Origin of the sequence: Methylobacterium sp. NMS14P, from assembly GCF_028583545.1 — a bacterium.
In the GTDB taxonomy this organism is placed as follows: domain Bacteria; phylum Pseudomonadota; class Alphaproteobacteria; order Rhizobiales; family Beijerinckiaceae; genus Methylobacterium.
This window is the reverse complement of sequence record NZ_CP087106.1, coordinates 1,123,246-1,234,294: the sequence shown is the minus strand read 5'-3', so window position 1 is coordinate 1,234,294 and position 111,049 is coordinate 1,123,246. Positions and strand designations below refer to the sequence as shown.

The window sequence follows — 111,049 nt, the reverse complement described above, 5'->3', positions numbered from 1 at the left end:
GATAGCCCGCGCTCTCACCCGGCCGGCGCGAAATGGCCCCGGTAGCGCGCGCCGATCACCTCGACCGGTAGCGTGACGAACACGTCCGTCGTGCCGAACTGGCGGTCGATCACCGCGCCGTCCCCGAACGTGGCGCCGAGGCGCAGGTAGCCCTTGATCAGGGGCGGCAGCGCCTGCAGGGCCGCCTTGGCGTCCACCGCCTCGCGGGGCATCCGGTCCATCGCCACCGCCCGCTCCGGCAGCGCCCGGGCCCGCCAGCCCTCCGGCGCGCGGGCGTGGTGATGCAGGAACGCGAGCGGCAGGGCCAGCCGGTCCGGGTCGGTGCCCTCCAGGCTTGCGCAGCCGATCAGCGCGTCGATCCGGTGGTGCAGGACGTAGGCGTAGATGCCCTGCCACAGCAGCTCGACGGTCCGCTTGCTCCGGTAGGGCTTGAGCACGCAGGAGCGGCCGAGCTCTAGGAGCCGCCGGTGCCCCTGCGCGCCGAGCAGCGGCGCGAGGTCGTACTCGCCCTCGGAATAGAAGCCGGTGTGCCGCTCGGCCACCTCGCCGCGCAGCAGCCGGTAGGTGCCGACGACCTTCGGGCGCGGCTCGACGAACGGCTTCTTCCGCCGCGGCGCCGCGTGGTCGAGGACGAGCAGGTGGTCGCAGACCGCGTCGTAGCCGTCGACGTCGCGGCGGGACAGGGCGGCGAGCCCGGAGGGCACCGCCGACATCTCCTCGTAGAAGACCTTGTAGCGCAGCCGCTGGGCCCGCCGGATCTCGGATTTCCGCGTCGCCAGCCGGACCTCGAGGCTGCCGATGCGGCCGAGGCTGCGCCCTTCGAGCGGCTCGGGCAGGCGGATCGCCCGCTCGGCCGAGAGCACGTCGTCGATCCCGCCCGCGCCCGCGATGCCCGGCAGCGCGACCGGCCGGCGGCGCAGCTTGGCGATCGGCGCGCCGACGCCCCACTGCACGCCCCTGTGCCAGCCGGCTCCGAGCGCGCTGTAGGCTCCGCGGGCGAGATTGGCGACCATGGTCGGGTTCACTCCGGGTGCGCGTCCGTGCACCGTCGAATCCGACAGAGAGCACGACGGCCACACGCCATTATGACAGCCGACGCGAGAAAGCGCCCCGGCCGGGGGCCGGGGCGCTCCGAGAGCCTGATCGGGACCTGACGGTTCCGCGCGGGGCGGGATCAGGCGGCCTGCTGGACCGCGTCCTTGCGGACGTCGCCCTCGATCACCGGGGCGCTGGGGCGCGCCGCCGAGGCGATCTCGATGCGACGGGGCTTCTTCGCCTCCGGGACCTCGCGGACGAGGTCGATGTGGAGGAGGCCGTTCTCGAGCGCCGCGCCGGTCACCTGGACGTGGTCGGCGAGCTGGAACCGGCGCTCGAAGGCGCGGGCCGCGATGCCCTGGTGCAGGAACTCCGCCTTGCCCTCGGCCTTGCGCTCACCCTTCAGCGTGAGCGCGTTCTCCCGCACCTCGATCGACAGGTCGGACTCGGTGAAGCCGGCGACCGCGACGGTGATGCGGTAGGCGTTCTCGCCGGTCCGCTCGATGTTGTAGGGCGGGTAGGTCGGGGCCGCCTCGGCGCTCGCGAACTGGTCGAGGGCGGAGAACAGGCGATCGAAGCCGACGGTGGAACGGTACAGAGGAGCGAGATCGAACTGACGCATGACATATCCTCGTCTGAGCAACATGCAATTCCGGTCCGCCCGATGGGCCGGACCCGTCTCTCGTGCCGCCTGACGGCCGGCACAGACGAGATATCGGAGGGGGAAAATCGCGCTTCAAGACCCCCGGCGAGGGTCGGAAACGAGATTTTTTCGCTACGGTCGCAGAGTGCATCCGGGCGTGCATCGGACGATGCGCGGAGGCGCTGAGGTGAGGCCAGTGAGACGCTTCGACGGTGACACCGGGCGCGAGCCGCCGCTCCTGACCCTGCGCAGCACGCCCGACAACCCGGTGCCGCCGGGCGGCACGCTGATCGCCGTCGGCACGCGCGACGACTGCACCCTGCGGGCGGCCTACTGGCAGACCACGGCGCGCACCTGCCGGGGCACGGTCTGCCTGCTCCAGGGCCGGGCCGAGTTCATCGAGAAGTACTACGAGACGATCCACGAGCTGCGCGCCCGGGGCTTCGCGGTCGTGGCGTTCGACTGGCGCGGCCAGGGCGAATCGGACCGGCGGGTGGACGATCCGCACAAGGGCCACGTCGCCCGGTTCGACGATTACCGCCTCGACCTGCGGGCGGTGACCGAGACGATCCTGGTGCCGCTGATGCCCGAGCCCCATGTAGGCCTCGCGCATTCCATGGGCGGATGCGTCGCCCTCCTCGCGGCCCTCGACGGCGCGCTGCCGTTCCGGCGGCTGGTGACCCTGGCGCCGATGCTGTCGATCCGGATGGTCCGCTGGCCGGCCGGCGCCGCGATCCTGTCGCGGGGCCTGCAGCGGATCGGCCTCGGGAGCCGCTACATCCCGTTCGGCAAGCCGGTCTCGATCGCCACCAACCCGTACGCCGGCAACCGGCTGTCGCGCGACCCGGTCCGCTACGCCCGCAACGCCGCGGCGGCCCGGCAGGTCGGCGCCGGCGCGGTCGGCGACCCGACGATCGCGTGGCTCGCCGAGGCGTTCCGCGCGATGGCGCGGCTGCGCGACCCCCGGGCGGCACCGCGGATCGGGCTGCCGACCCTGATCGTCGCGGCGGGCGCCGACCCGGTCTGCGGCACGGCGGAGACCGAGCGCTTCGCCGCCCGGCTCAAGGCCGGCCACATCCTGGTCCTGCCGGATTCCCGGCACGAGATCCTGACCGAGCGCGACGCGATCCGGCAGGATTTCTGGGCGGCCTTCGAGGCGTTCGTGCCAGGCTCGCCCCTGCCGACCCACGCGGAGGTCGAGGCGCACGCCGTCGCGGTGCCGGTCGCCTGAGGCGTCAGCCCCCGAGGTCCGGGTCGATGTCCCGGGGGCGCACGTACCGGTCGAGGCGCCCGCGGCCCGGCGCGATCTCCGCCCAGCGGTCGTCCTCGAAGTCGATCACCACGAAGGCCGCCGTCGGGAACTCCAGGGCCAGCCGGTCCCGGGCCGCCCGCGGCCCCGACCCCGCGAGCGCCGCCGCGAGGTCGCCGAGGCCCGGATTGTGGCCGACCACGATCAGCGTGGCGGCCGCGTCGGGCGCCTGCCGGATCACACCGAGGATCCGATCCGCCGGCGCCTCGTAGATCTCGGAGTGCCAGCGCGTCTCGGGGCTGCCGAGGGCGGCCTCCATCGCGGCCCAGGTCTGGCGGGTCCGCGCGGCGTTGGAGACCAGGGCGAGATCCGGGCACAGGTCCTCCCGCGCGAGGTGGGCGCCCACCGCCGGGGCGGCCCGTTTCCCGCGCGCGTTGAGCGGGCGCTCGTGGTCCGCCACGCCCGGCGGACGGTCGGACTTGGCGTGCCGCAGCAGGATCAGCCTGCGCATGAGCGAACCTCTGACGCGTCTCGTGGGCCGGTCTCGGAGCTGCCGGTTCGGGCGCGCGGCCGGACCGGGCGGCGCCCGCTCCGGCCCGGTTAGCCGAAAGCGCCGCGTGCGGGAACCGCGGCTTTGCCCGCACCGTTCCGACCGGGAGCCGTCCGCAGCACGGCCCGCGGCCCGATCCGCGGCGCGACGGTCTCTGGCCAGGAGGCTGCCCGATGGACCGATCCGCCCGCGTCACCGAGATCCTGTCGTGGTACGGGGCCGACAGCCCCGGGACCCTCACCAACCTCGCCCGGATGCTGGAGCACGGGACGCTCGGCGGCACCGGCAAGATGCTGATCCTGCCCGTCGACCAGGGCTTCGAGCACGGGCCCGCCCGCAGCTTCGGCCCGAACCCGCCGGCCTACGACCCGCACTACCATTTCGAGCTGGCCCTGGCGGCGGGGTGCAACGCCTACGCGGCGCCGCTCGGCTTCCTGGAGGCGGGCGCGCGCGACTACGCCGGGCGCATCCCGCTGATCCTGAAGCTCAATGACCACGACCTCCTGGCCGACGAGGAGGATCCCGAGCAGGCGATCACCGGCTCGGTGGCCGACGCCCTGCGGCTCGGCGCCTGCGCTATCGGCTTCACGATCTACCCGGGCTCCGCCCACCGCAACGCCATGTACGGGCAGATCCGCGCGATCGCCGAGGAGGCCAAGAGCGTCGGCCTCGCCGTGGTGATCTGGTCCTACGCCCGCGGCTCGGCCCTGTCGAAGGAGGGCGAGACCGCCATCGACGTGATCGGCTACGCGGCCCAGATCGCCGCGCAGCTCGGCGCCCACATCATCAAGGTGAAGCTGCCCTCGGCCCATATCGAGCAGCCGGCGGCGAAGAAGGTCTACGAATCGACCGGCATCCCGATCGGCACGGCGGCCGAGCGCGTCCGCCACGTGGTGCAGTGCGCGTTCAACGGCCGGCGGATCGTGATCTTCTCCGGCGGGGCCCAGGCCGAGGAGGCCAGCTTCCTCGACGAGATCCGGGCCATCCAGGCGGGCGGCGGGTTCGGCTCGATCGTGGGCCGCAACGCGTTCCAGCGCTCGAAGGCGGACGCCCTGTCGCTGCTCGGCAAGATCACCGACATCTACGCGGGCCGCTGAGGCAGCCCCGCGTTCAGCCGCCGTCGCGGGCCAGCCGGGCGAGCCCGTCGCGGGTCGGCCCGGCCGGCCGCCAGCCGAGGGAGGCGAGCCCGTCGGCGCGGGCGACGAGCCCCTCGGCGACGCGGGCGAACTGCGCGTCCCGGCCGGTCACCCGGCAGGCCAGCCGGAGGAGCCCGGCCGGGACCGGGACGATGCCCGGGCCGCGGCCGAGGCCCCGGCGCAGCGCCGCGATCATCTCGGGCAGGCTGAGCGGGTCCGGGTCGGCCGCCACGAGGGCGCGGTTCAGGGGGCCGGGCGCCGCCAGCACCGCGTCCACGGCGCCCGACAGGCTCTCCAGCGCGATCAGCGAGCGCCGCGCCGCGAGGCCGCCCAGCGGCAGCGGGTACGGGCTGCGCGCCAGCCGCAGGAGCGCGGCCATGTTGCCCTTCACGCCGGCCCCGTAGACGAGGACCGGGCGCAGCGCGACCCAGTCCAGGCCGGTCTCGGCGAGCGCCGCCTCGGCCTCGAGCTTGGAGCGGCCGTAGGGGTCGGTGGGCCGGGGCGGATCGCCCTCCCCGACCACGCCCGGCGCGCTCGCCCCGACCTGCGCGCGGATCGACGACAGGAACACGAAGCGGCGCACCTTCGCGCGCGCCGCGGCCTCCGCCAGCCGGCGCGTCGCCTCGGTGTTGAGCGTGCGGTAGTCGTCCTCCGGTGCCCCCGACATGGCGTGGGCGAGGCCGGCCGAGTGCACCACCGCGTCGACGCCGCTGAGGGCCGCCGCCATGTTGATCGGGCGGGTCAGGTCGCCCACGACCGCGCTCGCCGCGCCCTCCGGCACGGTCGTGGGCCGGCGCAGCAGCACGCGGACTCGGTAGCCGCGCGCGGTGAGGTCGGCGAGCAGGTGGCGGCCGATGAACCCGGTCGCCCCGGTGAGCGCGATGAGTCCGGTCACGGCTGGGCGGCCTCTGTCACGGCTGGGCGGCATCTTCGGCTGGGGCCGGCGCCGGGGCGCGGGCGAAGCGGCGGAGCAGGGCGGCGACCAGGACGAGCCCGGCGGCCGATGCGGCGAGCGTGACCGGCCAGGACGGCCAAAGCAAGGTCGCGGCGGCGAGCGCCGCCAGGGCGAGGTTGGCCGCGAACACCCGTCCGACCACGCCGGGCACGGTCAGCCCGTTGACGGTGGCCCGCTGATAATAGTGCCCGCGATGGGCCTCCCAGACCCGCTCGCCCCGCGCCGCCCGCGCGGCGAGGGTCAGGCTGGCATCGGCGAGGTAGACGAGCGGCAGCAGCAGGGCGGCGGCGAGCCCGCCCGCCAGGGCGAGCTGGCACAGCAGCCACGCGGTGACGAGCCCGACCGGCAGCGACCCGACATCCCCGAGGAAGAGCCGCGCGACCGGCCGGTTGAACGGCGCGAAGCCCAGCACCGCGCCCAGCAGGCTCGCCGCCACCAGCGTCGGCAGCGGCGGCAGGTGCCCGGCGAGGCCGAGCAGCAGGAGCGCGCCCGCCACCGGGACGATCTCCGCGACCGTCATCCAGTCGAGCCCGTCCATGAAGTTCGTCAGGTTGACGAACCAGAGGCCCGCCAGCAGCGCGAGGCCGCGCTCCAGCCACAGCGGCAGGCCGGGCAGCAGGCGCCCGTCCAGGTGCCAGACCAGCAGGCCGACCACCACGGCCTGCACGGCGAGCCGCAGGGCGACCGGCAGCGGCCGGACGTCGTCCACGGCGCCGAGGACCGCCAGCGCGAGGGCGCCGCCGGCGAGCCAGGTCCAGTCCGGCCGGCCGCCGATCTCCGGCGCCGCGATCAGCAGGCCCGAGATCGTGACCAGAGCCGTCACCACGGCGATCCCGCCGCCCTGCGGGGTCGGCACGGTGTGGCTGGAGCGGGCGTTCGGCCGGGCCAGGGCGTAGCGCTGCAGCAGCGGGCGCAGGCGCAGGATCAGGCCCGCCGAGAGGGCGGCGGCGAGGGGCACCGCCAGGAGCAGGATCGCGGTCAGGGCGGGCGGCATGTCGGGCGGCATGGCGCGGTCCTACGCGATCCGCCGCCCGACCGTGAGGGGGCTACGCCGCCCGCACCGTGGCGAGGAAGCGCGCGACCTCGGCCCCGAGATGCTCGGACTGGCGCGACATCTCGCTCGCGGCCCCGAGCACCTGGGCGGCGGCGGCGCCGGTCTCCTCGGCGGACTGGGCCAGGCTCGCGATGGTGCCGGTCACCGCGCCGGTGCCGGCGGCCGCCTCGGCGACGTTGCGGACGATCTCCTGGGTGGCCGCGCCCTGCTGCTCCACGGCGGCCGCGATGCTGGCGGCCACGCCGTCGATCTCGCGGATGCGCCGGCCGATCCCGTCGATCGCCGAGGCGGCCTGCCCGGTGGAGGACTGGATCCGGCCGATCTGGCCGGTGATCTCCTCGGTGGCCCGGGCGGTCTGCTCGGCGAGCGCCTTGACCTCCGAGGCCACCACCGCGAAGCCGCGGCCCGCGGCGCCGGCGCGCGCCGCCTCGATCGTGGCGTTGAGCGCCAGCAGGTTGGTCTGGGCGGCGATCCCGGAGATCAGTGCCACCACGTCGCCGACCTTCGCGGCCGCGCCGCTCAGGTCCTGGACCAGCGCCACCGTGCTGGTCGCCTCAGCGACGGCGACCCGCGCGAGCTCCGCCGAGCCGCTGACCTGCCGGCCGATCTCCTGCACGGAGGAGCCGAGCTCCTCGGCGGCGGCCGCGACCGTGTTGACGTTGGCGGCGGCGTCGCTCGCCGCGCCCGCGACGGTGCCGGATTGCCCGGCCGCCTCGGCCGCGCTGCCGGTCAGCGACCGGGCGGTGGCCTCTAGCTCGGTGGCCGCCGCCGACACGCCGCCGACGATGCCGCCCACCGCCTGCTCGAAGGCGTCGGCCATGGCCCGGGTCGCGGCCCGGCGCTGCGTCTCGGCATCGGCGCGGGCCAGCGCCGTCTCGGCCTCCAGGGCGCGCGCGCGGACGAGGTTGTCGCGGAACACCACCACGGAGCCCGCCAGCGCCCCGATCTCGTCGCGGCGCGCCTGCCCGGGGATCGTCACCTCGGCGTCGCCCGCCGCGAGGCGCTGCGTCACGGCGGCGATCTTTCTGAGCGGCCCGCTGACGCCGCGGGTCACCAGCACGAAGGCCCCGAGCGCCACCGCGAGGGCGAGGCCGGCGAGCGCCAGCACGTTCCGCTTGGCGGCGTCGTAGGTCTGCGCGATCAGGGTGCCGCTCGCCTGCGACCCGTCGCCGTTCAGGGCGACGAGCTTCTCCCAGTCGGCCATGATGGCGCGGATGCTGTCCGACATGGTCGTGTTGTAGATCCGCTGCCCGCCGGCGACGTCGCCCGCCTCGGCCTTGGCCACCGCCTCCCGCTGCTGCTCGGCGTAGGTGGCGACGTGCTGGCGGAAGGCCGCGTAGGCCTCGCGCTCGGGCTGGGTCAGCGGCAGGGCCTCGTACCGGGCGTACTGGGCGGCGAGCAGCGCGTCGCGCTTGGCGATCTGGTCGGCGACCTCGGCGCGCAGCGCGGGCGTGTCGGCGGTGATCAGGCGGACGGCGTTGACCCGCTGCCGCATGAAGTTGATGCCGATCCGGCCGAGGGCGTCGGTGGCCGGGACGCGCGTGTCGCGCAGCTGCGCGGCGGCGGACTCGATGCGGCCCAGCTCGGCCAGCGAGAGGCCGCTCGTCGCGGCGATCAGCAGCACCAGGGCCGCGAGACACAGGCCGAGCTTGGCCGCGATGGAGATACCGGCGCGCATAGGAGTTGGTCCCCGATCCCGTGTCTGGGATCGGGGCCAATACTTGTCCGATAAATGTTAAGGTTGTTTGGGGCCTGCCCGGACCGGGCAGGCTCGGTCCGCTAGTAGACCTGGGCCTCGGCGCGCGGCTGATCCGCCGGGCCGTCCCGTCGATCGAGACCCTTCTCCACGACCTTGGCGAGCCCGACCATGATCTGGTCGATGGCGTAGTCCTTCGGCGTGTAGACGGCGCGCACGCCCATGTTCTTGAGGACCAGCTCGTCCTCGGGCGAGATGATGCCGCCGACCACCACCGGGATGTGGTCGAGCCCCGCCTCGCGCATCTTGGCGCGGACCTCCCGCACCAGCGGCACGTGGGAGCCGGACAGGATCGACAGGCCGACCACGTGGGCGCCGGTCTCCTTGGCCTTCGCGACGATCTCGGCCGGCGTCTGGCGGATGCCGTCGTACGTGACGTCGAAGCCGACGTCGCGGGCGCGGAGCGCGATCTGCTCGGCGCCGTTGGAATGCCCGTCGAGGCCGGGCTTGCCGACCACGAGCTTCGGCGTCTCGCCCAGCCGCTCGCCGAGATCGGCGATCAGCAGCTTGGCCTCCTCGGCGGCCCCGGCCGAGACCGTCTCCAGGGTCACGCCGGTGGGCGCGCGATACTCGCCGAAGACCGCGCGCAGGCGCTCGCCCCACTCGCCGGTGGTGACGCCGGCCTTCGCGGCCTCGATCGAGGGCGGCATGATGTTGGCGCCCGAGCGCGCCGCCTGTTCCAGGGCGTCGAGGGCCTGGCCGACCGCGCTCGCGTCGCGGCGGCCGCGCCACTCGCGGATCCGGCCCTGCGCCTCCATCTCGACGGTCTCGGAGACGGAGAAGATCGCCCCCTCCCCGGCGGTGAGCGGCGAGGGCTCGCCCTGCTGCCACTTGTTCACGCCGACGACGATCTGGTCGCCGGCCTCGATGGCCGAGATCCGCCGGGCGTTCGACTCCACCAGCGCGCGCTTGAGCGCCCCGGTCTCCACGGCCGCGACCGCGCCGCCGATGCCGCCGATCCGCTCCAGCTCGGCCCGGGTCTCGACCTTCAGCGCCTCGACCTTGGCCTCGATCACGTGGCTGCCGTCGAAGATGTCGTCGTACTCGAGGAGGTCGGTCTCGAAGGCCAGGATCTGCTGCATGCGCATGGACCATTGCTGGTCCCAGGGCCGCGGCAGGCCGAGCGCCTCGTTCCAGGCCGGGAGCTGCACCGCGCGGGCGCGGGCGCGCTTGGACAGCGTCACCGCCAGCATCTCGATCAGGATGCGGTGGACGTTGTTCTCCGGCTGCTGCTCCGTCAGCCCGAGGCTGTTGACCTGCACGCCGTACCGGAAGATGCGCTTCTTCGGGTCGTCGATGCCGTAGCGCTCCCGGGCGATCTCGTCCCAGAGCTCCGAGAACGCCCGCATCTTGCAGATCTCGGTGACGAACCGCAGGCCCGCGTTCACGAAGAACGAGATCCGGCCGAACACCTCGGGGAAGCTCGCGGCGTCGAATTCGGGGTCCTCGCGCACGGTGTCGAGCACCGCGATGGCGATGGCGAGCGCGTAGGAGAGCTCCTGGACCGGCGTCGCCCCCGCCTCCTGCAGGTGGTAGGAGCAGACGTTCATCGGGTTCCACTTCGGCACGTTCCTGGTCGTGAACAGGATCACGTCCTTGGTGAGCCGGAGGGACGGCGCGGGCGGGAACACGTAGGTGCCGCGCGACAGGTACTCCTTGATGATGTCGTTCTGGGTCGTGCCCTGGAGCGCGGCGATCGGCGCGCCCTGCTCCTCGGCCACCGCGAGGTAGAGCGCCAGCAGCCACGGGGCCGTGGCGTTGATGGTCATCGAGGTGTTCATCTGGGCGAGCGGGATGTCCTGGAACAGGGTCCGCATGTCGCCGAGATGCGCGATCGAGACGCCGACCTTGCCGACCTCGCCGCGGGAGAGCTCGTGGTCCGGGTCGTAGCCGGTCTGGGTCGGCAGGTCGAAGGCGACCGACAGGCCGGTCTGACCCTTGGCGAGGTTGCCCCGATAGAGCTTGTTCGACTCCGCCGCGGTCGAGTGCCCCGCGTAGGTGCGGATGATCCAGGGCTTGTCGCGGCTCGACTTGTCGCTCCTGGTCTCGGCGACGCTCGCGCCCATTCCTCGCCTCCGTGTGATCTTTGTATCCGCGCGGGGCGCGGCCTTGCGGTCACCGTAGCGAAGGCTTGAGCACGCGTCATCCGGGACGGAAGTGCAAGACGCCCGCGCGGGCTTCCCCGGCTCATGAAAAAACTTGCCCGCCGGAACAGCGGGATTTGAGGGCGCCGCGGCGCGCCGCCGCCCGTCCGCCGCCCGCGACCGCGGTCCGGACGGTGCCGGGCGACGGTCGCGACCGGCTTTGTCAGTGCTGGTATAAAGCCCACCTGATCTGTTCTTCGCGGGACCTGTCGCTGTTCAGGCGCGAGAGAGCTTGTCGGACCAAGGACTTAGAGCTGCATGTGCTCGCCGGGCGCCCGGGAGCAGCTGAGGCCCGCGGCTGCGGAGTCGGGGAAGGTCTCGGCACCGGGATGGCCAAGGCCAGCGCCGAATAATACTTGGTCTGCCGGAAAGCCGATTTTGAATACGTGGCCACCCGCCCTGTGCTGGCGCTTTTTTCATGTCGGAAACCGTCGGCTTTCGACTTTCGGCCCACTTGGACGCCTCCGGCAACGCCGCTATAGCGCGATGGAGAACCGCGGCCGTGAGGAACACGCGGGACGAGAGGAGAGCGAGATGGCGGCGAGCGCTGCGATCAGTCCGACGGGCGGGGAGGTCAAGGACCTCTACGAGATGGGTGAGATCCCGCCGCTGGGTCATGTGCCGGCCAAGATGTATGCCTGGGCAATCCGGCGCGAGCGGCACGGACCCCCGGAGCAGTCCCACCAGCTCGAGGTGCTGCCGGTCTGGGAGATCGGCGACGACGAGGTGCTGGTCTACGTCATGGCGGCGGGCGTCAACTACAACGGCGTCTGGGCCGGCCTCGGCGAGCCGATCTCGCCCTTCGACGTCCACAAGGGCGAGTACCACATCGCGGGTTCCGACGCCTCCGGCATCGTCTGGAAGGTCGGCTCCAAGGTGAAGCGCTGGAAGGTCGGCGACGAGGTCATCGTCCACTGCAACCGCGACGACGGCGACGACGAGGAGTGCAACGGCGGCGACCCGATGCTGTCGCCCTCGCAGCGCATCTGGGGCTACGAGACCGGCGACGGCTCCTTCGCGCAGTTCTGCCGGGTGCAGTCCCGCCAGCTCATGACGCGGCCCAAGCACCTCACCTGGGAGGAGGCCGCCTGCTACACGCTGACGCTCGCCACCGCCTACCGCATGCTGTTCGGCCACGCCCCGCACACGGTGAAGCCGGGCCAGAACGTGCTGATCTGGGGCGCCTCCGGCGGCCTCGGCGTGTTCGGCGTGCAGCTCTGCGCGGCGAGCGGAGCCAACGCGATCGCGGTGATCTCGGACGAGTCGAAGCGCGACTACGTCATGAGCCTCGGCGCCAAGGGTGTCATCAACCGCAAGGACTTCGACTGCTGGGGGCAGCTCCCGAAGGTCAACAGCCCCGAATTCCACGCCTGGACCAAGGAGGCGCGGAAGTTCGGCAAGGCGATCTGGGACATCACCGGCAAGCAGGATGTCGACATCGTGTTCGAGCATCCCGGCGAGGCAACCTTCCCGGTCTCGGCGCTGGTGGTGAAGCGCGGCGGCATGGTGGTGTTCTGCGCCGGCACGACCGGCTTCAACATCACCTTCGACGCCCGCTACGTCTGGATGCGGCAGAAGCGCATCCAGGGCTCGCACTTCGCCCACCTCAAGCAGGCCTCGGCGGCGAACCAGTTCGTGCTCGACCAGCGGATCGACCCGTGCATGAGCGAGGTCTTCCCCTGGGACAAGATTCCCCAGGCCCACACCAAGATGTGGAAGAACCAGCACCCGCCGGGCAACATGGCCTGCCTCGTCAACTCCCCGCGCGCCGGCCTGCGCACGGTCGAGGACGTGATCGAGGCCGGCCCGCTGAAGCGGTGAGGCTCTCGATCGGGCCGGCCCCGCCGCTCTCGCGCGGGGCCGGCCCGATCGGCTAAGCTCGCGGCGTCCCGCGCCGACTCGCTGACCGGTTCAGTGTGCCGGGACGCGCGCGGATGACGGGCCCGCGAGATCCTGACGGGACCCGGCCCCGATCCGAACAGGGGGCACGGATTTGAGCGGCGACGACGAGGCTTACGTCTACGACGAGGCGACGGGCGAGTGGCTCCCGCCCGGCTCCGCGGCCACGCCCCCCGAGGCGACGGCCGTCCGCGACGCGGCCGGCAACGTCCTGGCCGACGGCGATTCGGTCACGCTGATCAAGGACCTCAAGGTCAAGGGCGCCAACCAGACCCTGAAGCAGGGCACGGTCATCCGCTCGATCCAGCTCACGGACGATCCGGCGGAGATCGACTGCCGCCACGACACCATCAAGGGCTTGGTGCTGCGCACCGAATTCGTGCGCAAGCGCTGAACGGACGGTCCGGTCGGGGCCTCGCGCCGCCGGCGCGACCCCGATCCGCGCGCGTCACCGCCGCCGCGTCTCCTCCTGCGGCAGGTGGCGTCCGTAGGCCTCCTGCTTCTCCGCGCGCTCCTGGATCAGGTCGGCATAGGCCTGCCGCATCTCCGGCGACACGCTGATGCTCTTGCCCTTGGCGGCCTTGCGCTTGGGCGCCTTCTTGAAGGTGTTGTTCGTGTCGCTCATGCCGGGCTCCGCGTCGAACCGTGGCGGCATCGCGTGGCCGGACGACCGATCCGGGATCCGGCCGCCGCCCGGGGCCGGGTATCCGCCCTGTAGCGCATCGCGGTTCCGGACGCACGGTCGCCTGGACCGGATTGATCTGGCCTGTCGCGCCGGCCTCTGCCAGGATCGCGGCGACGAGGGTTGGAGGGCGGGAATGGATACGGGTGACGCGTCGCGGTGTCGGTTCCCGGGCGCCCGGCGCGCGACGGCCGTCGCGATCCTGATCGCCCTCGGCACCGGGCCGGTCGCGGCCCAGGACCGACCGGCGCCCGCCCGGGCCGCCCCCAGACCCGCGCCGGCGGCCGGAGCGCCGGCCGACCCTGCCTTCGAGGCGATGAAGGCCGGCTTCGAGGCCCTGCCGGAGGCCGACCGCAAGGCGCTCCAGGACGCCCTGGTCTGGACCGGCGACTTCAACGCCGTGGTGTCGGGCGCCTTCGGGCGCCGGACCTTCGAGGCGCTCAATGCCTACGGTGCCCGGGCCGGCGGGGCCGACCCCCTCGATCCGCGCGGACGGGCGGCGCTGCTGGCCGCCGGCGCGGCGGCGCGGAACGCGGCGCGCTTCCGCGCCGCGGTCGATCCCGGGACCGGCGCCGTGATGGGGGTGCCCGAGCGCCTCCTGGCGAAGCGGACCGCCCTGCCCTCCGGAACCCGCTGGCAGAGCCAGGACGGGCGCGTGACCCTGGAATCCCGCGCCTTCCCGCCGGGGGCCGAGAGCCTGGACGCGCTGTTCGAGAAGGCGACCGCGCCGCTCCCCGGCCGCAAGGTGACCTACAAGCTGCGGCGGCCGGACACCGTGGTGGTCACCGCCGAGACCGGGCCGGGCCTGTCCTACATCCGCTACGCGTCCGGACCCGAGGGCGTGCGCGGCTTCCTGCTCGGCTACGACCGCGCCCTGGCGCCCGAGGTCGACCGGCTCGTCATCGCCGTGGCGAACGCCTTCGTGCCGTTTCCCGATCCCGCCGCGGTGCCGGCCGCCCAGCTCCCCTCGGGCCCGGGGCCGGCGACCCGCGCCGCCAACCCGGCGCCCCAGCCGCAGGCCGCCGCGCCCCTGAGGCCGGCGAGCCTCTCGCCCGCTCCGGCAACGGGCGCGGGGCTCGCGGTCGCGCCGGGACGCGTGCTGACCGCCGCCGCCGTGCTGGAGGGCTGCGCGCAACCCCGCGTCGGCGCGACCCCGGCGCGGGTGCTCGCCACGGATCCGGCCGGCCTCGCCCTCCTCGACGTGCCCGGCGCCCCCGCCCCGCTCCGGCCCGCGATCCGGACCGAGCCCGTCGGTGCCGAGGAGAGCGTGATCGCCCTGGCACCGGGCCCGGACGGCGTCCAGGCCGCCCCCGGCGAGGCGCGGGGCGGCGACGTGATCGCGGCGCTCCAGCCGGGTTCCGGCGGCGCGCCGGTGCTCGACCGGTCGGGGGTCCTCGTCGGGCTCGTCGCCCGCTATCCCGCGGCGCCGCGCCGGGTCGCGGGGGTGGTGCCCCCGGCGCGCCTGCCGATCGTGCCGGCGCGGGCGATCACCGCCTTCCTCGCCGCCCAGGGCGTCGCCCCCGCGCCGCCCCCGCCGGGTGGCGGGCCCGGCGCGGTCGCGCCCGCCGTGGTAGGGATCACCTGCCGGTAGGGATCGCACCGCAGGTGGCATTCCCTGCCGCTCGGCGGCCGGAACCTGCGGCCGGAACCTGCGGCCGTCCGGGGCCTGAGCGGACGACGTGTCCGCCCAGGCGACGGGCTACGGCTCAGAGCCGCCCGGTGACCAGCAGCACGATCAGCACGATCAGCAGGATGCCGCCCAGGCCGAAGCCGGGGCCGCGATACGCGCCGCCGCCGAGGAAGCCGCCGCCGCCGAAGGCCAGGATGATCAGGATGATGAGCAGGATGGTGACGAGGGACATCGGTCGCGTTCTCCGGACGGTCGCGCTGGTGCGAGCGTGACCGTTCAAACGCTGCGACAATCCGTTCCGTTCAACGCCAAGCCACGCTTTTGTGAGGAAAATTCCGGATGAGGCCCGGGCCTCAGGCGTGCCAGTCCGGCAGAGCCTCCGCGGGCGCGTCGAGCCAGCCCGGCACCGGCAGGTCGCGCTCGGTGAGGAAGGCCGGGTTGAACAGCTTCGAGGCGTAGCGCGCCGCCCCATCGCAGAGGATCGTCACGATGGTATGACCGGGCCCGAGGTCCCGGGCCAGCCGGATCGCCCCGGCGACGTTGATGCCCGACGAGCCGCCCAGCGACAGCCCCTCCTCCCGCATCAGGCCGAAGACGATGTCGAGGGCCTCGCGGTCCGGGATCCGGAAGGCGCGGTCGGGGGTGAAGCCCACGAGGTTGCGGGTGATCCGCCCCTGGCCGATCCCCTCGGTGATCGAGGAGCCCTCGGCCTTCAGGGTGCCGGTCGTGTAGTGGGCGTAGAGGGCCGATCCCTCGGGGTCCGACAGCGCGATCCGCACCTGCGGGTTGCGGGCGCGCAGGGCCTCGGCGGTGCCGGCCAGCGTGCCGCCGGTCCCGGCCGCGCAGACGAAGCCGTCGACCCGGCCGCCGGTCTGCGCCCAGATCTCCGGGCCGGTGCCGTCGACGTGGGCCTGCCGGTTGGCGACGTTGTCGAACTGGTCGGCGAAGAAGGCGCCCGCCGGCTCCGTGGCGGCGAGCTTGTCGGCGAGCCGCCGGGCCACATGGACGTAGTTGTTCGGGTTGGCGAAGGGCACCGCCGGGACTTCCACCAGCCGGGCACCCGCGAGCCGCAGGGTCTGCTTCTTCTCCTCGGACTGGGTGACCGGGATGACGATCAGCGTCCGGTAGCCGCGCACCGAGGCCACCAGGGCGAGGCCGATGCCGGTGTTGCCGGCGGTGCCCTCGACGATCGTGCCGCCCGGGCGGATCAGGCCCCGCGCCTCCGCGTCCCGCACGATGGAGAGCGCCGCGCGGTCCTTCACCGAGAGGCCGGGATTGAGGAACTCCGCCTTGCCGTAGATGGTGCAGCCGGTCTCCTCGGAGGCGCGGCGCAGGCGGATCAGCGGCGTCTGGCCGATGGCGGCCAGGACGTCGGGGGCGGGTTCGCGACTCGGTACGGTCATGGTCGGGAGCCTAGGGTGCCGCGCGGCCGCTGGCGAGCCTCACCCGAACACGTGCCCGCCGTTGATCCGCAGGCCGACCGGGTGCCCGGCCGGGTAGCGCACGCCGTCGAAATCCTCCACCGCCAGCACCCGCCCCTCGGGGTCGGCCACCTCGATCCGCTGGCGGCCCTGCGTCCGGTACGAGCTGCGCACGGTGCCGGACAGGTGCGCGGCCTCGGGCTCGGCGAGCTGCAGCTGCCACGGCCGCACGTAGAGCTTCACCGGACCGAACAGGCTTCCGGGCGCCGCGACCGGCGTCTCCCGGCCCCGGACCAGCACCCGGCCGCCCTCGGCGATCGCCTCGACCTCGACGGAATCGCCGAGGAACTTCATCACGGTCGCCGAGGCCGGGTTCTCCTGCACCTCGTCCGGCGTGCCGACCTGCTCGAGGCGGCCGCGGTCGAGCACGGCCACGCGGTCGGACAGCTCCAGCGCCTCGTCCTGGTCGTGGGTCACGAAGATCGTGGTCTGGCCGGTGCGATCGTGGATCTCGCGCAGCCAGCGGCGCAGATCCTTGCGGACCTGGGCGTCGAGCGCCCCGAACGGCTCGTCCAGCAGTAGGACCCGCGGCTCGACCGCGAGGGCGCGGGCGAGCGCCACCCGCTGCCGCTGGCCGCCGGAGAGCTGCGACGGGTAGCGGTCGCCGAACCCTGAGAGCCGGATCAGGTCGAGCAGGTCGCCGACCCGGCGCTTGATATCGGCCTTGGCCGGCCGGTCGGCGCGGCGCCGCGCGTTCAGCCCGTAGGCGATGTTGTCGGCCACGCTCATGTGCTTGAACAGGGCGTAGTGCTGGAACACGAAGCCCACCGCGCGCTCCTGCACGGGCAGGCCCGTGGCGTCGTCGCCGCCGAACAGGATCCGGCCCCGGTCCGGCGCGTCGAGCCCGGCGATGATCCGCAGCAGCGTCGTCTTGCCCGAGCCCGAGGGGCCGAGCAGCCCGATCAGCTCGCCCGCCCGCACGTCCAGCGACAGATCGTGCAGCACCGCCGCCGTGTCGAACGTCTTCGAGACGTTCTCGACCCGGATCGCCGTGGAGGGGCGATCAGTGCGCCCGGCCGTGCGCGAGCTCGCCTGCGAAGCGCCACTCGAGGACGGATTTGAGGACGAGGGTGATGAGGGCAAGGACAGCGAGGAGCGAAGCGACGGCGAATGCGGCGACGAAGTTGTACTCATTGTAGAGGATCTCCACGTGGAGTGGGATAGTGTTGGTCAAGCCGCGGATGTGACCCGACACCACCGACACCGCTCCGAACTCGCCCATCGCCCGGGCATTGCACAGGAGCACGCTGTAGAGCAGGCCCCAGCGGATATTGGGCAGCGTCACCGTGCGGAACGCGTGCAGGCCCGAGGCGCCCAGCGTCAGCGCCGCCTCCTCCTCGGCCGTGCCCTGCTCCTGCATCAGCGGGATCAGCTCGCGGGCAACGAACGGGAAGGTCACGAACACCGTCGCCAGCACGATCCCCGGCAGCGCGAACAGGATCTGGATGCCGTGGTCGACGAGCCAGGATCCGAACAGGCCCTGGGACCCGAACAGCAGCACGTAGATCATCCCCGAGACCACCGGCGAGACCGAGAACGGCAGGTCGATCAGGGTGATCAGCAGCGACTTGCCGGGAAACTCGAACTTGGCGATCGCCCAGGAGGCGGCCAGGCCGAACACGACGTTGAACGGCACCGCGATCGCCGCCACGGTCAGCGTCAGACGGATCGCGCTCCAGGCGTCGGGCTCCCGGAACGCGTCCAGGAAGGCGCCGATCCCCTTCGAGAAGGCCTGGAGGAAGACCGCGAACAGCGGCAGCACCAGGAACAGCGCCAGGAACGCCACCGCGATCCCGATCAGGACCACGCGGACGCCGGCCCCTTCCGAGGCGACCGGGGCCGGCTTGGCGGCCGGCACGAAGGCGGGGGAGAAGATTTCAGACATAGCCGAACCGCCGCCGTGACCACGCCTGGATGAGATTGATGGCGAGCAGCGTCAGGAACGAGATCCCGAGCATGATCGTCGCGATGGCCGCCGCGCCGCCGTAGTCGAATTCGGAGAGCTTGATGACGATCAGGAGCGGTGCGATCTCCGACACGTAGGGCAGGTTGCCGGCGATGAAGATGATCGAGCCGTACTCGCCGACGCCCCGGGCGAAGGCGAGCGCGAAGCCGGTGAGCACCGCCGGGATCAGCGGCGGCAGCACCACTCTGGCGAGGGTGACGAGGCGCGTCGCCCCGAGGGTCGCCGAGGCCTCCTCGATCTCCTTGTCGATCTCGGCGATCAGCGGCTGCACGGTCCGCACCGCGAAGGGCAGGCCGATGAACACCATGGCGATGAAGATGCCGACCGGCGTGTAGGCCGCCTGGATGCCGAGGCGCGCGAGCGGGGCGCCGAGCAGCCCGTCCGGCGCGTACAGCGAGGCGAGCGCGATGCCGGCGACCGCGGTCGGCAGGGCGAAGGGCAGGTCGACGGCGGCGTCGACCAGCTTGCGGCCCGGGAAGCGGTAGCGGGTCAGCACCCAGGCCACCAGGAAGCCGAAGGCCGAGGCGACGAGTGCCGCGATGGCCGAGACGCCGAAGCTGATCCGCAGGGCGCTCGCCACCCGCGGATCGGTGGCGACATCCCAGATGCCCGACAGGCCGAGCCCCGAGGCCTTCACCACCAGCCCGGCCAGCGGCAGCAGGACGATCAGGCCGAGGCAGGTCAGCGTGTAGCCGAAGCTGATCCCGAAGCCCGGGATCACGCTCGGCCGTCGGAATGTCCGACGGGGACGGGGCGTCTGGACCATGGTCTGAAGCCTCAGCGGCCGGCCCGGCTCAGACGATCGAACAGACCGCCGGCGTCGAAGTTCCGCTTCTGGATCTCGTCCCAGGATCCCTGGAGATCCTCGATCTTGAACAGCTTGATGTCGGGCAGCTGGGCGAGGTCCGCCTGGGCGGCCGCCTCCCGGCGGATCGGCCGGTAATGGTGCTTGGCGAAGATCGCCTGGGCGCGGTCGCTGTAGAGGAAGTCGAGATAGGCCTGGGCCGCCTTGGTGGTGCCCTTCCGCTCGGCATTGACCGCCACCAGGGCCACCGGCGGCTCGGCGTAGATCGAGGTCGGCGGCGAGACGATGTCGAACTTGTCAGCGCCGAACTCCTGGAGCACGAGGTAGGCCTCGTTCTCCCAGGTCGGCAGGACGTCGCCGAGACCGCGCTGCGCGAAGGTCACCGTCGAGCCGCGGGCGCCGGTGTCGAGCACCGGCACGTTCTTGTAGACCTGCCCGACGAAGGCGTCGGCCTTCGCGGCGTCCTTGTCCTTCCCGTAGGCGTAGCCCCAGGCGGCGAGGAAGTTCCAGCGCCCGCCCGCCGAGGTCTTCGGATTCGGGGTGATCACCTTCACGTCCGGCTTGACCAGGTCGTCCCAGTCCTTGACGCCCTTCGGGTTGCCCTTGCGGACGAGGAACACCACCGTCGAGGTGTAGGGCGTCCCCTGGTTCGGCAGCTTGCTGCGCCAATCCTCGGGGATCTTGCGGGTGAGCTTGGCGATCGCGTCGATGTCGGACGGGATGCCGAGGGTGACCACGTCGGCGTCCACCCCGTCGATCACCGTGCGCGCCTGCGCGCCCGAGCCGCCGTGCGAGGCCCGCACCGTGATGGCCTCGCCGGTCTTGGCCTTCCACTCCTCCGCGAAGGCGGCGTTGATCTCGCGGTAGAGCTCGCGGGTCGGATCGTACGAGACGTTGAGGAGCGCGGTCTCGGCCGCGGCCGGCAACGCGCAGGCCAGCAGGCCTGCTCCGGCCAGAAGGGAGAGCCCGATCGCCCGAGCCATCCGACCCCGACCTGAAGCGTTCTTCATCACGTCCGATCCCCCAGCCATCCGCGGTTGCGACGCAGGGGACAGACGTCCCCGAGACGCCGGGAATCGTTCGTTTTATCGAACGAAGTCAAGTCTCGGATGCGGACCTGCGCGATGGCGTAGCGCGATCAAGATCGATGATCGGGCTGGAAAGGCAAGAGAACTCAGGGCGGTAGGTCGGAAGAACGCATGGATCTTCTCCACGGCGGCGCCGCCGTAGAAGAATCGCTGCGCCGATCTGGGTTTCTCAGAACGAACAATCTTATGTGTTCTGGCGCACATCGTGTGGCGTTCGGCGCGCTGGCGGTGCACGTTGACGGGCACGTTGGCGGCGCGCATGCGCCGTGCTCCGCGCGGCGGCGATCCCGGACTTTTCGGCGGACTTCCCGGCGTACTTCACGGTGGGCTGCCCGGCGGACTGCCCGGCCAGCGGCGATCCGCGTCAGCGCTTGGGCTTGCCGAGCCGGTCGATCAGCGCTTCCAGCCGCTGGTCGACCGGGGCCGAGAGCGTGTCGGTGAGGAGCGTGCGCAGATTCTGGCCGAGGTGGCGCCGGATGCCGGGGCTGAGCGGCGGCGCGTCGACGGTCCGCTCGGTCTCGGAGGGGCGCTCGGGATGCGGCTTCGACATGACCGGGAGATCCTCGCACCTGTGGACACGTACGGTTGCAAGGTTTGGTTAAGGAGCCGTCACCACCGATGCCGGGATCCCGGCGTGATGCGGGCCGATGATCCGGACGCCCGATGCCGGGACGGTGTCGCAGCTCGGAACTGCGGCGGTGAAGGCTACGTTGCCCGGGCATTCCTCGCTGCCAGGAGCCGCCCCGTGTCCCGCTCGATTCCCTTGATGATGTCGGTGCTCCTCGGCGTGGCGACGGCCGCCTCGCCCTGCCTCGCGCAGACGAAGCCGGGCGAGATCAAGGGCATCGACGCGATGGGCGACAAGTCCCGCAGCGCGCAGGACGGCTGGAGCCAGGCGCCGGTTCCGCGGGAGCAGTCGGCCGCCAAGGACGCGCCCGATCCGGGCGGCCACTCGATCAAGGAGAACGCCGACCGTCCGGTCCCGCCGGCCCAGCCCGGCGGCTCCTCCGCCACCGAGCCGCAGGCGCCCCTGGAGCACCGCACCGCCGGCCCGTCGGGCTCCAACCCGGCAAATCCCAGCAAGTAAAAAAAGTGTTTTCATGCAGGATGATGCCGGTGCGACAAACGTGTTGCTTCGGCTGAGACACGGCGACTTGCTGTGTCACGCAACCGCACTTGCCTCGAACACGCTTTTTTGGGACACCCTGGAATTATACCAGATCGCTTTTACGGAGCGGAGATGACGGTCCAGGTCTCAAGGCGTGGCCTGCTCAAGGGGGCCGGTGCCGGCCTCGCGGGCGGCTCGCTGGGCGCGCTCGGATTCGGCGGACTCGAGCCCGCCATGGCCGCCGCGGTGCGGCCGTACAAGCTCGCGCAGATGCGCGAGACCCGCAACACCTGCCCGTACTGCTCGGTCGCGTGCGGCGTAATCCTGTACAGCCTGGGCGACCGTTCGAAGAACGCGCGCTCCTCGGTCATGCATATCGAGGGCGACCCGGATCATCCGGTCAACCGCGGCACGCTCTGCCCGAAAGGCTCGGCGCTGCTCGACTTCGTGCACGCGGAGACCCGCACCAAGTACCCGCTCCACCGCGCTCCGGGCTCCTCGGAGTTCAAGCGCGTGTCCTGGGACTTCGCCCTCGACCGGATCGCGGCCCTCCTTAAAGAGGACCGGGACAAGAACTTCGTGGCCAAGAACGGCGACCTCACGGTCAACCGCTGGACCACGATGGGCTTCCTGGGCGCCTCGGCCACCACCAACGAGACGGCCTGGCTGACCTACAAGACAGTCCGAAGCATGGGGGCCCTGGTCTTCGATAACCAGGCCAGAGTTTGACACGGTCCGTCGGTCGCCAGTTTGGCGCCCTCCTTCGGACGCGGTGCGATGACCAACCTCTGGATGGACATCAAGCACGCGGACGTGATCACCGTGATGGGCGGCAATGCCGCCGAGGCGCACCCCTGCGGCTTCAAGTGGGTCGTGGAGGCGAAAGCCCATAACAACGCCAAGCTGATCGTCGTCGATCCGCGCTTCACCCGCACGGCGTCGGTGGCCGATCTCTACTGCCCGATCCGGCAGGGCTCGGACATCGCGTTCCTGTCGGGCGTGGCCAAGTACCTGCTCGACAACGACAAGCTGCAGCACCGCTACGTCTCCGCCTACACCAACGCCGGGTACGTGGTCCGCGAGGGCTACGACTTCAGCGAGGGGCTGTTCACGGGCTACGACGCGGACAAGCGCGACTACGACAAGACCACCTGGGACTACGAGATCGGCCCCGACGGCTACGCCGTGGTCGACGAGACCATGCAGCACCCGCGCTGCGTGATGCAGCTGCTGAAGAAGCACGTCTCGATCTACACGCCCGAGATGGTCGAGAAGATCTGCGGCTCGCCCAAGGAGACCTTCCTGAAGGTCTGCGAGATGATGGCGACGACGGCTTCTCCCGAGAAGTCGATGGCCTCGCTCTACGCGCTCGGCTGGACCCATCACTCCAAGGGCTCGCAGAACATCCGCTCGATGTGCATCGTGCAGACCCTGCTCGGGAATATCGGCGTGCTCGGCGGCGGCATGCAGGCGCTGCGCGGTCACTCCAACATCCAGGGGCTGACCGATATCGGGCTGATGTCGAACCTCATCCCCGGGTACTTGAACATTCCGGTGGAGAAGGAGCCCGACTACGCGAGCTACATCGCCAAGCGGCAATTCAAGCCGCTGCGTCCCGGCCAGACGAGCTACTGGCAGAACTACAACAAGTTCTTCGTCTCGTTCCAGAAGGCGATGTGGGGCGACAAGGCCACCAAGGAGAACGACTGGGCGTACGATTACCTGCCCAAGCTCGACGTGCCGACCTACGACGTGATCCGTGGGTTCGAGCTCGCCAAGCAGGGCAAGATGACCGGCTACGTCATCCAGGGCTTCAACCCCCTGCTGTCGTTCCCGAATCGCGCCAAGATGACGGAAGCCTTCTCCAAGATGAAGTTCATCGTGGTGATGGACCCGCTCAAGACGGAGACGGCCCGGTTCTGGGAGAACCACGGCGAGTACAACGACGTCGATCCGACCAAGATCCAGACCGAGGTGTTCGAGCTTCCGACCACCCTGTTCGTGGAGGAGGAAGGCTCGCTGTCGAACTCCAGCCGGTGGCTGCAGTGGCACTGGCAGGCGCAGGAAGCGCCGGGCGAGTGCCGCTCGGACATCGAGATCATGTCGGAGATCTTCCTCCGCGTGAAGGCGGCCTACAAGAAGGACGGCGGGGCCTTCCCGGACCCGATCGTCAATCTGAAGTGGGACTACGCGATCGCCGAGGCGCCGACCCCGACCGAGCTCGCCCGCGAGCTCAACGGCTACACGCTGGCGCCGACGCCGGACCTCAACGGGACCGTCATCCCGGCGGGCAAGCAGGTCGACGGCTTCGCCCAGCTCAAGGACGACGGGACGACCGCCTGCGGCTGCTGGATCTACTCGGGCTGCTACACCGAGAAGGGCAACATGATGGCCCGCCGGGACAACACCGATCCCGGCGACCGCGGCATCGCGCCGAACTGGGCCTTCGCGTGGCCGGCCAACCGGCGCGTGCTCTACAACCGCGCCTCGTGCGACCCCGAGGGCCGCCCGTGGTCGGAGAAGAAGAAGCTCATCGAGTGGAACGGCAAGCAGTGGATCGGCTTCGACGTGCCGGATTACGGCGTCACCGTCGCCCCCGATAAGGGCGTCGGCCCGTTCATCCTGAACCAGGAGGGCGTCGCCCGCCTGTGGACCCGCGGTCTCATGCGCGACGGGCCGTTCCCGGCGCACTACGAGCCCTTCGAGTCCCCGGTGGCCAACCTCGCCTTCCCGAAGATCAAGGGCGCGCCCGCGTCCCGCATCTTCAAGGACGACCTGGCCGATCTCGGCGACGCGAAGGAGTTCCCCTACGCGGCGACGAGCTACCGCCTGACCGAGCACTTCCACGGGTGGACCAAGCACGCCCGGATCAACGCGATCCTCCAGCCGGAGGCCTTCGTGGAGATCTCGGAGGAGCTCGCCAAGGAGAAGGGCATCGCCAAGGGCGGCTGGGTCCGCGTCTGGTCGAAACGCGGCTCCCTGAAGGCCAAGGCCGTGGTGACGAAGCGGATCAAGCCGCTGATCTGCGACGGCAAGCCCGTCCACGTCGTCGGCATCCCGCAGCACTGGGGCTTCATGGGCCACACCAAGAAAGGATGGCACCCGAACTCGCTGACGCCCGTCGTCGGCGACGCGAACACCGAGACGCCGGAGTTCAAGGCCTGGCTCGTGAATATCGAGCCGACCACGCCTCCGTCGGACGCGGTCGCGTAAGGGGGAGCGGCAGACATGGCTGACTACAGCTCCCTCGACATCCGCCAGCGCTCCGCCTCCACGGAGACGCCGCCGGAGATCCGCCGCCAAGTGGAGGTCGCTAAACTCATCGACGTGTCGAAGTGCATCGGCTGCAAGGCCTGCCAGTCGGCCTGCGAGGAGTGGAACGACCTGCGCGACGACATCGGTGTCAACACGGGCACCTACCAGAACCCCCACGACCTCACGCCGAAGTCGTGGACCCTGATGCGGTTCACCGAGTACGAGAACCCGGAGACCAACAACCTCGAGTGGCTGATCCGCAAGGACGGCTGCATGCACTGCACCGAGCCGGGCTGCCTGAAGGCCTGCCCGTCGCCCGGTGCGATCGTGCAGTACTCCAACGGCATCGTCGACTTCATCGAGGAGAACTGCATCGGCTGCGGCTACTGCGTGAAGGGCTGCCCGTTCAACATCCCGCGCATCAGCCAGACCGACCACAAGGCGTACAAGTGCACCCTGTGCTCGGACCGGGTGGCGGTGGGTCAGGCACCGGCCTGCGCCAAGGCCTGCCCGACCGGCTCGATCATGTTCGGCACCAAGCAGGCCATGATCGATCAGGCCCACGACCGCGTCGAGGACCTGAAGTCGCGCGGGTTCGACAAGGCGGGTCTCTATGACCCGGCCGGGGTCGGCGGCACGCACGTCATGTACGTGCTGCACCACGCCGACCAGCCGAGCCTCTACGCGGGCCTGCCGAACGACCCGAAGATCTCGCCGCTGGTCGCCTTCTGGAAGGGCGGCGCCAAGGTGTTCGGGCTCGCCGCGATGGGCTTCGCCGCGGTCGCGGGCTTCTTCCACTACGTGACGGCCGGCCCGAACGAGGTCGTGCCCGAGGAGGAGGAAGAGGCGGTTGAGTACGACGAGGCCAAGCGCCGCGAGAATGGCGGCGGCGAGGCCCGGCCGCACTGAGACGAACCCCGGGCTGGCCCGCCGGCCCGGGTGACGCGACCCGCCCCCTCTCCCGTGCGGGAGAGGGTCGGGGTGAGGGGCGAGACGGTCCAGACCTGAGCACGCCCTCGAAGCGGGTTCCGGTTTCGCCTTCTCCGGATCGTTCCCATCCCTCACCCTGCCCCTCCCCGCTCGGGAGAGGGAACCCGCGATCCAGCCGGAAACGGGCGACCGAAGACGGCGGGGCGCAGAGGCCCTATCTTGAACTTCAGAGCCACCTCCGCCGCGAGGCGGGGCCGGCACCGCATCAGGCGCGAGAAGGCCGATGACGATCCAGAACGATGTCCGGGACGGCGATTCCCGCCCCCTCCACCACGCCAAGTCCGCGGCGCCCGAGGTGATGTACGTCCCGCGCTACACCGGCGTGCAGCGCGTGAACCACTGGATCACCGCGATCCTGTTCACGCTGCTGACCCTGTCGGGCTTGGCGATGTTCACGCCCTACCTGTTCTCGTTGACCGGCCTGTTCGGTGGCGGCCAGGCGACCCGGGCGGTTCACCCGTGGTTCGGCGTGGCGCTGGCGGTCAGCTTCTTCTTCCTGTTCGTGCGCTTCTGGAAGCTCAACATCCCCAACAAGGACGATGTCGAGTGGACGAAGCACATCGGCGACGTGGTCACCAACCGCGACGACCGGCTCCCGGAACTCGGCAAGTACAATGCCGGTCAGAAGGGCGTGTTCTGGGGTCAGACCGCGCTGATCGGCGTGATGTTCGTGACCGGGCTGGTGATCTGGAACACCTATTTCGGCGGGCTGACCTCGATCGAGACCCAGCGCTGGGCGCTGCTCGCCCACTCGCTCGCCGCCGTGATCGCCATCGCGATCATCGTGGTGCACATCTACGCCGGCATCTGGGTGCGCGGCACCGGCCGGGCGATGGTCCGCGGCACGGTCACGGGCGGCTGGGCCTACCGGCACCACCGCAAGTGGTTCCGCCAGATCGCAGGCGGCAAGGCGCGCCACGGCTCGGTGGACAAGCGCGGATCCTGAGTCTTGGCCAATTTCTTCAAGCGCAAACCCGCGGCACCGGCCGCGGGCAAGAGCCCGACACCCGCCGAGGCGCCGAAGCCCCGCCGCCGGGATTTCAGCGAGCTGAAGCCCGACCCCGACAAGATCGGGATCTCGGGCTCGGTGCCGTTCGTCCGCCTGCCCGATCCCGCCACGCTGTTCGCCGACCGGGCCGCGCGCTTGGCGGGGGCCGCGCCCGGGCACCCGCTGGAGGCCTATCTCCGGTTCGTGAGCGAGGTCGCGCGGGCCCAGTCGGTGATCCAGGCGCAGTTTCCCGCCCCCGCGGCTCCGGAGGCCGCCGATCAGGCGCTGCGGAGCGAGCACGGCATGCCGCCGCTGTCGCGGCACAGCCTCGAGGCCGACCCGGGTTTCGACGCGTCCCTTCTGTCGCTGCTCGCCGAGCTGGATCTCTCGACCGCGCCCGAGGCTTCGGCCGCGGCGCGGGACGCCCTGCGGGCCGCCTCACGGGAGGATCGCCTCGATCTCGCCGTTCAGGTCTTCGAGGGCGCGCTGCCGGTGGACCGGATCGCCGAATGCGTGTTCGTCTCGGCCGCGCTGCAGGTGCGCCTCGCCGGGCAGGCCGCGCGCCTCGACACGAAGACGCTGAAGCCGGTGGCGGACGGCGTCTGCCCGTGCTGCGGCGGCGCGCCGGTGGCGAGCGTCATCGTCTCCTGGACCCCGGCCGACAAGGCCCGGTATCTCAGCTGCTCGCTCTGCGGCACGTACTGGAACCACGTCCGGATCCGCTGCACCGCCTGCGGCGACGGCGAGGGCGTCAGCTATTACGGGCTCGACGAGGTCTCGAAGGACGTTCAGGTCGAGACCTGCACGACCTGCCACAGCTACATCAAGCACCTCCACCAGCACCGCGCGCCGGCCCTCGACCCGGTGGCGGACGACATCGCGTCCTACGGGCTCGATCTGAAGATCGCCGAGGACGGGTTCCGGCGCGCCGGACTGAACCTGCTGTTCGTGATCTGAACGGCCGCAACCGCGCCGGTCACGCGCCGTCGCGATGGAGGGCGAAGCCGCGCGCGCCCGGCGCCTCCAGCCCCGGCCGGAGCTGCATGCTGGGGATCCGGTAATCGCCGCCGTTCTGCCGCCGGAACGGGATCGGGGGCGTCGTCGCGAGCGCGGCCAACCGGTCCCGCAGCCGCTCGGCGACGGCCGCGAACGCCGCCGCGTCGAGCCCGTCGGCCCGGTAGACGACGAAGGGCGGCAGCACCGCGTAGCCGGGATAGTGCAGGATCCCGTGCTGGATCGGGAACAGCAGATCGTCGATCGGCCCGTTGATCCCGCGCGCGGCGTAGTGCTCCTCCCAGCCGCCGGCGGTCACGATCAGCATGGCGCGCCGGCCGGCGAGGCGGCCCTCGCCGTAGCGGTCGCCCCAGCGGCGGTCGCTGTGCTCGCCGACGCCGTACGCGAAGCCGTGCGCGTAGACCCGGTCGACCCAGCCCTTGAGGATCGCCGGCAGGCCGAACCACCAGAGCGGGAACAGCAGGATCAGCTGGTCGGCCCAGAGGAGCTTGGCCTGCTCGGCGACCACGTCCTGGGTGAGGCGCCCGGCCGCGGCAGCCTCCCCCGAGGCGGCCGGCACGCGCAGGCGGGCCTCGGGGGCGAGGCCCGGGAAGTCCGCCCGGTCGACCGCCGCGATCCAGTCCATGGCGTGGAGATCGGACACCGCGACCGTGTGACCCTGCGCCTCCAGCGCGGCCACGGTCTCGTCCCGGAGCGCGCCGCAGAGGGAGCGCGGCTCCGGATGGGCGAAGACGATCAGGATGTTCATGGTGCGCGATCCGTCGTGACGCGGGAGCCCCCCAGCTAGCCCAAGGCCGATCGGTCCGGTACGTGACGCGTCCGGATAGGATTATGCCGCGAAATGGATAGATCCGACGTCACCCTCGAGCGCATGCGCAGCTTCGTCCGGGTGGCCGAGCGCGGCAGCCTGTCGGCGGTGGCGCGCGAGTTCGGGGCCGGGCAATCGACGATCACCCGGCATCTGCGCGAACTCGAGGACGCCCTCGGCGTCGCCCTGATCAGCCGGACGACGCGGCGCCTCGCCCTGACGGCCGAGGGCTTGGCCTACTACGAGAGCAGCCTGCGCATCCTGCACCTCGTCGAGCAGGCGGGCGCCGAGGCGCGGGACCGGCGTCACGCCCCGTCGGGCACCGTCCGCCTGTCGTGCACGGCGGCTCTGGGCGTCCTCCACGTCGGCGCCATCGTCTTCGCGTTCCAGGACCGCTACCCCGACATCTCGGTGGATCTGAGCCTCACCGACGAGCGCGTGGACCTCGTTCGCGAGGGCATGGACCTGGCGATCCGCCTGGGCCCCCTGGCCGACAGCGCGCTGAGGCTGCGGGCCGTCGGGCGTTCGGAGCGTCGCCTCGTCGCCGCCCCCGCCTACCTAGCGGCGCGCGGTCGGCCCCTGACGCCGGAGGATCTCGCCGGCCACGAGGGGATCCGCATGACGAACGTGGCCGGGAGCGGCACCCTGGTCCTCGAAGGACCGGATGGCGGGCGCCACGCGGTACCCTTCGGCGGACGCCTCCGGGTCGATCACGGGCTGGCCGCACGGGCGGCGGTCCTCGCGGAGCGGGGGATCGCGCCCGCGCATCGCTGGCTGGTCGCGGACTGCCTCGCCGACGGCCGGCTCGAGGCGGTCCTGCCGGACTACGCGGTGCCGTCGGTGCCGCTCAGCCTGCTGATCGTGCCCGAGCGGGCCGCGATCGCGCGGGTCCGGCTGCTGGCGGATCACCTCGCCGCGGGGCTCCGCGCGGTCCCGGGGATCGCGCCGGAGCCCGCCACGCGGGCGGCGCTCGCTCAGCGATAGCCGTAGCGGCTCTTGGCGGCGGCGAGCAGGTGCAGGGCCTCGCCCGGCTTGCCGGCCGAGCATTCCGCCGCGGCGTGGGCGAGGTCGGCGTTGAAGCGGTCGCCCACCGGCTTGTTGAGGTTGCCGGTGGCCACGTCGCTGTCGACGATCGCCTTGGTGCGCGCGATCTCGGGGCCGCAGCCGCTGCCCGTGGGCAGGGCCAGGGGGGCCGGGACGACCGGCGCGGGCTCCATGACCGCGGGCGTGGCGCGCTGCTGGCAGGCGCCCAGCGCCGCGACGGCGAGGGCGACGAGGCTGAGGCGCATCGGGAGGCGGGACGCGGGCACGGCGATCATCCTGTTGGTGCGCGAGGGGCCGCGCCGCCGAGGTTCTGGGCCGAGCTTGGCAGTGGGTCAATCGCGCCGGCCACATGCCGAACGGGCGCGGAACGCGGGGCGCAGAGCGTCGGTGACGCGTGATTTTGCTGTCGTCGGAAGGTCTTGGTGCGCACCGCCGGCATCCGGCGTCGGCGGCGCGCTCCGAATCGTGACGGGCTTACTTCGCCTTGTCGGCGAGCGCCTTCAGGCCGGAATCGTAGATGCCCTGGATCGCGTCGGTGGCGACCGTGTCCGGCGCGCCCTTGGCGTTGAAGGTCCCGGTCCAGGTCACCTTCGAGCCGGAGCCGGCGGGGGCGACCGAGAGGGTCGACTTGTAGTCCGAGACCGGCAGAGGGCTCTCCAGGATCGTGTAGGTGTAGCTCATCACCTTGTCGTCGCGGGAGACCTGCTCCTCCTTGATGGTGCCGCCGCCCTTGAGGCTGAGGGTGCGGACCTTCATGCCGTCCTTGTCCGACAGGACGCACTTCTCGATGGCGGGGTGCCAGTCGCCGATGCCGCAGAACTCGCCGATGGTCTGCCACACCTTGGCCGGCGGCGCGGCGATGTCGGCCGAGCGCGTCACCTCCAGGGCGTAGCCCGGCACGGTGGCCGCAGCGAGCGCCAGGGCGGCGAAGGGAAGGGACCGGCAGAAAGCGAAGGGCATCTCGGGGTGTCTCCGTCCGTCTCAGGTCGCGGCAGGGGCCGCGCAGGCTCTGATGGCCGCGCAGGAGCTAGGCCGGGAGGGTGCGCTCGGCAATGGGCGGGAGTGGCGGCGCATGACTTTCGCGATCAGACGACGCGGTCAATGATCGTCTGCGCGTCGGGCACGGAGTCCCGGAACGACGGACGCGCTTCCAAGGCGCTCGCCGAGCCGAGCGAGGTTCGGATGTGCGCGCGCCAAGCAGTTCGGGGAACCGGACGGAGAGGTAGCCGGCGGCGGTGCCCGCCGCGACGTCGCCCAGCGTGAAGCGGTCGCCCATCGACCAGTCGCGGTCGCCGAGGAGCCGCGCGGTCTCGGCCAGCGCGATTCAGCTGAAACGGGATCCCGGCCACGATCCGGCCTACCAGCCGTCCGTCTCGTCGGTGTCGGCAGGGTAGCCGTAGACGGTCGCGGGCGCGTAGGCGGGCCGCGCCGCGGGACGATAATAGGCCGGCACCGACCGGCGCCCCATCTGATCGCCGTTCGCCAGCAGGTCGTCCGGCTCGTAGGATCCGCGGTTCCGGGCGAGCCGGGTACCGCGCCGGCCGCGATCCGCCATCGGGACATCCGCCCCCTCGATCACCACCCGGGTCCGGCCCACGCCCTGGCTCTTCACGAGGTTGAACAGGGTCGCGGCGTTGCGCACCGACAGGCGCACGCAGCCGTGCGAGGCCGCGCGCCCCAGGCTCCGGACGTGGTTGGTGCCGTGGATGGCGTGGCCCTGGGTCGTGAAGAACATCGCGAAAGGCATGGGCGCATCGTCCCACTCCTTCGAGAAGTGCGTGCGCTCCATCCGGAACGGGCGGTAGGCGCCGGACGGGGTGTCGTAGCTCGCGACGCCGGTCGAGACCGGCCAGGAGTAGCGGGGCTGCCCGTCGACCGAGACCTCCATGCGCTGGGTGGTCTTGTCGACGTTGACGAGCACGTCCGCGCTGGCCGTCGCGGGGCTTCCCGCGCACAGGAGGAGCCCGGATAGGACGGAGATCAGACCGATACGCATGAGCGACTCCGACCCGGCACGCGCCGCGAGAAACCGCGGCGGTTTGCCGTCTCGCTAAAACCGTCGGCAACACCGAGGTTCCGGGCCGCCGTGCCGCTGCGTAGTCACGCTTTGCTGAGCGCCCTCACGGCGCCCTCACGGCGCCGCCGCGGCCATGCCGGAGATCCGGCGGATCGCGGCCTCGGCCTCCTCGGCGATGCGCAGGACCAGGTCGCCGGCGCCCGGCAGGTCGGCGATCAGCCCGACCGCCTCGCCGACCGTGACGTTGGCGACGTCGTAGTCGCCCGCCGCGTCGGCATCCTCCACGTCCCGGCGGCGCTCGGCCGAGGCCGCGCGCAGTGCGTCCTCGCGGCCGTGCCACGTCTCGATGAAGGCGTTGCGCAGGAGCCGCCCGGTATAGGGCGCCGGCCAGGCCCGCTGGCGGGCGATGTCGTAGACCTGGGTGCGGACCGTGTCGTCGCCGGTGGCGGCGAGAACCCGCTGCTTCGCGGCCGGGTGGATCAGCGCCTCCCGGGTGGCCCAGAACCGCGTCCCCATCAGGACACCGTCGGCCCCCAGCGCAAGGGCGGCGGCGAGACCGCGCCCGTCCGCGATGCCGCCCGCCGCGAGGAGCAGCGTCTCGGGGCGCTCGCGGGCGATCAGGTCGGCGACCGCGGGCACGAACGCCACGGTGCCGCGGGCGGTGAGGCCGTGGCCGCCGGCCTCCGTCCCCTGCGCCACCACCACGGCCGCGCCGACCTCCAGGGCACGCCTCGCATGCGCCAGGGTGTGCACCTGGCAGATCAGCGGCACGCCGGCGGCGCGGATCCGGTCCGCGAAGGGCGCGGGATCCGCGAAGGAGAGCATCAGGGCAGCCGGCGACCGGGCGAGCGCCGCGTCGAGGAGCGACGGGTCCCGGGCCATCGACCACGTGATGAAGCCGCAGCCGACCCGCTGATTGCCCGCACGGGCGAATTCCCGGTCGAGCGTCGCGTGGTCGCCGTAGCCGCCGCCGATCAGGCCGAGGCCGCCGGCGGCGCTCACCGCCGCCGCGAGGGCGCCCCCCGAGGCCGGGTCCATGGGGGCCAGCACGATCGGGTGCCGCAGCCCGAAGGCGTCGGTGAGTCTGGTCTTCAAGGCCATGCGTCCCCTCCCGGCGGAGCGTGTCGCGCGCGCGGTTGCGCGCGCCGCCCATCCGGGCTTAACGCTCGGGGTGTTGCGGAAAAAATGATTCCTTCAGAAGGAAGGCATCGGAAAAGCAGATGGCATGAACAGCACCGACCTGATGTTCTTCGCGGCGGTGGCCGAGACCGGCGGCATCGGGCGGGCGGCAGCGCGGCTCAACACCGTCCAGTCCAACGTCACCGGCCGGATCCGCACCCTGGAGCAGGCCCTGCGCGTGCCGCTGTTCCACCGCGGCAGCCGCGGGGTGACGCTGACCCGGGCCGGGGAGCGGCTCCTGCCCTACGCGCTCCAGGTCGGGCAGCTGCTCGCGGAGGCGCGGCACGCCCTGCTGGCCGAGGGCGAGCCCCGCGGGCCGCTGCGGATCGGCGGCATGGAGACGACCGCGGCCCTGCGCTTGCCCGGCCCGCTCGCCGACTTCGCCGCGCGCCACCCGGACGTGGACATTGAGCTGGAGACCGGCCCGACCGAGCAGCTGATCGCCCGGGTCCTCGACCGGAACCTGGAGGGGGCCTTCGTGGCCGGCCCGGTCGCGCAGGCCGACCTCGTGGGGATCCCGGTCTTCACGGAGGAGCTGGTGCTGGTGGCGCACCCGGCCGTCGGCGACCTCGCGGCGCTGCTCGACCGTCTGGCCCGGGCGCGCGACGCGAAGGTGCTCGTGTTCCGGGCCGGCTGCTCGTACCGGAGGCGCCTGGACAACTTCCTGGCCCGTCAGGGCCTCGTGCATGTGCGTCGCATGGAGTTCGGCACGCTCGACGGCATCCTCGGCTGCGTGGCGGCCGGCCTGGGCGTGACCCTGGTTCCGCGGGCCGTGGCGGACCCGGCGCACCGCGCCGGCCGCGTCTCGATCCACCCGGTGCCCGACGGGGACGGCTACGCCCCGACCCTGCTGGTCCACCGCGCCGACGACCGGCCGAGCGCGGCCTTCGCGCGGTTCGCCGAGCAGGTCCGGACGGCCATCCCGGACTCGCCGTCGCATTCGCCGTAGGGCCCCGATTCCGGCACGGACCGTGCCCTCGGCAACCGCCGGTTGACAGCGGCCCGGGCCCGGGCGCTTCCTCCCGGCCGCAGACGGTTCGGAGTTCCCATGGCCCTCGACCCCACCCTCGCCGCCGAGATCGAAGCCTCCGTGGCGGAGGGCTTCGCCGATCAGGTCGCCCACACGCAGGCGCTGGTCCGGTTCGCGTCCTTGCGCGGGGAGGAGCATGCCTGCCAGGACTACGTGTTCGACCAGTTCCGCGCCCGCGGCTACGCCACCGAGCGCTTCGCCATGGACCGGGACGCCATCGCGGCCCATCCGGGCGGCTCGAAGATCGACGAGGCGCACCATTCGGACGCGCCGATCGTGGTCTGCCACCATCGTCCCGGCACGGAGACCGGGCGCTCGCTGATCCTCCAGGCCCATGTCGACGTCGTGCCGCCGGGGCCCGTCGACCTCTGGACCCACCGGCCCTTCGATCCTGTGATCCAGGGCGACTGGATGTACGGCCGCGGCGCCGGTGACATGAAGGCCGGGCACGCCGCCAACCTGTTCGCCCTCGACGCCCTCGCCCGCCTCGGCCTGCAGCCGGCGGCCGCCGTGACGGTGCAGTCGGTGGTCGAGGAGGAATCCACCGGCAACGGCGCCCTGATGACCCACCTGCGCGGCTACCGCGCCGACGCCGTGCTGATCCCGGAGCCCGAGGACGAAAAGCTCGTGCGCGCCAATACCGGCGTGCTGTGGTTCACCGTCGAGGTCCGGGGCGTCCCGGTCCACGTCCGCGAGATGGGCGCGGGCGCCAACGCCATCGACGCCACCTACCGGGTGATCGGCGCGCTGCGCGACGTCGAGGCCCGCTGGAACGCCGAGAAGGCCGCGCACCCGCATTTCGAGACCGAGGACCACCCGATCAACCTCAACATCGGCAAGATCGAGGGCGGCGACTGGGCCTCCTCGGTCCCGGCCTGGTGCCGGATCCACTGCCGGGTCGCGCTCTACCCGGGCGTGACCGCCGCGCAGGCCGCCGCCGAGATCGAGGCCGCGGTGGCGTCCTTCTCCCGCACCGACCCGTTCCTGGCCAACAGCCCGCCGCGGGTGGTCTTCAACGGCTTCTTCGCCGAGGGCTACGTGCTGGAGGAAGGCTCGGAGGCCGAGGCCGTGCTCGGCCGCGCCCACGAGCGGGCGATCGGCTCACCGCTCCAGAGCTTCATGACCGCGGGCTACCTCGATACCCGCGTCCACGCCCTCTACGACCGGGTGCCGGCCCTCTGCTACGGCCCGACCTCCCAGAACATCCACGGCTTCGACGAGCGCGTGAGCCTCGCCTCGGTGAAGCGGATCACGACCACCATGGCGCTGTTCGTGGCCGAGTGGTGCGGGACCGAGCGCAAGGCGGGGTGAGCCGCCGTCCTTGCGAGCGAAGCGAAGCAATCCAGCAGCACCACGCCCGCCGAGCTGGTGCTGCCCTGGATCACTTCGCTACGCTCGTGATGACGGCGTGATCTTTCGTCAGGGGATCAGCCGGTCCGCGCGGAGCTGGCCGAACAGGTCGTAGAACGCGTCGTCGGTCGGCTGATAGGCCGTGAAGCCGAGGCGGCGGCTCTTGCTCATGTCGGTGACGACCTCGATCGGCCGGCCGAGATCGGCATCCGTGTGCCAGGCCGAGGCGAGCTTCTCGAGGTTCGGCTCGGCCAGCCCGTAGCGCTGCGCGATCTCCGCCCAGGCCGGGCCATCCTGCGCCATCCGCGGCTCCAGGGGCCGGTGCGTGCCGTCGAACGGCACCGCCTCGATCCCGAACCAAGCGGCGATCCGGCCCCACATCCAGCTCCAGCGGAAGACGTCGCCGTCGACGACGTTGAACGCCTCGTTGGCGGCCCTCGGCTCCGTCGACGCCCAGAGCAGCTGGCGGGCGAGGAGCCGCGCGTCGGTCATGTCGGTGAGGCCGTTCCACTGCGCGGCCGAACCCGGGAAGATGAAGGGCCGCCCCAGCTCCCGGCACAGGGTGGCGTAGCAGGCGAGCGTCGTGCCCATGTTCATGGCGTTGCCGACCGCCTTGCCGATGATCGTGTGCGGGCGGTGGACGCTCCAGGTGAAGCCGTCGCGCGCGGCGGCCGCGAACACGGCGTCCTCCTGCGCGTAGTAGAAATTCTCGATGTCGAGGCGGCCCTGGTCCTCGCGGAACGGCGTCTGCGGCAGGGTGCCTCTGCCGTAGGCCTCGAACGGGCCGAGATAGTGCTTCAGCCCGGTCACCAGGGCGACGTGGCGGACGCTCTTCTTCGGGCGGAGCGCGTCGAGCAGGTTCTCGATCATCGCCCGGTTGACGCGGATCATCTCCGCCTCAGTCGGGCGCCGCTGCCAGGTCGCCAGGAAGACGTGGCTCGGGGCGAGGTCGGCCAGCGCCTTCTCCAGAGAGGCCGGATCCTGCAGGTCGGCGGCCACCGGCGCGACGCCGTCCTGCTGCACCGGGTGACGGGCGAGGCCCGCGACCGTCCAGCCCTCCCGGTGGAGCAGCGCCGCGGTGGCGCTGCCGACGATCCCGCTGGCGCCGACGATCAGGGCGGTGTTCGACATGGAAACCCTCGCGCCCGGCCCAAATCCGGGTCCGGGGCAGATGGGCACGGGTGATGTCGTCACAACCCCGCCGGGCGGCGGGGACGCCTGTGCGGCGCGCAAGGGTTGTGTAATCGCGAGACCTCTCCCGTCATCGCGAGCGCAGCGAAGCGACCCAGGGCTGCGCGACATCAGCAAGCGTGGCGCTACCCTGGATTGCTTCGCTTCGCTCGCAAAGACGTGCGCCCTCAGGCGACCCGGTCGATCGCGGCCCCGAGGATGTCGACGATCTCGCCGATCTGGCCGCGCTCGATGATCAGCGGCGGCGACAGCGCGATGATGTCGCCGGTCACCCGGGTCAGCAGGCCGCGCTCGAAGCAGTCCACGAACACCTCGTAGGCGCGCTTGCCCACCGCGTCCGGACGCGGCGCCAGCTCGATGCCGGCGACGAGTCCGATGGTGCGGATGTCGATGACGTTCTTGCGCCCGCGCAGGTCGTGCATCGCCGCCGCCCAGTCGTCGGCGATGTCGGCGACGCGGGTGAGGAGCCCCTCCTCCCGGTAGATGTCCAGCGTCGCGATCCCGGCCGCGCAGGCGATCGGGTGCCCGGAATAGGTGTAGCCGTGGAACAGCTCGATCCCGTCCGGGCCCTGCATCAGCGCGTCGTGGACCGCGCGGCTGGCGAAGACCGCGCCCATCGGCACCGTGCCGTTGGTGAGGCCCTTGGCGCTGGTCACGAGGTCGGGGACGACGCCGAAGAAGTCGGTGGCGAAGGGCGCGCCGAGGCGGCCGAAGCCGGAAATCACCTCGTCGAAGATCAGCAGGATGCCGTGCTTGGTGCAGATCTCGCGCAGGCGCTCCAAGTAGCCCTTCGGCGGGACCAGCACGCCCGTGGAGCCCGCCACCGGCTCGACGATGCAGGCCGCGATGGTCTCGGCCCCGTGCAGCGCCACCAGCCGCTCCAGATCCTCGGCGAGCTCCGCCCCGTGCTCGGGCTGGCCCTTCACGAAGGCGTTGCGGGCCGGGTCGTGGGTGTGGCGCAGGTGGTCGGTGCCGTTGAGCTGCGGGAAGACCCGCCGGTTCGACACGATGCCGCCGACCGACAGGCCGCCGAAGCCGACGCCGTGATAGCCGCGCTCGCGCCCGATGAGCCGGGTGCGGGTCCCCTGCCCGATCGCCCGCTGGTAGGCGAGCGCGATCTTGAGGGCGGTGTCGACCGATTCCGAGCCGGAATTGGTGAAGAACACCCGGTCGAGGCGCTTGTCGGGGCCGCCCGGGGCGATCTCCGCGAGGCGCTCGGCGAATTCGAACGCGATGGGATGGCCCATCTGAAAGGTCGGGGCGAAGTCGAGGGTCGCGAGCTGGCGCTCCACCGCGGCGGCGATGCCCCGGCGGCCGTGGCCGGCGTTGACGCACCAGAGGCCCGCGGAGCCGTCGAGGATCTTGCGGCCGTCATCGGCGGTGTAGTGCATGCCCTCGGCCGAGACGAGCAGGCGCGGCGCCGCCTTGAACTGGCGGTTGGCCGTGAACGGCATCCAGAAGGCGTCCATCGCGGGCGTGTTGCGGAGCGGATGGTCGGTCATGGGGCGGTTCTCCGGGGCAGGCGGCGCGGATCGGGCGGCGGGACCAGGGGACACCTTCGCCGATCGGGCAACAAGTCCTTTTCTGGTCGCCGCCAACCCCTTGCAGGACCGGGGCCACGGGTGGCACCGTTGCGGGATCCGCAACACCTGAAACGGGGTCCGGCCGGATGAGCATCGATGTCGGCGCGCGCCTGCGCTTCGTGCGCGCGCGCCACGGCCTGTCGCAGCGGACGCTGGCCAAGCGGGCCGGGGTGACCAATTCCGCGATCTCGCTGATCGAGGCCAACCGGGTGAATCCCTCGGTGGGCGCCCTGAAGCGGATCCTCGACGGGGTGCCGATCGGCATGGCCGAGTTCTTCGCCCTGGAGCCGGAGCCGGAGCGCAAGGCGTTCTTCGCCGCCGAGGAGCTGACCGAGATCGGCCGCCGGGCCGCCAAGGGGGCAATCTCGTACCAGCAGGTCGGCGACAGCCTGTTCGGGCGCAAGCTCCAGATCCTCAAGGAGCGCTACGAGCCGGGCGCCGACACGGGCCGGGTGCCGCTCTCCCACGAGGGCGAGGAGGGCGGCATCGTGCTCTCCGGCCGCCTGGAGGTGACGGTGGACGCCGAGCGCCGGATCCTCGGCCCCGGCGACGCCTACAGCTTCGACAGCCGCCGCCCCCACCGGTTCCGCTGCGTCGGTCCCAATCCGTGCGAGGTGGTGAGCGCCTGCACGCCGCCGAGCTTCTGAGGCGGAGCCGGGCTGCGGCGGATGAAACGCCCGCCCTGTCGCGTGCGGGCGTTGCGGTCGGCCGGCAGACTGGCGCATGCAGGGCGGCGTTTGAATTCATAATGCCGCGCGAGGATCGATGGCCGTCACGACCGCAGCCCCGGCCACCGGGCCCGGACAGAACCAGTCGGCGCGCGCGGCGCTGGCGGCCTTCGTGGGCACCACGATCGAGTGGTACGATTTCTTCATCTACGGCACCGCGGCGGCCCTGGTGTTCGGGCCGCTCTTCTTCACGACCGAATCCCCCTACATCGCGACGCTCTCGGCCTTCGGCACCTTCGCGGTGGGCTTCCTGGCCCGGCCGCTGGGCGGCCTGATCTTCGGGCATCTCGGCGACCGGTTCGGGCGCAAGCGCGCCTTGGTGGCGACGCTCGTGATGATGGGCATCGCGACCTCCGGTATCGGCCTGCTGCCGACCTACGCGTCGATCGGGATCTGGGCGCCGGTGATGCTGGTGGTCCTGCGGCTCATCCAGGGGCTCGCGGTCGGCGGCGAGTGGGGCGGCGCGGTGCTGATGGCCGCCGAGCACGCGCCGGCCGGGCGCAACACCTTCTTCGCCTCCTTCGCGCAGCTCGGCAGCCCCGCCGGGCAGATCCTGTCGCTGCTGGCCTTCCGGCTCGCGGGCCTCCTCGACAAGGAGAGCTTCCTGACCTGGGGCTGGCGGGTGCCGTTCCTCGTCAGCATCCTGCTGCTCGGCGTGGGGCTCGCGATCCGCCTCGGCGTCGCGGAATCGCCGGCCTTCGAGAGGGCCCGGGCCGCCGGCGGGCCGCCGCCGGCGCCGGTGCGCGAGGTGCTGACGACCTGCCTGAAGCCGGTGCTGCTGGCGGCGGGGGCCAACACCTTCGCGATCGCCTCGGTCTACCTGTTCAACACCTTCATGATCGCGTTCACCACGCAGTATCTCGGCATCGCGCGGGCGACGATCCTCGACGCCCTGCTGATCGCCGCCGTGGTCCAGCTGATGATGACCCCGGTCGGCGCCCGGATCGCGGAGGTGATCCGCAACGAGCGGCTGTTCCTCCAGGGGACGCTGGTCTGGGCGATGCTGGCCCCCTACCCGCTGTTCTGGCTGGTCGAGACCAAGTCGGTGCCCCTGATCGTGCTCGGCCTCGCCCTCAACGTGATCGGCAGCGCCACGTTCTACGCGGTGATCGCCGGCTACCTCGCGGGCGCCTTCCCGACGCGGGTGCGCTACACGGCGATCTCCATCGCCTACCAGTTCTGCGGGGCGCTCGCGGGCGGCCTGACGCCGATCGTTGGCACCGTGCTGGCCGAGCGCTTCCAGGGCCACTGGTGGCCGATCGCGGTGTTCGGCACGGCGCTGGCCGGCGTGTCGTTCGTGTGCGTCACGGCGATCGGCGGCTACCGGGCCCGGCAGCGGGGCTTCCTGGACGGGTGAGCGCGACCGGTCAAAGGCGCCGGATCCGGGTAACGCCGGATTCAGACCGGAGGTCTAGGATCGGCCCCATGGATTCGATCGCCGCAGCCGCCGTCCAGATGCTGGGTTCGTCCCAGAGCCAGCAGATCGGCATCGCCGTCGCCAAGCAGCAGCTGTCGGCCGACAAGGCCGTCGCCGGGCTCGTGGCGGACAGCGCCGCCCAGGCGGCGAGCGCCGGCCCGCCGGCCCCTCCCGGACAGGGCCAGAGCGTCGACCTGCGGGTCTGACGGCGGCGTCCCGCGCGCCCGCCGCGCCTCGGTCCGCCCTTACCCGAAGCCGTAGAGCCGCCGCGGGTTGTCGACGAACACCATCCGGCGTCGGTCCGCGTCCGGCACCCAGTCGGCCATCAGGTCGAGGAGCTCCCGCGTCCGCGGCGGCCCGTCCCAGGCGGCCACGTGCGGCCAGTCCGAGCCCCAGAGGCAGCGTCCCGGCGCGGCGTCGTTGAGCGCCCGCGCGAACGGGATCGTGTCCGCGTAGGGCGGCCCGGTGACGGAATCCCGGAAGGCGCCCGAGAGCTTCACCCAGTTGCCGTCGGCGACGAGGCCGAGCAGTGCCTCGAAGCCCGGATGGTCCAGGCCGGCCGAGGTCGGCATGTGGCCCATATGGTCGAAGACCAGCGGCACGGGCAGCCGCGACAGGCGGCCGGCGATCGGCGGCAGCTCCCGGGCGTCGAGCAGGAACTGGAGGTGCCAGCCCATCTCGCGGGCGAGCGCCCCGTAGGACTCGACCGCCTCGAGCCCGACCCCGCCGCCGAACAGGACGTTGAGGCGCAGGCCGACCACGCCGGCCTCCTTCAGCGCGGCGAGCTCCGCGTCGGGCAGGCCGAGCGGGATTACCGCGACGCCACGCAGGCGCCGCCGGTGGGCGCGCAGCGTCTCGACCATCAGCCGGTTGTCGGTGCCGTGCACGCTGACCTGGATCAGCACGCCGTTGGCCATGCCGGTCCCGTCGAGCATCGCGAGGTACCGCTCGGCCGGCGCCGCCGGGGGCGTGTAGCTGCGGTCGGCCACCAGGGGATAGTCCGGCGGCAGGCCGATGACGTGGGCGTGCGTGTCGACCGCGCCGTCCGGCACGGCGAAGCGGGTCGGGCCCTCCGGATGCGGGTCGGGGGCGGGGCAGTCTCGGATCTCGGGCATGATCAGGAATCCGCGTGGAGGACCTTGCCGCGCGTCTCCGGCAGCGCGAAGGCCGCCAGGAAGAAGATCCCGTAGGCGACGGCCGCGAAGATCGCGATGGCGGAGGCGAGGCCGGCGCGCTCCGCGAGGTAGCCGACCAGCGCCGGGAACAGCGCGCCGATGCCGCGGCCGAAATTGTAGCAGAATCCCTGCCCCGAGCCGCGCAGGCGGGTCGGGTACAGTTCGGTCAGGAACGCGCCCATCCCGGAGAAGTAGCCGGAGGCGAAGAAGCCCAGCGGGAAGCCCAGCACCCAGAGTACGCCGTTCGACAGCGGGATCTGCGTGTAGGCGACGATCACCGCGATGGCGCCCAGCGAGAAGATCAGGAAGAGCGGCCGCCGGCCGAGCCGGTCGGCGAGCCACGCGCCCACGAGGTAGCCGGTGAACGAGCCGATGATCAGGGCCGCGAGGTAGCCGGTGGAGGACACGATCGACAGGTGGCGCTCGGTGGTCAGGAAGCGCGGCACCCAGGTGGTGATCGCGTAGTAGCCGCCCTGGCAGCCCGCCGCCGCCAGGGAGGCGAGCAGGGTGGTCTTGAGGATCGGACCGGAGAAGATCTCCCAGATCTGCGGCCGGTCGCCCGTGGCGGCGGCCCGGGCGCGGGATTCGGCGGCGACCTCCGGCTCCTTCACGTAGCGGCGCAGGTAGAAGACCAGCAGCGCCGGCAGGGCGCCCACCGCGAACATCCAGCGCCACGCGGTCTCTGGCGGCAGGACCGAGAACAGCACCGCCTGCGACAGGACCGCGAGGCCCCAGCCGATCGCCCAGCCGGACTGGACCGAGCCCACCGCCCGGCCGCGATACTCGGCGCGGATCGTCTCACCGATCAGCACCGCGCCGGCCGCCCACTCGCCGCCGAAGCCGAGGCCGAGCAGTGCCCGCGCGATGAGGAGCTGCTCGAAGTTCTGCACGAAGGCGCAGAGCAGGGAGAACAGCGAGAACCAGAGGATCGTGATCTGCAGGGTCAGCACCCGGCCGATCCGGTCGGCGACGAAGCCCGCGAGCCAGCCGCCCAGCGCCGAGGCCAGCAGCGTCACCGTGGCGGCGAGCCCGGCCGTGCCGGCATCGACGTGCCACAGCGCCATGATCGTCCCGATCACCAGCGGGTAGATCATGAAGTCCATGCCGTCGAGGCACCAGCCGGCGGCGCAGGCCCAGAAGGTGTGCCGCTCGGGCGGCGTCATCGATCGGTAGAAGGCGGTGAGGCTGGCGTCGCGGATCTCGACCGCGTCCACGCCCGTGGGCCCCTGTCCGGTTGCTGAACTCATCACCGCCTCCCGCCGCCCGATACCAGTATCAGCGTCCCGGGTTGAGCTGTCCAACGATGCGGCGGGTCACGCAAGGAACGCGCAAGGAAAAGGCCGCCCGGAGGCGGCCTGTCCCGTTCTTTTCGCGGTCGATCGGCGCTCAGTAGCAGCGCTCGACCAGCACCCGGCGGTAGCCGTAGGGAGTCCAGCGCACCCGCGGGACCGTGTAGCAGCCGCCACCGTAGCCGTAATCGCCGCCGTAACCGTAGCCGACGGGGGCGTAGCCGCCGCCGTAGCCGTAGCCGTAGCCCGGGTAGCCGTAGCCACCGTAGCCGCCGTAGAGACCGCCGGCCGCGAGGCCGAGCCCGACGCCGAGACCCAGGCCGCCGAGCCCGTAGCCGTAGCCACCGCGATAGCCGTAGCCCCGGCCGTAGAAGCCGCGGCCGTAGCCGAAGCCCCCCGGACGGAAGCCGGCGCCGCGGAAGCCGCCGCCGAAACCGCCGTTGCGGAACCCGCCGAACCCGCCGCCCCGGAAGCCGCCGCCGAAGCCGCCACCGTGGAAGCCGCCGCCGAAGCCGCCGCCATGGAATCCGCCGCCGCCGAAACCGCGCGCGTCCGCGCTGGCCGGCGCCAAGGCCAGAGCACCCGCCGCCAGCAGGGTCGAGCCGAGCACTGCACCCTTCATCACGTCATCTCCGTGGAAACACGCCCTCTACGGCTAAGAACGCCTGAACCGGCAAAACGGTCCAGCCACGCCCGCGGCGCGCGGCCGCGAGACGCACCCGGCCCCATCCCGACATCGTACAGACGCATCCCGGCGCGGCGCGGACACGAAATTCGCCGCTTTCCGGAGCGAAGGGCGCGCCGATCGAGCTTCGCCGTCCCCGAATCGCGGCCTCCGATCGGCATGGATTGAATGATGATGCTGCGCCCGGCTCACGCCCTGTTGATCGTGCTGCTCGCCCTCGCGGCCCCGGCCCGGGCGGCCGCTCCGGCCGCCGCCGAGCCCTGCCGGGCGGTCGAGGCGCAGGGTGAGACCTTCACGGTCTGCACCATCGACCTCCGGAAACAGCGGCTGCGGATGTTCTGGCTCCAGGACGACGGCAAGCCCTACGGCGCCCTCGGCACCCTCGCCGAGAAGCAGGGCGGCCGCCTCGCCTTCGCGATGAATGCCGGCATGTACGACAAGGACCAGGCGCCGGTCGGCCTCTACGTCGAGGACGGGCACGAGCTGAAGCGCGTCTCCACGGCGGACGGGCCGGGCAATTTCCACCTGAAGCCCAACGGGATCTTCTGGGTGAAGGGCGAGCGCGCCGGGGTGATCGACACCGCCCGCTACCTGCGGGCGAAGATCCGGCCGGACTTCGCCACGCAGTCCGGGCCGATGCTGGTGATCGACGGGCAGGTCCACCCGAAGATCGCCGCCGACGGGCCGAGCCAGAAGATCCGGAACGGCGTCGGCGTGCCCGGCGACGGTCACGTGGCGATCTTCGCGATCTCCGAGCGCCCGGTGACCTTCGGGGCCTTCGCGCGGCTGTTCCGCGACGATCTCGGCTGCCGCAACGCCCTGTTCCTCGACGGCTCGGTCTCCAGCCTCTACGCGCCGAACCTCGGCCGCTCGGATATCAGCCGCCCTCTCGGACCCTTGGTCGGGGCTCTGCCACGCTGAGGGGCAGTTCCGGGCTTCCGTGGCGGCAGAGAGCTTGGCTCTCGATCCCGTTGACCGATCGGGCCGGCTTCCGCGACGTCCGAGCCGTCATCCCGGGGCCGCGCGGCGGAACCCGGGTCCCGGGCTCGCCCGGGGCGCCGCGCTTCGGCACCTGAGATAGTTCGAGATCCCGGGCGCGCTCGCGGCGCCCCGGAATGACGCTTCGGTCAGAGGGAAGACGTCCGCGGCGGCTCGTGCGCCGCCCCCCGGGACCCTCCGCGCGGCGGCCGTCCTCAGCGCTGGCCGAAGGCCGTGTCCTTGAACAGGTCCTTGTACTCCCGCGGCTGCGAGCGCCAGTACTGCTTGGGCGCGCGCACCCGGGCTCCGAGCTCGGCGGCGGCGTGCCAGGGCCAGCGCGGATCGTACAGCATGGCGCGGGCGAGCGAGATCGCGTCCGCCCGGCCCTCCTGCAGGACCGTCTCCGCCTGCTGTGCCTCGGTGATCAGCCCGACCGCGATGGTAGTGAGCCCGGTCTCGGCCTTGATCCGCTCTGCGTAGGGCACCTGATAGCCCGGCCCGAGCTTGATCGCCTGCTTCGGCGAGACGCCGCCGGTGGAGACGTGCAGCGCCGGCGACCCGGCCCTCTTCAGGGCCTGGGCCAGTTCGATGGTCTCGTCGAGGTCCCAGCCGTCCTCGACCCAGTCGGTGGCCGAGACCCGCAGCCAGACCGGGCTGCCGGCGGGGACGACATCCCGCACCGCGTCGTAGACCTCGAGGGGGAAGCGCATGCGGTTCGCGAGGCTGCCGCCGTATGCGTCCGTCCGCTTGTTGGCGATCGGCGACAGGAACTGGTGCAGCAGGTAGCCGTGGGCGCCGTGCAGCTCCACGGCCTCGATGCCGAGGCGCACGGCCCGCCTGGCGGTGGCCACGAACTGGTCGCGGACGCGCTTCAGGTCGGCGGCGTCGAGGGCGTGGGGCGGGACCTCGCCCTCCCCGTGGGCGACCGCCGAGGGCGCCTCGGTGCGCCAGCCGTAGGCGTGCTCAGGCGGGATCTGCTGGCCGCCGGCCCATGGGGCCTCGCTCGAGGCCTTGCGGCCGGCATGGGCGATCTGGATGCAGACCGGGATCGGCGCGTACTCGCGCACGGCGTCGAGCACCCGGCCCAGTGCCCGCTCGCAGCCGTCGTTGTAGAGGCCGAGATCCCAGGCAGTGATTCGTGCCTCCGGGGAGACCGCGGTGGCCTCCAGGGTCAGCAGGCCCGCCCCCGACATGGCGAGCTGGCCGAGGTGCATCATGTGCCAGTCGGTCGCCTCGCCGTCCCGCGCAGAGTACTGGCACATCGGCGCGACGAGGATGCGGTTCTCGAGCGTGAGTGCGTCGAGCGTCAGCGGTTCGAAGAGGCGAGCGGTCATCGGCAACTCCTGGTGGAAGGGCCACTGTGGCCCAGGACGGGCGCGGCGGCCAGTGCAGTGCGGCAGAGCACCTCTGCGGGCGGGCGTTGCGGGAACTTGCGGATGTAGCTGCCCGTTTCCACGCCTGTCGCCGCATCGCGGCAATCGACGCGAACCGCCTGAGGGGGCGAGATCGCCCGAGGTCCAGATGATGCTCACCAGACTCGCCGTACCGCTCGTCCTGGCCGCCGGCTGCGCCGCCCTCGCGGGCGCGGCGCAGGCCCAGCCGGCCGCCTTCGGCGGACCCAAGATGCTGATCCACGGCAATTACTGCGGGCCGGGCAACAACGCGCCGCTCCCGCCGATCGACGCCCTCGACGCGGCCTGCGCGCGCCACGACGCCTGCACGCCGCAGGGCGGATTGCCCTCGCAGGCCTGCAACCTGCGCCTCCAGCAGGAAGCGGCGCTGATCTCCCGCGATCCGCGTCAGCCGGACGATGTCCGGTCCCTCGCCGGCCTCGTGGCCGCTACCGCGACGCTGATCCCGTCCGAGCCGAACGCGCGGCGCTTGCCGGCCTCGGTCGCCACCGGTCCGGCCCCGGGCGCCTACCTACCCGACGCGACGCGACCGGCGCCGACGGTCGATATCGACCCCGACGACGACGGCGCCGACGCGGACTGAAGCGGGTCGCGACGACCCGTCAGCCCTCCATCGGCGCGGTCCGGCGGCCTACTGGGCCGCGCCGATGCCCCGGTCCTTCAGGCTGTCGCCGATCTCGTCGAGGGCGGCCGCGTCGTCGATCGTCGCCGGCATCGTCCAGGGCTCGTGATCGGCGATGCGTTTCATGGTCGCCCGCAGGATCTTGCCCGACCGGGTCTTGGGCAGCCGCGGCACGGTGAGCGCCAGCTTGAAGGCCGCCACCGGGCCGATCTCGTCCCGCACCTTCGCGACGAGTTCCCGCTCGATCGTCTCGGTCGGCCGGGCGACGCCGGCCTTGAGCACCACGAACCCGCAGGGCACCTCCCCCTTCAGCGCGTCGCGGATGCCGATGACCGCGCACTCCGCCACGTCCGGGTGGCTCGCCAGCACCGCCTCCATGCCGCCGGTGGACAGGCGGTGGCCCGCGACGTTGATGATGTCGTCGGTCCGTCCCAGGACCGTGATGTAGCCGTCGCCGTCGATCACCCCGGCATCCGAGGTGTCGTAGTAGCCCGGGAAGGTGGCGAGGTAGCTCGACCGCATCCGGTCGTCCGAGCCCCAGAGGGTCGGGAGGCACCCGGGCGGGAGCGGCAGGCGGATCGCGATCGTGCCCATGGTCCCCGCCGGAACCGGCTTGCCGCCCTCGTCCAGGACTTCGACCTGATAGCCCGGCATCGGCACGCAGGTGCTGCCGTGCTTCACCGGCAGGAGGCCGAGGCCCATCGGGTTGCCGGCGATCGGCCAGCCGGTCTCGGTCTGCCACCAATGGTCGACGACCGGCCGGCCCAGCACGCGCTCGGCCCAGGCGACCGAGTCGGGATCGGCGCGCTCGCCCGCCAGGAACAGGCTACGGAAGGCCGAGAGGTCGTACGCGGCGATGCGGGCGCCGGCGGAATCCTCCTTCTTGATCGCCCGCAGGGCCGTCGGGGCGGTGAACAGGCACGCGACCCCGTACTCGGCGACGACCCGCCAGAAGGCGCCGGCATCCGGCGTGCCCACCGGCTTGCCCTCGTAGAGGACGGTCGTGCAGCCGTGCAGCAGGGGCGCGTAGACGATGTAGGAATGGCCGACGACCCAGCCGATGTCGGAGGCGCAGAAGTAGGTCTCGCCCGGCTGGACGCCGTAGAGGTTCGGCATCGACCAGGCCAGGGCGACGAGGTAGCCGCCGGTGTCGCGGACCACGCCCTTCGGCTTCCCGGTCGTGCCGGACGTGTAGAGGATGTAGAGCGGGTCGGTGGCGGCGACCGGCACGCAGTCCGCGCTCCGCCCCGCCGCCCGGGCCGCCGCGACGGTCTCGCCCCAGTCGCGATCCCGTCCCGCGACGAGGGTCGCGGGCCCTTGCGGGCGCTGGAGGATCAGGCAGGCCTTCGGCTTGTGCCGCGAGGCCGCGATCGCCGCGTCGAGGAGCGGCTTGTAGGCGACCACGCGATTCGGCTCGATCCCGCAGGAGGCGGCGAGCACCAACTTCGGCGCCGCGTCCTCGATCCGCACCGCCAGCTCGTTGGCCGCGAAGCCGCCGAACACCACCGAATGGACCGCACCGAGCCGCGCGCAGGCCAGCATGCCGAACAGCGCCTCGGGCACCATCGGCATGTACAGGATCACCCGGTCGCCCTTGCCGACGCCGAGGTCGGCCAGCACCGCGGCCAGCACCGCCACCTCGTCGCGCAGCGCCCGGTAGGTGATGCTGCGCTTGGTCCCGGTCACGGGCGAGTCGTAGCGAATCGCCACTTGGTCCGCCCGGGCGCCGTCGGCGTGGCGGTCCACCGCGTTGTGGCAGGCGTTCAGGGTGCCGTCCGGGAACCACCGACCGTAGGGGCCGGAATCCGGCGCGAAGGCCCGCTCCGGCGACCGCGCCCAGTCGAGGGCCCGCGCCGCGCCGAGCCAGAACGCCTCGGGGTCGCGGCGGGCCGATTCGTAGATCTCCGGGTAGCGGCCCGGCAGGCTGGCTCTCGTCATCGGTTCGGCGTTTCCTCGCGGGCCGCTCTCCGGCGGCGGCCCGCAGAGTAGACCATTCTCGCGCGCGCGGGAGTGGCCACGGGCGAGACGGCCGCGCCCGGGTGAGCCTCGGGTCCCGCCATGAGAAAACCGCCGCACCGGGGCTCCCGGTGCGGCGGTTCTCAGCTTGAATTCGCTATCCGATGGACGTGTCAGGCGTCAGTGCAACGTGTCGTTGCCTGCCTGGAGCTTGTTGATCTCGTCCTTGAGAAGGAGTTTCCGTCGCTTCAGCTCGGCAATGTGGAGGTCGTTCGCCGAAGGTCTGTGGATCGCTTCCTGAATCTCGCGCTCGAGGGCTTCGTGCTTCCGGGCGAGTTGGTTCAGATGCGTCTGCAGCGACATGAGTCGACTCTCCTGTCATCGTTTCGACACACCGAGATTGGCACAGGATGCCGGACCTGTCGAAGCGTTTTCTGCTGCTAAGTCTGATGATTGCTTACCGCGCCGCCTTGTCCGGCGCCGGAGCGTGACGCATGCTCTCGGGCGACGAACGGTCTTCGGGTTCTCAGGTGACGATGGCGGACGAGGCGGGTGAGGGTGCGCAGTCGGACCTCCAGGGCGAACTGGCGCGGCTGCGCGAGGAGCACCGGGATCTCGACAGCGCCATCGAGGCGCTGGAGCGCAGCGTCGCCGGGGACCAGCTCCAGATCCAGCGCCTGAAGAAGCGCAAGCTCACGCTGCGCGACCGCATCTATCACATCGAGGACGCGCTCACGCCGGACATCATCGCCTGATGCCGGTGGACGCCCTCGGGCCCCGCCTTGCCGCCGGCCCGCGCCGCCTGTAAGCGCCCTCTTTTGCCGGGATCAACGATGGCGTCGCCTCCTCCGGTCGCGATCATCATGGGCAGCCAGTCCGACTGGGCGACCATGCGTCATGCCGCCGAGACGCTCGACGCGCTCGGCGTGCCGTACGACACGCGCATCGTGTCGGCCCACCGCACGCCGGACCGGCTCGTGGCCTTCGCTAAGGGCGCGGTCGCGGCCGGTCTCAAGGTCGTGATCGCGGGTGCGGGCGGCGCCGCGCACCTGCCCGGCATGGCGGCCGCGATGACCCGCCTGCCGGTCTTCGGCGTGCCGGTGGAGTCGAAGGCCCTGTCCGGCCAGGACAGCCTGCTCTCCATCGTCCAGATGCCGGCCGGCATCCCGGTGGGGACCCTGGCGATCGGCCGGGCCGGGGCCGTCAATGCGGCCCTGCTCGCCGCGGCGGTCCTGGCGCTGACCGACCCGGGCCTGGCGGAGCGCCTGGAGGCGTGGCGCGCGGCCCAGAGCGCTTCGGTGGCCGAACGGCCGGTGACGGAAGAGAACGCGTGACGGACAGGATCCTCGGCCCCGGCTCCACCCTCGGCATCGTCGGTGGAGGTCAGCTCGGGCGCATGATCGCGCTCGCGGCGGCCGATTACGGTCTCAAGGTGCACGTCTACGCGCCCGACGCGGACAGCCCCGCCTTCGACGTGGCCGCCCGGACCACCTGCGCGGCCTACGACGACGCCGCGGCGCTGGCGGACTTCGCCCGCAGCGTCGACGTCGTGACCTACGAGTTCGAGAACATCCCGCACGCCACCGCCGACGTCCTGGCCCGGCACGCCGCCCTGCACCCGAACGCGCGGGCGCTCTCGACCACGCAGGACCGGCTCTCCGAGAAGGACTTCATCAACGGCCTGGGCATCCCGACGGCGCCGTTCCGGGCGGTGGACACGCCCGACGACCTCGACCGGGCGATCGAGGTGATCGGCCTGCCGGCCGTGCTTAAGACCCGCCGCTTCGGCTACGACGGCAAGGGGCAGCGGATGCTGCGCGAGCGGGCCGAGGGCGACCGCAACGCGCTGTTCGCCGAGTTCGGCGGCGCGCCGCTGATCCTGGAAGGCTTCGTGCCGTTCGAGCGCGAGGTCTCGGTGGTGGGCGCGCGCGGGCGCGACGGCAGCTTCGCGGCCTACGACCTCTGCGAGAACGAGCACCGCGACCACATCCTGGCGCTGACCCGGGTGCCGGCGCCCGGCGTCTCCGCCGAGACGGGCGCCGCCGCCGTCGAGATCGCCCGGCGGATCGCCGACGCCCTCGACTATGTCGGCGTGCTGGCGGTGGAGATGTTCCTCGTCCGCGAGGACGGGGCGGAGCGGCTCGTGGTCAACGAGATCGCGCCCCGGGTCCACAATTCGGGCCACTGGACCAGCGAGGGCGCGCTGACCTCGCAATTCGCCCAGCACGTCCGGGCCGTCTGCGGCTGGCCGCTGGGCGATGCGGGCCGGGTCGGCGGCCTCCCCGTCGAGATGCGCAACCTGATCGGTGCCCAGGCCGACGACTGGCACGCCCTGCTGGCCGAGCCCGGTGCCCACCTGCACCTGTACGGCAAGGGTGAGGCGCGCCCCGGCCGCAAGATGGGCCACGTCACCCGTCTCGGGCCCGGCCCGACCGGTTCCTGAGGCTTCGAGGGCACACCCGCGCCGCTGCATGACCGCCGGAGGGCCGTCCTCGGTCCCGCGGACCGGTCGAGCCATACCTTCGCCACATCCCGCCGCTTCCACGACACCGTGGTCGGTTCCGAATGCTGTCGATCGCGTCCGCCCGCACCGCCGCGGTCCCGCCGGGACCGGCTGGGGCTGGATCACGACGCGGCGCTTCTTAAGCCGGCCTTCACCGTGATGCGCGACGGTGCCCCGAACTCGGGCGTGCCCGGCGCTCGGCGCGGGCTCTTGGACTGTGAGGGGCGGGGCGGGCGCGCGGCAGCGGGCGATGCCTCGGGGAGAGTGGGGCAATGAACGTACGCAACCGGCTGGGACGGAAGACGGCACTGATCGGCGCGGCCTTGGTCTCGGCTGCCGGCCTCGCGGGCTGCGAGACCGTCGGCAGCGCGGCCGGCCCGCGGCAATACGCGGTCCTGGAGAAGGACACGACCGGCGCCACGAACGTCAACATCGCGTCCCTGACCGAGGTGGTGCAGCGCAACCCGAACGACGCGGCGGCCTACAACACCCGCGGCGCCGCCTACGCCCGCGCCGGCCAGTTCAACGACGCCATCGGCGACTTCACCAAGGCGATCCAGCTCGATCCGAACTCCGCCTCCGCCTACAACAACCGCGCCCTGGCGAACCGCCAGATCGGCCGCGACGGCCCGGCGCTGCAGGACTTCTCCAAGGCGATCGGGATCGATCCGAATTACGGGCCGGCCTATATCGGCCGGGCCAATGTCGAGCGCGCGCAGGGCAACCTCGACCAGGCGCTGAACGACCTCAACGTCGCGATCCGCCTGAGCCCCGAATCCGCGCAGGCGTACCACGCCCGCGGCCTCGTGAAGCAGAAGCAGGGCCAGGACACCCAGGCGATCGCCGATTTCGACGCCGCCATCGACCGCGACCCGTTCGTGGCCGCGCCCTACGCGGCCCGCGGCCAGAGCCTGATCGCGACCAACCAGTACGCGAAGGCGATCGAAGACTACAACGCCGCGCTCAACGTGAACGCCAAGGACGCCACGTCCTGGGCCTATCGGGGCCTCGCCTACGAGAAGCAGGGCCAGCGCAAGGAGGCGACGGAGAACTACCAGCGCGCCTCGACGATCGACCCCAACAACACCGTCGCGCGGGCCGGCCTCGGCCGCGTTCAGGGCGGGGTCGGCACGCTGTTCAACTGATCGCTCCGTCATCGCGAGCGGAGCGAAGCGACCCGGGGTGGCGCAACGTTCTCAAGCGTGGCGCCCTCTGGATTGCTGCGCTCCGCCCGCAAAGACAGTGACGGCGCCTGCGTCGAACTAGGCCGCCAGCAGCCCGTTCTCGTCCTGCGTGATCCGGCGCAGGTGGTGAGCGGTGTCGCCGAGCTGGTACTCGATCATGGCGAGCCGCTTGAAGTGGTGGGCGCCGATATATTCGAGCGTCATGCCGATGCCGCCGTGGAGCTGGACCGCCTCCTGGCCGACGTAGCGGCAGGCCTTGTTGATCTGCACCTTCACGGCCGACAGGGCCGCGGCCCGCGCCCGCGCGTCCGGCGTGTCCACCATCATGGCGGCGTAGAGGGCCATCGAGCGCGCCTGCTCCAGCTGGATCAGCATGTCGACGGCCCGGTGCTGCAGGGCCTGGAACGAGCCGACGCTGACGCCGAACTGCTTGCGGGTCTTGAGGTACTCCACGGTCAGCTTGTGGAGCGCGTCCATGGAGCCGACCGCCTCGGCGGCGAGCGCCGCGATGCCGTGCTCCACCACCCGCTCCAGGAGCGGCAGGCCGCCCTCCGGATCGCCGAGCGCCGCGTCGGCCGGGAGCGTCACGTCCGAGAACGACACCTCGGCGGCCCGGCCGCCGTCCTGGGTCGGGTAGGCCTCGATGGCGACGCCGGCGGCGTCCGTCGGGACCAGGAACAGGCCGATGCCGCGGGGATCGCGCCGCTCGCCCGAGACCCGGGCCGCGACCACCATCAGGCCGGCCGCGTCGGCGTTGGGCACGACGCTCTTGGCGCCGCTCAGCACGTAGCCCTCGCCGGAGCGTCGGGCCGCGGTGGCCACGTCGGCGAGGTCGTAGCGGGACTGGCGCTCGGTGTGGGCGAGGGTCAGGCGCAGGTCACCGGCGACGAGGCCGGGGACGAGGCGCGCCTTCTGCGCCGCGCTGCCGCCGAGCCGCAGGGCCGTTGAGCCCAGCACGAGGCTCGCGAGCAGGGGCTCGACCACGAGGTTGCGGCCCACCGCCTCCATGACCAGCATGGTCTCGACCGGCCCGCCGCCGAGGCCGCCCTCGTCCTCGGAGAAGGGCAGGCCGGCGACGCCGAGTTCCGCGAAGGCCGCCCAGCCGTCCGCGGGGAAGCCGAGGGGCGCCTTGAGCCGCGCCTGCCGGCTCTCCAGCGACGGGTAGAGGTCGGCGGCCAGCCGCTCGACGCTGTCGCGCAGGAGCGACTGGTCCTCGTTCAGGTCGAAATCCATGGTGTTCCCTCGCGGATATCGTCGGAGGCGCACGGCACCTCAGGATGAGGGGGAGGAGGGACGAGGCGACCGCTCACAACCCCAGGATGCCCTTGGCGATGACGTTGTGCTGGATCTCGTTCGAGCCGCCGTAGATCGAGACCTTGCGGTTGTTGAAGTAGCTCGGCGCCGCCGCGTCGACCCAGTCGAAGCCGCCGGGCAGGTTGTTGGCCCCTGCCCCACGGACGGGCGCCGCCAGCGCGAAGGGCCCGGCGAGTTCCACCAGCAGCTCGGTCGCCGCCTGCTGGAGCTGCGAGCCGCGGATCTTGAGGAGCGAGGAGGCCGGGTCCGGCTCCACCGAATCCGCCCGGCCCTGCTTGGCCGCCACACGCATCTGGGTGATCTCCAGCGCCTTCAGCTCGACCTCGACCTCCGCGACGCGGCCGCGGAAGGCGGGATCGTCCCACATCGTCCCGGATCCGGCCGGCATCTCGCGGGCGAGCCGCTTGATCCGCGCGATCCGCTCCTTGGTGAGGCCGATCCGGGCGATGCCGGTGCGCTCGTTGGCGAGCAGGAATTTCGCGTAGTCCCAGCCCTTGTTCTCCTCGCCCACGAGGTTCTCGACGGGTACGCGCACGGCGTCGAAGAAGACCTCGTTGACCTCGTGCCGGCCTTCCAGGGTCAGGATCGGCCGCACGGTGATCCCCGGCGTCTTCATGTCGATGAGGAGGAAGGAGATGCCGCGCTGCTTCTTGGCCTCGAAGTCGGTGCGGACGAGGCAGAAGATCCAGTCGGCGTGCTGGCCCAGCGTGGTCCAGGTCTTCTGGCCGTCCACGACGTAGTGGTCGCCGTCACGCACCGCCTTGGTCTTCAGTGAGGCGAGGTCCGAGCCCGCGCCGGGCTCGGAGAAGCCCTGGCACCACCAGTCGTCGAGGTTGGCGGCGCGCGGCAGGAAGCGCGCCTTCTGGTCCTGTCGCCCGAAGGTCGCCAGCACCGGGCCGAACATGTAGCAGTTGAACTGCTGCGGCAGCGGCACCGCTGCCTGGAACAGCTCCTCGGTGTAGATGTAGCGCTGGATCGGGGTCCAGTCCCGGCCGCCCCATTCCTGCGGCCAGTGCGGCACCGCCCAGCCCTTGGCGTTGAGGATGCGCTGGCTCGCGACGTAATCGTCCTTGGTGAGGCTGCGCCCCTCCGAGACCTTCTTCCGGATCTCCGCCGGGATCTCCGTCCGGCAGAAGCTCCGGACCGCGTCGCGGAACGCGATTTCCTCGTCGGTGAAGCGCAGGTCCATCGGCTCAGCTCCGGGCGATCTCGAACAGGCCGGCGCAGCCCTGGCCGCCGGCGACGCACATGGTGACGACGGCGTAGCGCGCGCCGCGGCGGCGGCCCTCCAGCAGGGCGTGGCCCACGAGCCGCGCCCCCGACATGCCGAACGGGTGGCCGACCGCGATGGCGCCGCCGTTGACGTTGACCTTGTCCGGATCGATCCCGAGCGTGTCGCGGCAATAGACCGACTGGGACGCGAAGGCCTCGTTCAACTCCCACAGGTCGATGTCGGAGACCCGCAGGCCCTGCCGTTCCAGGAGCCGCGGCACCGCGAAGACCGGGCCGATGCCCATCTCGTCCGGGCCGCAGCCCGCCGAGGCGAAGCCCCGGAAGGTGCCCAGCGGTTCGAGGCCCCGCCGCGCCGCCTCGCCGGCCGACATCAGCACGCTGGCCGAGGCCCCGTCCGAGAGCTGGCTGGCATTGCCCGCCGTGATGAAGGCGCCCTCCCCGCGCACGGGCTTCAGCTTGGCGAGACCGTCGAGGGTCGTGTCCGGGCGGTTGCCCTCGTCCTTGGCGAGCCGGGTCTCGACCTCCCGGGTCTCGCCGGTGGCCTTGTCGGTCACCGCCATCACGGCGGACATCGGGACGATCTCGTCGTCGAACAGCCCGCGCGCCTGCGCGTCGGCCGTGCGGCGCTGGCTCTCCAGGGCGAATTGATCCTGCGCCTCCCGGGATATCCGATAGCGCTCCGCCACGATGTCGGCGGTCTCGATCATCGGCATGTAGATGGCCGGTAGGTGCGCCTCCAGCCACGCGTTGCGGGTCAGCTCCCGCTGCACCTTCGGCTGGACGAGGCTGATCGACTCGACGCCGCCCGCCACCGCCACCGGAACGCCGTCGAGCACGATCCGCCGCGCCGCGCTGGCGATCGCCTCGAGGCCCGAGGCGCAGAAGCGCGATACGGTCACGCCGGCAGACTCGACCGGGATCCCCGCCACCAGCGCCGCGTGGCGGGCGACGTTGCCGCCCGTGGCGTTCTCCGGATAGCCGCAGCCGAGCACCACCTCCTCGACCGCCTTGGGCTCCAGCCGCGCCCGGTCCAGGGCGCCGCGGATCGCGTGGGCCGCGAGGTCGGCGCCGCGGGTGAGGTTCAGCGCGCCGCGATGGGCCTTGCCGATGGGCGTGCGGGCGGTCGAGACGATCACCGCGTCGGTCATGTCGATCTCCCGCTCAGGCGTTCTTCAGGCCGGCGAAGCGGCCGCCCTCGGCGGCGAGCTTCCGCAGGAGCGGCGCCGGCTCCTGGCTGTCGTCGCCGGTCTCGGCCGCGAAGCGGGACAGCGCCTCCGCGATCGTCTTCAGCCCGACCGTGTCGGCCCAGTGCATCGGGCCGCCGCGCCAGGCGGGCCAGTTGTAGCCGTTGATCCAGATCGTATCGATGTCGCTGGGCCGGGCCGCGATGCCCTCCTCGAGGATCCGCGCGCCCTCGTTGACCATCGGGTACATGAGCCGCGCGACGATCTCGTCCGCCGTGAAGCTGCGGCGGGCGACGCCGTGCTCGGCGGCGACCCGCGCGATCAGCGCCTCGACCTCGGGGTCACGCGTGCCGGTGCGGGCGCCGTCCGGGTAGAGGTAGAAGCCGCGACCGGTCTTCTGGCCGAACCGGCCCTGCTCGGCGAGCGAGTCCGCGACCGGAGCCCGGCCGCCGAAATCCTTGCGCGAGCGCCAGCCGATATCGAGCCCCGCGAGGTCGCTCATGGCGAAGGGGCCCATCCGGAAGCCGAACCCGGTCACCGCCGCGTCGACCTCGTGGGGCAGCGCGCCCTCGAGCAGCAGCCGCTCGCCGGCCCGGCTGCGGCGCTCCAGCATGCGGTTGCCCACGAAGCCGAAGCAGACCCCCACCGTCACCGGCAGCTTGTTGAGGTGCTTGCCCAGGTCGAGGGCGGTGGCGAGCACGTCCGGGGCCGTCTTCTCGGCCCGAACCACCTCGACGAGGCGCATGACGTTGGCCGGGCTGAAGAAGTGCAGGCCGAGCACGTCCTGCGGCCGGCCCGTCACCGCCGCGATGGCGTTCACGTCGAGGTAGGAGGTGTTGGTGGCCAGGATCGCCCCGGGCTTGGCGATGGAATCGAGCTTCGAGAAGATCTCGCGCTTGACGCCCATATCCTCGAAGGCCGCCTCGACGACGATATCGGCTTCCCCGGCGTTCTCCAGGCCGAGCGCGCCCGTGATCCGGCCGACCCGCTCGTCGCGCTGGGCCTCGGTGATCGAGCCGCGCTTGGCCGAGCCGGCGTAGAGCCCCTTCACCCGGTCGAGGCCGCGCGCCAGGGCGCGCTCCTCCGTCTCGATCACCGTCACGGGGATGCCGGCATTGGCGAAGCACATGGCGATGCCGCCGCCCATCGTGCCGGCGCCGATCACCGCGGCCGTGCGGACGGGGCGGCGCGGCGTGTCCTTCGGCAGGCCGGGCACCCGGGCGGCCTCGCGCTCGGCGAAGAAGGCGTAGCGCAGGGCCTTCGAGCGCGGATCGTCGACCAGGGCGCGGAACTCGGCCCGCTCCACCGCCATCGCGGCGTCGAAATCCTGCTCCAGGCCGGCGCGCACCGCCCGCGCCAGGGCGTGGACGTTGGTGGCGTCGGGGTCGCGCTTCACCGCCTCGGCGGCCTGCGCCTCGAAGGTCTCGCGTGCTTGCGGCGTCAGCTTCTCGGACCGGTCGCGCACCCGCGGCAGAGCGCCGGAATCGGCGAGTTCCAGCGCCCGCTTGCGGGCCTCCGCCACGAGGTCGCCCAGCACCACGGCGTCGACGATACCGAGCACCGCCGCCTTCTCGGCGGAGACGGGCTCGCCGGTGAGCATCATCGGGAAGGCGGCGTCGGGCCCGATCAGGCGCGGCAGGCGCTGCGTGCCCCCGGCGCCCGGTATGATCCCGAGCTTGATCTCCGGCAGTCCGATCTTGGCGGACGGTGCCGCCACGCGGCCGTGGCAGGCCATGGCCAGTTCCAGCCCGCCGCCGAGCGCCGCGCCGCCGATGGCTGCCACGACCGGCTTCGGGCTGGCATCGAGGCGATCCAGGAGGTCCGGCAGGCTCGGCGGCGGCTGCGGCTTGCCGAACTCGCTGATGTCAGCGCCGCCGACGAACACCTTGCCCTCGGCGGCCAGCACGATGGCGCGGACCGACGCGTCCGCGATGGCCCGCGTCAGGGCCTCGTCGAGGGCCGCCCGCAGCGCGGCGCCCAGCGCGTTGACCGGCGGGTTGGCGAGCGTGAGCACGGCCACGCCGCCATCGACCTCCTGACGAACCACCCGATACTCCCAGCTGTTCTGCAGTGCAGAATGAATGTCCGCAGTATGGCATGATGTTGGTCCGAGCGATCGCCAGCGTCAAGGACGGAGCGAGCCTGTCGTCGATGCGCCGCCAACCATTCTGCACTGCAGAAATACTGTGACCCGGTCGTTTGACCCGCGGCCCAGGGCCATGCCATCACAACGACCCTGAACGAGACTCGGTTGCGGACGCCGCCCGGCGTGCGAAGGCCGGGCCGCGGGAGGCAGGGGAGGATCGCGGTGCGCGGCAAGGATCGGGGCGAGCGGCCCGGGAGCGCCTGTCCGGCGCGGGTTCTGGCGGCGGGGAGCGGGCGGTGAGCGACGGTCCCGAGCGCGACCCGGGCGGGCGCCTGCCCGAGATCCTGCGCGGCCGGCTCGCCCTGCCGGTGATCTGCGCCCCGATGTTCATCGTGTCCGGCCCGGAGCTGGTCATCGCCCAGTGCCTGTCCGGCGTTGTGGGCTCCTTCCCCGCGCTGAATGCCCGACCGGCGGAGCTCCTCGACGAGTGGCTCGCGCGGATCACGCAGACGCTCGCGCAGGCCCGCGCCGCCGACCCGTCGCGGCGGATCGCGCCGTTCGCAGTGAACCAGATCGTCCACGCCTCCAACGACCGGCTGGCGCAGGATGTGGAGGCCTGCGTCCGGCACCAAGTGCCGATCATCATCACCTCGCTGCGGGCGCCGGACGCGGTGATCCGCCCGGTCCACGCCTACGGCGGGGTGGTGTTCCACGACGTCACCACTGTGCGCCACGCCGAGAAGGCGCTGGAGGCCGGCGTCGACGGGCTGATCCTGGTCTGCGCCGGGGCGGGCGGGCACGCGGGGACACTGAGCCCCTTCGCCCTCGTCGGGGAGATCCGGCGGTTCTACGACGGGCCGCTGATCCTGTCGGGGGCGATCACCTCGGGCTCGGCGATCCTGGCAGCCCAGGCCATGGGCGCCGACCTCGCCTACATGGGCACCCGCTTCATCGCCACCCGGGAGGCGAACGCCGCTCCGGCCTACAAGGACATGATCGCCGGCAGCGCGGCCGCCGACATCCTCTACACCCCCTACTTCACCGGCGTGCCGGGCAACTACCTGACGCCGAGCATCCGCGCCGCCGGGCTCGATCCCGAGGCGCTGCCGGTGCGGGACAAGACCGCGATGAATTTCGGCAGCGGCAGCGTGAAGGCGTGGCGGGACGTCTGGGGTGCCGGCCAGGGCGTCGGCACCATCGCGGACGCGCCGGCGACCGCCGACCTCGTCGCCCGCCTCGCCCGGGAATACGCGGCGGCGCGGGCACGGACGACCGGCAGCGCCGCGGACTTCGCCGCGGACCGCGCCGGCGGGGCCGCCCCGTGAGCGTCCGCCTCGCCGATCCGGAGCCCGGGATCCGGCTCGTCACGATCGACCGGCCGGAGCGGCGCAACGCCCTCGACCGGGCGACCTACGCGGGCCTGACCGACGCCCTGGAGACTGTGCCCGGGGACGCGGAGGTGCGCGCCGTCGTCCTCACCGGCGCGGGCGGCTGCTTCACCGCCGGGAACGATCTCAAGGATTTCCAGGATGTCGAGACCGGGGGCGACAGTCCCGGCCTGACCTTCCTCAAGGCCCTGCGCGCCTGCCCGCTCCCGGTCGTGGCCGCCGTGGAGGGCCACGCGGTCGGCATCGGCACGACGCTGCTGCTCCACTGCGACCTCGCCTACGCGGGCGACGGGGCCCGCTTCCGCCTGCCCTTCACGGCCCTGGGCCTCAGCCCGGAGGGCGGGTCGAGCTACCTTTTACCCCTGGTGGCGGGATCGAAGCGCGCCGCCGAGCTGCTGATGCTCGGCGAGCCCTTCACGGCCGCGGACGCCGCCGCGGCCGGCCTGATCAACGCCGCCGTCCCGGCCGGGACGGCCCTGGAGACCGCTATGGCCAAGGCGCGCGCACTCGCCGCCCTGCCCCGCGTCTCGATCGCCGCCACCAAGCAGGCGCTGCGGCGCGGCCACGACGACAGCGTCGCCCGCGCCCTCGACGCGGAGGCGGAGGTGTTCCACGCTCTCCGCCGCGGTCCGGCGGCGCAGGCGGCCTTCGCGGCGTTCCTGCGTCGATGAGCGGTCCGATGGAGGCGGATGCGGGCCAGCGCGCCGGGCCCGACGCCGCCGAGCCCGACGCCGGCGGGTCCGGCGCGAAGGAGGACCGGCACTTCGTCACGGCGCTGGCCCGCGGGCTGTCGGTGCTGGCCTGCTTCGGCCCGGGGCGCACGAGCCTCGCCAACCACGACATCGCGGAGGCTTGCGGGCTGCCGCGCTCCACCGTGTCGCGGCTGACCTACACGCTGACCAAGCTCGGCTACCTGCAGCACATGGCCGAGCTCGGCCGCTACCGCCTCGGCACCGCCACCATCGCGCTGAGCTCGGCCGCTCTGGGCGGCCTCGACGTCCGCGCCATTGCCAGGCCGGTGCTGCGCGCGGTCGCGGAGGCGGCCAACGCGTCGGTGGGGCTCGGGGTGCGCGACCGGCTCAGCATGCGCTACATCGATTGCCAGCGCGGCCCGGCGGCGATCTCGCTCAACCTCGACACCGGCTCGCGCATCTCGCTCGCCCGCAGCGCCATGGGCCGCGCCTACGTGGCGGTTTGCCCGGATCGGGAGCGCGCGGGCATCTACGAGGACCTGAAGGCGCTGGATCCCGTGGCCTGGCCCGCGCTGCGCGCCGGCCTCGACCGGGCGGTGGAGGAGCACCGGGAACTCGGCTGCTGCACCTCGTTCGGCGAGTGGCAGGAGACGGTCTGCGCCATCGCGGTGGGGTTCCATCCGGGCGGCGGCCTGCCGCCCATGTCGGTCAATTGCGGTGCCCCCACCGTCATCACCGACGCCCGCTTCCTCCTGGAAGTGGCGCGCCCGAAACTGATCGACGCCGTGCGCAGCCTCGACGGCGTCATGGGAGCCTGAGGACTTTCGCGATGGATGCCGTTGCCGACCTGCCGCTGTCCGGGATCCGCGTCCTCGACCTGTCCCGGGTCCTGGCCGGGCCCTGGTGCGCGCAGGTGCTGGGCGATCTCGGCGCCGACGTGATCAAGGTCGAGCACCCGGAGCGCGGCGACGATACCCGCGACTGGGGCGTGCCGACGAGCCCCGGCAACACCTCGTATTTCGACAGCGTGAACCGCAACAAGCGCTCGATCGGCGTCGACCTCGCCACGCCGGAGGGGCTGGCGATCGTGAAGGCCCTGGCCCGCGATAGCGACGTGCTGGTCCAGAACTTCAAGACCGGCGGGGCCGAGAAGCTCGGCCTCGGCTACGCGGCGCTCGCGGCGGAGAATCCGGGCCTGATCTACTGCTCGATCGCCGGCTACAGCTCTGACGGCTCGGAGGCCGGCCGGCCCGGCTACGACCTCGTGGTCCAGGGCGAATCCGGCGTGATGGCGCTCAACGGCGAGGCCGGGGGACCGCCCCTCAAGTTCGGGGTCGCGGCGGTCGACCTGTTCACCGGGCAGTTCGCCGCCCAGGCCGTGCTGGCGGCCCTGTACCAGCGGGAGCGGACCGGGCGCGGTCGGACCGTCGACCTCGCCCTGTTCGACTGCGGCGTGGCGCTGACCTCCTATTACGGCCTGGAGGCGCTCGCCCGGGGGATCGATCCGCCCCGCTACGGCAACGCCCACCCGTCGATCGTGCCCTACGGGGTGTTCGAGGCCGGCGACGGGCCGGTGGTGATCACGGTCGGCAACAACGGCCAGTACCGCCGCTTCTGCGAGCAGGTGCTGGAGCGCCCGGACTGGGTCGCCGACCCGCGCTTCGCCACCAACCTCGACCGGTCGCGCAACCGCGCCGCCTTCATCCCGGTGCTGGAGGCCGAGCTCGCCAAGTGGGAGCGCGCGCCGCTGATCGCGCGGCTCAGGGCCGCGGGCATCCCCTGCGGCGAGGTGATGGGCCTGCGCGAGGCGCTCACGTGCGAGCGAGCCCAGGAGGCCGGGCTGGTTGTCGCGGCGCCCGAGAACGCCCACGTCATCGCCCCACCCTACCGGCTCGACGGACGCCGGCTGCCGGTGCGGCGCATGCCGCCGGGCCTCGGGGATTCGAGCGCCGAGATCCTGGCCGAGCACCTGGAATATCCGGAGGACGCGCGCGACGCGCTGCGGGCCAAGGGCGTGGTCCGGTAGGCAGACCGTCGCCTGCCGGCGCGTGGCGCGCCGCGGGCTAGCGCAGCACGCCCTCGGCGAGGGCCCGCTGGATGCCCCGGACATCCGCGCCCTTCTTCAGGGTCCGCTGGATCGGCTCCGCCGCGCCCGAGACCCAGATCTTCAACTCGGCGTCGAGGTCGAACGTGCCGGCGGTCTCGACCGAGAAGCGCACGATCGCGCGGTACGGCACCGACAGGAACTCGACCTTGCTGCCGGTCACGCCCTGGACGTCGATCAGGATGACGCGGCGCTCGGTGAACACGAACACGTCCCGGATGATCTTGAAGGCGAGCCGCGCCGTCTCGCCCTCGATCAGGATGCCCTCCAGCCGGCGCTCCAGGGAGGCCGCGTCGACGGCCGAGCCGTGTCCGAGCAATCCGTCCAGTAGGCCCATGGCCGATCATCTCGTGCTGGTCCGCGTCGACGCGGAGCATGGCGCCTGACCGTCGGCGCGGCAACCGCCCGACGCGGATCCGCCGTCCGGCCCCATCCGGCCCCGTCCGCGAGGCCGGTCGCGCGGCGTGCCGGTGGGGCATCGTCCCGGCGTCGCTCAGGGGTGCAGGGAACAGGGATCAGCCGTCGGACGGCCGGGGCACGCGCTCGACGAAGCAGTCTCGGGAGGCTGTCCATCGGGGCGACGTCGACGCCGTCCGGGCCCGGCGCCGCGCCCCCCGCCGTCACGCGCAGGTCGACGTGTCCGACTGCTCCTCGGAGCGACACCGGGCGTCGAAGCTCCGCGCGAGCTGGGCGAGGCTGACGGAGCCGAGCCGCGCGACCAGGAGCGCCTCGGCCTCGCGCAGCGTGTCCTCGACGGCCTCGTTGACGACCTTCTCGACGGCGCAGGCCGGGTTCGCGCGATCGCTGCCGATCGCGAAGATGCGCGGCCCGCCGACCGCGCGGTGGACGTCGAGCAGCGAGACCGCGTTGAGGTCAGCCGCGATGGTCCATCCCCCACCGTGCCCCTTCTCCGATTTCACGTAGCCCGCGTTCCGGAGCCCGGCCATCGTCCGGCGGACGACCACGGGGTTCGTCCCGAGCATTCGCCCGATCGCCTCGGACGTCATCGGTCCGTCGTGGCGCGCCATGTGGAGCAGCACGTGGAGCGTTCGGGAGAGGCGGCTGTCGGTGCGCACCCGGCGATCCATCACACCGGGCGCGGGATTGGCAACCGCGCTTCATCACGATACTTATCAAGTTGCGTGATAATGAGGATTGCGGCGGTGCGCGAGTTCGAGAACCCGGATCGGTGGGACAAGGTCGCCGAGCACTACGCGACGACCGCCCACCCGTTCACCGCGCGCTTCGCCGAGGCGGCGCTCGCGCGGGTGCCGCTGACCGGGCGATGCCGCGTCCTCGACGTCGCGGCGGGCACCGGTGCCCTCGCGCTGGCTGCGGCGCGGACGGGGGCGCAGGTCCTGGCGGTCGACTTCTCGCCCGGCATGGTCGCGCGCATCGCCGGGGCGGGCCTGGCCAACGTCGACGCGCGGGTCATGGACGGCCAGGCCCTCGCCCTGCCCGACGGCGGCTTCGACGCGGTGTTCTCGATCTTCGGGGTGATCATGTTCCCCGACTGGCGGAAGGGCCTCGCCGAGATGGCGCGCGTGACGCGGCCCGGGGGACGGGGCGTCGTGGCGACCTGGCAGGACCAGGGCGCGGCGACGTTCCTGCTGCTCGGCGAGATCCGCCGCCGGCTGTTCCCCGAGCGCGAGAGCCGGGCGATGCCCGACGGGGTGCGGGCGCTCGGCGATCCGGCCGGGTTCACCCGGGAACTGGTTGCGGCCGGGTACTCAGCCCCCCGGATCGACCGGGTGACCTTCGACTACGGGCTCGACGTCGCACTGCTCGACGACCCCGACACGGTGTTCGGCCTGTCGCCGGACTGGGTCGACCTGAGCGCGCGCGACCGGGCCGCGGTAATCGCGGAGGCGCGGCGCTTGGCGGGCGGTCGACCCGTCCTGCCGATCCCCTCCACCGCGCTGATCGGCGTCGCGGAGCGCTGAGCGACACTCCGGCGCGAGACCCGGCGCTTCAGCGGGCCGCGCGCGCGTCCGCGAGCCGCGCCCGCGCGTCGTCCAGAACCCGGGTCAGGGCCGCGTCCCACGAGACCCGCGGCTGCCAGCCGGTGGCGGCGTGGAGGCGGCCGGCATCGCCCGCGGCCAGGGGGATCTCGGTCGGCCGCACCCGCTCCGGGGCAATGCGGATCTCGAACGGCACCCGGGCCCGGGCGCGCAGGTCCTCGAGGACGCTGGCGATCGTCCGCGGCTGGCCCGAGCTGATGTTGAACACGCTCCCGTCCGCCAGGGAGTCCGCCCGGCCGATCAGGTCGGCGTAGGCGTTCGCCACGTCGGCGACGTCGAGGAAGTCGCGGTAGGAGGAGAGGTTGCCGACCTCCAGGCACGGCGGCACGAGGCCGGCCTCGATCCGGGCGATCTGGCCCGCGAAGGAGGCCACGACGAAGCGCTCGTCCTGGCCGGGGCCGATATGGTTGAACGGCCGCAGCACGACGAGCTTCACGCCGATGCGGGGCAGCAGGTCGCGGAGCAGCTGCTCGCCCACCCATTTCGATCGCGCGTAGGTGTTGCGCGGCAGGGGCTCGACCGCCTCGCTGAGGGCGTGGCCCGCCAGGAAGGCGCTGCCGTAGACCTCGCCGGAGCTGACGAAGAAGAAGGTGCAGCCCGGCACCGCCTCCACCGCGGCCACGAGGTTCATCAGGCCGTCGACGTTGACCCGCCACGTCTGGCCCGGGCCGCTCGCGGAATCCGCCACCGAGGCGAGGCCCGCCAGGTGGAGGATCGCGGTCGGCTGGAACCGCGCCACGAAGCCCCCGAGGGCGGCCTCGTCGAGGAGATCGATGGCCGCGTAGGTGACGCCCTCCGGCAGGCGCGGCGACCGCCCCCGCCCGATCCCGGCCACGCAGTCGCCCGCCCGCGCCGCCGCCCCCGCCAGGAGCGGCAGGACGTGGCCGCCCACGAAGCCGGCCGCCCCGGTGACGAGGATGCGCCGCGCGGCCGGGCCGGGCTCGTGGGGAGAGGGCGCGCTCACGGCGCGATCCGGGCGCGGGCCGTCACCTAGCCCCGGTTCCGGGTTCCCCAGCGCACGCCCATGCTGCCCTGCCCTGCCCCCGGCGAGCTGCCGGCATCGGCCCCGATCGCCGGGCCCGAGGCGGTCTTCGGCCGATGCTGCGAGCCGGCCGCCAGGGGCTCCGACGCCAGCGTGTCGGGCACTTCGGACAAGTACTCCTCGTCCCGATCGGTGGCGAACTGGCCCGCCTTGCGGAAGGTCCAGAGATAGCCCGGCACCACCGCCTCGGCTGCGGTCGGCGTGATCCCGATCCCCTCGAAGGTCCGGCCCTCGGCCTTGGCGGCCTCGGAGACGACATTGTCGTTCTGGAGCAGGGTGACCTGATCGCGGGTCAGCTTCAGCGAGTCCGGCAGGAGGCCGAAGGTCAGGGTGTCGGCGATCTCCAGCATGCGGGCCTGGAGCTTGGCCGCCGGCACGGGCAGGTCCACCACCACCCGCTTCCGCCGGATCGTCTTCAGCATGTAGCGCACGAAGTGCTCCAGCGTGCCCACCTCCGGCCCGCCGAGCTCGTAGACCTTGCCGGGCGCCAGGGTGTCGTCGACCGCGCGGGCGATCGCCTCGGCGACGTCGCCCACGAAGGCCGGCTGGAAGCGCGACTGGCCGCCGGCCAGCGGCAGGACCGGGAGTGCCCGGGCGAGGCCGGCGAAGCGGTTGAAGAAGCTGTCGCCGGGCCCGAAGATCAGCGAGGGCCGGAACACGATCGCGTCCGGGCAGGCGGCGAAGACCCGCGCCTCGCCCTCCGCCTTGGTGCGCGCGTAGAGCGACGGCGAGGCCGGGTCGGCGCCGATCGCCGAGACCTGGATCATCCGGGCGCCCTGGCGCGCCGCGGCGCGGGCGATCGCCTCGGCCCCGTCGACCTGCAACCGCGCGAAGCTCTGGGAGCCGGCCTCCTGCAGGATGCCGACGAGGTTGATCAGCACGTCCGACCGCTCGGCGGCCCGCGCCACCGAGTCCGGGTAGCGCAGGTTCGCCTGGACGGCGACGATCTGGTTGACCTTCCCCAGCGGCTGCAGGAACAGCGCGAGGTCCGGCCGCCGCACCGCGACGCGGATCCGGTAGCCGCGCTTGGCCAGCGCTCGCACAACGTGCCGGCCCAGGAAGCCGGAACCGCCGTAGATCGTCACGAGCTGGTCCTGCGGGCGCAGGGGGCCCGGCGCAACGACGGGGGCGGAACGCGTCTGCGGACTGGTGTGCGCCGTCGCGGACGCCGTCGTGTTGTCTTGGCCGCTCATCGCCGTGGTCTCGAGCTCCTCGCGCGCCCCGGGGCGCCGTCAGGCGGCCTACTTAGCCTAACTTCGGCGCGATGGGAGCCGCCGAATGCGCTGCCCGGCCATTCCGGTGAACAGCGCGGCGCGGATGATTGCGGCCGACGGCCCGAGCGCCGGCCGGTGGGAGGCCGGACACAACGCTGGAACGGGTGCGACCGCCGTGCATTCTTCCCCACCATACGGCCCTGCCGAATCGCGCGGATGGGACACGCCGGGGACTTCGATGATTGTAGGGATGCTCGTTTCCGCGGCGATCGCGGTGCTCGGTCTTCTGGTGGCGCTCGGGTACGTCGGCCACCCGATCGACGCGCAGCTCGTCAGCAACTACGGCTGGAGCATCCTGATCATCGGCGTCGCGCTGTTCGTGCTGTTCACCTGGGCCCGGTACAGCCGGACCCGCAGGCGGCGCTCCGCTTGAGCCCGCGTCTCAGGCGACCTTGATCCGCCGGCGCATCTCCCGCGCCACGGCCGGGCGTCCGCTCTGTCGGCCGCTCACCGCCCGCGGGGCGCCGACGATCAGGCTCTGCCGCTCGCGCGCGATGAACGCCGTCGGCATCTCCGCCTGAAGGTCGGCCTCCATGTCGCGCAGCGCCGTGTCAGAATGGGCCGGGTGCAGGTGGATGATCCCGAGCGCCTTGACGCCCGCGTTCCGGGCAAGCTCCACGCCCTTCTGCCAGGTCGAGTGCCCCCAGCCCCGGCAGGTCGGATACTCCCCGTCGGTGAACATGCCGTCGTAGACCATCAGGTCGGCGTCGGCCACGAAGGCGGCGAGCTCCGGATCCGGCCACGGATCGCTGTGCTCGATGTCGCTGATCAGGCACAGGCGTCGGCCGCCGTGCTCGAACCGGTAGCCGACCGAGCCCTGCGGATGGTTCAGCAGGATCGTGGCGACCCGCGTCCCGTCCGGGAAGGCCAGGGTCTGGCCCGCCTCGAAGCCGTGGTGGTGAAAGGTGCAGCACAGCTTGTCGAGCGTAACCGGGAAGAGCGGCGGCGCGAACAGGCGGTCGAGGGTCGGCCCGGCCGATTCGCCGCCGAGGTTGCCGCAGTAGGTGTTGATCACCCGGTCGGGATCGAGGACCGCCGGCTTGAAGAAGGGCAGACCGGCGGTGTGGTCGAGATGCAGGTGGCTGAACAGCAGGTCGACTTCCTGGGGCAGATCGGTCCGGTGACCCTGCCCGAGGTTGTAGATGCCCGAGCCGGCGTCGACGATGAACATGCGCTGGCCGCACCGCACCTCGATGCAGGGCGTGCTGCCGCCGAACTCGGCGTATTGCGGGCCGCTGACGGGCGTCGAGCCGCGGACGCCCCAGAAGCGCAGTGCGAGGTCCTGGTCGGCCGCCAGGATGGTCGGCTCGGAACTGTTCGACATGGCGATCACGAATCCGCGGACAGTCGGTCCCGATCACTTATGATCGAAACCCCGTCGCCGTTCCGGGAAGGTAGCTTTGAATACGGCAGGCCGACGGAGCAGGTGTACCGCTCATCCCCTGCCGTACCATGAATTGGTGTGCCGCACGCGGTCGTGATGTGCGTCCGCGCACACGCACGGGCCGCCACGAAGGGCCCGCGCATGCTCAGAGGGGCTCCGCGGCGGCCAGGAGACCGGCCGGCGACCCAGCCAGAATCGGGCGGCCGGTCGCCGACCCGGCGAGTCCCGCGGCCAGCCAGGACGGGAGTGCGTCGCTGTACCGCGTCGGGAGCGGCGCGACCAGGGCCCCGAACGGGTCGGGCGCCCGCTCGTAGACCGGCACGAACCCCGCCATCTGCCGCGGCGACAGGCCCGATCCGGGCGCGGCCCAGCCGGCCCAGACCGTTTCGGGCACCGGCCGATGGGCGCGGTGGCCCGGCACGACCACCACCTCCTGACCGGCGAAGGCCAGGGCTTCCGGCCGGCTGATGTCCCCCACCGCCCCGCCCCGGGCCGTGTAGGCCGCCCAGAAGGCGTTCTGCCCGCCGTCGGAATAGGTGGTGCGCACGGCGGGCTCGCCCGCCTCGGCCAGGGCGGTCATCCGCGCCTCCTCGACGGCCCGGCGGGTGGTGACGGCCGCCTCGACGGCGGGATCCCGGGCGGGCGCGAAGGCGTAACGGCCGGCGACGACCGAGACCTGCAGCTCCTCCCGGCTGACTTCGAACCGGTCGGAGCCGGCCTTAAGGTCCCGCCAGAAGGCGATGTTGGGGTCGGTCCGGTGGCGGGCCATGTTCTCGGCCGTCATCCGGAACGGGTAGGACTGGAACTGGAAGGCCGCCTGCCCGCCGTTCAGCGCGTCCCGGGCGATGGCGTAGATCTCGCCGACCGTGCCGTTGGTCATGGCGAAGCAGCCCATGGACGAGCAGATCCCGTGCACCATCACGGCGGAGCCGGTGCCGCCGTGGGCCCGGTCGTAGGCGTTGGGATAGCCGACGTCGAAGGACAGGTAGTAGTGCGAGTTCGGGTTCATCTGGCGCCGGGGCACCGAGTAGAATCCCTCCGGGGTCTGCCGGTCACCGCTCTTGCGCTTGGGCCCGAGCTGGCCGGACCAGCGGCAGATCGGGAAGGTCTTGATGTAGACGTAGCCCGAGGCGCCCTTCTTCCAGACCTCGATCTCCGATTCCTTCTTGTAGGCCCGGAACAGGACCGGCGCGGCGGCCGTCACGCCCTTCTGTGCCATCAGCGCGAGGGTCGCGGCCGGGATCGGCGCTTCGGCCTTGCCCGCCTGCGCGGCGGCCGGGCCTGCGAGGGCCAGCAGAACGAGGCCGGCGGCGAGGGGAAGCGAGGTCGACAGGGGCATGAACCGTCCGCGCTGGATCGGCCGGGATGGCTGCCGGACGGGCGCGGCCTCGCAACCTGACGGATTATTGCGGCGGCCGTGAGGCTGCGCGGCCGGGCCGCCGACGGTCCCCCTCAGGCCGCCGGCGCCGGCTCCCGCTCGGCATCGGCCGGCACGGGGACGATGACGGCGCTGTTCTCCACGGCGATCACCGCGTCGAACGGCGCGGCGCTCTCCGCGAGTCCCGTCTCGGGCAGGCAGACGATGAGGCCGCGCCCGGCCCGCGCCTGCCGCAGCTGGGCGAGGCGCTCGCGCGCGCCCTCGGCCTTGCGCTCGTCCATCGCCACCGCGACCACGAGGATGTCGGGGTCGCGGGCGAGGCACCTGCTCAACTCGATCGCCACCCGCTCGCGGGCGTTGATCGCGCCGTCCGCGAGCGCCCCGGTGCTCGGCTGGATCTCGACCCTGCTGTCGAGGCCGAGGCCGTAGACCGACGCCTCGAGGCCCTCGTCGGCCAGGACCCGGCGCACCAGTTCGCGCACCCGCGGCTCGGCATTGGCCTCGCCGAGACTGATCCGCCCGAACAGCAGGTTCTCCTCCAGGCTCGCGGCCGGGTTGACCCGCGAGGGGTCGTGGAACACCACCGCGCCGGCGAGGTGGGGCGGCAGCATCCGCGCGAAGGACCGGCGCGCCTGCACGAGGCGCTCCTCGAACAGGCCGTCGATCAGGCCGAAGCGGTGGCGGGCCTCGTTGTAGCGCAGCGCGAGGCCGATCAGCCGCGTGCGGTCGCGCTGGCCGGCCGGCCCCCGGCGCAGGCTCGCCGCGCCGGGCAGGCGTGCCACGAGATCCTCGAAATAGCCCCGCTCGGCCGCCTGGAACAGCGAGTAGGCGTCGAACAGGGGGTGGTCGTTGGGCAGGTCGGCGAAGATCTCCACCGTGCTGCGGGCCACCGACAGGCCGATCTCGGTAAGCGGGCGAACCAGCCCCTCGGCCTCCAGCACCGCCCGCAGGTAGGGGTGGCGGGCGAACCGCAGGGGCGCGAAGGTGCCGCCCACCGGCTCGCCGAACAGGATGTTCTCGCCGATGCTGGCCTGGTTGTTGTAGCGGTCGGGATCGAAGGGCTCGACCAGGCGCTCGGCCCCCTTGGCGGCCAGCGCCACCCGCATGGTGCGGCGCGCGGCGACGATCGCGGCGGCGAGCCGCGGCTGGGCGGCCGGATCGAGCCGCCCGGTCAGTCCGCGGGCGTACACGAAGCCGTCGAGGCCGGTGAGCCGGCTGATGCCGATCAGCGCGATGTCGTCGGGCGCGGTCGCCGTATCGGTGCCGTAGAGCAGGTTCTGGCGGAGGGAGCCCTCCATCAGGATCGCCTCGCCCGACGTGAAGGCGATCCGCCGGGCCCGCTCGGCGGCGTCGAAGTCGCGCAGGTCCGTTCCCGCGTAGGTGACGGCCCCGGCCGTCGGCTCGACCTGGCCGGCCAGCACCGCCGCCAGCGCGCGGGCGCCGCTGCCGCGGTCGCCGGTGATCGCCACGTGGCCCGGCATCGACACGGCCACGTCGACGCCAGTCAGGCGCTCGCCCGTGGCCGGGTCGAAGGCGCCGACGCCCTCGGTGGCCAGGATCCCGGACCGGGGCAGCGGCAGGGCGGCGGACCCGGTGCGGGCGGTCCGCGCCCGCCGCCCCTCGAGGGCCGCGATGGTGCGGGCGAGATCGCGGAGGCGCGGGCGCACCGACCGGCGGACCATCCAGAGCCGCGCGCAGATCGCTGCCAGCCAGCCGGCGAGGCCGAAGGCGCCCACGGCCGCCACGAGGGCGGCCGGATCCACCGGGGCCGCGGGCGGCTGGCCCGGCCCCGAGCGCCAGAGCGCGGTGCCGGCGGCGATCGCCGGCAGGATCACCGCCAGGGCCAGGGCCGGCGCCCGGGCATAGGCCAGCCGCGCCTCGGCCCGCCCGACATTGGCCCGCATCGCGGCGACGCGGGCGGCGATGCGTTGGCGCTCGATGGCCGCCGCGCCGTGGTTGCGCACGGCGGGCAGCCGCCGGACGAGGTCGTTCAGGCTCTCCTCGGCGCGCGCGCTCGAGCGCAGGCGCAGCTCCTGCCGGTCGCGCGCGCGCTCGAGCACCAGCCCGTAGGCGAGGCCGATCGCCGCGAGGCCGATCACCGCCGCGGGGACCAGTCGGGGCGCGGCGAGCGCCGCGAAGCCGAGCGCCAGGATCAGGGCCGCGAGGGTCATCGCCGGCAGGACGATGCCGGCCGCGAGCAGGCGGTCGGCCCGGGCCAGCACCTCGCCGACGATCCGGGTGAGGCCGCGCGCCTCGTCCCGGGCGCCCGCCGGCGCCTCGAGGATCGCCCGCAGCACGCCCTCGCGGACGGCGTCCCCGGCCTTGTTCTGCGCCTTGAAGCACAGGCGCGCCACGAACCAGCCGACACCCGCCAGAGCCAGGGCGCAGACCGCGATGCACAGGAAGGCCGTGAGTTCGAGTTCGGCGGGTCGCATCGGGATGCCGGGGACGAGCACCAGTTCCCGGCCCGGGAGTTCCGCCGCCACGCGCAGGAACGGGAGCACCGGCGCCTCGTCGCGCGGCAGGACCGCGATCAGGTCGCGCAGGCACAGGAGCGCCAGGGCGCAGAGCGGCGCGCCGATCCCGACCGCGAGGGCCGCCGCGACGGTGTGCTGAGGCCGCGCGGCGCGCCACGTCAGGAGGAGAGGATCGGATTCCATGCGTCTCCGGACAGCATCGGGGGGGCGCCGAAGCCCGCGGCATAGGCCTTCACGGCTGCGGCGGAAAGGGTGGCCGGCGCGGCCCGGCCCCGTGCGACATGTCGGCAGAACTGATTCAAGTTCTAGCCCTGGTCTGGAAGCGCTCTAGGTTGAAATCGGTGCGCGCGGCTCGATCCCGGAGACCGCCGCGAGGTCCGGTCGCCGCGTCAGCTCGGGCCGCATCGCGTGGGCATGCCGGCGCAGCCGATTCCGGCCGGGACCAGAGGATGGGGTGACGCGTGCGGCGACGGGCTGAGCAGACCGAAGGGCCCGGCCCCGCCGGCTCGACGTCCGGGACGGCCTGATGGCGCAGCTGTTCACCCCCGGCGCCGACGCGCTCTACCGCCTCGCGCTGATGACCGGCGTGGCCTGCTTGGTGGGCGTCCCGGTCCTGGCGGCCGGGATCGTGCGCTCGAACTACGTCACGGGTGTCGGGGTCGCGCCGGCCCAGCCGCTGCCGTTCAGCCACAAGCACCATTCCGGCGAGCTCGGCATCCAGTGTCGCTACTGCCACACCACGGTCGACCGGGAAGCCACCGCCGGCATCCCGCCGACCCACACCTGCATGACCTGCCACTCGCAGATCTGGACCGGCTCCGAGATGCTCAAGCCGGTGCGCGACAGCTACGCGCAGGACAAGCCACTCGAATGGAAGCGGCTGAACAAGCTGCCGCAATACGTCTACTACAACCACTCCGTCCACGTGACGAAGGGGATCGGCTGCTCGACCTGCCACGGCGACGTCACGTCGATGCAGATGACCTACCGGGCCAACGCCTTCGAGATGCAGTTCTGCCTCGATTGCCACCGGGCCCCGGAGAAGTACGTCCGCACGCCGGATCAGGTCTGGAACATGACTTGGAAGCCGCCGGCCGATCAGGCGACGCTGGGCCCGAAGCTCGTGGCCCAGTACCATATCCGCGGCGGGGAGCGGCTGACCGAATGCGGGATCTGCCACCGATGACCGGCGCCCCCGACATCGCGGCCCTGCGCGAAAAACTCGCCGGCGGCGACGGACCGCGCTTCTGGCGCAGCCTCGACGCCGTGGCCGACAGCCCCGAGTTCCGCGCCTATCTGGCGGCGGAGTTCCCGTCGGCGTCCCGGCTCGCCGCCGCCCCGGAGCGGCGCGGCTTCCTTAAGCTGATGGCCGCCTCCTTCGCGCTGGGCGGCCTCACCGCCTGCGGCGGGGGCAGCGGCCGCGACTACGAGGTGCCCTACGTCAACCAGCCCGAGCGGATCGTGCCCGGCACGGACCTGTCCTACGCCTCCTCGGCGGTGTTCGACGGCTTCGGCAACGGCATCCTGGTCACCACCCGCAACGGCCGCCCCCTGAAGATCGAGGGCAATCCCGAGCATCCCTGGAGCCGCGGCGGCACCGACGTGCTGGCCCAGGCCTCGGTCCTCGGGCTCTACGACCCGTTCCGCTCCCAGGCGGTGCAGCATCTCGGCAGGCCGAGTTCCTGGGCGGCCTTCCGGGCGGACCTGCAGGGCCGGATGCCGGGCTGGCGCGAGAGCCGCGGCGAGGGTCTCGCCCTGCTCACCGGCCCGGTGACGTCGCCCGGCGTGGCCGCGCAGATCGCGCGGCTGCGGGCCGCCTACCCGGCGCTCCGCTGGTACACCGGCGCCGGCGCCGATCGCGGTGGGATCTACGAGGGTGCGCGCCAGGCCTACGGGCGGCCGCTGGAGACCATTCCCGATTTCGGCCGCGCCCGCACCATCGTGGCGCTGGACGGCGATTTCCTGGACCTCGGGCCCGGCCAAGTCGGCCTGTCGCGGCGCTGGAGCGAGGCGCGGCGCGCGGCCTACGCGGAGGGCCGCCTCCTCACCCTCCACGCGGCGGCGCCGACCCCGACGCTGACCAGCGCCAAGGCGGATCGCGGCCTCGTGGTCCCGGCCGGCCGGCTGGAGGACGTCGCCCGGGACCTGCTCGCCCTCGCCGCGGGCGGCGCGGCGCCGGCGGGCGACGACCCCGTCGCGCGCTGGACGCGGAATGCCGGGACGGCGCTCACCGAGGCCCGCGGGAGCGGCATCGTCACCGCCGGCCTGACCGCGAGCCCGGAACTGCACGCGCTGGTCCACCGCCTCAACGGCGCCCTCGGCAACACCGGCACGACCCTGGTCCACACGGCGCCCGCGGAGGAGACGGGCGCCGGGACCCTCGCGGAGCTCGCGGAGGCCATGGATCGGGGTGCCGTCAAGGTGCTCGTCGTGCTCGGCGCCAACCCGGTCTACGAGGCGCCGGGCGCCCTCGATTTCGCCGCCCGGATGGCGCGCGTGCCGCTCAAGATCCACGCGGGGCTCTACTACGACGAGACCGGCGCGCATGCCGACTGGCACCTGCCCGCCGCCCATCCGCTGGAATCCTGGGGCGACATCCGGTCCCTCGACGGGACGGTGGGACTGATCCAGCCGACCGTCGCCCCCCTCTACAACGGCCGGACGCTGCCGGAGATGCTGGCCTTCCTGGCCGGCGGCGAGGCTGGGGAGAGTGGCCAGGACACCCTCGGCCTCCTCAAGGCGCAGGCGCGGAGCGCCGGCGAGGACGACGCGGCCTTCGAGGCCCGCTTCACCGAGGCCCTGCGCCTCGGCTTCTGGGCGGACAGCGCGCACACGGCCGAGACCGTCGCGCTGACGCAGGACGCTGCGCCTACGCCGTCGTCCACCCCGGCCTCGTCTCCCGCGCCGGCCGTCGACGGGGTCGAGGTTCTGTTCCGGCCCGATCCGACGATCTGGGACGGCACCCACGCCGACCTCGCGTGGCTGCAGGAGCTCCCGAAGCCCATGACCAAGGTGGTCTGGGAGAACGTGGTCGCGGTGAGCCCGCGCCTCGCCGAGCGCGCGGGGATCGCGACGGGCGACATCCTGCGGGTCGAGGAAGGCGGCCGCGCGGTCGAGGGGCCGGCCTGGATCCTGCCCGGCCAGGCCGACGCCACCGTGACCCTCACGCTCGGCTACGGCCGCGACGTGCCGGACCACCTCGCCCGCGGCCTCGGCTACGACGCCGCGCCCCTGCGCCCGGCCGGTTCGACCTGGCGGCTCGCCGGCGCCCGGCTGACGAAGACCGGCCGGCAGCGCAGGCCGGTGACCACCCAGCACCTCGGCACGATGGACGGGCAGGACCTCGTGCGCGTGCAGGCGCTCGGCGCCGCTCCCGCGGGCGACCCGAAGGGCGCGCCGACCCCCGCCTCGTTCTACCCGCCCCCGGAGAGCCAGGACCGCTGGGTCGCGGCGCAGTGGGGCATGGCCATCGACCTCGACGCCTGCATCGGCTGCAACGCCTGCGTCACCGCCTGCCAGGCGGAGAACAACATTCCGGTGGTCGGGCGCGAGGAGGTCGCGCTCGGGCGCTGGATGGGCTGGCTGCGGGTCGACCGCTACTACGCGGGCGACCTCGACGCGCCGACCACGCATTTCCAGCCGGTCCCCTGCATGCATTGCGAGCAGGCGCCCTGCGAGCTGGGCTGCCCCGTCGAGGCGACGCTCCACGACAGCGAGGGCCTGAACCTTCAGGTCTACAACCGCTGCGTCGGCACCCGGACCTGCCAGAGCTACTGCCCCTACAAGGTCCGGCGCTTCAACTACCGCGACTATACCGGCGGCATGACCCCGGTGGAGCAGCAGCAGCGCAATCCCGAGGTCACGGTCCGGTCCCGCGGCGTGATGGAGAAGTGCACCTACTGCATCCAGCGCATCACGGCGGCGCGGATCACATCGGCCAAGGACGCCCACGCGCCGATCCCCGACGGCGCGGTGGAGACCGCCTGCCAGGGCGCCTGCCCGACCCGGGCGATCACCTTCGGCAACGTCGCCGACCCGGGGAGTCAGGTCTCGGCCGCCCGCCGGGACACGCGGGAATACGCGCTCCTCGGCCACCTGAACACACGGCCGCGCACCACCTACCTCGCCGGGCTCGCCCCCGCCGCCGATCCCAACGGACGGGAGGGCTGAGCATGTCCGGCGCCCTGATCCGGCCCGACGCGACCCTCCCGGGCATCGGCGGCGCGGTCGCGGAGATCCCGCTGACGCATCCCGGTAACCGGCGCTGGTGGATCGCCTTCGCGGGGGCGGCCGCGCTCCTCGGCCTGTTCGCCCTCACCCTCGGCTACCTGCTCTACGCCGGCCCCGGGATCTGGGCGAACAACAACGCCGTCGTCTGGGCGCTGGACATCGCGAGCTATGACTGGTGGATCGGCGTCGCCTCCGGCAGCCTGCTGGTCTCGGCGATCCTGCTCCTCCTCGGCGCGGAGTGGCGAGGGGCGGTGAACCGCATCGCCGAGACCCTGGCGCTGCTCGCCACCGCGGCGGCCGGGCTCTACCCGATCATCCATCTCGGCCGGCCGTGGTTCTTCTTCTGGAACCTGCCCTACCCCAACACCTACAATCTCTGGCCGCAGTTCCGCTCGCCGCTCCTCTGGGACGCGATCGACATCGTGTCGTTCCTGGTGATCTGCGTGAGCCTCTGGTTCATCGGCCTGCTGCCGGACCTCGCGACGCTGCGCGACCGGGCCCACGTCGAGGCCCTCCGCCAGTTCGACGTGAAGGCGCCGACCCGCAAGCTCGCCCGCCTGCGCGCGCAGGTCTACGGCATCCTCGCCTCGGGCTGGCGCGGCTCGGCGGCCCACTGGCAGATCTGGGTCCAGGCCTACCGGACGGTGGCGCTGCTCGGCGTGCTGCTGGTGGTCTCGGTCCAGACCGGCGCCTCGGTGATGCTGGCGGGCTCGCTGATGCCCGGCTGGCACAGCACGCTGCTGCCGGTGAGCTTCCTGGTCAACGCGGTCTATTCGGGCGTCGGCGTCACGGCGGTGATCGTGATGCTGATCCGCCTCGTCTACGGCCTCGACGCCCTGGTGACCGACCGGCATCTCGACGTGCTCGGGCGGCTGCTGCTCTGCCTCGGCTGCGCCAGTGCCTATTGCTACGCGGCCGAGTATTTCGACACGTTCCTCAACGGAGACGCCGAGGGGCGCGGCGTCCTGGTCCGGCGCATGACCGGCGACCACGCGCTGGTCTCCTGGACGGCGATCCTGTGCCTCGGCCTGCCCGCGCAGATCCTGTGGTCCGCCCGGGCCCGCACGGCGCCGCTCGCCATCGCGACGGTCGGTCTCCTCGTGGCGATCGGCGCCTATGCCGACCACGTCATGGTCCTGGTCGTCACCCTGACCCAGGACTTCCTGCCCTCCTCGAGGCTGCCCTACACGACCGACATCTGGGGCATCGCCACCTTCGCGGGCTCGATCGGGCTGTTCCTGACCCTGCTGCTCCTGTTCCTGCGCTACCTGCCGGCCGTCTCGATCGTCGAGAGCCGCCGCCTCGCCCTGACAGTGTCGCCGGCCGCTCAGGAGGCCGCCCGGATGGCGGCGTCCCGGGCCACGGGCCGCCCGGAGGAGAACCCGGTCACCGCGCCCCTGTGGGGCGTGTCGGCGACCTTCGCGAGCCAGGGCGACCTCGCCGCCGCCCTCCAGGCGGTGTCCGGGATCAGCCCGGACCAGGTCCATCTCGACGGGCACGGCCCGGTGCCGATGCCCCGCACCCTGCGGCCCCTCGGCCTGGAGGGGCGCTCGATCCTGCCCTACGCCCTCGCCGGGGCCCTGCTCGGCGGCTTCGGCTTCTTCGCGATGTGCGTCTACGCCACGGCCTACGACTACGTGTTCCTGATCGGCGGCCGCCCACGCCTGTCCTGGCCCTCCTTCGTGGTCCCGAGCGTCTCCTTCGCGATGATGGCGGGCTGCGTGGCGATCCACCTCGCGCTCCTCGTGCTCAACCGGCTGCCTCGCCTGAACCACCCGGCCTTCAACATCCCGGGCTTCCTGCGGGCCTCGGAGGACCGGTTCTTCCTCTCCGCGGAGGCGCGGGGCGACCGGTTCGACGCGGCGCGGATCGAGCGGCGGCTCGCGTCCCTGCCGGCCGAGGCCGGGCGCCCCCTCGAGATCCGGCGGATCCCGCGATGAGGCGCGCCGCCCCGCGCACCGGGCCGCGCGCCCTCCTCGCCTGCCTGGCCCTCGCGCCGCTCGCCGCCTGCGGCGAGGCCGACATGGCCGATCAGGCCCGGGCCAAGACCTGGGACAAGAACCCGTTCTTCCCCCGCGAGATCACCATGCGCCAGCCTGTGGCCGGCACCGTGCCGCGGCGCGATCCGGCTCGCGCGGCGCCGCAGCCGCAGACGATCAGCCGGGCGCTCCTCGACCAGGGCCGCGAGCGCTACGGCGTGTTCTGCACCCCCTGCCACGGACAGGATGGCCGCGGCGCCGGGATGATCGTGGCCCGGGGCTTCCCGCATGCCGGCGACCTCACCGCCGGGCCCGTGCGGGTGGCCTCCGCGTCGGACCTCTACGACGCGATCTCGAACGGCCGGAAGGCGATGTTCGGCATGGCCCAGATGATCCCCTCGGCCGACCGCTGGGCGATCGTCGCCTACGTCCGCGCCCTCCAGCTCAGCCAGGACGCCCCGGTGGCGAGCCTGCCGGCGGCGGATCGCGCGCGGCTGGAGGCGACGCCGTGAGGCGCCCCGCCCTGCTCGGCCTCGCCGGCCTCGTCCTCCTGGCCGTCTGCCTGATCGCGGGCGGCTGGCGCGGCGCCGCGGCCTCGTATCTCGCGGCGTGGCTGGTCCTCCTCGCCCTGCCGGTCGGCGCCCTGCCGGTGGTCATCGTCGCCGAGCGCTTCGGCAAGCGGGTCCGCGAGCGCGGCGGCGTGGAGATGCTGGCGGGTCTGCGCCGGCTGACGGCGCTGATGCCGGTCGCGGCCGTGCTGGCGCTGCCGCTCCTGGCCGCCGCGCCCCTGCTCTATCCATGGGTGAGCGCACCGGCCCGCACGCCCCTGGCCGCCCTGTGGTTCACGGTACCGTTCTTCGTGGTCCGGGTGGTCGTCTATCTGGCCGCCTGGACGTGGCTGGCGCTGCGCTTCGCCAAGCCCTTCGAGGCGCCCGGCGAGGGGCGGACCGTGCCGGCGGTGGGGCTGCACGCGGTGATCGGCACGCTGTTCGTCACCGACGTCGTCGCCTCCCTGGATCCGCGGCTCGATTCCACCCTCCTGGGCCTCCTGGTGATGACGGCGTGGAGCGGCCTCGCCTTCGCGGCGGCGATCCTGCTGGCCTGGGAGGAGCCGGAGCCCGTGGGTCGCGGCCGCACGGCCCCCGGCAGGGGCCGGCTCGTCCCCCTCGTCGTGCTCCTCGGCCTCTGGGCCTACATGCACTTCGTGCAGTTCCTGATCGTCTGGTCGGCCAACCTGCCGCCCGAGGTGGCGTGGTACTTCGCCCGCGGCGGCTGGGTCGGGCGGGCACTGGCGATCGTGGCCGGCGCGGTCGTGGTGCTGGCCGGGCTCGCGACCCTGCGACCGGGGCGCCCGACCACCCGGATCCTGGCCGGCGCGGCGCTCGCCGTCCACGCCCTGGAGATGTTCTGGCTGGTCACCCCGGCGGTGCGCGACCGCTTCGTTCTCCGGCCGAGCGACGTGCTGGCCGCCGGCGCCGTTTTCTGCCTCGCGGCCGCGCTGCGCCCCCTGATGCGTCCGCGCGCCGACCGCGCGGCCTCCGCGGCCCGCCGCGCCGGGAGGCCGGCATGAGCGCGGACGGACCCACCGGCCTGATCCCGGCGATCCTCGCCGGGCTGACCCTGCGCGGCAGCAGCCTGCTGAACGGGCGCCCGCCGCGCCCGGCGGCCAATTCCCAGCGCGATCCCGACGATCCCGGGCACGAGGTCAGCGACGTCGACGTCCGCAACACCGTGATGGTGATGGCGGGCCTCGCGCTCACTGTGCTGGCGGTCGTCGGCACGATGGTCTGGATGATGAGCACCTTCGCGGCGAGCCAGCGCCGGGCCCTCCCCGCCCTGACGCCCCAGCAGACGACGCGGCTGGCGCCGCCGCCGCCGAACCTGCAGGCCGATCCTTTCGCCGATCTCGACCGCGAGCGGGCCGAGACCGCGGCGCGTCTCTCCGGCTACGGCTACCGGGACGAGGCCCGCACTCGCGCGCGCATCCCGATCGGGCGCGCAATGGACCTGACGGTCGGCCGCTCCCTCGAACCGGTGGAGCCCGCTGCGCGATGACACCGAGCCACGATTCCCTCCAGCTCTGGCCCGCCGCGGTCTCCGCCACCGCGACCGAGACCGACCTGCTCATCCTGGCCTTCACGGTGCTGACGCTGCTGCTGACCGTCCCGGTCTTCGTGGCGATCACCTATTTCGCCCTGCGCTACCGCGAGGGCTCCGAGGCGGACCGGAGCCCCTCGGGCATCCGCTCGAACCTCATCGAGATCAGCTGGATGCTGATCCCGTTCCTGCTGACGCTGATCTTCTTCGTCTGGGGCGCGCGGCTGTACGTCCACTCGAAGAACCCGCCCCCCGACGCGATGGTGGTCGAGGCGATCGGCCGGCAATGGATGTGGAAGTTCCAGCACCCGACCGGCCAGTCCGAGATCAACAACCTGCACCTGCCGATCGGCCAGCCGATCCGCCTGCACATCATCAGCCAGGACGTGATCCACGCCCTCTACCTGCCGGCCGTGCGGATGCAGGTGGCAGCCCTGCCCGACCGCTACACCGACCTGTGGTTCAAGGCCGACAAGGTTGGCACCTACCACCTCTACTGCTCGGAATATTGCGGCACCGACCATTCGGTGATGGGCGGCGAGGTCACCTTCATGAACCCCGGCGACTACCAGGACTGGCTGACCCATGCCGGCGCGCAGCAGGGCAAGGTCGCGGCGGGCCGGGCCCTCTACGAGGCCTATGGCTGCGCCGGCTGCCACGAGCCCGGCTCGGCCGTGAAGGCGCCGAGCCTCGCGGGCCTTTACGGCAGCCAAGTGAAGCTCACCGACGGCCGCACCGTCACGGCCGACGACGCTTGGCTGCGCGAGAAGATCCTGAACCCGAACGGCGACCGGCTCGCCGGCGGCGGCAAGCAGGTCATGCCGAGCTTCGCCGGCCGGATCCCGGCGGATGAGCTTGGGACCTTGATCGATTTCCTGAAATCCTATTCGGCCCCGGCCGCCGGCAAGGCCGCGGACGCGACGCCGCCGGGAGCGACACGATGAGCGCATCGGGCAGCATCGGCGGCACCGCCCGCCGCGAACCCCACACCCCGGAATCCACGATCGGGCGCAAGCCCGATTACCTGCACGCGGAATCGACCCTGCGCTCGTGGTTCCTCACCACCGATCACAAGCGCATCGCGCTCCTCTACCTCGCCTCGATCACCGGCTTCTTCGTGATCGGAGCGGTCGCAGCGGGCGTGGTGCGCCTCGCGCTGATCGTGCCGAACGGCGCGATCATGACCAACGACACCTACAACAAGGCCTTCACCATCCACGGGGTGGTGATGGTCTGGTTCTTCCTGATCCCGTCGATCCCCGCGACCTTCGGCAACTTCCTGATCCCCCTGATGATCGGGGCCAAGGACCTCGCCTTCCCGAAGCTCAACCTGACGAGCTGGTACGTGTTCATGGCGGGCGCCCTGTTCACCCTGGTCTCGGTGGTGCTGGGCGGGGTCGATACCGGCTGGACCTTCTACGCCCCGCTCTCGACCGCCTTCTCCAACACCTGGGTGCTGCCGGCGCTGATCGGGGTCACCATCGTGGGCTTCTCGTCGATCCTGACGGGGCTCAACTTCGTGGTCACGATCCACACCATGCGGGCGCCCGGCATGACGTGGTTCAAGCTGCCGATCTTCGTCTGGGCGCACTACGCCACCAGCCTGATCTTCCTGCTCGCCACGCCCGTGATCACCACGGCGCTGATCCTGCTGATCGCCGAGCGCGCCTTCCACATCGGCGTGTTCGATCCGGCCTACGGCGGCGACCCGGTGCTGTTCCAGCACCTGTTCTGGTTCTACTCGCACCCGGCCGTGTACATCATGGTCCTGCCCGGCATGGGGGTGATCTCCGAGATCGTCCCGGCCTTCGCGCAGAAGAAGCTGTTCGGCTACCGCTTCGTCGCCTACGCGTCGATCGGGCTGGCTTCGGTGACCTTCTTCGTCTGGGGCCACCACATGTTCGTCAACGGCCAGAGCGACCTAGCCTCGCTGGTGTTCTCCGCCCTGTCCTTCGCGGTCGCGGTGCCCTCGGCCGTGAAGGTCTACAACTGGACCGCCACGATCCATAAGGGGGCGCTCCGCCTCGACACCCCGATGCTCTACGCGATGGGCTATATCGGCCTGTTCGTGCTCGGCGGTCTCACCGGCCTCTACCTCGCGACGCTCGCCATCAACCAGCACATCCACGCGACGTACTTCGTGGTCGCGCATTTCCACTACATCATGGTCGGCGGCACGGTGCTGGCGTTCCTGGGCGGCCTGCACTTCTGGTGGCCGAAATTCACCGGCCGGATGTACAGCGAGCCCTGGGGCCGGGTGTCGGCGCTGCTGATCTTCCTCGGCTTCAACGTGACCTTCTTCCCGCAATTCATCCTGGGCTATCTCGGGATGCCGCGGCGCTACGCGACCTACCCGGCCGAGTTCCAGCTCCTCAACGTCCTGTCCTCGGCGGGCGCCACGATCCTGGCGGCGGGCTACCTCTTCCCGATGCTGTACCTCGTCTATTCCCTGTGGTTCGGGCGGAAGGCGCCCGCCAACCCGTGGAACGCGAAGGGGCTCGAGTGGGAGACCTCGTCCCCGCCGCCGACCCACAATTTCCTGTCCCCGCCCGAGGTGCCGCGCATCCCCTACGACTACCCGATCCAGGCCCAGGAATCCCGGGACCAGCACGGATGAGCGAGCGGCTGGCCGACGGCGTCGGGGTCGCCCGCGCCGAGCATTTCGAGAGCGTCGCGCAGCAGCGCGAGGCGGCGACGCTCGGCATCTGGGCGTGGCTGATCACCGAGCTGCTGCTGTTCTCGGCCCTGTTCCTAGTGGCGCTGATCACCCGGATCCAGCACCCCGAGGCGACGGTCGCGGCGGCCAAGCACCTCAAATTCTGGATCGGCGCCACCAACACCGTGGTGCTGATCTGCTCCTCGCTCACCATGTCGATGGCGATCGAGTTCTCGCGGATGGGCTGGCAGCGCGCCATGGTCCGGGCGATGCTGGCCACCGCAGCGCTCGGCGGCCTGTTCCTCGTGCTCAAGGGCTACGAGTACTACGCCGACTGGGACGAGCACATGATGCCGTTCCTCAGCAATCGGCCCTTCGCGCTCGCCGAGACGCCGGCGGCGCGGCTGTTCGTGAACCTCTACTACGTCGCGACGCTGCTCCACGCGCTGCACCTGTTCACCGGTATCGCGCTCCTGCTCGGCATGACCTGGATGGCCGCGAAGGCCGGGTTCCTCGCCCGGCACCAGAACTGGATCGAGGTCTACGGGCTCTACTGGCACTTCATCGATCTGGTCTGGATCCTCGCCTTCCCGATCCTCTACGTGGTGAACCGGTAGGATGCGGAATCCCCTCGCGATCCTCAGCGCCGACGACCGCGCCCTGCTCAGGAAGCGCCTGCGCACGCCGGTCCTCACCTTCCTGGCGCTGCTGGCGCTGCTCGGCGTCAACGTCACCCTCGGCGCCACCCTCCCCTTCGCGCAGGTCTGGATCGTCGAGCTCGCCGTGGTCGCCGTGATGGTGGCGCTGATCCTCCTCGTCTCCATGGAGGTGATCCACGAGCCGCCGCTGATCCGGCTGTTCTCGGGGCTCGGCTTCTTCTGGGTCGCCATCATGGTCGGCATGACGCTGACCGACTATCTCGCCCGCTGACTTGCGCGAAAGCCGTTGTCGGGGCGGCCGAACGCTCCTAAACGTCGCCGCTTCCCCGCATGGCCCGGCTGCAAGACGATGTGCGAACTGCTCGGCATGAGCGCCAACGTGCCGACCGACATCCGCTTCTCCTTCGCGGGCCTCGCCCGGCGCGGCGGCGAGACCGGGCCGCACGCCGACGGCTGGGGCATCAGCTTCTACGACGGGCGCACCTGCCGCAGCTTCCACGAGCCGGAGCCGAGCGCCCGCTCGCAGCTCGCCCGGCTCCTGCGCGACATGTCGATCAAGAGCCGAATCGTGGTCGCCCATGTCCGCAAGGCCAATCGCGGCCGGGTCAGCCTGGAGAACACCCACCCGTTCTCCCGGGAATTGTGGGGCCGCCGCTGGACCTTCGCGCATAACGGCCAGCTCAAGGGCGTGAAGCGGCTGCCGCTGGGCGGCTTCATGCCGATCGGCTCCACCGACAGCGAGCACGCCTTCTGCTGGATGCTCGGCCGGCTCCAGGCCCGGTTCCGCGCGCTGCCGCGCCCCGAGACCCTCGACCGGGCGGTGGCCGACCTCGCGGGCGAGCTGCACGCGCTCGGCGTGTTCAACATGCTGCTCACCGACAGCCGCACGCTCTACGCCCATTGCGGCAAGCGCCTCTGCTATCTCACCCGCCGCGCCCCCTTCGGGAAGGCCACTCTGATCGACGAGGACTGGCAGGTGGATTTCGCCCAGGAGACCACCGAGCACGACGTGGTGACGGTCATCGCCACCCAGGCGCTGACCCGGGACGAGTGCTGGACCGATCTCGCCCGCGGCGACGTCCTGACCCTGCGCGACGGGGCGATCCGGCTGTTGCGACCGGCCAACTTAGCTTAAGTGTGTTTTGCCTGAGGGTGCATGCCCGCGCCCGATGCGCTAGAACTCCGGTAACAGGAGCGCATCGGCCGGACTTCCGCACCGGGTCGAGCCGGCAAGCGCTCCGCCTCGACCCGCTCCGGACCACAGGTCGAGCCACGATGAGTTGACGAGCGCGATACGCATGACCCGCGACGACACCGACACCGTCCTGTCCCAGGAGGACGGGACTCGGGATGGCCGCCCGAACCTGGCGCCCGGTATCCGCACGCATCTCGGTGAGCATCTGCGCACGGTCTACGAGCGGATCGGCGAGGAGACGCTGCCGTCCCGCTTCGCCGAGCTGATCGAGAAGCTCGAGGCGGCTCTGCGCGCCCGGGGCGAGGCGATCGAGCCGGAATTCCGCAACGGCCTGCTCGCGGCCGTGCCGTCCCTGCGCGCCTTCGCGCTGTCGCTGACCTCGAACCCGGCCCGCTCGGACGACCTCGTGCAGGACACCCTGCTCAAGGGCTGGCAGCACCGCGCCCGGTTCCAGCCGGGGACGAACCTGAACGCGTGGCTGTTCACGATCCTGCGCAACATCTTCTACTCGGACCACCGCAAGCGGGTCCGCGAGGTGGAGGATCAGGACGGGTCCTACGCGGCCCGGCTCGCCACCGCCCCGCACCAGGGCGACCGGCTCGACGTCGAGGACCTGCAATCGGCGCTGGCCAAGCTGCCGCCGGACCAGCGCGAGGCGCTGGTACTGGTCGGCGCCGAGGGCGTCTCCTACGAGGAGGCCGCGGCGATCATGGGCTGCAAGGTCGGCACCGTGAAGAGCCGCGTCAGCCGCGCCCGCGGCCGCCTCGCGGAGCTCCTGGGCTACGACGAGGAGGATCTCGGCTCCGACCGGTTCATCCAGTCGGCGATGCCGAAGGACGCGTAGGCCCCCGGCCCGCCCCGGGCCGGACGTCCACAAAAAAGATGCATCCGATTCCGGGGATCGGGCGTTACCGGCCCGAGCTTCGCTGCGCCCGCGCGGCGAAACACCACGGAACGGAGACGCAACGCATGACCTTCAAGACCCTCATCGCCGCCGCGGCCCTCGCCCTCTCGCTGCCGCTGGCGGCCCAGGCCCAGGGCACCATCCCGGGCGCCGAGCGCGGCGCGGCCGCGGGTGCCGATGCGGCCGGCCCGATCGGCGGGATCGTCGGCGGCGCGGTCGGCGCGGCCACCGGCACGGTGGGCGGCATCCTCGGCGTCGATATGGCCCCGCGCTTCCGCAGCTACGTCCGCGAGCGCAACGTCCGCTCCTACGACTACGACGGCCGCGTCGCCGTCGGCTCTACCCTGCCGGCCTCCGGCGTGACCTACTACGACGTCCCGAGCGAGTACCGCGTGCAGCCGGGTTACCGCTATACCGTGGTGAACGACCGCCCGGTGCTGGTCGACCGCGGTCACCGCATCGTCGAGGTCATCGACTGAGCCTCGGATTCGAGAACGGGGCCGGCCCAGCGCCGGTCCCCGCGCCCCCGGAGCCCGCTCCGGGGGCCACCCCCATAGCCGCGGCCGCCGGCGCAACGCTTCATCCGTCCGGCCGTTGAGAGACGGTTCGACCCGTGAGGCGATCATGAGCGACAATTCCGCCGATCCGAAATCCACGCTCCCCGAGCCGGTGCGCGACCATCTCGGCCAGCAGCTGCGCAGCGTCCTGCCGGTCGGGCCCGACAAGCCGCGCTTCCTCGGCGACGACCCGGTCCCGGACGCGTTCGAGCCCCAGATCCGCCGGCTCGAGACCCGCCTCAAGACGCACGAGGAGGGCACCGGCGCCGTCGGTCAGGCCCTCGACCAGATCCTCGACGCCTTCGGGGTGAAGCCGCCGGACGACGACACCCGCGCGGGCTGAGCCGTCAGACGCGCGGCTTCGTCGCCAGGATATCGCGGATCTCGGAGAGCAGCTTCACGTCGGCCGGCACCTCGTCGGGCTTCCTGGTCTCCGCGTGCTGGAGGCGGTTCATCGCCCGTATGACCAGGAACAGCACGAAGGCGACGATCACGAAGTTCAGCGTCAGGGTCAGGAACTGGCCGTAGCCGATGACGGCGCCCTGCTTCTTCGCGTCCACGTAGGGCAGGCCGGCCTGCACCTTCGACGACAGCGGGATGTAGTAGTTCGAGAAGTCGAGCCCGCCGGTGATCGCGCCGATCACCGGCATGAACAGGTCCTGGACCGCCGAGTTGACGATGGCCCCGAAGGCCGCGCCGATGATCACGCCGACCGCGAGATCGACCACGTTCCCGCGCAGCGCGAACTTCTTGAATTCCTCGAGCATCGCCGAACCCCCCTCGCCGAACGCCGCCAAGGTAGGGGAGAATTCCGCGACGGCCAGCGCCTAGTCCGGCCTGACAGCCGCGGGTCGCGCCGCCCCGGCGCTCTCGGGCTGCGCGTCCGCACCGGCCGCGGACCGCTCCCCGGGCGGGGCCGCCAGCTCCGCCTTGAGCCGCCGGCGGTACTGGGCGGCGACCACCGGGATGGTCAGCAGGTAGCCGCCGCTCACCGCCACCAGCGCCTCGAACGGGTAGCTGATCAGGATGCCGAAGGCCGCGACGCCGAACAGGAAGATCGGCAGGACGAGGCTGCGCGGGACCCGCTTGCCCATGGTCTTGCCCGAGTAGGTCGGGACCGTGGAGACCACCAGCAGGGCGATGCACAGCACGTAGATCAGGACCGCCGGAGCCGCCCAGGTCTCGATGCCGAAGCCCAGGAAGTGCAGGTAGAGCGGCAGCATCGCGGTGAGCGCCCCCGCGGGGGCCGGCATGCCGACGAAGAAGTCCTTCTTCCATTCCGGCCGGTTCGGGTCGTCCAGCATCGCGTTGAAGCGGGCGAGGCGGAGCGCCATGGCGATGGCGAAGATCAGCGCCACGATCCAGCCCACCGACTTCAGGTGGAACAGCACGAAGCCGTAGAGGATCAGGGCCGGGGCGCAGCCGAAATTCACGAAGTCGGCGAGCGAGTCGAGCTCCGCGCCGAAGCGCGACGTGCCCTTGAGCAGCCGCGCCACCCGCCCGTCGATGCCGTCGAGCACGCCGGCCACCACCACGGCGATGACGGCGGGCTCGAACTTGCCCTCGAAGGCGAGCCGGATCGCCGTCAGCCCGAGGCAGAGCGCCATCAGGGTGATCATGTTGGGCGCGATCATCCGGAACGGCACCGGCTTGAACCGGCGCGGCCGCGGCTCGTTCGGGTCGGGCGCGAAGGGCGGGAAGAGATCGTCCATGGCCGCCTCAGATCCGCTTGAACAGCCGCTCCGGGCCGCCGCCGAGATCGGCCAGCACCGTCTCGCCGGCCACCGCCTTCTGGCCGAGGCCGACCAGCACGGTCGAGCCGGCCGGAAGGTACACGTCCACCCGCGAGCCGAAGCGGATCAGGCCGAACCGCTCGCCGACGCCGAGCACGTCGCCCGCCGCGACGAAGCCGACGATGCGCCGGGCCACGAGGCCGGCGATCTGCACCACGCCGACCCGCTTCGGCTGGCCGGCATGGGTCGTCTCGATGACCATGCCGTTGCGCTCGTTGTCGTCGCTGGCCTTGTCGAGCTCGGCGTTGAGGAACAGGCCCGGGGTGTAGTGGATCTGGCCGATCCGGCCCGCCACCGGCACCCGGTTCACGTGGCAGTCGAACACGTTCATGAACACCGAGACGCGCAGGGTCGGCACCTGCGGCAGGTCGAGCTCGGGCGGCGGCAGGACGGTGGCGATGAGGTTCACGCGCCCGTCGGCGGGCGAGATCACGAGCCCGTCGGCCACCGGCGTGACGCGCTCTGGATCGCGGAAGAAGTAGCAGACCCAGAGGGTCAGGATCAGGAAGATCCAGCCGAAGAACTGGGAGAAGTAGCCCGCCAGCACCGTCAGCACGATGCCGATCAGGATGAAGGGGTAGCCCTCCTTGTGGATCGGCACGAGCGTCCGGCGGATCGTCTCGATCAGGTCGGTCATGGGTTCTATGGGCTCGAGAGGGGCGCGGGCGGGTACTACGGGCGGGCGTGTCGGACGGGCGGATGGCAGTCCGCCGGGCCGCCGTCAACTTTCCAGGGGTCGCGGGCCGCCGCGGGCCGCCGCGCCCACCCCCGTCGGGTGCCGGTCCGTCGGACCCGATTCGGGTGCGATGGCGGCCGGACACGCGTCATCGTCCCCGCGCGCTCGTGGCGCCGGGGGCATGGCCAGGGACGCGAGCACGAGGGACGCGGGACGCCGCGGGAACCCAGGTGTCGGCCAGGTACGCGCGGGATCCGATCCCCGCGGCGCCCCGCGGCATCGGCCGGGCGCCTGCCCCGGCCGGTGCCGTCTTTCTCGTCGCGGCGTCTCCGACGTCCCGGTCCTGCGACTCCCCGTCAGCGGTCTCGGGCGAGGTGCGCGCACGCCGTGCCCGCACCTCCGGAACCCGCATCGGCGCCGTGGCCTTCCAGCCGTCCCCCGCCTCGTAGTGGGCGGGTCCGCAGGTCGCTCAGGCTCGGCCCAGACGCGGGTCGGCGCGGGGGCATTTCCTCACCCCGCCGGGCACAGTGCCGCCCGGTCTCACGCCCGCGTCCGAGGCACGCCCCGCACCGGTCCGCCGCCCGGGGCGATGGCGGCTGAGAGCCACCGACGCGGGCGCCGCCCCGTCCCCGGACCCGCACGGTCAGCCACCGGGCGGGCCCCCGAAGGACGCCCCGGGATCGCTCCCGGGACGCCGCGGACAGGTGCGGTCAGGAAGCACAGAATAGGAACATTGTCAAGGTCGGAGCGCCGTGGGACGGCCCGACACGCGCGAGTCAGGCGCGGGTCCCCTCTCCCGTGCGGGAGAGGAACAGGGTGAGGGATCAGGCCTGTCCGGACGTGGCGCGCCCTGGCCGAACCGTGATGGCGTGCGATCCGGAAGCGTCCGGTCCCTCACCCCAGCCCTCTCCCGCACGGGAGAGGGGGCACGGCGCGGGTCTGGGTTCCGGGCTCGGGTGCGCGACCCGGAACGACGGGGCGGAGGCGGACCGCCGGCCCGCCTCCCGAAAAACCCGGCCCGCGCGCCCGGTCAGTCCGCCCGCCGGAGGCGGCTCGCGTAGAAGCCGTCGAGGCCGCCGCGGGCGCCCTCCAGCTCCGGCAGGTGGCACGGCAGCGTGCGCAGGTCGCCGCGGTCGTCGATCAGCGCCGCGGCGCCTCCGACTTCCTCGGGCCGGACAGGCACCCGCGCGTAGCGGGGATCGCGGGCCAGGAAGGCCGCCACCTGCGCCTCGCCCTCCTCCGGCTCCAGCGAGCAGGTGCAGTAGACGAGGAGGCCGCCCGGCCGCACCAGCCCGGCCGCGTGGTCGAGGAGCTTGGCCTGGAGCGCGGCGAGCCGCCCGATATCCGCCTCGGCCTTGGTCCAGGCGACGTCGGGATGGCGCCGGATCGTCCCGGTGGCCGAGCACGGCGCGTCGAGCAGCACCGCGTCGTGGTCCTGCGGCTCCAGGGCGAGGGCGTCGGCGACCACGACGTCGACGGCGAAGCCGAGCCGCGCGACGTTCTCCCGCAGGCGTTCCAGCCGCGGGGCGGACCGGTCGACGGCGGTGACCCGGGCGCCGGCGGCGGCGAGCTGCAGGGTCTTGCCGCCGGGCGCCGCGCAGAGGTCGAGGACCCGGGTGCCGTCCCGCGGCGCCAGGAGGCGGGCCGGCAGCGCCGCGGCCGCGTCCTGGACCCACCACGCGCCCTCCTGGAAGCCCGGCAGCTCGGGGATGGCCGGGCCGTTCTCGGGCAGGCGCAGGGAGCCGGTCGGCAGGGTTACGGCGCCGAGCCGCGCGGCCCACTCGGCGGCGTCGCCCCGCGGGGTCAGGTCGATGGCGGCCCCGGCCAGATGGGCGCGGGCGATCGCGGCCGCGCGCTCCGGCCCGTAGGCCGCGACCCAGCGGCGGGCGAGCCAGTCCGGCGTGTTGACCGCCAGGGCGTCGGCGTCCGCGGCCAGGATCGCGTCGCGCTCGCGGGCGATCCGGCGCAGCACCGCGTTGACGAGCCCGGCGAGATGGGCCGTGCGGGTGTCCGCCTTGGCGAGCCGCACGGCGAGGTCGACGGCGGCGTGGTCGGGGACCGCGAGGTCGAGGAGCTGGGCGGTCGCGGTGGCCAGCAGGGCCGTGAGCTGCGGCTTGGCCGCGGGGAGCCCGCGCTCGAGCCGCGCGGCCAGGGCGGCGCGGATCAGCCCGTAGCGGCGGAAGGTCGCCACCGCGATCGCCCGCGCCAGCCCGGCATCCGCCGGCGCCAGCGCCTCGGCGCGGATCGCCTGGGCGAGGGCGTCGTCGAGGGCGGGGGCGCGCTCCTGGCCGATCAGGGCCGCGACCGCCTGCATCGCCGCGCGGCGCGCGCCCAGTCCCGCGATGTCCGGACCGGTCCCGCCCGGTGCCGCTGCGTTCCGCGTGTTGCGGCCTGTGTCCCGCGATGCCACTTCTGCTCCAGATCCGACGTTTCCGGACCCACGCCCTCACACCCGAGCGAGCGCGATGCAAGAGCCGACCGCACGAGACCTGCACCGACAGGACCCGCACCGACAGGACCCGGCCGAGGAGGCCGGAGACGGCGCCGCCCCGCCCCGCATCCTCAGCCCGGCGGCCCAGCGCGCCCTCGCCGAGGCCGCCGAGCGTCGCGCGGCGATCGACGCCCGGGCCGCCGAGATCGGCGCCAAGCCCGAGCGCCAGGGGCGCGGCGGCCTGGAGCCGGTCCGCTACGACGACTGGGAGGTGAAGGGCCTCGCGGTCGACTTCTGAGGGACCCGCCGCGGGGCGCCTACTCGGCCGGGACCGCCAGCGGCGCGCCGGCCTCGGCGTCGGCCCGGGCCTCCGCGACGCCCGCCCCGAATCGCCGGTACCAGAGTCCGGTCAGGATCGGCACGAGGATCGAGGTGACGATGATGCAGATCGTCACCAGCACGGTGGCGGTCTGCGCCGACGAGGCGAATTGCGGGGCGACGGCGGCGATCGCCAGCGGGTTGGCGGCGGCGGCCCCGGCCGTCGACGAGGCCGCCAGCCCCGCCGTGCCGGTCCCGCCCCCGATCGCCCGGTCGGCCAGGATCAGCGGGATGCCGGTCAGGACGATCACCGCCAGCGCCAGCACGATGCCGAGCCCCGCCAGCGGCGAGAGCAGGTTGTTGAGGTCGACCGTGTTCCCCAGCGCGAAGGCGAAGAACGGGATCATCAGCTGCCCGCCCGGGGCGAACAGGGCCCGGAGCTTCGGGTCGAGGTTGCCGAGGGCGAAGCCGACGAGGAAGGGCAGCACCGCGCCCACGAAGATCTGCGGCTCGAAATGCGCCGCCCCGGAGGCCCCGAGGATGATCATGCTCATCAGCGGGCCGGACTCGATCGAGGTCAGGATGAAGGCGCCGGCCTCCTCGCGGCTGCCGTAGGTCTGCATCAGCGAGGCGTAGAGGCCGCCATTGGTCATATCCATGGCGCAGACGATCGCCAGGATCGACAGCCCGGCGAAGAAGCCGGTCTGGATCCCCTCGGGCGGGATGAACAGTCCGGCCACCAGCACGATCGCCCAGGCGGCGACGAGCTTGGTCGCCACCAGCGTGCCGGACTTGCGCAGCACGGTGCCGGTCGCCCTCAGGCTGACCGAGGCGCCCATGCAGAAGAACCAGACCGCCAGGATCGGGATCACGCCGGTCATGATCCCCTGCGTGAAGCCCTTGAAATAGGCCGGGGCGCCCGGCGCGAAGGTCTTGCACAGGGCCCCGAGCAGGAGCGGCACCAGCATCAGGCCGCCGGGAATCCTGTCGATCGCCGCCTTGATCTGCATGGCGCGTCCCTCCCGATCCGGGTCGTCCGCCGACGCGCCGGACCCAGGCGGGGTCGCGGACGCCGTGCCGGTCCGCGCCTCTGTCGGGCGCCTCTCGGACCGGTGCGTCATCCTGTCGGGGCGCGGCGCGGGCCGTCAAGCGGCGCGCCGGCGCGGGGCTTGCCGAACGTGTCGCGCTGTCGGGCGCGGAACGTCGGGCGCCGGGCCCCGTTGGGCAGGTTCACCTGAGGGAGGCGACGATGGCGACGACAGTATCGGCCCGGAGCGCGGCCGCGGGCCCGCACGGCGAGATCCCCCTCGCCCGCGGCGAGCGCCTCGGCATGCGGATGTGGCGGGCCGAGGAGCCCAACGCCGACAAGCCGATGACCACCTCGGCGCACGAGACGGTCGGCTACGTCGTCAGCGGCCGGGCCGAGCTCGTGCTGGAGGGCGAGACCGTGGCGCTCGCGCCGGGCGATTCCTACTGCGTGCCGGCCGGCGCGTCGCACACCTACCGGATCCTGGAGACCTTCACGGCCGTCGAGGCGACCGCCCCGCCGGCCGGGTGAGACGCGCCGGGCCTCAGTGGGTCATGTAGACCTGCGTGCCGACATCGACCCGCGCATAGAGGTCGACCACGTCCTGGTTGTACATCCGGATGCAGCCGTAGGACGCGTAGGTGCCCACCGAGTTCGGCCGGTTGGTGCCGTGGATCGCGTACTCGCCGCCCGCCAGCGTCATCGCCGCCGACCCCATGGGGTTGTGCGGCGAGCCGCCCGCGATGAGGTTCGGCAGGCGCGGGTTGTCGCGCTTCACCTCCGCGGGGGGCGACCAGGCGGGGGCGACGTACTTGCCGTCGATCGGCTTGATGCCGAACCACTGCTTGCCGGGACGGCCCACCGCCACGGGATAGCGGATCGCCGTGCCGTCGCCGTTCACCAGATAGAGCTTGCGCTGCGACACGCTGATCACCACCGAGCCCGGCGCGACGCCGTTCGCGAAGGGGACGACCTCGCGCGCCTGCGCCGTCTGGAAACAACCGGCCAGCATCGCGCCGGCCAAACCGAATAGAGCCGCTACCCGACCCGACATCACCGCGATCCTCGCAAAGCTAGACTTGACGCGGGCAAGTAATCTCCGGCCGAGCTTACCGTTCCAAGAAAAGCTATGGTTGATGCGGCGTCATTCCGCGGATCCGCCGGGCACGGTAAAAGAGCAACCACGATCCAGGGTGTACGGGCCGTTGCCCTGCGGCCGGCCACCGCTCCGCGGGTCCCGGAGCGCGCGTCTCAGCGCTCGTAGAGCTCGCTGCCGCGCCGGTCCTCCGGCTGCCAGCCGTGGCGCTCCAGCTCCGGGTCGAGGTGCGCCTCCACCGGGTATCCGACGCAGAGATAGGCCACGAGCCGCCACGTCTCCGGCACGGCCAGGATCGCCGTGACCGCCTCCGGCTCCAGGATCGAGACCCAGCCGACGCCGAGACCGCGGGCCCGGGCGGCGAGCCAGAAGCACTGCACCGCCCCCACCACCGAGTAGGCCAGGGTCTCCGGCATGCTGGCCCGGCCGAGGCCGAGGCCGGTCTCGGTGGCCGCGTCGCAGAACGCCGCCAGATGCACCGGCGCCTCCCGCAGGCCGGCGAGCTTCAGCCCGCGATACTGGGCAGCCCGGTCCGCCGCGTAGCCCGCGGCCGCGGCGGCGTTGCAGCCGGCGAAATTCTCCGCGACCGCGCGGCGCCGTCCCGGATCCGCGACGCGCACGAAGCGCCAGGGCCGGCTGTTGCCGACCGAGGGGGCCCGGTGGGCCGCCGCGAGGCAGGCGCGCAGGGCGGCCTCGTCGACCGGATCCGGCCGGAAGCGGCGCACGTCGCGGCGCCACGCGAACAGCGCGTCGAGGTCGTGCAGGAAGGCGGCGTCGAAGGCGGGCGGGCCCATGGTGCGGCTGGCATAGCCGCAACCCCGGCCCAACGGGAAACAGAAAAAAGGCCGCCCGAGGGGCGGCCTGAAGTCTTGGGTCTCGAAACCTCGGAGTGCCGGATCCTGGGATCCCGAGCGGCGACCGATGGCTGGGGAGCTGGGTGTCGGTCGCCGACCGGGCACAACCCGGCGAGGTTCGGCGCCTGTTGTCGTGCTGCAACGAGGCCCGCAAAAGGCGTGAATCGGGCCAAACCGTGTTTTTTGTCGCTTGGGCGTGTCTCGCGGGACACGGCGATCGCGACCCTTGCGGGCCGCAACGGCGAGGCCCATCATCCGGCAAAGCATCGATGCACGGGAGCCGTGATGACCGAGAGGACGAGCGCCGGGTCGAGGCCCGACGAGGCGGCGGGCCATGTCATTCCCTTCCCCGCGCGCGCGGCCCCTCCGCAGATCGCCTTCAACCGGGACGAGCTCCGCACGATCTTCAACCTCTACGGCCGGCAGGTCGCCGCGGGGGAGTGGCGCGACTACGCCCTCGATTTCCGCCGCGACAAGGCGGTGTTCTCGATCTACCGGCGCTCCTCCGAGATGCCGCTCTACCGGATCGAGAAGGATCCCAGGCTCGCCCGTCGCCAGGGGGCCTACGCGGTCGTCGCCGCGAGCGGCCAGATCCTGAAGCGCGGCACCGAGCTCGCCCGGGTGATCGCCGTGCTGGAGCCCGCGCCGACGGCGGTCTGACCGCGGCGAGAGGCGGCCGCCGGGCGACGCTCCACGCCGTCATCCCGGGCGGCCCCGGAACGACCGGCGCGACGCGGTCGCTCAGGACAGGCGCAGGCGCCGGAATGTCGCGGCGATCTCGGCCACCACCTCCGGTGCCAGGGGCCGGATCGGCCGCGGCGGCTCGGCGCGGCACAGGCCCATGAGATCGGCCAGGGCGTAGACCACCCGCAGGCTGGAATGCGTTCGGAACAGCGTCCAGAGGGGCTCCAGTTCCGCGTTGAGGGCGCGGGCCCGCTCCGTCTCGCCCGCCGCCGCGGCCCGGACGATCGCCAGGCAGGCCCGGGGGAACAGGCCGCCCGCCACGCTGAACCACGCCGCGCCGCCGGCGATCAGCGCCTCGGTCACGTTCCAGTCGCCGCTGAAGCCGACGGGAAAGCCCGCCGGGACGGCCCCCCGCAGGGTCGCGACGCCGGATGCGGCCTGCGCCGGCTCCGGCGCCGCGCACTTGGCGGCCACGATCCCGGGACGGCGGGCGATCCGGCCGATCAGCGCCGGCGTGAAGCGGAAATGCGTGGTCGCGGGGTTGTCGTAGAGGACGAGGGGCAGCCCGCTCGCCTCCGCCACGGCGGCGAAATGCGCCTCGACCTCGGCCTCGGTGAGCGGCGTGTAGGAGACGGGGGCGAGGAGCCCGGCATCCGCGCCGGCCGCCCGCGCGTCCTGCGCGAGGCGGACGGCCTCGTCGGTGCGCAGGGCGCCGATCCCGACGAGGAGCGGCACCCGCCCGCCCACGGTCTCGGCGGCGATCGCCACCGCCCGACGCCGCTCCTCCCGGCTCAGATACGCGTAGGTCCCGGTGCTGCCGAGCAGGCCGATCGAATCGACCCCGGCGGTCGCCAGGGGCTCCAGCAGCCGGCGCAGCGCGTCGGCGTCGACGCGGCCGTCGGCGTCGCTCGGCGTGATCGGGAAGGCGGAGAGGCCGGAGATCGCGGGCATGGCCCGAGCTTAGCGCATCCGCGCCCGCCGGCGAGGCAAAAAGAAGCCCCGGCGGTCTCCCGCCGGGGCTTCCTCGTCTCGCCGTTCGGGCTGGCTCAGCGGCGGTCGCCGATCAGGCTCAGCAGGAACTGGAACATGTTGATGAAGTCGAGATAGAGCGTCAGGGCGCCGTTCACCGACATCTTGGCCGCCATCTCTCCGTCGAAGCCGCCGTAGAGATACATCTCCTTGAGCTTCTGGGTGTCGTAGGCGGTCAGCCCCGCGAAGATCAGCACGCCCAGCACCGAGATGGCGAACTGGAGGGCCGACGAGGCGAAGAAGATGTTCACCAGCGACGCGAGGATGATGCCGATCAGGCCCATCATCAGGAACGAGCCCATGCCGGATAGGCTGCGCCGGGTGGTGTAGCCCCAGAGGCTGAGCGAGCCGAAGGCCGCGGCCGTGATGAAGAACACCTGCACCACGCTGCCCCCGGTGAACACCAGGAGGAGCGAGGACATCGACGCGCCCATCACCGCCGCGAAGGCCCAGAACATCGTCCGCGCGGAGGAGGCCGACATCCGGTCCATCCGCATGGAGAAGACGAAGATGAACGCCAGCGGGGCGAGCATCAGGACCCACTTCAGCGGGCTGAGGTAGAGGGTCTGACCGAACGGGGTCAGGATCGGGCGTGTGCCCTGGTAGGCCGCCACGGAGGCCATGTTCAGGCCGAGCGCGACGAGACCCGAGATGCCGAGCCCGACGACCATGTTGTTGTAGACGCCGAGCATGAAGGTGCGCAGGCCCTGGTCGACCTCGACCTGGGTGCCGGCGTAGCCGGTCGGCTGCTGGGCGCCGTACCGGAAGGGGCTGTTCTCGAATGCCATGGGAGTTTCCTTGCGGAGGCTCTCTCAGCGTGGTGTTCGGGCGAGGCCCACGCAGGACCTCTGGCGCCAGGCTGGCGCCTCGGTCAGGAATATGTTGCGCCCGCCGCCGCGACACAAGTCCCCGGCCACGGTTCCGGGGCCGCTTTTCCGTGTCCGGCGGATGTATTTTTGTCCATCTGGGCCGGGATTAAAATGCATTCCGCCCCGTCGTCGGGTGGTTCGACTGACGGTTGCCGCCATCCAGGCGTTTCGATGAGCCTGCACGAAGTCTTAACGGCTTCCTTATGCCACGTGCGCCCGCGCGCGTCCCGATTTCTCCGGTGCGGACCGCCGAGGCGCGGCGGGTTCGAGCCTGCGCGGGCGATCCGCGGCCGCCGAGAACCCGTCTCCGGCGCGTCGGATCTGGACTGTCCGAAGAAGCGTCTCAGTGCGTCATCCGGCGGGCCAGGGCGCGGCCCAGACCCAGCAGCATCAGTTCGGCGGCGGCCCGCACCTCCGCGGGCATGTCGTCGGTGAGCGTCTCCTTGAGCGCGATGGCGAGGTCGGCCGCCCGCTCCAGCGGGTCTCCGCCCGCCATGGGCCTGCCGACCACGTAGCGGTCGCCGCCGTCGCGGATCTCCGTGATGTCCATCAGGATGCCGTGCGAGCGCTGCGGCTGGCCGTCCTCGTTCCGGTGTGTCCGTCCCCGGCTCAGGAGCCAGCGCACGGAGCCGTCCGCCTTGAACACGCGGTACTCGGCCAGAACCAGCCCGCTGGACCAGACGGCCCGGAGCATGTGGTCCATCAGCCACGTCATGTCCTCGGGATGCACCGCAGCCAGGGCCATGGGTCCGTTGATCGGACGGTCGGCGAGGTCGGGATTGCCGGTCAGCAGCCGGGCCGCGCCCGCGTCGTAGACGACCGCGCCGCCGACATGGTCCCACTCCCAGGCTCCGACAACGCACGAGGCTTCGAGAGCCGCGCGGAGACGGTCGGCGTTCTCCGCGTAGCCATCGATGACGTTGATGCGCATGCTGAATGGTCCCCCCGACCGGTCGAAGCCCGAACGTCTAGCTCCGTACCAATCTTCCGACAGAATGACAAAGAGTTCACTTGCGAATACGCCATCAGCCGGGCACCCCTCGTCACGGCTGGGAAATTATCCTCCGTCGCGAGAAATTCGAGGGACCGTCATGGACGAGAAGGGGCTCGAATGTCTGCGGATGATTGCCGATCGGACGGTAGAATCCTCCTCCGCGCGCGCGCTCAACAGGATTGCGCAGTCCCTCGATTTGCCGATCGAGGCGTTCTACGATCCCGATCACCGCGGACCTGTCGACCGGCGGACGATCGAGCGGGAGACGGAGCGGCTGCTGGTGCTGGTCGGGATACACCTGCGCCAGCTCGATTCGGGCGCGCGGAGGCGATTCGGTGAGGCAGTCCGCGCGATGATCGGCCCCGAATCGGCGGAGGACTGCGCGCGCGCCGCGGGACGCACTGACAGCGGCGATCCGTGAGGGCGGGGCCCGACGGTCGGAGGCGCCTCCCCTTCGACCGACGGCGCCGGTTCCCGACCAGGGGGCCTTCGAGGGGACGCGGTCTGCCGCGATGGCCGAGGGCCTGCGTCCCGCGTCGTCGACCACACGTCGTTGATCTCTCGACGGCTTCGACTTCTGCTTCCACCGGAGATGGACCGGCTCCGCCGCCTCAGAGGTCGGCCCGCGGCAGGACGGGGCTGCCTGTCGCGCGCTCGGCCCTCCCCGCACGGCGGTGACGCGCCCGACGCGCGGCGTGGCTATCGGGCCCGGAGCCTCGATGTGCTGACCGCGGCTCCCCCACCCGGCGCAGCGGAGCCGTTCCCGAGACTACCGGAAATCCGGGAGCCCTCCCCGGCCTGCCCCGGCTTGGCGTTCCGGGAGCCGGTGGCGGCTCCGGCGCTGAGGCCGGACGGTCCCGCGTGCCGGCGCGCGTCAGATCTGCCGCAGATACGGCGCGGGCTTCTGCCCCAGGATCCGCCACGTGCCGGCGAGGCCCAGCAGGATCGCCAGGGCCACCGCGGCCACGGCCGCGCCCAGCGCGCCCGACAGGTCGAGGCGGAAGTCGAGGTGCATGACCTTGGCGACGATCACCCAGCCGGCGAGCGACCCGGCGAGGAGGCCGAACAGGGCGGTGGCGAGGCCCAGGGCGGCGTACTCGATACCGTAGGCGGTGAGCAGCCGCGCGCGGCTCGCGCCCAGCACCTTGAGCACGACGGCGTCGTAGAGCCGCGCCCGGTGCCCGGCCGCGATGGCGCCGGCCAGCACGAACAGGCTCGCCAGGACCGCCACCGCGCTCGCCCCGCGGATCGCCAGGACCAGCCGGCCCACGAGGTCGCCGATGGCGTCGAGGGCATCCTTGACCCGGACCGCGCTCACCGACGGGAAGGTCTTGGCGACGTCGCGCAGGATGTGGTTCTCGGTGGCCGCGTCGGTGCCGCCGGGCAGGGTCAGGGTGGCGAGGTCGGAATGCGGTGCCCCCCGGAAGGTGCCCGGCGAGAACACCATCACGAAGTTGATGCCGAGGTTGCGCCACTCCACCCGGCGCAGGTTGAAGATCGTCGCGGTGAGGTCGCGGCCGAGCACGTTCACCGTCACGGTGTCGCCGAGCTTCAGGCCGAGCTGGCGGGCGAGGTCGGCCTCGAAGGAGACGAGCGGCTTGGTACCTTGCTCAGCGCTCCACCACGCGCCCTCGGTGAGGCTGGAGCCGTCCGGCACCGTGTCGGCGTAGGTGATGCCCCGGTCACCGTCGAGCACCCAGGCGGCGTCCTCCGGGGGGCGGATCTTGCTCGCCGGCACGCCGTTGAGGGCGACGATCCGACCGCGCATCATCGGCACGTCCTCGACCTTGCCGTTGGGGGCCGCGCGCGCCAGGAACTCGCGGAACTGGGCGGCGTCCCGCGAGGGAATGTCCAGGAAGAAGAGATTGGGCGCCCGGGCCGGCAGGGTCGCGCTGATCGTGCGGCGGACATTGGCGTCGATCAGGCTGAGCGTCACGAGGAGCGTCACGCCGAGGCCGAGCGACAGGACGATGGCCGGCGTCAACGCGCCGGGCCGGTGCAGGTTGGCGAGCGCCATCCGGGGCGCCGGCCAGCGCGGGTGCGGCAGGCGGCGGGCGAGCGCCATCAGGCCGAGCGCCACCAGATGCAGCAGGCCGAACGCGATGGCGGCGGCCGCGATGAAGATCAGCGCGACGCGCCGGTCGAAGGCGGTCGCCACCGACAGGCCGACCAGGGCCGCGAGGCTGACGGCGAGCCAGATCCGGTAGCGCCAGCGCGGGCTGACGCGCGCCGGGTCGACCGTGTCGCGGAACAGCCCGGAGACCGGCACGTCGTGGGCGCGGCCGAGCGGCGTGATCGCGAACGCGAAGGCGGTGATCAGCCCGTAGGCGGCGGCGAGCGCCAACTCGCCCGGTGCGAGCGTCGGGTTCAGCGGCAGCGGCAGGTCGGCGGAGAACAGCGCGTCGAGGAGGAAGGGCAGGCTCGCGCCGATCGCGAGGCCGATCAGGGTGCCGAGGCCGGCGATCAGCATCACCTGCGTCAGGTACAGGGCGACCACCTGCGAGCCCGGCGCGCCGACGCTCTTGAGGGTCGCGATCGAGGGCCGCTTGCGCTCCACGAAGGCGTGGACCGCGTTGCCGACCCCGACGCCGCCGACGATCAGCGCGGTGAGCCCCACCAGGGTCAGGAACTGCGTGAAGCGCTCGATGCTCTTGGCGAAGCGCGGGTCGGCGTTGGTGCGCGAGCGGATCTCCCAGCCGGCCTCGGGGGTCGCGGCGCGGATCCGGGCCTGCGCGGCGTCGAGGTCGGCGTCCGGCGCGCCGGGCGGCAGGAGGAGGCGGTAGCTCCAGCGATTGAGGCTGCCGGGCTGGACGAGGCCGGTGGCGCGCAAAGTCGGCTCGGCGATCATCAACCGCGGCCCGAAGCCGATGCCGCCGGCGATCTTGTCGGGCTCGGACACGATGGTGCCGCGGATCGCCACCGGGTGCCCGGCGAGCGCGATCCGGTCGCCGACCTTGACGTCGAGGCGGGTGAGCAGGGCCGGGTCGGCGAGTGCCCCCGGCACCCCGTCGCGCTCCGCCAGCAGGTCGGCGAGGCGGCCCGGCGGGTCGGTCGCGAGGTCGCCCGCGGCCGGGTAGGTGGCGGGGTCGACGGCCTTCAGCTCGACCAGGGCCGCGTCGCCGCTGCCCGCCACCGCCATGGCCCGCAGGGAGGCGACCACGTCGAGGCGGCCTTCGCGCGCCAGCGCCTGCCTCTCCGCGTCGGTCGCCTCGCGGTTGATGAGGTTGTAGGCGAGGTCGCCGCCGAGGATCCGGCGGCCTTCCCGGCCGAGCCCGTCCGAGAGCGAGCGCGAGATCGATGCCACGCCCGCGATGGCCATGACGCCCAGCGCGATGCAGGCGAGGAACACCGCGAAGCCGTTGAGCCCGGCCCGCAATTCGCGCAGCGCGAGGCGCAGGGTCAGCGGGATCCGGCGGGGCGCGGGGTCGGGGCGGGTGATCGTGCCGTGCATCAGGCGGTCACCGCCTCCTCGATCCGCCCCGAGCGCAGGCGCACGGTGCGGTCGCACAGGCGGGCGAGGCCGTTGTCGTGGGTGACGAGGACCAGCGTCGCGCCGCGGTCCCGCTTCAGCCGGAACAGCAGGTCGACGATCTGGCGGCCGGTGGCCTCGTCGAGGTTGCCGGTGGGCTCGTCGGCCACCAGGATCGCCGGGTCGGGGGCGACCGCCCGCGCGATGGCGACGCGCTGCTGCTCGCCGCCCGAGAGCTGCGCCGGGTAATGGTGCAGCCGGTGCCCGAGGCCGACCGTCTCCAGCTCGGCGCGGGCCCGCTCCAGGGCGCCGGGCCGGTCGGCGAGTTCCAGCGGCAGCGCCACGTTCTCGAGCGCCGTCATGGTCGGCACGAGGTGGAAGGCCTGGAACACGATGCCGATCCGGCGCCCGCGGAACCGCGCCAGCGCGTCCTCGTCGAGACGGACGAGGTCGGTCTCCTCGATCACGACGCCGCCGGAATCGGGCCGCTCCAGGCCGGCCATGACCATCAGCAGCGTCGACTTGCCGGAGCCCGAAGGACCGACGAGGCCCACCGCCTCGCCGCGGCCGACGCTCAGCGAGATGCCGCGCAGGACGTGGACGCGGGCGGCGCCGCGCCCGAGGCTGAGGTCGATGTTCGACAGCGCGATCGCGGGCTCGCGCAGCACCTTGCCTTGGCTCACCGGTGAGCCGATCTGTGGGCGATGACGAGCATGGCGCGCGAGGTCCTCGGTTGGCTTCGATCTTGGCTGCACGGGCCGCGGGTGCACCGCGATATGGGTTGGCCATTGGGGCCGCGCCATGACGGCGGCGCTGTGTTCCGGCGCACGGCCCTGTTTGCCGCAGCGCTAGCCTGTCTCGTCCTCCCTTTCATGACGGCTTCCATGACCGACGCCCACGCCGCACCGGGCGGCCCGATCAAGCTCGTCGCCCTCGGCGACAGCCTGACCGCCGGCTACCGCCTGCCGGGCGACGCCGCCTTCCCGACCGTGCTGGAGCGCCTGCTCAAGGCCAAGGGCGCGGACGTGACCGTGGCCAATGCCGGCGTCTCCGGCGACACCGCCACCGGCGGCCTCGACCGGGTCGATTGGTCGGTGCCGGAGGGGACCGCGGGGGTGATCCTCGAACTCGGCGCCAACGACATGCTGCGCGGCACCGACCCGAAGGTCACCGAGGGCGCGCTGTCGGCGATCATCGAGCGATTGAAGGCGCGGGGCATCCCGGTCCTGCTCGCCGGCATGCAGGCTGCGCCCAATCTCGGGCCGGACTACAAGGCCCGGTTCGACGCGATCTACCCGGCGCTCGCCAAGCGCTACGACCTGACCCTCTACCCGTTCTTCCTCGACGGGATCATCGGCGACCGGGCGCAGCACCTCGACGACGGGCTGCATCCGAACCGGCAGGGCGTGGAGACCATCGCGGCCCGCATAGCGCCCACGGTCGAGGCGTTCCTGGACCGGATTCGCCAGCAGCCGGTGCGCTGATGCCGCGCCTGTTCACCGGGCTCGCCGTGCCGGCGGAGATCGCCGAGGCGCTCAAGGTCTACCAGGGCGGCCTGCCCGGCGCGCGCTGGATCGAGCCCAGCGACTTCCACGTCACCCTGCGCTTCCTCGGCGACGTGGAGGCGACCGTGGCCGACGACGTCGTCGAGGCCCTGTCGGAGATGCGGGCGCGCCCGGCCCTGACGGTGACGCTCGACGGACTCGGCATCTTCGGCGGCGACAGGCCCCGGGCGCTCTACGCGTCGGTGGTGCCGGAGGCAGGGCTGATGGATCTGCAGGCCGAGCAGGAACGGCTCGTGCGCCGCGCCGGGGTCGAGCCGGAACGGCGGAAATTCACACCGCACGTGACCTTGGCCCGGCTGCGGCGCGACGCCACGCCGGAGGCGACCGCCATGTACCTGTCGCAGGCCCCGGTCTTCGCGCCGCTGACCTACACGTTGGACCGGGTGACGCTGTTCTCGGCGCGGGACTCGACCGGGGGCGGGCCGTACGTGGCGGAGGCCGAGTTCCCGTTCGCGTGATGCGCCTGGGCACGGTCGTTCACGGCCTTGCGAGCGAAGCGGAGCAATCCAGGGTCGGCGACATGGCCCCGAACGTCGCGCTGCTCAGGGTCACTTCGCTTCGCTCGTGATGACGAGGTTCGGTCTTCATGCGAGCCGATCACGCGATCGTCTCGCATCGGTTCACAACCGCCGCAGGGCCACGCTCTCGATCCGGTGGCTCGCACCCTTGGTGAGGATCAGGCTCGCCCGCTGGCGCGTCGGGACGATGTTCTCGCGCAGGTTCGGCAGGTTGATCGTGGTCCAGAGCCGGTCGGCGATGTCGAGCGCCTCGGTCTCGGGGATCTCGGCGTATTTCCGGAAGTAGGAGCGCGGGTCGCGGAACGCCGTCTGGCGCAGCTTCATGAACCGGGTGACGTACCAGCGGTGCAGGTCGTCCTCGTGGCCGTCGAGATAGATCGAGAAGTCGAAGAAGTCGGACACGAACGGGATCGCGGTCCCGTCGCGCGGCAGGCGGGCCGGCTGGAGCACGTTGAGGCCCTCGACGATCAGGATGTCGGGGCTCTCCACCACCCGCTCCTCACCGGGCACCCGGTCGTAGACGAGGTGCGAGTAGAGCGGCGCGGTCACGCGCTTGTGGCCGGCCTTCACGTCGTGGAGGAAGCGCAGCAGCGCGGCGGTGTCGTAGCTCTCGGGGAACCCCTTGCGCTCCATCAGGCCGTTGGCGGCCAGTTCGGCGTTCGGCAGCAGGAACCCGTCGGTGGTGACGAGGTCGACCTTCGGGGTGTTGGGCCAGCGCGCCAGCAGGGCGGTCAGGATGCGGGCCGTGGTGGACTTGCCGACCGCGACGGAGCCGGCGAGCCCGATGATGTAGGGCGCCTTGGTCTCGCGCTCGGCCAGCAGGAAGCGCTGCGTCGCCTTGAACAGCCCCTGGGTCGCCGCGACGTAGAGCGCGAGGAGCCGCGACAGCGGCAGGTAGATCGCCTCGACCTCCTCGACCGAGATCGGGTCGTTGATCGATTGCAGCCGCTCGAGATCTTCCTGCTTGAGGGTGAGCGGTGTGTCGGCGCGCAGCTGCGCCCATTCCTCGCGGCTGAAGCGGCGATACGGCGAGAGCCGGTCCGACGCTTCGAGGATCGCCTCGACCGAGCCCGGCAGCGCGGCCGCGTTCACGCGTGGCGCCTCGCGGCCTTCTCGGCGATGCCGCTCTGGGCGGTGCGACGCTCCAGCTCGGCCATCACGGCCTCGAGCTCGACCCCCCCGGCCCGGAGCAGCACGACGAGGTGGTAGAGCACGTCGGCGGCCTCGTTGCGCAGGCCGGTCTTGTCGCCCTGCACGGCCGCGATCGCCGCCTCCACCGCCTCCTCGCCGAGCTTCTTGGCCGCCTTGGCGGGGCCCTCGGACAGGAGCTTGGCCGTGTAGGAGGTGGCCGGATCGGTCCCGGCACGGCTCGCCACGAGGGCGGCGAGGTCGGCAAGCGTGTAGGCGGTCATGAAGCGATCTGCATGTTGTCGCGGCCCCTTATACGGACCGGGGCCGGATTTCGGCAGGAAACTGCGCTACCGCCGGCCCGCGGGCAAGCGGGGCGGGTGAAGGCCGCCCGGCTTTGTCCGGGCCTCACCCGTTCGGCAGGTGCCGGGCGAGCGCCTCCAGCACGGCCATGCGCACGGCCACGCCCATCTCGACCTGCTCGCGGATCAGCGACTGCGCGCCGTCGGCGATCTCGGAGGAGATCTCGACGCCGCGGTTCATCGGCCCGGGATGCATCACCAGGGCGTCGGGCTTGGCGAGCGCCAGCTTCTCGCCGTCGAGGCCGAAGTATCGAAAGTACTCCTTCACGGAGGGCACGAACGAGCCGTTCATGCGCTCGCGCTGGAGGCGCAGCATCATCACGATGTCGCAGCCGACGAGGCCCTTGCGCATGTCGGTGAAGGTCTCGACGCCGAAGCGCTCGATCCCGGCGGGCAGCAGCGTCGAGGGCGCGATCAGGCGGACCCGCGCGCCCATCGCCTGCAGCAGGATGATGTTGGAGCGCGCCACCCGCGAGTGCAGGACGTCGCCGCAGATCGCCACCTGCAGGCCCTCGATCCGGCCCTTGTTGCGGCGGATGGTGAGCGCGTCGAGGAGCGCCTGGGTCGGGTGCTCGTGGGCGCCGTCGCCGGCATTGACCACCGCGCAGTCGACCTTGCGGGCGAGCAGGTGCACCGCGCCGGCCGATTCGTGGCGGACCACGATGATGTCGGGCCGCATGGCGTTGAGCGTCGCGGCGGTGTCGATCAGGGTCTCGCCCTTCTTCACCGAGGACGAGGCCACCGACATGTTCATCACGTCGGCGCCGAGCCGCTTGCCGGCGAGCTCGAAGGACGATTGCGTCCGCGTCGAGGGCTCGAAGAACAGGTTGATCTGCGTGCGGCCCCGCAGGGTCGTGCGCTTCTTCTCCACCTGCCGCGAGATGTCGACGGCGGATTCGGCGGCGTCGAGCAGCACCTCGATGTCGGGCCGGGTCAGGCCCTCGATGCCGAGGAGGTGCCGGTGCGGGAAGGCCGGGGTCGGAGGCGTCGTCATGATGAGGCCCGGGTGTAGGTGCGGCGCGCCCGGGGGGCAAGGCTGTGTCTCAGACATCTCGGTTCTATCCGCGGCGTGCGCTCCTTCCCGCAAGGGCTACGGGCGACACGGTTCTGAGGCCCCGGCTGGCTCGATCGGCGGCAGGAGGCGGCGCGGGTCCCCTCTCCCGCTCGGGAGAGGGGGCGCGTCGCGCTCCGTCATCGACGGCGCGCCCATCGGCGCAGTCGTACCCCGAGGGGCGGCTGCGGCCTTTTTTCCGGCGGATGGTAACCGCCCGCCCCCGCGCCACGTATCTGCCCGAACGGTCGGGATTCGTACGCTCCCGGCCCCGCGCCGCTTGCCCGGGATCCAGACGCTTGGCCGCCTCCCCTGCCCTCGAAGCCCCCGAGACCGTCGACCGGCAGGGGCGCCGCTGGTTCTACCGCCACCCGCTGGTCATCCGGCTGGCACACTGGATCAACGCCGCGGTCCTGCTGGTGCTGCTGATGAGCGGCCTGCAGATCTTCAACGCCCATCCGGCGCTCTACTGGGGGTCGACCTCGACCTTCGACAACCCGGCGCTCGCCATCACCAGTGAGCAGGGAAGCGGCGGCGCGAGCCGCGGCGTCGTGACGGTGGGTTCCCACACCCTCGACACCACCGGCGTGCTCGGCCTGTCGAAGGAGAGCGGCACCGAGGTGGAGCGCGCCTTCCCGGCCTGGGCGACGCTGCCGGCCAACCAGGACCTCGCGACCGGACGGCGCTGGCACTTCCTGTTCGCGTGGCTCCTCGTGATCAACGGGGCGGTCTACCTGCTCTACGGCCTGGTCTCGGGCCAGCTCCGCCGCCGGCTGATCCCGGACGGGGACCAGATCCGCGACTTCGGCGGCTCCGTGAAGGAGCACCTGCTCCTGCGCTTCCCCGAAGGCACGGAGGCCAAGCGCTACAACGTCATCCAGAAGCTGACCTACCTCGTCCTCGTGCTCGGCCTTCTGCCCGCGATGGTGCTGGCCGGGCTCGCCATGTCGCCCGGGATGGACGCCGCGTGGCCGTGGCTGACCGAGCTGTTCGGCGGCCGGCAATCGGCGCGCAGCGTCCACTTCATCGCGGCCGGGCTCATCGTGCTGTTCGCGGTGGTCCACGTGCTGCTCGTGATCGTGTCCGGGCTCGTCAACAACATGCGCGGCATGATCACCGGCTGGTTCAGCCTCGGCCGTCCCGAGAAGGAACCCGCCCGATGATCCTCCACCGCCGCAAGCTCCTCACCGCGGGTGCGGGCCTGATGGGCACCGCCCTCCTCGGCGGCTGCGACCGGTTCGCCGGGAGCGAGACGGGGCAGCGCACGCTCCAGGTCGGCGAGGATGCCAACCTCTACGTCCAGCGCCTGCTGATGTCGCCCGCGACCCTGGCCCGGGAATTCCCGGCCTCGATGATCTCGCCCTGGTTCAAGCCGAACGGCACGATCGACCCGCCGGACCGCGCCTACCGGGCGCTGGCGGCGCAGACATTCTCGGACTTCAGGCTGACGGTGGACGGGCTCGTCCAGACGCCGCTCGCGCTCAGCCTCGCGGACCTGCGCGCCCTGCCCTCGCGCACCCAGATCACCCGTCACGATTGCGTGGAGGGCTGGAGCTGCATCGGGCAGTGGAGCGGCGCGCCGCTCGCCGAGGTGCTGAAGAAGGCCGGGCTGAAGCCCCAGGCGCGCTACGCGGTGTTCCACTGCGCCGACACGCTGGAGGTCGAGGCGGGACCCAAGGGCGGGGGCAAGGGGCGCGGCCAGGGGGCGTCCCTGTGGCGCCCGACCCATCCCGGCGCGGTCCGCGAGGCCTACGTCCAGCTCGCCGCCGCCGACGATTGGGGCGGCCCGGCCACCGCGACCGACGCGCCCAAGGACGACTGGGGCCAGGGCAGCCCGGAGCCCGAGCCGACCGGGATCCCGATCCGCTACTACGAGAGCATCGACCTCTACGACGCCTTCAACCCGCAGACGATCCTGGCCTACGACCTCAACGGCAAGCCGCTGCCGGTCTCGAACGGCGCGCCCCTGCGCCTGCGGGTCGAGCGCCAGCTCGGCTACAAGCAGGCCAAGTACGTGATGCGGGTCGAGATGGTGGAGTCGCTCGCCGGGATCGGCCAGGGCAGCGGCGGCTACTGGGAGGACCGCGGCTACGAGTGGTACGCGGGGATCTGAGGCGACTGACGGGATTTTGAGCTGCTGACGCGGCGAGTTCCGTGCTGGAGCCCGGGTCGCGCTTCATCCGGCACGGCCTCTTTCCCGGACAGGTGGAGCGAAGCGGAACCTGACCCGGGACCCGGCGTGAAAAGTGCCGCGCGGCGGCTCCCCCGAACAACCTCGCGATTTGACAACCCGCCGCCCGTGACCCACTTGTGCCCGGCGCGCGGCCCCGGCCCGACGGCGGGCATACGTCCCACGCGAATCTCGAACAGAATTCGTCCGTCGCGCCCAGGCCCCGTCAGGGGCAGAGGTCTGAATGAAAGTCGTCGTCGTCGAGTCGCCGGCCAAAGCCAAGACGATCAATAAGTATCTCGGCCGCGACTATGAAGTCATCGCCTCCTTCGGGCACATCCGCGACCTGCCGCCCAAGGACGGTTCGGTGGATCCCGAGCAGGACTTTCACATGGTCTGGGAGCTGGCCGACCGCGGGGCGAGCCGGGTCTCGGAGATCGCCAAGGCGGTCAAGGGCGCCGACAAGCTGATCCTCGCCACCGACCCGGATCGCGAGGGCGAGGCGATCTCCTGGCACGTGCTGGAGGCGCTGACCGCCCGCAAGGCGCTCAAGGGTATCCCGGTCGAGCGCGTGACCTTCAACGCCATCACCAAGGCGTCGGTCGAGCAGGCGATGCGCAAGCCGCGGGAGATCGACCAGGCGCTGGTCGACGCCTACCTGGCGCGCCGGGCGCTCGACTACCTCGTGGGCTTCAACCTCTCGCCGGTCCTGTGGCGCAAGCTGCCGGGCGCCCGCTCGGCCGGGCGCGTGCAGTCCGTGGCGCTCCGCCTCGTCGTCGAGCGCGAGATGGAGATCGAGCGGTTCAAGCCGCGCGAGTACTGGACGCTCATCGCGACGCTGACGACCGCCGACGGCGCGACCTTCGAGGCCCGCCTCGTGGGCGCCGACGGCAAGCGCATCCAGCGCCTCGACGTCGGCACGGGCGAGGAGGCGGCCGCCTTCAAGCGCGACCTCGAGCTCGCGACCTTCCAGGTGGCGAGCGTCGAGGCCAAGCCCGCCAAGCGCCACCCGCAGCCGCCGTTCACGACCTCGACGCTGCAGCAGGAGGCCTCCCGCAAGCTCGGCATGGCGCCGGCCCAGACCATGCGGGTCGCCCAGCGCCTCTACGAGGGCGTCGACATCGGCGGCGAGACGGTCGGCATCATCACCTACATGCGGACCGACGGCGTCGACATGGCGCCGGAGGCGATCCAGGACGCCCGCCGGGTGATCGGCAAGGAGTTCGGCGACCGCTACGTGCCGGACGTGCCGCGCAAGTACAGCGTCAAGGCCAAGAACGCCCAGGAGGCCCACGAGGCGGTGCGGCCGACCGACATGGGCCGCCTGCCCAAGTCGGTGGCGCGCCACCTCGAGCCCGAGCAGGCCCGGCTCTACGAGCTGATCTGGACCCGCACCATGGCGAGCCAGATGGAATCGGCCGAGCTGGAGCGGACCACCGTCGACGTCACCGCCAAGGTCGGGCCGCGGACCATCGACCTGCGCGCGACCGGCCAGGTGGTGAAGTTCGACGGCTTCCTGACCCTCTACCAGGAGGGCAAGGACGACGAGGAGGACGAGGAGAGCCGCCGCCTGCCGCCCATGAAGGCCGGCGACCCGCTCAGCCGCGAGCGGATCAGCTCGACCCAGCACTTCACCGAGCCGCCGCCGCGCTACTCCGAGGCGAGCCTCGTGAAGCGCATGGAGGAGCTCGGCATCGGCCGTCCCTCGACCTACGCGGCGGTGCTGCAGACCCTGCGCGACCGCGAGTACGTCAAGATCGAGAAGAAGCGGCTGCAGCCGGAGGACAAGGGGCGGCTCGTCACGGGCTTCCTGGAGAGCTTCTTCCGGCGGTACGTCGAGTACGACTTCACCGCCGGCCTCGAGGAGCAGCTCGACCGCGTCTCCAACGCCGAGATCGACTGGCGGGCGGTGCTGCGCGACTTCTGGCGCGACTTCTCGGCGGCGATCGGCGAGACCAAGGAGCTGCGCGTCGCCGACGTCCTGGAGGCGCTGAACGGCCTCCTCGGCCCGCACATCTTCCCCGACAAGGGCGACGGCTCGAACCCGCGCACCTGCCCGACCTGCGGCTCCGGCCAGCTGTCGCTGAAGCTCGGCAAGTTCGGCGCCTTCATCGGCTGCTCGAACTACCCGGAGTGCAAGTACACCCGCCAGCTCTCGGCCTCGGGCGTCGACGGCGACGGCGACGGCTCCTCGGCCGAGGGCGGCCAGCCGGGCGTGCGCGTGCTGGGCGACGATCCCGCGACCGGCCTGCCGGTGACGCTGCGCGACGGCCGGTTCGGTCCGTTCCTGCAGCTCGGCGAGGCCTCCGCCGAGAAGGGCGCCGAGAAGCCGAAGCGCTCGTCGCTGCCGAAGGGGCTCAGCCCCTCGGACGTGGATCTGAACAAGGCGCTGGCGCTGCTGGCGCTGCCCCGCGAGGTCGCGCGCCACCCCGAGACCGGCGAGCCGATCCTGGCCAATCTCGGCCGGTTCGGGCCCTACGTGCAGCACGGGAAGACCTACGCCAATCTCGGCAAGGACGACGACGTGCTGGAGATCGGCGGCAACCGCGCCATCGACCTGATCGTCGCCAAGGAGCAGGGCGGCGGTCGCGGCCGCCCGGCCGCCGATCCCGGCCGGCCGCTGGGCAAGGATGAGACGAGCGGGCGCGACCTCGTGGTCAAGGCCGGCAAGTACGGGCCCTACGTCACGGACGGCGAGGTCAACGCCACGCTGCCGAAGACGATGAGCGCCGAGGCGCTGACGCTGGAGGAGGCGGTCGCCCTGGTGAACGCCAAGCGCGCCGCGGGCGGCGGCAAGCCGGCGAAGCGCGGGGCGGTTCGGAAGGGCTCGGCGCGGGCCGCGGGCGGCGACAAGCCGGCGGCGAAGAAGACCGCCACCAAGAAGCCGGCGGCCAAGAAGGCGGCCGCGAAGAAGTCGAGCGCGGGCTGAGAATTCGCTGACGGACGCTGCTCCGTCCTCGCGAGCGTAGCGAAGCGATCCAGGGCAGCGCAAGGTCGCCGGACGTGGCGCCGGCTGGGTTGCTTCGCTCCGCTCGCAAAGACGTGGTGAGGCAGCGCCAGCGATGCCGCTCTCTCACCGCGGAGTGGAGTCGGCGATCGGGTTCAGACCAAGTAGGTGATCGTCGCCGCGACCGCCGTCGCGAGAGTCGCCAGCGCGATGGTGGTGGCGCTGACCAGCGCGCGGGCGGGCGGCAGGCCCGCGTCGTCGTCGCAGCCGAAGGCGGCGCCGGCCGCGTGCTCGAAGCGGATCAACGTGAGGCGGCGGGCCTCGATCGCGGCGTCGCTCATGGACTGCGGCTCCCTGACCACGGTCAAGATTTATCTCCGCCACCAACGTCGATCGTCCCGTTCTGTTCCGGGCGTCGCCTGTGGAAGCCGGGCATGCGGGTCACGAGAAAGCCTTAACCCATTGTTGTGCAACGTCGTGATGACGGCCCGGGGCGCGGAACCGTGTCCCGGCACGACCGCGGCCCTCGCTCGCGGCGGCGCAGCATGCGATGATGCGGCCGCTTCGCCGCGGGGCGAACGGCTTTGATGTTTACGGTTTGTTCCGCTATCATGCGGGGATGAAGGCGCATGCTC

General features: G+C 72.2%; 108 protein-coding genes. 51 read left to right on the top strand and 57 right to left on the bottom strand.

Annotated elements, in window-relative coordinates:
- Window positions 1-14 precede the first annotated feature (14 nt).
- Entirely contained in the window at window positions 15-1,013 is a 999-nt protein-coding gene (locus tag LOK46_RS05820; RefSeq protein WP_273564547.1) for a GNAT family N-acetyltransferase, read from the bottom strand.
- Window positions 1,014-1,174: 161 nt separating this feature from the next.
- Entirely contained in the window at window positions 1,175-1,657 is a 483-nt protein-coding gene (locus LOK46_RS05815; RefSeq protein ID WP_012318116.1) for an Hsp20 family protein, read from the bottom strand.
- A gap of 217 nt (window positions 1,658-1,874) precedes the next feature.
- Between LOK46_RS05815 and LOK46_RS05810 the strand changes: the two genes are divergently transcribed.
- Window positions 1,875-2,909, top strand: coding sequence for an alpha/beta fold hydrolase (locus LOK46_RS05810; RefSeq protein ID WP_273562900.1), 1,035 nt, complete (start codon window positions 1,875-1,877; stop codon window positions 2,907-2,909).
- Window positions 2,910-2,913: 4 nt separating this feature from the next.
- Here LOK46_RS05810 and LOK46_RS05805 read toward each other — a convergent pair whose 3' ends face one another.
- Entirely contained in the window at window positions 2,914-3,438 is a 525-nt protein-coding gene (locus tag LOK46_RS05805) for a SixA phosphatase family protein (RefSeq protein ID WP_273562899.1), read from the bottom strand.
- 212 nt (window positions 3,439-3,650) lie between these two features.
- Here LOK46_RS05805 and LOK46_RS05800 point away from each other — a divergent pair, with 212 nt between their 5' ends.
- Entirely contained in the window at window positions 3,651-4,574 is a 924-nt protein-coding gene (locus LOK46_RS05800; RefSeq protein WP_273562898.1) for a class I fructose-bisphosphate aldolase, read from the top strand.
- Between the two features lie 13 nt (window positions 4,575-4,587).
- Here LOK46_RS05800 and LOK46_RS05795 read toward each other — a convergent pair whose 3' ends face one another.
- The 4 genes from LOK46_RS05795 to LOK46_RS05780 form a co-directional block, all read right to left on the bottom strand.
- The gene (locus LOK46_RS05795; RefSeq protein ID WP_443192873.1) at window positions 4,588-5,541 is read right to left on the bottom strand and encodes an NAD-dependent epimerase/dehydratase family protein; all 954 of its coding nucleotides are present in this window, start codon (window positions 5,539-5,541) and stop codon (window positions 4,588-4,590) included.
- A complete protein-coding gene (locus tag LOK46_RS05790) occupies window positions 5,525-6,574 on the bottom strand; it encodes a glycosyl transferase (protein WP_443192872.1) in 1,050 nt (349 codons plus the stop codon). Before LOK46_RS05790 ends, LOK46_RS05795 begins: the two co-directional genes overlap by 17 nt.
- Window positions 6,575-6,614: 40 nt before the next feature.
- Complete coding sequence (locus LOK46_RS05785) at window positions 6,615-8,300, bottom strand: methyl-accepting chemotaxis protein (protein ID WP_273562896.1); 1,686 nt, start codon at window positions 8,298-8,300, stop codon at window positions 6,615-6,617.
- Window positions 8,301-8,401: 101 nt separating this feature from the next.
- Window positions 8,402-10,444 (bottom strand): protein meaA, encoded by a 2,043-nt coding sequence (locus LOK46_RS05780; RefSeq protein ID WP_273562895.1) that lies wholly within the window; start codon window positions 10,442-10,444, stop codon window positions 8,402-8,404.
- A gap of 612 nt (window positions 10,445-11,056) precedes the next feature.
- On the opposite strand from LOK46_RS05780, the gene ccrA reads away from it, so the two are divergent.
- Window positions 11,057-12,343, top strand: coding sequence for a crotonyl-CoA carboxylase/reductase (ccrA, locus tag LOK46_RS05775; RefSeq protein WP_012318106.1), 1,287 nt, complete (start codon window positions 11,057-11,059; stop codon window positions 12,341-12,343).
- A 172-nt stretch (window positions 12,344-12,515) separates the two neighbouring features.
- On the top strand, window positions 12,516-12,815 hold the full coding sequence (locus tag LOK46_RS05770; RefSeq protein WP_273562894.1) for an alkylphosphonate utilization protein: 300 nt from the start codon (window positions 12,516-12,518) through the stop codon (window positions 12,813-12,815).
- 54 nt (window positions 12,816-12,869) lie between these two features.
- Here the strand turns inward: LOK46_RS05770 and LOK46_RS05765 are convergent, their stop codons facing one another.
- Entirely contained in the window at window positions 12,870-13,046 is a 177-nt protein-coding gene (locus LOK46_RS05765; RefSeq protein ID WP_273562893.1) for a hypothetical protein, read from the bottom strand.
- Window positions 13,047-13,239: 193 nt separating this feature from the next.
- On the opposite strand from LOK46_RS05765, the gene LOK46_RS05760 reads away from it, so the two are divergent.
- Complete coding sequence (locus LOK46_RS05760; RefSeq protein WP_273562892.1) at window positions 13,240-14,694, top strand: S1 family peptidase; 1,455 nt, start codon at window positions 13,240-13,242, stop codon at window positions 14,692-14,694.
- A gap of 115 nt (window positions 14,695-14,809) precedes the next feature.
- On the opposite strand, the gene LOK46_RS05755 is transcribed toward LOK46_RS05760, so the two are convergent.
- The 8 genes from LOK46_RS05755 to LOK46_RS05720 form a co-directional block, all read right to left on the bottom strand.
- Window positions 14,810-14,965, bottom strand: a complete 156-nt coding sequence (locus tag LOK46_RS05755) for a hypothetical protein (RefSeq protein WP_007563230.1) — start codon at window positions 14,963-14,965, stop codon at window positions 14,810-14,812.
- A 121-nt stretch (window positions 14,966-15,086) separates the two neighbouring features.
- Window positions 15,087-16,136 carry a cysteine synthase A gene (locus LOK46_RS05750; RefSeq protein ID WP_273562891.1) on the bottom strand — a complete coding sequence of 350 codons (1,050 nt, stop codon included), beginning with the start codon at window positions 16,134-16,136 and terminating at the stop codon, window positions 15,087-15,089.
- Between the two features lie 39 nt (window positions 16,137-16,175).
- The gene (locus LOK46_RS05745) at window positions 16,176-17,159 is read right to left on the bottom strand and encodes a sulfate/molybdate ABC transporter ATP-binding protein (RefSeq protein WP_273562890.1); all 984 of its coding nucleotides are present in this window, start codon (window positions 17,157-17,159) and stop codon (window positions 16,176-16,178) included.
- A gap of 58 nt (window positions 17,160-17,217) precedes the next feature.
- Complete coding sequence (gene cysW, locus LOK46_RS05740; RefSeq protein WP_273562889.1) at window positions 17,218-18,099, bottom strand: sulfate ABC transporter permease subunit CysW; 882 nt, start codon at window positions 18,097-18,099, stop codon at window positions 17,218-17,220.
- Window positions 18,092-18,946, bottom strand: coding sequence for a sulfate ABC transporter permease subunit CysT (gene cysT, locus LOK46_RS05735; RefSeq protein WP_273562888.1), 855 nt, complete (start codon window positions 18,944-18,946; stop codon window positions 18,092-18,094). The genes cysW and cysT overlap by 8 nt, the downstream gene beginning before the upstream one ends.
- An 11-nt stretch (window positions 18,947-18,957) precedes the next feature.
- The gene (locus LOK46_RS05730; protein WP_273562887.1) at window positions 18,958-19,968 is read right to left on the bottom strand and encodes a sulfate ABC transporter substrate-binding protein; all 1,011 of its coding nucleotides are present in this window, start codon (window positions 19,966-19,968) and stop codon (window positions 18,958-18,960) included.
- Window positions 19,969-20,070: 102 nt separating this feature from the next.
- Entirely contained in the window at window positions 20,071-20,334 is a 264-nt protein-coding gene (locus LOK46_RS05725) for a hypothetical protein (protein WP_273562886.1), read from the bottom strand.
- 103 nt (window positions 20,335-20,437) lie between these two features.
- Window positions 20,438-20,623, bottom strand: a complete 186-nt coding sequence (locus LOK46_RS05720; RefSeq protein ID WP_273562885.1) for a hypothetical protein — start codon at window positions 20,621-20,623, stop codon at window positions 20,438-20,440.
- A 195-nt stretch (window positions 20,624-20,818) separates the two neighbouring features.
- Between LOK46_RS05720 and LOK46_RS05715 the strand changes: the two genes are divergently transcribed.
- From LOK46_RS05715 to fdhE, 5 genes are all read left to right on the top strand, one after another.
- Window positions 20,819-21,160 (top strand): hypothetical protein, encoded by a 342-nt coding sequence (locus LOK46_RS05715; protein WP_273562884.1) that lies wholly within the window; start codon window positions 20,819-20,821, stop codon window positions 21,158-21,160.
- Window positions 21,161-21,313: 153 nt separating this feature from the next.
- The gene (gene fdnG / locus LOK46_RS05710) at window positions 21,314-24,394 is read left to right on the top strand and encodes a formate dehydrogenase-N subunit alpha (RefSeq protein WP_273562883.1); all 3,081 of its coding nucleotides are present in this window, start codon (window positions 21,314-21,316) and stop codon (window positions 24,392-24,394) included.
- Between the two features lie 15 nt (window positions 24,395-24,409).
- Window positions 24,410-25,345, top strand: coding sequence for a formate dehydrogenase subunit beta (gene fdxH / locus LOK46_RS05705; protein WP_192710034.1), 936 nt, complete (start codon window positions 24,410-24,412; stop codon window positions 25,343-25,345).
- Window positions 25,346-25,649: 304 nt separating this feature from the next.
- A complete protein-coding gene (locus tag LOK46_RS05700; RefSeq protein ID WP_273562882.1) occupies window positions 25,650-26,372 on the top strand; it encodes a formate dehydrogenase subunit gamma in 723 nt (240 codons plus the stop codon).
- 3 nt (window positions 26,373-26,375) lie between these two features.
- On the top strand, window positions 26,376-27,371 hold the full coding sequence (fdhE, locus tag LOK46_RS05695) for a formate dehydrogenase accessory protein FdhE (protein ID WP_273562881.1): 996 nt from the start codon (window positions 26,376-26,378) through the stop codon (window positions 27,369-27,371).
- A 19-nt stretch (window positions 27,372-27,390) separates the two neighbouring features.
- On the opposite strand, the gene LOK46_RS05690 is transcribed toward fdhE, so the two are convergent.
- Window positions 27,391-28,176: an NAD(P)H-dependent oxidoreductase gene (locus LOK46_RS05690; protein WP_273562880.1), complete on the bottom strand. Its 786-nt coding sequence runs from the start codon at window positions 28,174-28,176 to the stop codon at window positions 27,391-27,393.
- Between the two features lie 93 nt (window positions 28,177-28,269).
- On the opposite strand from LOK46_RS05690, the gene LOK46_RS05685 reads away from it, so the two are divergent.
- Window positions 28,270-29,220 (top strand): LysR family transcriptional regulator, encoded by a 951-nt coding sequence (locus LOK46_RS05685; protein WP_273562879.1) that lies wholly within the window; start codon window positions 28,270-28,272, stop codon window positions 29,218-29,220.
- Here LOK46_RS05685 and LOK46_RS05680 read toward each other — a convergent pair.
- The 5 genes from LOK46_RS05680 to LOK46_RS05665 all read right to left on the bottom strand — a co-directional run bounded on the left by LOK46_RS05680 (window position 29,211) and on the right by LOK46_RS05665 (window position 32,398).
- Complete coding sequence (locus LOK46_RS05680) at window positions 29,211-29,555, bottom strand: hypothetical protein (RefSeq protein WP_273562878.1); 345 nt, start codon at window positions 29,553-29,555, stop codon at window positions 29,211-29,213. The genes LOK46_RS05685 and LOK46_RS05680 overlap by 10 nt on opposite strands.
- Window positions 29,556-29,754: 199 nt before the next feature.
- Window positions 29,755-30,240 (bottom strand): SRPBCC family protein, encoded by a 486-nt coding sequence (locus LOK46_RS05675; protein WP_273562877.1) that lies wholly within the window; start codon window positions 30,238-30,240, stop codon window positions 29,755-29,757.
- 67 nt (window positions 30,241-30,307) lie between these two features.
- Window positions 30,308-30,556, bottom strand: coding sequence for a hypothetical protein (locus LOK46_RS32900; protein ID WP_443192871.1), 249 nt, complete (start codon window positions 30,554-30,556; stop codon window positions 30,308-30,310).
- Between the two features lie 81 nt (window positions 30,557-30,637).
- Window positions 30,638-31,276, bottom strand: coding sequence for a L,D-transpeptidase (locus LOK46_RS05670; protein WP_273562876.1), 639 nt, complete (start codon window positions 31,274-31,276; stop codon window positions 30,638-30,640).
- A 135-nt stretch (window positions 31,277-31,411) separates the two neighbouring features.
- A complete protein-coding gene (locus LOK46_RS05665) occupies window positions 31,412-32,398 on the bottom strand; it encodes an NAD(P)H-dependent flavin oxidoreductase (protein WP_273562875.1) in 987 nt (328 codons plus the stop codon).
- Between the two features lie 124 nt (window positions 32,399-32,522).
- On the opposite strand from LOK46_RS05665, the gene LOK46_RS05660 reads away from it, so the two are divergent.
- Both LOK46_RS05660 and LOK46_RS05655 read left to right on the top strand, forming a co-directional pair.
- Window positions 32,523-33,425 (top strand): LysR family transcriptional regulator, encoded by a 903-nt coding sequence (locus LOK46_RS05660; RefSeq protein WP_273562874.1) that lies wholly within the window; start codon window positions 32,523-32,525, stop codon window positions 33,423-33,425.
- A gap of 99 nt (window positions 33,426-33,524) precedes the next feature.
- A complete protein-coding gene (locus LOK46_RS05655; RefSeq protein WP_273562873.1) occupies window positions 33,525-34,817 on the top strand; it encodes an ArgE/DapE family deacylase in 1,293 nt (430 codons plus the stop codon).
- A 108-nt stretch (window positions 34,818-34,925) separates the two neighbouring features.
- Here the strand turns inward: LOK46_RS05655 and LOK46_RS05650 are convergent, their stop codons facing one another.
- Together LOK46_RS05650 and LOK46_RS05645 are read right to left on the bottom strand one after the other, a co-directional pair.
- Window positions 34,926-35,987, bottom strand: a complete 1,062-nt coding sequence (locus LOK46_RS05650) for an SDR family oxidoreductase (protein WP_273562872.1) — start codon at window positions 35,985-35,987, stop codon at window positions 34,926-34,928.
- 227 nt (window positions 35,988-36,214) lie between these two features.
- Window positions 36,215-37,549, bottom strand: a complete 1,335-nt coding sequence (locus tag LOK46_RS05645; RefSeq protein ID WP_273562871.1) for an aspartate aminotransferase family protein — start codon at window positions 37,547-37,549, stop codon at window positions 36,215-36,217.
- Window positions 37,550-37,716: 167 nt separating this feature from the next.
- Here LOK46_RS05645 and LOK46_RS05640 point away from each other — a divergent pair, with 167 nt between their 5' ends.
- The 3 genes from LOK46_RS05640 to LOK46_RS05630 all read left to right on the top strand — a co-directional run bounded on the left by LOK46_RS05640 (window position 37,717) and on the right by LOK46_RS05630 (window position 39,981).
- Window positions 37,717-38,277 (top strand): cupin domain-containing protein, encoded by a 561-nt coding sequence (locus tag LOK46_RS05640; protein ID WP_273562870.1) that lies wholly within the window; start codon window positions 37,717-37,719, stop codon window positions 38,275-38,277.
- A gap of 118 nt (window positions 38,278-38,395) precedes the next feature.
- The gene (locus tag LOK46_RS05635; RefSeq protein WP_273562869.1) at window positions 38,396-39,715 is read left to right on the top strand and encodes an MFS transporter; all 1,320 of its coding nucleotides are present in this window, start codon (window positions 38,396-38,398) and stop codon (window positions 39,713-39,715) included.
- A gap of 68 nt (window positions 39,716-39,783) precedes the next feature.
- Window positions 39,784-39,981, top strand: coding sequence for a hypothetical protein (locus tag LOK46_RS05630; RefSeq protein WP_273562868.1), 198 nt, complete (start codon window positions 39,784-39,786; stop codon window positions 39,979-39,981).
- A 39-nt stretch (window positions 39,982-40,020) separates the two neighbouring features.
- On the opposite strand, the gene LOK46_RS05625 is transcribed toward LOK46_RS05630, so the two are convergent.
- The 3 genes from LOK46_RS05625 to LOK46_RS05615 all read right to left on the bottom strand — a co-directional run bounded on the left by LOK46_RS05625 (window position 40,021) and on the right by LOK46_RS05615 (window position 42,861).
- On the bottom strand, window positions 40,021-40,890 hold the full coding sequence (locus tag LOK46_RS05625; RefSeq protein ID WP_273562867.1) for an amidohydrolase family protein: 870 nt from the start codon (window positions 40,888-40,890) through the stop codon (window positions 40,021-40,023).
- Window positions 40,891-40,892: 2 nt separating this feature from the next.
- Window positions 40,893-42,197: an MFS transporter gene (locus LOK46_RS05620; RefSeq protein WP_273562866.1), complete on the bottom strand. Its 1,305-nt coding sequence runs from the start codon at window positions 42,195-42,197 to the stop codon at window positions 40,893-40,895.
- A gap of 139 nt (window positions 42,198-42,336) precedes the next feature.
- Window positions 42,337-42,861, bottom strand: a complete 525-nt coding sequence (locus tag LOK46_RS05615) for a hypothetical protein (protein WP_273562865.1) — start codon at window positions 42,859-42,861, stop codon at window positions 42,337-42,339.
- Between the two features lie 234 nt (window positions 42,862-43,095).
- On the opposite strand from LOK46_RS05615, the gene LOK46_RS05610 reads away from it, so the two are divergent.
- Window positions 43,096-43,845 (top strand): phosphodiester glycosidase family protein, encoded by a 750-nt coding sequence (locus tag LOK46_RS05610; protein WP_273564545.1) that lies wholly within the window; start codon window positions 43,096-43,098, stop codon window positions 43,843-43,845.
- Between the two features lie 272 nt (window positions 43,846-44,117).
- On the opposite strand, the gene LOK46_RS05605 is transcribed toward LOK46_RS05610, so the two are convergent.
- Window positions 44,118-45,236 (bottom strand): NADH:flavin oxidoreductase/NADH oxidase, encoded by a 1,119-nt coding sequence (locus LOK46_RS05605; protein ID WP_273562864.1) that lies wholly within the window; start codon window positions 45,234-45,236, stop codon window positions 44,118-44,120.
- Between the two features lie 187 nt (window positions 45,237-45,423).
- On the opposite strand from LOK46_RS05605, the gene LOK46_RS05600 reads away from it, so the two are divergent.
- Window positions 45,424-45,897 (top strand): hypothetical protein, encoded by a 474-nt coding sequence (locus LOK46_RS05600; RefSeq protein WP_273562863.1) that lies wholly within the window; start codon window positions 45,424-45,426, stop codon window positions 45,895-45,897.
- A gap of 48 nt (window positions 45,898-45,945) precedes the next feature.
- Here LOK46_RS05600 and LOK46_RS05595 read toward each other — a convergent pair whose 3' ends face one another.
- Both LOK46_RS05595 and LOK46_RS05590 read right to left on the bottom strand, forming a co-directional pair.
- On the bottom strand, window positions 45,946-47,874 hold the full coding sequence (locus tag LOK46_RS05595) for a propionyl-CoA synthetase (RefSeq protein WP_273562862.1): 1,929 nt from the start codon (window positions 47,872-47,874) through the stop codon (window positions 45,946-45,948).
- A gap of 198 nt (window positions 47,875-48,072) precedes the next feature.
- A complete protein-coding gene (locus tag LOK46_RS05590; protein ID WP_012318068.1) occupies window positions 48,073-48,255 on the bottom strand; it encodes a YdcH family protein in 183 nt (60 codons plus the stop codon).
- A 131-nt stretch (window positions 48,256-48,386) separates the two neighbouring features.
- Between LOK46_RS05590 and LOK46_RS05585 the strand changes: the two genes are divergently transcribed.
- The 4 genes from LOK46_RS05585 to LOK46_RS05570 all read left to right on the top strand — a co-directional run bounded on the left by LOK46_RS05585 (window position 48,387) and on the right by LOK46_RS05570 (window position 51,540).
- Window positions 48,387-48,647, top strand: coding sequence for a YdcH family protein (locus LOK46_RS05585; protein WP_244527029.1), 261 nt, complete (start codon window positions 48,387-48,389; stop codon window positions 48,645-48,647).
- Between the two features lie 78 nt (window positions 48,648-48,725).
- Complete coding sequence (gene purE / locus LOK46_RS05580) at window positions 48,726-49,226, top strand: 5-(carboxyamino)imidazole ribonucleotide mutase (protein ID WP_273562861.1); 501 nt, start codon at window positions 48,726-48,728, stop codon at window positions 49,224-49,226.
- On the top strand, window positions 49,223-50,335 hold the full coding sequence (locus LOK46_RS05575) for a 5-(carboxyamino)imidazole ribonucleotide synthase (RefSeq protein ID WP_273562860.1): 1,113 nt from the start codon (window positions 49,223-49,225) through the stop codon (window positions 50,333-50,335). The genes purE and LOK46_RS05575 overlap by 4 nt, the downstream gene beginning before the upstream one ends.
- A 332-nt stretch (window positions 50,336-50,667) precedes the next feature.
- Window positions 50,668-51,540, top strand: coding sequence for a tetratricopeptide repeat protein (locus LOK46_RS05570; RefSeq protein ID WP_273562859.1), 873 nt, complete (start codon window positions 50,668-50,670; stop codon window positions 51,538-51,540).
- Between the two features lie 117 nt (window positions 51,541-51,657).
- Here LOK46_RS05570 and LOK46_RS05565 read toward each other — a convergent pair whose 3' ends face one another.
- From LOK46_RS05565 to LOK46_RS05550, 4 genes are all read right to left on the bottom strand, one after another.
- On the bottom strand, window positions 51,658-52,812 hold the full coding sequence (locus LOK46_RS05565) for an acyl-CoA dehydrogenase family protein (protein ID WP_273562858.1): 1,155 nt from the start codon (window positions 52,810-52,812) through the stop codon (window positions 51,658-51,660).
- 73 nt (window positions 52,813-52,885) lie between these two features.
- Entirely contained in the window at window positions 52,886-54,082 is a 1,197-nt protein-coding gene (locus tag LOK46_RS05560; RefSeq protein WP_273562857.1) for an acyl-CoA dehydrogenase family protein, read from the bottom strand.
- A 4-nt stretch (window positions 54,083-54,086) separates the two neighbouring features.
- Complete coding sequence (locus LOK46_RS05555) at window positions 54,087-55,274, bottom strand: acetyl-CoA C-acyltransferase (protein ID WP_273562856.1); 1,188 nt, start codon at window positions 55,272-55,274, stop codon at window positions 54,087-54,089.
- Window positions 55,275-55,287: 13 nt separating this feature from the next.
- Window positions 55,288-57,357, bottom strand: a complete 2,070-nt coding sequence (locus LOK46_RS05550) for a 3-hydroxyacyl-CoA dehydrogenase NAD-binding domain-containing protein (RefSeq protein WP_273562855.1) — start codon at window positions 57,355-57,357, stop codon at window positions 55,288-55,290.
- 335 nt (window positions 57,358-57,692) lie between these two features.
- On the opposite strand from LOK46_RS05550, the gene LOK46_RS05545 reads away from it, so the two are divergent.
- The 4 genes from LOK46_RS05545 to LOK46_RS05530 are packed head-to-tail and all read left to right on the top strand — an operon-like array spanning window position 57,693 to window position 61,502.
- On the top strand, window positions 57,693-58,721 hold the full coding sequence (locus LOK46_RS05545) for an NAD(P)H-dependent flavin oxidoreductase (RefSeq protein WP_273562854.1): 1,029 nt from the start codon (window positions 57,693-57,695) through the stop codon (window positions 58,719-58,721).
- Window positions 58,718-59,455 carry an enoyl-CoA hydratase-related protein gene (locus LOK46_RS05540; protein WP_273562853.1) on the top strand — a complete coding sequence of 246 codons (738 nt, stop codon included), beginning with the start codon at window positions 58,718-58,720 and terminating at the stop codon, window positions 59,453-59,455. Before LOK46_RS05545 ends, LOK46_RS05540 begins: the two co-directional genes overlap by 4 nt.
- Window positions 59,452-60,294 (top strand): IclR family transcriptional regulator, encoded by an 843-nt coding sequence (locus LOK46_RS05535; RefSeq protein WP_273562852.1) that lies wholly within the window; start codon window positions 59,452-59,454, stop codon window positions 60,292-60,294. Before LOK46_RS05540 ends, LOK46_RS05535 begins: the two co-directional genes overlap by 4 nt.
- Before the next feature lie 11 nt (window positions 60,295-60,305).
- Entirely contained in the window at window positions 60,306-61,502 is a 1,197-nt protein-coding gene (locus LOK46_RS05530) for a CaiB/BaiF CoA transferase family protein (protein WP_273562851.1), read from the top strand.
- A gap of 37 nt (window positions 61,503-61,539) precedes the next feature.
- Here the strand turns inward: LOK46_RS05530 and LOK46_RS05525 are convergent, their stop codons facing one another.
- Together LOK46_RS05525 and LOK46_RS05520 are read right to left on the bottom strand one after the other, a co-directional pair.
- Window positions 61,540-61,917, bottom strand: coding sequence for a PH domain-containing protein (locus LOK46_RS05525; RefSeq protein ID WP_273562850.1), 378 nt, complete (start codon window positions 61,915-61,917; stop codon window positions 61,540-61,542).
- Window positions 61,918-62,200: 283 nt separating this feature from the next.
- Window positions 62,201-62,656, bottom strand: coding sequence for an Rrf2 family transcriptional regulator (locus tag LOK46_RS05520; protein ID WP_273562849.1), 456 nt, complete (start codon window positions 62,654-62,656; stop codon window positions 62,201-62,203).
- Between the two features lie 87 nt (window positions 62,657-62,743).
- On the opposite strand from LOK46_RS05520, the gene LOK46_RS05515 reads away from it, so the two are divergent.
- Window positions 62,744-63,523 (top strand): class I SAM-dependent methyltransferase, encoded by a 780-nt coding sequence (locus LOK46_RS05515; protein ID WP_273562848.1) that lies wholly within the window; start codon window positions 62,744-62,746, stop codon window positions 63,521-63,523.
- A gap of 28 nt (window positions 63,524-63,551) precedes the next feature.
- Here LOK46_RS05515 and LOK46_RS05510 read toward each other — a convergent pair whose 3' ends face one another.
- Window positions 63,552-64,565, bottom strand: a complete 1,014-nt coding sequence (locus tag LOK46_RS05510; RefSeq protein ID WP_273562847.1) for a GDP-mannose 4,6-dehydratase — start codon at window positions 64,563-64,565, stop codon at window positions 63,552-63,554.
- A 26-nt stretch (window positions 64,566-64,591) separates the two neighbouring features.
- Window positions 64,592-65,836: a complex I NDUFA9 subunit family protein gene (locus tag LOK46_RS05505; RefSeq protein WP_273562846.1), complete on the bottom strand. Its 1,245-nt coding sequence runs from the start codon at window positions 65,834-65,836 to the stop codon at window positions 64,592-64,594.
- A 271-nt stretch (window positions 65,837-66,107) separates the two neighbouring features.
- Between LOK46_RS05505 and LOK46_RS05500 the strand changes: the two genes are divergently transcribed.
- Window positions 66,108-66,290, top strand: coding sequence for a hypothetical protein (locus LOK46_RS05500; protein ID WP_273562845.1), 183 nt, complete (start codon window positions 66,108-66,110; stop codon window positions 66,288-66,290).
- Window positions 66,291-66,299: 9 nt separating this feature from the next.
- On the opposite strand, the gene LOK46_RS05495 is transcribed toward LOK46_RS05500, so the two are convergent.
- From LOK46_RS05495 to LOK46_RS05485, 3 genes are all read right to left on the bottom strand, one after another.
- Window positions 66,300-67,241: an MBL fold metallo-hydrolase gene (locus tag LOK46_RS05495; protein ID WP_273562844.1), complete on the bottom strand. Its 942-nt coding sequence runs from the start codon at window positions 67,239-67,241 to the stop codon at window positions 66,300-66,302.
- Window positions 67,242-67,446: 205 nt separating this feature from the next.
- Window positions 67,447-68,640 carry a L,D-transpeptidase family protein gene (locus LOK46_RS05490; protein ID WP_273562843.1) on the bottom strand — a complete coding sequence of 398 codons (1,194 nt, stop codon included), beginning with the start codon at window positions 68,638-68,640 and terminating at the stop codon, window positions 67,447-67,449.
- A gap of 113 nt (window positions 68,641-68,753) precedes the next feature.
- Complete coding sequence (locus LOK46_RS05485) at window positions 68,754-71,339, bottom strand: ABC transporter ATP-binding protein (protein ID WP_273562842.1); 2,586 nt, start codon at window positions 71,337-71,339, stop codon at window positions 68,754-68,756.
- Window positions 71,340-71,682: 343 nt separating this feature from the next.
- On the opposite strand from LOK46_RS05485, the gene LOK46_RS05480 reads away from it, so the two are divergent.
- The 14 genes from LOK46_RS05480 to LOK46_RS05415 all read left to right on the top strand — a co-directional run bounded on the left by LOK46_RS05480 (window position 71,683) and on the right by LOK46_RS05415 (window position 85,776).
- On the top strand, window positions 71,683-72,342 hold the full coding sequence (locus LOK46_RS05480; RefSeq protein ID WP_273562841.1) for a cytochrome c3 family protein: 660 nt from the start codon (window positions 71,683-71,685) through the stop codon (window positions 72,340-72,342).
- Window positions 72,339-75,326 (top strand): TAT-variant-translocated molybdopterin oxidoreductase, encoded by a 2,988-nt coding sequence (locus LOK46_RS05475; RefSeq protein WP_273562840.1) that lies wholly within the window; start codon window positions 72,339-72,341, stop codon window positions 75,324-75,326. Before LOK46_RS05480 ends, LOK46_RS05475 begins: the two co-directional genes overlap by 4 nt.
- Window positions 75,327-75,328: 2 nt before the next feature.
- Window positions 75,329-77,326, top strand: coding sequence for a quinol:electron acceptor oxidoreductase subunit ActD (locus LOK46_RS05470; RefSeq protein WP_273562839.1), 1,998 nt, complete (start codon window positions 75,329-75,331; stop codon window positions 77,324-77,326).
- Window positions 77,323-77,877 carry a c-type cytochrome gene (locus tag LOK46_RS05465; RefSeq protein ID WP_273562838.1) on the top strand — a complete coding sequence of 185 codons (555 nt, stop codon included), beginning with the start codon at window positions 77,323-77,325 and terminating at the stop codon, window positions 77,875-77,877. The genes LOK46_RS05470 and LOK46_RS05465 overlap by 4 nt, the downstream gene beginning before the upstream one ends.
- Window positions 77,874-78,935 (top strand): hypothetical protein, encoded by a 1,062-nt coding sequence (locus tag LOK46_RS05460; protein WP_273562837.1) that lies wholly within the window; start codon window positions 77,874-77,876, stop codon window positions 78,933-78,935. The genes LOK46_RS05465 and LOK46_RS05460 overlap by 4 nt, the downstream gene beginning before the upstream one ends.
- On the top strand, window positions 78,932-79,420 hold the full coding sequence (locus tag LOK46_RS05455) for a hypothetical protein (protein WP_273562836.1): 489 nt from the start codon (window positions 78,932-78,934) through the stop codon (window positions 79,418-79,420). The genes LOK46_RS05460 and LOK46_RS05455 overlap by 4 nt, the downstream gene beginning before the upstream one ends.
- Entirely contained in the window at window positions 79,417-80,406 is a 990-nt protein-coding gene (gene coxB, locus LOK46_RS05450; protein WP_273562835.1) for a cytochrome c oxidase subunit II, read from the top strand. Before LOK46_RS05455 ends, coxB begins: the two co-directional genes overlap by 4 nt.
- Window positions 80,403-82,079 carry a cytochrome c oxidase subunit I gene (locus LOK46_RS05445; RefSeq protein WP_273562834.1) on the top strand — a complete coding sequence of 559 codons (1,677 nt, stop codon included), beginning with the start codon at window positions 80,403-80,405 and terminating at the stop codon, window positions 82,077-82,079. The genes coxB and LOK46_RS05445 overlap by 4 nt, the downstream gene beginning before the upstream one ends.
- Window positions 82,076-82,735: a cytochrome c oxidase subunit 3 gene (locus tag LOK46_RS05440; protein ID WP_273562833.1), complete on the top strand. Its 660-nt coding sequence runs from the start codon at window positions 82,076-82,078 to the stop codon at window positions 82,733-82,735. The genes LOK46_RS05445 and LOK46_RS05440 overlap by 4 nt, the downstream gene beginning before the upstream one ends.
- Window position 82,736: 1 nt before the next feature.
- The gene (locus LOK46_RS05435; protein ID WP_273562832.1) at window positions 82,737-83,048 is read left to right on the top strand and encodes an oxidase; all 312 of its coding nucleotides are present in this window, start codon (window positions 82,737-82,739) and stop codon (window positions 83,046-83,048) included.
- Window positions 83,049-83,126: 78 nt separating this feature from the next.
- A complete protein-coding gene (locus LOK46_RS05430; protein WP_273562831.1) occupies window positions 83,127-83,912 on the top strand; it encodes a class II glutamine amidotransferase in 786 nt (261 codons plus the stop codon).
- A gap of 163 nt (window positions 83,913-84,075) precedes the next feature.
- Window positions 84,076-84,816, top strand: a complete 741-nt coding sequence (locus LOK46_RS05425) for a NepR family anti-sigma factor (protein WP_043352613.1) — start codon at window positions 84,076-84,078, stop codon at window positions 84,814-84,816.
- Between the two features lie 125 nt (window positions 84,817-84,941).
- The gene (locus LOK46_RS05420; protein ID WP_273562830.1) at window positions 84,942-85,355 is read left to right on the top strand and encodes a DUF1236 domain-containing protein; all 414 of its coding nucleotides are present in this window, start codon (window positions 84,942-84,944) and stop codon (window positions 85,353-85,355) included.
- 145 nt (window positions 85,356-85,500) lie between these two features.
- A complete protein-coding gene (locus LOK46_RS05415; RefSeq protein WP_273562829.1) occupies window positions 85,501-85,776 on the top strand; it encodes a hypothetical protein in 276 nt (91 codons plus the stop codon).
- A 4-nt stretch (window positions 85,777-85,780) separates the two neighbouring features.
- Here the strand turns inward: LOK46_RS05415 and mscL are convergent, their stop codons facing one another.
- The 4 genes from mscL to LOK46_RS05395 all read right to left on the bottom strand — a co-directional run bounded on the left by mscL (window position 85,781) and on the right by LOK46_RS05395 (window position 90,312).
- Window positions 85,781-86,200, bottom strand: a complete 420-nt coding sequence (gene mscL, locus LOK46_RS05410; protein ID WP_273562828.1) for a large conductance mechanosensitive channel protein MscL — start codon at window positions 86,198-86,200, stop codon at window positions 85,781-85,783.
- 60 nt (window positions 86,201-86,260) lie between these two features.
- Entirely contained in the window at window positions 86,261-87,145 is an 885-nt protein-coding gene (locus LOK46_RS05405) for a CDP-alcohol phosphatidyltransferase family protein (protein WP_273562827.1), read from the bottom strand.
- 7 nt (window positions 87,146-87,152) lie between these two features.
- Entirely contained in the window at window positions 87,153-87,863 is a 711-nt protein-coding gene (locus LOK46_RS05400) for a phosphatidylserine decarboxylase (protein ID WP_020092368.1), read from the bottom strand.
- Window positions 87,864-88,932: 1,069 nt separating this feature from the next.
- A complete protein-coding gene (locus LOK46_RS05395; RefSeq protein WP_443192870.1) occupies window positions 88,933-90,312 on the bottom strand; it encodes an RsmB/NOP family class I SAM-dependent RNA methyltransferase in 1,380 nt (459 codons plus the stop codon).
- Window positions 90,313-90,367: 55 nt separating this feature from the next.
- On the opposite strand from LOK46_RS05395, the gene LOK46_RS05390 reads away from it, so the two are divergent.
- Window positions 90,368-90,631: a DUF1674 domain-containing protein gene (locus LOK46_RS05390; protein ID WP_273562826.1), complete on the top strand. Its 264-nt coding sequence runs from the start codon at window positions 90,368-90,370 to the stop codon at window positions 90,629-90,631.
- Window positions 90,632-90,650: 19 nt separating this feature from the next.
- Here the strand turns inward: LOK46_RS05390 and LOK46_RS05385 are convergent, their stop codons facing one another.
- On the bottom strand, window positions 90,651-91,661 hold the full coding sequence (locus tag LOK46_RS05385; protein ID WP_273562825.1) for a 2-keto-3-deoxygluconate permease: 1,011 nt from the start codon (window positions 91,659-91,661) through the stop codon (window positions 90,651-90,653).
- A gap of 239 nt (window positions 91,662-91,900) precedes the next feature.
- Between LOK46_RS05385 and LOK46_RS05380 the strand changes: the two genes are divergently transcribed.
- Window positions 91,901-92,209, top strand: a complete 309-nt coding sequence (locus tag LOK46_RS05380) for a cupin domain-containing protein (RefSeq protein WP_273562824.1) — start codon at window positions 91,901-91,903, stop codon at window positions 92,207-92,209.
- A 13-nt stretch (window positions 92,210-92,222) separates the two neighbouring features.
- Here the strand turns inward: LOK46_RS05380 and LOK46_RS05375 are convergent, their stop codons facing one another.
- Both LOK46_RS05375 and bluB read right to left on the bottom strand, forming a co-directional pair.
- The gene (locus tag LOK46_RS05375) at window positions 92,223-92,732 is read right to left on the bottom strand and encodes a L,D-transpeptidase (RefSeq protein ID WP_443192869.1); all 510 of its coding nucleotides are present in this window, start codon (window positions 92,730-92,732) and stop codon (window positions 92,223-92,225) included.
- 197 nt (window positions 92,733-92,929) lie between these two features.
- Entirely contained in the window at window positions 92,930-93,568 is a 639-nt protein-coding gene (gene bluB / locus LOK46_RS05370; RefSeq protein WP_273562822.1) for a 5,6-dimethylbenzimidazole synthase, read from the bottom strand.
- 345 nt (window positions 93,569-93,913) lie between these two features.
- Between bluB and LOK46_RS05365 the strand changes: the two genes are divergently transcribed.
- A complete protein-coding gene (locus LOK46_RS05365) occupies window positions 93,914-94,288 on the top strand; it encodes a DUF2794 domain-containing protein (RefSeq protein ID WP_273562821.1) in 375 nt (124 codons plus the stop codon).
- Window positions 94,289-94,369: 81 nt separating this feature from the next.
- Here LOK46_RS05365 and LOK46_RS05360 read toward each other — a convergent pair whose 3' ends face one another.
- The 3 genes from LOK46_RS05360 to LOK46_RS05350 all read right to left on the bottom strand — a co-directional run bounded on the left by LOK46_RS05360 (window position 94,370) and on the right by LOK46_RS05350 (window position 97,141).
- Window positions 94,370-95,263: a dihydrodipicolinate synthase family protein gene (locus LOK46_RS05360; protein ID WP_273562820.1), complete on the bottom strand. Its 894-nt coding sequence runs from the start codon at window positions 95,261-95,263 to the stop codon at window positions 94,370-94,372.
- Between the two features lie 95 nt (window positions 95,264-95,358).
- On the bottom strand, window positions 95,359-96,129 hold the full coding sequence (locus LOK46_RS05355; protein WP_091786357.1) for a Bax inhibitor-1/YccA family protein: 771 nt from the start codon (window positions 96,127-96,129) through the stop codon (window positions 95,359-95,361).
- 424 nt (window positions 96,130-96,553) lie between these two features.
- Window positions 96,554-97,141, bottom strand: a complete 588-nt coding sequence (locus tag LOK46_RS05350; protein WP_273562819.1) for a PAS domain-containing protein — start codon at window positions 97,139-97,141, stop codon at window positions 96,554-96,556.
- Between the two features lie 160 nt (window positions 97,142-97,301).
- Between LOK46_RS05350 and LOK46_RS05345 the strand changes: the two genes are divergently transcribed.
- Complete coding sequence (locus tag LOK46_RS05345) at window positions 97,302-97,625, top strand: hypothetical protein (protein ID WP_273562818.1); 324 nt, start codon at window positions 97,302-97,304, stop codon at window positions 97,623-97,625.
- Between the two features lie 453 nt (window positions 97,626-98,078).
- On the opposite strand, the gene LOK46_RS05340 is transcribed toward LOK46_RS05345, so the two are convergent.
- Window positions 98,079-100,655, bottom strand: coding sequence for an ABC transporter permease (locus LOK46_RS05340; protein WP_273562817.1), 2,577 nt, complete (start codon window positions 100,653-100,655; stop codon window positions 98,079-98,081).
- A complete protein-coding gene (locus tag LOK46_RS05335) occupies window positions 100,655-101,356 on the bottom strand; it encodes an ABC transporter ATP-binding protein (RefSeq protein ID WP_443192868.1) in 702 nt (233 codons plus the stop codon). Before LOK46_RS05335 ends, LOK46_RS05340 begins: the two co-directional genes overlap by 1 nt.
- A gap of 189 nt (window positions 101,357-101,545) precedes the next feature.
- Here LOK46_RS05335 and LOK46_RS05330 point away from each other — a divergent pair, with 189 nt between their 5' ends.
- Entirely contained in the window at window positions 101,546-102,157 is a 612-nt protein-coding gene (locus LOK46_RS05330) for an arylesterase (protein ID WP_443192867.1), read from the top strand.
- Window positions 102,157-102,696 carry an RNA 2',3'-cyclic phosphodiesterase gene (gene thpR, locus LOK46_RS05325; RefSeq protein ID WP_273562815.1) on the top strand — a complete coding sequence of 180 codons (540 nt, stop codon included), beginning with the start codon at window positions 102,157-102,159 and terminating at the stop codon, window positions 102,694-102,696. Before LOK46_RS05330 ends, thpR begins: the two co-directional genes overlap by 1 nt.
- 162 nt (window positions 102,697-102,858) lie before the next feature.
- On the opposite strand, the gene coaA is transcribed toward thpR, so the two are convergent.
- The 3 genes from coaA to LOK46_RS05310 form a co-directional block, all read right to left on the bottom strand.
- Window positions 102,859-103,848: a type I pantothenate kinase gene (gene coaA, locus LOK46_RS05320; protein ID WP_273562814.1), complete on the bottom strand. Its 990-nt coding sequence runs from the start codon at window positions 103,846-103,848 to the stop codon at window positions 102,859-102,861.
- On the bottom strand, window positions 103,845-104,168 hold the full coding sequence (locus LOK46_RS05315) for a phosphoribosyl-ATP diphosphatase (RefSeq protein ID WP_043356782.1): 324 nt from the start codon (window positions 104,166-104,168) through the stop codon (window positions 103,845-103,847). The genes coaA and LOK46_RS05315 overlap by 4 nt, the downstream gene beginning before the upstream one ends.
- Before the next feature lie 124 nt (window positions 104,169-104,292).
- Entirely contained in the window at window positions 104,293-105,240 is a 948-nt protein-coding gene (locus LOK46_RS05310) for an aspartate carbamoyltransferase catalytic subunit (protein WP_132369350.1), read from the bottom strand.
- 356 nt (window positions 105,241-105,596) lie between these two features.
- Here LOK46_RS05310 and LOK46_RS05305 point away from each other — a divergent pair, with 356 nt between their 5' ends.
- The 3 genes from LOK46_RS05305 to topA all read left to right on the top strand — a co-directional run bounded on the left by LOK46_RS05305 (window position 105,597) and on the right by topA (window position 110,396).
- On the top strand, window positions 105,597-106,460 hold the full coding sequence (locus LOK46_RS05305) for a cytochrome b/b6 domain-containing protein (protein WP_273562813.1): 864 nt from the start codon (window positions 105,597-105,599) through the stop codon (window positions 106,458-106,460).
- Window positions 106,457-107,410 (top strand): molybdopterin-dependent oxidoreductase, encoded by a 954-nt coding sequence (locus LOK46_RS05300; protein ID WP_273562812.1) that lies wholly within the window; start codon window positions 106,457-106,459, stop codon window positions 107,408-107,410. Before LOK46_RS05305 ends, LOK46_RS05300 begins: the two co-directional genes overlap by 4 nt.
- Before the next feature lie 301 nt (window positions 107,411-107,711).
- A complete protein-coding gene (gene topA, locus LOK46_RS05295; protein WP_273562811.1) occupies window positions 107,712-110,396 on the top strand; it encodes a type I DNA topoisomerase in 2,685 nt (894 codons plus the stop codon).
- Between the two features lie 173 nt (window positions 110,397-110,569).
- Here the strand turns inward: topA and LOK46_RS05290 are convergent, their stop codons facing one another.
- Window positions 110,570-110,755: a hypothetical protein gene (locus tag LOK46_RS05290; protein ID WP_273562810.1), complete on the bottom strand. Its 186-nt coding sequence runs from the start codon at window positions 110,753-110,755 to the stop codon at window positions 110,570-110,572.
- Window positions 110,756-111,049: the final 294 nt, after the last annotated feature.

Coding starts and splice junctions, on each gene's coding strand:
- LOK46_RS05615 (WP_273562865.1), bottom strand. CDS start 42,861: ATGAAGGGTGCAGTGCTCGGCTCGACCCTGCTGGCGGCGGGTGCTCTG.
- LOK46_RS05480 (WP_273562841.1), top strand. CDS start 71,683: ATGGCGCAGCTGTTCACCCCCGGCGCCGACGCGCTCTACCGCCTCGCG.
- LOK46_RS05660 (WP_273562874.1), top strand. CDS start 32,523: ATGAACAGCACCGACCTGATGTTCTTCGCGGCGGTGGCCGAGACCGGC.
- LOK46_RS05350 (WP_273562819.1), bottom strand. CDS start 97,141: ATGCGCATCAACGTCATCGATGGCTACGCGGAGAACGCCGACCGTCTC.
- LOK46_RS05800 (WP_273562898.1), top strand. CDS start 3,651: ATGGACCGATCCGCCCGCGTCACCGAGATCCTGTCGTGGTACGGGGCC.
- LOK46_RS05340 (WP_273562817.1), bottom strand. CDS start 100,655: ATGCACGGCACGATCACCCGCCCCGACCCCGCGCCCCGCCGGATCCCG.
- LOK46_RS05790 (WP_443192872.1), bottom strand. CDS start 6,574: ATGCCGCCCGACATGCCGCCCGCCCTGACCGCGATCCTGCTCCTGGCG.
- LOK46_RS05655 (WP_273562873.1), top strand. CDS start 33,525: ATGGCCCTCGACCCCACCCTCGCCGCCGAGATCGAAGCCTCCGTGGCG.
- LOK46_RS05365 (WP_273562821.1), top strand. CDS start 93,914: ATGACCGAGAGGACGAGCGCCGGGTCGAGGCCCGACGAGGCGGCGGGC.
- LOK46_RS05570 (WP_273562859.1), top strand. CDS start 50,668: ATGAACGTACGCAACCGGCTGGGACGGAAGACGGCACTGATCGGCGCG.
- LOK46_RS05685 (WP_273562879.1), top strand. CDS start 28,270: ATGGATAGATCCGACGTCACCCTCGAGCGCATGCGCAGCTTCGTCCGG.
- mscL (WP_273562828.1), bottom strand. CDS start 86,200: ATGCTCGAGGAATTCAAGAAGTTCGCGCTGCGCGGGAACGTGGTCGAT.
- LOK46_RS05595 (WP_273562862.1), bottom strand. CDS start 47,874: ATGACGAGAGCCAGCCTGCCGGGCCGCTACCCGGAGATCTACGAATCG.
- LOK46_RS05590 (WP_012318068.1), bottom strand. CDS start 48,255: ATGTCGCTGCAGACGCATCTGAACCAACTCGCCCGGAAGCACGAAGCC.
- LOK46_RS05435 (WP_273562832.1), top strand. CDS start 82,737: ATGCGGAATCCCCTCGCGATCCTCAGCGCCGACGACCGCGCCCTGCTC.
- LOK46_RS05630 (WP_273562868.1), top strand. CDS start 39,784: ATGGATTCGATCGCCGCAGCCGCCGTCCAGATGCTGGGTTCGTCCCAG.
- LOK46_RS05635 (WP_273562869.1), top strand. CDS start 38,396: ATGGCCGTCACGACCGCAGCCCCGGCCACCGGGCCCGGACAGAACCAG.
- LOK46_RS05645 (WP_273562871.1), bottom strand. CDS start 37,549: ATGACCGACCATCCGCTCCGCAACACGCCCGCGATGGACGCCTTCTGG.
- LOK46_RS05610 (WP_273564545.1), top strand. CDS start 43,096: ATGATGCTGCGCCCGGCTCACGCCCTGTTGATCGTGCTGCTCGCCCTC.
- LOK46_RS05355 (WP_091786357.1), bottom strand. CDS start 96,129: ATGGCATTCGAGAACAGCCCCTTCCGGTACGGCGCCCAGCAGCCGACC.
- LOK46_RS05765 (WP_273562893.1), bottom strand. CDS start 13,046: ATGAGCGACACGAACAACACCTTCAAGAAGGCGCCCAAGCGCAAGGCC.
- LOK46_RS05425 (WP_043352613.1), top strand. CDS start 84,076: ATGACCCGCGACGACACCGACACCGTCCTGTCCCAGGAGGACGGGACT.
- LOK46_RS05760 (WP_273562892.1), top strand. CDS start 13,240: ATGGATACGGGTGACGCGTCGCGGTGTCGGTTCCCGGGCGCCCGGCGC.
- LOK46_RS05600 (WP_273562863.1), top strand. CDS start 45,424: ATGATGCTCACCAGACTCGCCGTACCGCTCGTCCTGGCCGCCGGCTGC.
- thpR (WP_273562815.1), top strand. CDS start 102,157: ATGCCGCGCCTGTTCACCGGGCTCGCCGTGCCGGCGGAGATCGCCGAG.
- LOK46_RS05620 (WP_273562866.1), bottom strand. CDS start 42,197: ATGAGTTCAGCAACCGGACAGGGGCCCACGGGCGTGGACGCGGTCGAG.
- LOK46_RS05675 (WP_273562877.1), bottom strand. CDS start 30,240: ATGCCCTTCGCTTTCTGCCGGTCCCTTCCCTTCGCCGCCCTGGCGCTC.
- LOK46_RS05780 (WP_273562895.1), bottom strand. CDS start 10,444: ATGGGCGCGAGCGTCGCCGAGACCAGGAGCGACAAGTCGAGCCGCGAC.
- LOK46_RS05730 (WP_273562887.1), bottom strand. CDS start 19,968: ATGGCTCGGGCGATCGGGCTCTCCCTTCTGGCCGGAGCAGGCCTGCTG.
- LOK46_RS05500 (WP_273562845.1), top strand. CDS start 66,108: ATGCTCGTTTCCGCGGCGATCGCGGTGCTCGGTCTTCTGGTGGCGCTC.
- LOK46_RS05415 (WP_273562829.1), top strand. CDS start 85,501: ATGAGCGACAATTCCGCCGATCCGAAATCCACGCTCCCCGAGCCGGTG.
- LOK46_RS05750 (WP_273562891.1), bottom strand. CDS start 16,136: ATGACCGTACCGAGTCGCGAACCCGCCCCCGACGTCCTGGCCGCCATC.
- LOK46_RS05755 (WP_007563230.1), bottom strand. CDS start 14,965: ATGTCCCTCGTCACCATCCTGCTCATCATCCTGATCATCCTGGCCTTC.
- LOK46_RS05530 (WP_273562851.1), top strand. CDS start 60,306: ATGGATGCCGTTGCCGACCTGCCGCTGTCCGGGATCCGCGTCCTCGAC.
- LOK46_RS05390 (WP_273562826.1), top strand. CDS start 90,368: ATGCAAGAGCCGACCGCACGAGACCTGCACCGACAGGACCCGCACCGA.
- LOK46_RS05420 (WP_273562830.1), top strand. CDS start 84,942: ATGACCTTCAAGACCCTCATCGCCGCCGCGGCCCTCGCCCTCTCGCTG.
- LOK46_RS05495 (WP_273562844.1), bottom strand. CDS start 67,241: ATGTCGAACAGTTCCGAGCCGACCATCCTGGCGGCCGACCAGGACCTC.
- LOK46_RS05290 (WP_273562810.1), bottom strand. CDS start 110,755: ATGAGCGACGCCGCGATCGAGGCCCGCCGCCTCACGTTGATCCGCTTC.
- LOK46_RS05360 (WP_273562820.1), bottom strand. CDS start 95,263: ATGCCCGCGATCTCCGGCCTCTCCGCCTTCCCGATCACGCCGAGCGAC.
- ccrA (WP_012318106.1), top strand. CDS start 11,057: ATGGCGGCGAGCGCTGCGATCAGTCCGACGGGCGGGGAGGTCAAGGAC.
- LOK46_RS05490 (WP_273562843.1), bottom strand. CDS start 68,640: ATGCCCCTGTCGACCTCGCTTCCCCTCGCCGCCGGCCTCGTTCTGCTG.
- LOK46_RS05470 (WP_273562839.1), top strand. CDS start 75,329: ATGTCCGGCGCCCTGATCCGGCCCGACGCGACCCTCCCGGGCATCGGC.
- LOK46_RS05430 (WP_273562831.1), top strand. CDS start 83,127: ATGTGCGAACTGCTCGGCATGAGCGCCAACGTGCCGACCGACATCCGC.
- LOK46_RS05785 (WP_273562896.1), bottom strand. CDS start 8,300: ATGCGCGCCGGTATCTCCATCGCGGCCAAGCTCGGCCTGTGTCTCGCG.
- LOK46_RS05605 (WP_273562864.1), bottom strand. CDS start 45,236: ATGACCGCTCGCCTCTTCGAACCGCTGACGCTCGACGCACTCACGCTC.
- LOK46_RS05330 (WP_443192867.1), top strand. CDS start 101,546: ATGACGGCTTCCATGACCGACGCCCACGCCGCACCGGGCGGCCCGATC.
- bluB (WP_273562822.1), bottom strand. CDS start 93,568: ATGGGCCCGCCCGCCTTCGACGCCGCCTTCCTGCACGACCTCGACGCG.
- LOK46_RS05375 (WP_443192869.1), bottom strand. CDS start 92,732: ATGTCGGGTCGGGTAGCGGCTCTATTCGGTTTGGCCGGCGCGATGCTG.
- cysT (WP_273562888.1), bottom strand. CDS start 18,946: ATGGTCCAGACGCCCCGTCCCCGTCGGACATTCCGACGGCCGAGCGTG.
- LOK46_RS05625 (WP_273562867.1), bottom strand. CDS start 40,890: ATGCCCGAGATCCGAGACTGCCCCGCCCCCGACCCGCATCCGGAGGGC.
- LOK46_RS05665 (WP_273562875.1), bottom strand. CDS start 32,398: ATGGCCTTGAAGACCAGACTCACCGACGCCTTCGGGCTGCGGCACCCG.
- LOK46_RS05725 (WP_273562886.1), bottom strand. CDS start 20,334: ATGCGCGCCGCCAACGTGCCCGTCAACGTGCACCGCCAGCGCGCCGAA.
- LOK46_RS05560 (WP_273562857.1), bottom strand. CDS start 54,082: ATGGACCTGCGCTTCACCGACGAGGAAATCGCGTTCCGCGACGCGGTC.
- LOK46_RS05650 (WP_273562872.1), bottom strand. CDS start 35,987: ATGTCGAACACCGCCCTGATCGTCGGCGCCAGCGGGATCGTCGGCAGC.
- purE (WP_273562861.1), top strand. CDS start 48,726: ATGGCGTCGCCTCCTCCGGTCGCGATCATCATGGGCAGCCAGTCCGAC.
- LOK46_RS05565 (WP_273562858.1), bottom strand. CDS start 52,812: ATGGATTTCGACCTGAACGAGGACCAGTCGCTCCTGCGCGACAGCGTC.
- LOK46_RS05440 (WP_273562833.1), top strand. CDS start 82,076: ATGAGCGAGCGGCTGGCCGACGGCGTCGGGGTCGCCCGCGCCGAGCAT.
- LOK46_RS05465 (WP_273562838.1), top strand. CDS start 77,323: ATGAGGCGCGCCGCCCCGCGCACCGGGCCGCGCGCCCTCCTCGCCTGC.
- LOK46_RS05300 (WP_273562812.1), top strand. CDS start 106,457: ATGATCCTCCACCGCCGCAAGCTCCTCACCGCGGGTGCGGGCCTGATG.
- LOK46_RS05690 (WP_273562880.1), bottom strand. CDS start 28,176: ATGAACATCCTGATCGTCTTCGCCCATCCGGAGCCGCGCTCCCTCTGC.
- LOK46_RS05400 (WP_020092368.1), bottom strand. CDS start 87,863: ATGACCGACCTGATCGAGACGATCCGCCGGACGCTCGTGCCGATCCAC.
- LOK46_RS05820 (WP_273564547.1), bottom strand. CDS start 1,013: ATGGTCGCCAATCTCGCCCGCGGAGCCTACAGCGCGCTCGGAGCCGGC.
- LOK46_RS05795 (WP_443192873.1), bottom strand. CDS start 5,541: ATGCCGCCCAGCCGTGACAGAGGCCGCCCAGCCGTGACCGGACTCATC.
- LOK46_RS05505 (WP_273562846.1), bottom strand. CDS start 65,836: ATGAGCGGCCAAGACAACACGACGGCGTCCGCGACGGCGCACACCAGT.
- LOK46_RS05680 (WP_273562878.1), bottom strand. CDS start 29,555: ATGATCGCCGTGCCCGCGTCCCGCCTCCCGATGCGCCTCAGCCTCGTC.
- LOK46_RS05485 (WP_273562842.1), bottom strand. CDS start 71,339: ATGGAATCCGATCCTCTCCTCCTGACGTGGCGCGCCGCGCGGCCTCAG.
- LOK46_RS05555 (WP_273562856.1), bottom strand. CDS start 55,274: ATGACCGACGCGGTGATCGTCTCGACCGCCCGCACGCCCATCGGCAAG.
- LOK46_RS05315 (WP_043356782.1), bottom strand. CDS start 104,168: ATGACCGCCTACACGCTTGCCGACCTCGCCGCCCTCGTGGCGAGCCGT.
- LOK46_RS05385 (WP_273562825.1), bottom strand. CDS start 91,661: ATGCAGATCAAGGCGGCGATCGACAGGATTCCCGGCGGCCTGATGCTG.
- LOK46_RS05475 (WP_273562840.1), top strand. CDS start 72,339: ATGACCGGCGCCCCCGACATCGCGGCCCTGCGCGAAAAACTCGCCGGC.
- coxB (WP_273562835.1), top strand. CDS start 79,417: ATGACACCGAGCCACGATTCCCTCCAGCTCTGGCCCGCCGCGGTCTCC.
- LOK46_RS05380 (WP_273562824.1), top strand. CDS start 91,901: ATGGCGACGACAGTATCGGCCCGGAGCGCGGCCGCGGGCCCGCACGGC.
- LOK46_RS05585 (WP_244527029.1), top strand. CDS start 48,387: ATGCTCTCGGGCGACGAACGGTCTTCGGGTTCTCAGGTGACGATGGCG.
- LOK46_RS05535 (WP_273562852.1), top strand. CDS start 59,452: ATGAGCGGTCCGATGGAGGCGGATGCGGGCCAGCGCGCCGGGCCCGAC.
- LOK46_RS05670 (WP_273562876.1), bottom strand. CDS start 31,276: ATGCGTATCGGTCTGATCTCCGTCCTATCCGGGCTCCTCCTGTGCGCG.
- LOK46_RS05445 (WP_273562834.1), top strand. CDS start 80,403: ATGAGCGCATCGGGCAGCATCGGCGGCACCGCCCGCCGCGAACCCCAC.
- LOK46_RS05455 (WP_273562836.1), top strand. CDS start 78,932: ATGAGCGCGGACGGACCCACCGGCCTGATCCCGGCGATCCTCGCCGGG.
- cysW (WP_273562889.1), bottom strand. CDS start 18,099: ATGTCTGAAATCTTCTCCCCCGCCTTCGTGCCGGCCGCCAAGCCGGCC.
- LOK46_RS05700 (WP_273562882.1), top strand. CDS start 25,650: ATGACGATCCAGAACGATGTCCGGGACGGCGATTCCCGCCCCCTCCAC.
- LOK46_RS05805 (WP_273562899.1), bottom strand. CDS start 3,438: ATGCGCAGGCTGATCCTGCTGCGGCACGCCAAGTCCGACCGTCCGCCG.
- LOK46_RS05345 (WP_273562818.1), top strand. CDS start 97,302: ATGGACGAGAAGGGGCTCGAATGTCTGCGGATGATTGCCGATCGGACG.
- LOK46_RS05720 (WP_273562885.1), bottom strand. CDS start 20,623: ATGTCGAAGCCGCATCCCGAGCGCCCCTCCGAGACCGAGCGGACCGTC.
- fdxH (WP_192710034.1), top strand. CDS start 24,410: ATGGCTGACTACAGCTCCCTCGACATCCGCCAGCGCTCCGCCTCCACG.
- topA (WP_273562811.1), top strand. CDS start 107,712: ATGAAAGTCGTCGTCGTCGAGTCGCCGGCCAAAGCCAAGACGATCAAT.
- LOK46_RS05640 (WP_273562870.1), top strand. CDS start 37,717: ATGAGCATCGATGTCGGCGCGCGCCTGCGCTTCGTGCGCGCGCGCCAC.
- LOK46_RS05815 (WP_012318116.1), bottom strand. CDS start 1,657: ATGCGTCAGTTCGATCTCGCTCCTCTGTACCGTTCCACCGTCGGCTTC.
- LOK46_RS05310 (WP_132369350.1), bottom strand. CDS start 105,240: ATGACGACGCCTCCGACCCCGGCCTTCCCGCACCGGCACCTCCTCGGC.
- LOK46_RS05405 (WP_273562827.1), bottom strand. CDS start 87,145: ATGGACGATCTCTTCCCGCCCTTCGCGCCCGACCCGAACGAGCCGCGG.
- LOK46_RS32900 (WP_443192871.1), bottom strand. CDS start 30,556: ATGGGCGACCGCTTCACGCTGGGCGACGTCGCGGCGGGCACCGCCGCC.
- LOK46_RS05525 (WP_273562850.1), bottom strand. CDS start 61,917: ATGGGCCTACTGGACGGATTGCTCGGACACGGCTCGGCCGTCGACGCG.